The sequence below is a fragment of the Chitinimonas naiadis genome, assembly GCF_054780835.1.
This window is the reverse complement of record NZ_BAAGVO010000001.1, coordinates 173,015-288,357: the sequence shown is the minus strand read 5'-3', so window position 1 is coordinate 288,357 and position 115,343 is coordinate 173,015. Positions and strand designations below refer to the sequence as shown.

Annotated in this window: 99 protein-coding genes and 5 tRNA genes (1 of these 104 cut by a window edge); 36 read left to right on the top strand and 68 right to left on the bottom strand. The window is 62.7% G+C overall.

The features are described from left to right. From ACYVHK_RS01215 to ACYVHK_RS01205, 3 genes are all read right to left on the bottom strand, one after another. Positions 1 to 1,901, bottom strand: the 5' portion of a protein-coding gene (locus ACYVHK_RS01215; RefSeq protein ID WP_460526751.1) for an NHL repeat-containing protein. Its footprint begins 496 nt before the window's first position; the window shows 1,901 of its 2,397 coding nt (coding positions 1-1,901); its start codon is at positions 1,899 to 1,901; its stop codon lies beyond the left edge, outside the window. 88 nt (positions 1,902 to 1,989) lie between these two features. Further along, positions 1,990 to 4,446: an NHL repeat-containing protein gene (locus ACYVHK_RS01210; protein ID WP_460526749.1), complete on the bottom strand. Its 2,457-nt coding sequence runs from the start codon at positions 4,444 to 4,446 to the stop codon at positions 1,990 to 1,992. A 336-nt stretch (positions 4,447 to 4,782) separates the two neighbouring features. Continuing rightward, a complete protein-coding gene (locus ACYVHK_RS01205) occupies positions 4,783 to 5,808 on the bottom strand; it encodes an NAD(P)H-dependent flavin oxidoreductase (protein WP_460526747.1) in 1,026 nt (341 codons plus the stop codon). Between the two features lie 171 nt (positions 5,809 to 5,979). On the opposite strand from ACYVHK_RS01205, the gene ACYVHK_RS01200 reads away from it, so the two are divergent. The 9 genes from ACYVHK_RS01200 (at position 5,980) to ACYVHK_RS01160 (ending at position 12,552) form a co-directional block, all read left to right on the top strand. Then, positions 5,980 to 6,207 carry a hypothetical protein gene (locus ACYVHK_RS01200; protein WP_460526745.1) on the top strand — a complete coding sequence of 76 codons (228 nt, stop codon included), beginning with the start codon at positions 5,980 to 5,982 and terminating at the stop codon, positions 6,205 to 6,207. 73 nt (positions 6,208 to 6,280) lie between these two features. Then, positions 6,281 to 6,760 carry a transcriptional repressor gene (locus tag ACYVHK_RS01195; protein WP_460526743.1) on the top strand — a complete coding sequence of 160 codons (480 nt, stop codon included), beginning with the start codon at positions 6,281 to 6,283 and terminating at the stop codon, positions 6,758 to 6,760. A 109-nt stretch (positions 6,761 to 6,869) separates the two neighbouring features. Continuing rightward, the gene (locus ACYVHK_RS01190; protein WP_460526741.1) at positions 6,870 to 7,706 is read left to right on the top strand and encodes a metal ABC transporter ATP-binding protein; all 837 of its coding nucleotides are present in this window, start codon (positions 6,870 to 6,872) and stop codon (positions 7,704 to 7,706) included. 7 nt (positions 7,707 to 7,713) lie between these two features. Then, positions 7,714 to 8,586, top strand: coding sequence for a metal ABC transporter permease (locus ACYVHK_RS01185; protein ID WP_460526739.1), 873 nt, complete (start codon positions 7,714 to 7,716; stop codon positions 8,584 to 8,586). 65 nt (positions 8,587 to 8,651) lie between these two features. Beyond that, positions 8,652 to 9,560 (top strand): TroA family protein, encoded by a 909-nt coding sequence (locus ACYVHK_RS01180; RefSeq protein ID WP_460526737.1) that lies wholly within the window; start codon positions 8,652 to 8,654, stop codon positions 9,558 to 9,560. A gap of 151 nt (positions 9,561 to 9,711) precedes the next feature. Next, complete coding sequence (locus ACYVHK_RS01175; RefSeq protein WP_460526735.1) at positions 9,712 to 10,365, top strand: ABC transporter ATP-binding protein; 654 nt, start codon at positions 9,712 to 9,714, stop codon at positions 10,363 to 10,365. Next, complete coding sequence (locus ACYVHK_RS01170) at positions 10,362 to 11,603, top strand: ABC transporter permease (RefSeq protein ID WP_460526733.1); 1,242 nt, start codon at positions 10,362 to 10,364, stop codon at positions 11,601 to 11,603. The genes ACYVHK_RS01175 and ACYVHK_RS01170 overlap by 4 nt, the downstream gene beginning before the upstream one ends. A gap of 51 nt (positions 11,604 to 11,654) precedes the next feature. Continuing rightward, on the top strand, positions 11,655 to 11,921 hold the full coding sequence (locus ACYVHK_RS01165; RefSeq protein ID WP_460526730.1) for a PepSY domain-containing protein: 267 nt from the start codon (positions 11,655 to 11,657) through the stop codon (positions 11,919 to 11,921). 124 nt (positions 11,922 to 12,045) lie between these two features. After that, on the top strand, positions 12,046 to 12,552 hold the full coding sequence (locus ACYVHK_RS01160) for a DUF3299 domain-containing protein (protein WP_460526728.1): 507 nt from the start codon (positions 12,046 to 12,048) through the stop codon (positions 12,550 to 12,552). A 71-nt stretch (positions 12,553 to 12,623) separates the two neighbouring features. On the opposite strand, the gene pgeF is transcribed toward ACYVHK_RS01160, so the two are convergent. Both pgeF and rluD read right to left on the bottom strand, forming a co-directional pair. Next, positions 12,624 to 13,367: a purine nucleoside phosphorylase YfiH/LACC1 family protein gene (gene pgeF, locus ACYVHK_RS01155; protein ID WP_460526726.1), complete on the bottom strand. Its 744-nt coding sequence runs from the start codon at positions 13,365 to 13,367 to the stop codon at positions 12,624 to 12,626. Next, a complete protein-coding gene (gene rluD / locus ACYVHK_RS01150) occupies positions 13,364 to 14,341 on the bottom strand; it encodes a 23S rRNA pseudouridine(1911/1915/1917) synthase RluD (protein WP_460526724.1) in 978 nt (325 codons plus the stop codon). The genes pgeF and rluD overlap by 4 nt, the downstream gene beginning before the upstream one ends. Between rluD and ACYVHK_RS01145 the strand changes: the two genes are divergently transcribed. From ACYVHK_RS01145 to ACYVHK_RS01120, 6 genes are all read left to right on the top strand, one after another. Next, positions 14,340 to 15,128 (top strand): outer membrane protein assembly factor BamD, encoded by a 789-nt coding sequence (locus ACYVHK_RS01145; RefSeq protein WP_460526722.1) that lies wholly within the window; start codon positions 14,340 to 14,342, stop codon positions 15,126 to 15,128. The two genes, rluD and ACYVHK_RS01145, sit on opposite strands and share 2 nt — an antisense overlap. An 87-nt stretch (positions 15,129 to 15,215) precedes the next feature. Beyond that, positions 15,216 to 15,291, top strand: a tRNA-Ala gene (locus tag ACYVHK_RS01140). 45 nt (positions 15,292 to 15,336) lie between these two features. Further along, positions 15,337 to 15,412 (top strand) — tRNA-Glu (locus ACYVHK_RS01135). Positions 15,413 to 15,512: 100 nt separating this feature from the next. Next, positions 15,513 to 15,588: transfer RNA gene (locus ACYVHK_RS01130), tRNA-Ala, on the top strand. Between the two features lie 44 nt (positions 15,589 to 15,632). Beyond that, positions 15,633 to 15,708, top strand: a tRNA-Glu gene (locus ACYVHK_RS01125). 220 nt (positions 15,709 to 15,928) lie between these two features. Continuing rightward, positions 15,929 to 17,704 (top strand): DUF885 domain-containing protein, encoded by a 1,776-nt coding sequence (locus ACYVHK_RS01120; RefSeq protein ID WP_460526720.1) that lies wholly within the window; start codon positions 15,929 to 15,931, stop codon positions 17,702 to 17,704. A gap of 5 nt (positions 17,705 to 17,709) precedes the next feature. On the opposite strand, the gene ACYVHK_RS01115 is transcribed toward ACYVHK_RS01120, so the two are convergent. Both ACYVHK_RS01115 and ACYVHK_RS01110 read right to left on the bottom strand, forming a co-directional pair. Beyond that, a complete protein-coding gene (locus tag ACYVHK_RS01115) occupies positions 17,710 to 18,735 on the bottom strand; it encodes an AraC family transcriptional regulator (protein ID WP_460526718.1) in 1,026 nt (341 codons plus the stop codon). A gap of 3 nt (positions 18,736 to 18,738) precedes the next feature. After that, a complete protein-coding gene (locus tag ACYVHK_RS01110) occupies positions 18,739 to 19,650 on the bottom strand; it encodes a GGDEF domain-containing protein (RefSeq protein WP_460526716.1) in 912 nt (303 codons plus the stop codon). Positions 19,651 to 19,947: 297 nt separating this feature from the next. Between ACYVHK_RS01110 and ACYVHK_RS01105 the strand changes: the two genes are divergently transcribed. The 3 genes from ACYVHK_RS01105 to ACYVHK_RS01095 all read left to right on the top strand — a co-directional run bounded on the left by ACYVHK_RS01105 (position 19,948) and on the right by ACYVHK_RS01095 (position 25,021). Continuing rightward, positions 19,948 to 22,485: a TonB-dependent receptor gene (locus tag ACYVHK_RS01105; RefSeq protein ID WP_460526714.1), complete on the top strand. Its 2,538-nt coding sequence runs from the start codon at positions 19,948 to 19,950 to the stop codon at positions 22,483 to 22,485. Between the two features lie 61 nt (positions 22,486 to 22,546). Then, positions 22,547 to 24,394 (top strand): phytase, encoded by a 1,848-nt coding sequence (locus tag ACYVHK_RS01100; RefSeq protein ID WP_460526712.1) that lies wholly within the window; start codon positions 22,547 to 22,549, stop codon positions 24,392 to 24,394. Between the two features lie 108 nt (positions 24,395 to 24,502). Beyond that, positions 24,503 to 25,021 carry a TlpA family protein disulfide reductase gene (locus ACYVHK_RS01095; protein ID WP_460526710.1) on the top strand — a complete coding sequence of 173 codons (519 nt, stop codon included), beginning with the start codon at positions 24,503 to 24,505 and terminating at the stop codon, positions 25,019 to 25,021. A gap of 52 nt (positions 25,022 to 25,073) precedes the next feature. Here the strand turns inward: ACYVHK_RS01095 and ACYVHK_RS01090 are convergent, their stop codons facing one another. The 7 genes from ACYVHK_RS01090 to ACYVHK_RS01060 all read right to left on the bottom strand — a co-directional run bounded on the left by ACYVHK_RS01090 (position 25,074) and on the right by ACYVHK_RS01060 (position 30,196). Beyond that, positions 25,074 to 25,931, bottom strand: coding sequence for a class I SAM-dependent methyltransferase (locus ACYVHK_RS01090; protein WP_460526708.1), 858 nt, complete (start codon positions 25,929 to 25,931; stop codon positions 25,074 to 25,076). A gap of 214 nt (positions 25,932 to 26,145) precedes the next feature. Further along, positions 26,146 to 27,495 (bottom strand): sensor histidine kinase, encoded by a 1,350-nt coding sequence (locus ACYVHK_RS01085; protein WP_460526706.1) that lies wholly within the window; start codon positions 27,493 to 27,495, stop codon positions 26,146 to 26,148. 28 nt (positions 27,496 to 27,523) lie between these two features. Beyond that, positions 27,524 to 28,195 carry a response regulator transcription factor gene (locus ACYVHK_RS01080; RefSeq protein WP_460526704.1) on the bottom strand — a complete coding sequence of 224 codons (672 nt, stop codon included), beginning with the start codon at positions 28,193 to 28,195 and terminating at the stop codon, positions 27,524 to 27,526. Between the two features lie 51 nt (positions 28,196 to 28,246). Further along, positions 28,247 to 28,483: a PepSY domain-containing protein gene (locus tag ACYVHK_RS01075; protein ID WP_460526702.1), complete on the bottom strand. Its 237-nt coding sequence runs from the start codon at positions 28,481 to 28,483 to the stop codon at positions 28,247 to 28,249. Positions 28,484 to 28,522: 39 nt separating this feature from the next. Further along, a complete protein-coding gene (locus tag ACYVHK_RS01070) occupies positions 28,523 to 29,035 on the bottom strand; it encodes a glycine zipper 2TM domain-containing protein (RefSeq protein WP_460526700.1) in 513 nt (170 codons plus the stop codon). Between the two features lie 115 nt (positions 29,036 to 29,150). After that, positions 29,151 to 29,804: a Crp/Fnr family transcriptional regulator gene (locus ACYVHK_RS01065; RefSeq protein WP_460526698.1), complete on the bottom strand. Its 654-nt coding sequence runs from the start codon at positions 29,802 to 29,804 to the stop codon at positions 29,151 to 29,153. Between the two features lie 14 nt (positions 29,805 to 29,818). Next, entirely contained in the window at positions 29,819 to 30,196 is a 378-nt protein-coding gene (locus tag ACYVHK_RS01060) for a hypothetical protein (protein WP_460526696.1), read from the bottom strand. Positions 30,197 to 30,776: 580 nt separating this feature from the next. Here ACYVHK_RS01060 and ACYVHK_RS01055 point away from each other — a divergent pair. Next, entirely contained in the window at positions 30,777 to 31,349 is a 573-nt protein-coding gene (locus ACYVHK_RS01055; RefSeq protein WP_460526694.1) for a TetR/AcrR family transcriptional regulator, read from the top strand. 59 nt (positions 31,350 to 31,408) lie between these two features. On the opposite strand, the gene ACYVHK_RS01050 is transcribed toward ACYVHK_RS01055, so the two are convergent. From ACYVHK_RS01050 to ACYVHK_RS01030, 5 genes are all read right to left on the bottom strand, one after another. Further along, positions 31,409 to 32,035 carry a lytic transglycosylase domain-containing protein gene (locus ACYVHK_RS01050; RefSeq protein ID WP_460526692.1) on the bottom strand — a complete coding sequence of 209 codons (627 nt, stop codon included), beginning with the start codon at positions 32,033 to 32,035 and terminating at the stop codon, positions 31,409 to 31,411. Between the two features lie 16 nt (positions 32,036 to 32,051). Next, a complete protein-coding gene (locus tag ACYVHK_RS01045) occupies positions 32,052 to 33,767 on the bottom strand; it encodes a proline--tRNA ligase (protein WP_460526690.1) in 1,716 nt (571 codons plus the stop codon). A 177-nt stretch (positions 33,768 to 33,944) separates the two neighbouring features. Then, a complete protein-coding gene (locus ACYVHK_RS01040; protein ID WP_460526688.1) occupies positions 33,945 to 35,003 on the bottom strand; it encodes a hypothetical protein in 1,059 nt (352 codons plus the stop codon). 3 nt (positions 35,004 to 35,006) lie between these two features. Beyond that, positions 35,007 to 35,441 (bottom strand): DNA polymerase III subunit chi, encoded by a 435-nt coding sequence (locus ACYVHK_RS01035; protein WP_460526686.1) that lies wholly within the window; start codon positions 35,439 to 35,441, stop codon positions 35,007 to 35,009. A 5-nt stretch (positions 35,442 to 35,446) separates the two neighbouring features. Continuing rightward, a complete protein-coding gene (locus ACYVHK_RS01030) occupies positions 35,447 to 37,213 on the bottom strand; it encodes a M17 family metallopeptidase (RefSeq protein WP_460526684.1) in 1,767 nt (588 codons plus the stop codon). 157 nt (positions 37,214 to 37,370) lie between these two features. Between ACYVHK_RS01030 and lptF the strand changes: the two genes are divergently transcribed. Both lptF and lptG read left to right on the top strand, forming a co-directional pair. Then, a complete protein-coding gene (gene lptF / locus ACYVHK_RS01025; protein WP_460526682.1) occupies positions 37,371 to 38,489 on the top strand; it encodes an LPS export ABC transporter permease LptF in 1,119 nt (372 codons plus the stop codon). Then, complete coding sequence (lptG, locus tag ACYVHK_RS01020; RefSeq protein ID WP_460526680.1) at positions 38,486 to 39,562, top strand: LPS export ABC transporter permease LptG; 1,077 nt, start codon at positions 38,486 to 38,488, stop codon at positions 39,560 to 39,562. Before lptF ends, lptG begins: the two co-directional genes overlap by 4 nt. Positions 39,563 to 39,620: 58 nt before the next feature. Here lptG and ACYVHK_RS01015 read toward each other — a convergent pair whose 3' ends face one another. The 4 genes from ACYVHK_RS01015 to ilvD form a co-directional block, all read right to left on the bottom strand. Next, positions 39,621 to 40,109 carry a DUF456 domain-containing protein gene (locus tag ACYVHK_RS01015; RefSeq protein WP_460526678.1) on the bottom strand — a complete coding sequence of 163 codons (489 nt, stop codon included), beginning with the start codon at positions 40,107 to 40,109 and terminating at the stop codon, positions 39,621 to 39,623. A 487-nt stretch (positions 40,110 to 40,596) separates the two neighbouring features. Then, complete coding sequence (locus ACYVHK_RS01010; protein WP_460526676.1) at positions 40,597 to 40,911, bottom strand: MGMT family protein; 315 nt, start codon at positions 40,909 to 40,911, stop codon at positions 40,597 to 40,599. An 11-nt stretch (positions 40,912 to 40,922) separates the two neighbouring features. Continuing rightward, the gene (locus ACYVHK_RS01005; RefSeq protein ID WP_460526673.1) at positions 40,923 to 41,225 is read right to left on the bottom strand and encodes an antibiotic biosynthesis monooxygenase family protein; all 303 of its coding nucleotides are present in this window, start codon (positions 41,223 to 41,225) and stop codon (positions 40,923 to 40,925) included. A 1-nt stretch (position 41,226) separates the two neighbouring features. Beyond that, a complete protein-coding gene (gene ilvD / locus ACYVHK_RS01000) occupies positions 41,227 to 43,083 on the bottom strand; it encodes a dihydroxy-acid dehydratase (protein WP_460526671.1) in 1,857 nt (618 codons plus the stop codon). 303 nt (positions 43,084 to 43,386) lie between these two features. Between ilvD and ACYVHK_RS00995 the strand changes: the two genes are divergently transcribed. Then, positions 43,387 to 44,562, top strand: a complete 1,176-nt coding sequence (locus ACYVHK_RS00995) for a low temperature requirement protein A (RefSeq protein ID WP_460526669.1) — start codon at positions 43,387 to 43,389, stop codon at positions 44,560 to 44,562. A gap of 62 nt (positions 44,563 to 44,624) precedes the next feature. Continuing rightward, complete coding sequence (lgt, locus tag ACYVHK_RS00990; protein ID WP_460526667.1) at positions 44,625 to 45,479, top strand: prolipoprotein diacylglyceryl transferase; 855 nt, start codon at positions 44,625 to 44,627, stop codon at positions 45,477 to 45,479. A gap of 146 nt (positions 45,480 to 45,625) precedes the next feature. Here lgt and ACYVHK_RS00985 read toward each other — a convergent pair whose 3' ends face one another. The 3 genes from ACYVHK_RS00985 to ACYVHK_RS00975 form a co-directional block, all read right to left on the bottom strand. Next, positions 45,626 to 47,242, bottom strand: a complete 1,617-nt coding sequence (locus tag ACYVHK_RS00985) for a methyl-accepting chemotaxis protein (RefSeq protein WP_460526665.1) — start codon at positions 47,240 to 47,242, stop codon at positions 45,626 to 45,628. Between the two features lie 235 nt (positions 47,243 to 47,477). Next, positions 47,478 to 48,161: a GAF domain-containing protein gene (locus tag ACYVHK_RS00980; RefSeq protein ID WP_460526663.1), complete on the bottom strand. Its 684-nt coding sequence runs from the start codon at positions 48,159 to 48,161 to the stop codon at positions 47,478 to 47,480. Positions 48,162 to 48,230: 69 nt separating this feature from the next. Beyond that, positions 48,231 to 48,845: an arylesterase gene (locus ACYVHK_RS00975; RefSeq protein WP_460526660.1), complete on the bottom strand. Its 615-nt coding sequence runs from the start codon at positions 48,843 to 48,845 to the stop codon at positions 48,231 to 48,233. Here ACYVHK_RS00975 and ACYVHK_RS00970 point away from each other — a divergent pair. Then, the gene (locus ACYVHK_RS00970) at positions 48,835 to 49,560 is read left to right on the top strand and encodes an ABC transporter ATP-binding protein (protein WP_460526658.1); all 726 of its coding nucleotides are present in this window, start codon (positions 48,835 to 48,837) and stop codon (positions 49,558 to 49,560) included. The two genes, ACYVHK_RS00975 and ACYVHK_RS00970, sit on opposite strands and share 11 nt — an antisense overlap. 55 nt (positions 49,561 to 49,615) lie before the next feature. Next, positions 49,616 to 52,081, top strand: a complete 2,466-nt coding sequence (locus ACYVHK_RS00965; protein WP_460526656.1) for an ABC transporter permease — start codon at positions 49,616 to 49,618, stop codon at positions 52,079 to 52,081. Positions 52,082 to 52,193: 112 nt separating this feature from the next. Here ACYVHK_RS00965 and glgX read toward each other — a convergent pair whose 3' ends face one another. From glgX to ACYVHK_RS00950, 3 genes are all read right to left on the bottom strand, one after another. Continuing rightward, positions 52,194 to 54,278 (bottom strand): glycogen debranching protein, encoded by a 2,085-nt coding sequence (gene glgX, locus ACYVHK_RS00960; protein ID WP_460526654.1) that lies wholly within the window; start codon positions 54,276 to 54,278, stop codon positions 52,194 to 52,196. Between the two features lies 1 nt (position 54,279). Next, positions 54,280 to 56,445 (bottom strand): 1,4-alpha-glucan-branching protein, encoded by a 2,166-nt coding sequence (gene glgB, locus ACYVHK_RS00955; protein ID WP_460526652.1) that lies wholly within the window; start codon positions 56,443 to 56,445, stop codon positions 54,280 to 54,282. A gap of 533 nt (positions 56,446 to 56,978) precedes the next feature. Beyond that, the gene (locus ACYVHK_RS00950; RefSeq protein WP_460526650.1) at positions 56,979 to 59,054 is read right to left on the bottom strand and encodes a methyl-accepting chemotaxis protein; all 2,076 of its coding nucleotides are present in this window, start codon (positions 59,052 to 59,054) and stop codon (positions 56,979 to 56,981) included. A 313-nt stretch (positions 59,055 to 59,367) separates the two neighbouring features. Here ACYVHK_RS00950 and ACYVHK_RS00945 point away from each other — a divergent pair, with 313 nt between their 5' ends. Then, positions 59,368 to 61,140 carry a bifunctional metallophosphatase/5'-nucleotidase gene (locus ACYVHK_RS00945; RefSeq protein ID WP_460526648.1) on the top strand — a complete coding sequence of 591 codons (1,773 nt, stop codon included), beginning with the start codon at positions 59,368 to 59,370 and terminating at the stop codon, positions 61,138 to 61,140. Between the two features lie 296 nt (positions 61,141 to 61,436). On the opposite strand, the gene ACYVHK_RS00940 is transcribed toward ACYVHK_RS00945, so the two are convergent. The 10 genes from ACYVHK_RS00940 to xdhA all read right to left on the bottom strand — a co-directional run bounded on the left by ACYVHK_RS00940 (position 61,437) and on the right by xdhA (position 76,403). Next, positions 61,437 to 63,857: a TonB-dependent receptor gene (locus ACYVHK_RS00940; protein ID WP_460526646.1), complete on the bottom strand. Its 2,421-nt coding sequence runs from the start codon at positions 63,855 to 63,857 to the stop codon at positions 61,437 to 61,439. A gap of 675 nt (positions 63,858 to 64,532) precedes the next feature. Then, complete coding sequence (locus ACYVHK_RS00935) at positions 64,533 to 65,561, bottom strand: purine-nucleoside phosphorylase (protein WP_460526644.1); 1,029 nt, start codon at positions 65,559 to 65,561, stop codon at positions 64,533 to 64,535. A 36-nt stretch (positions 65,562 to 65,597) separates the two neighbouring features. Further along, complete coding sequence (locus ACYVHK_RS00930) at positions 65,598 to 66,608, bottom strand: 5'-methylthioadenosine/S-adenosylhomocysteine nucleosidase (protein ID WP_460526641.1); 1,011 nt, start codon at positions 66,606 to 66,608, stop codon at positions 65,598 to 65,600. Between the two features lie 44 nt (positions 66,609 to 66,652). Continuing rightward, entirely contained in the window at positions 66,653 to 67,993 is a 1,341-nt protein-coding gene (guaD, locus tag ACYVHK_RS00925; RefSeq protein ID WP_460526639.1) for a guanine deaminase, read from the bottom strand. A 3-nt stretch (positions 67,994 to 67,996) separates the two neighbouring features. Next, a complete protein-coding gene (locus ACYVHK_RS00920; protein WP_460526637.1) occupies positions 67,997 to 68,920 on the bottom strand; it encodes an ABC transporter permease in 924 nt (307 codons plus the stop codon). Between the two features lie 57 nt (positions 68,921 to 68,977). Next, positions 68,978 to 70,087, bottom strand: coding sequence for an ABC transporter permease (locus tag ACYVHK_RS00915; RefSeq protein WP_460526635.1), 1,110 nt, complete (start codon positions 70,085 to 70,087; stop codon positions 68,978 to 68,980). Next, positions 70,074 to 71,615: an ABC transporter ATP-binding protein gene (locus ACYVHK_RS00910; protein ID WP_460526633.1), complete on the bottom strand. Its 1,542-nt coding sequence runs from the start codon at positions 71,613 to 71,615 to the stop codon at positions 70,074 to 70,076. Before ACYVHK_RS00910 ends, ACYVHK_RS00915 begins: the two co-directional genes overlap by 14 nt. Beyond that, a complete protein-coding gene (gene xdhC / locus ACYVHK_RS00905) occupies positions 71,612 to 72,634 on the bottom strand; it encodes a xanthine dehydrogenase accessory protein XdhC (RefSeq protein ID WP_460526631.1) in 1,023 nt (340 codons plus the stop codon). The genes ACYVHK_RS00910 and xdhC overlap by 4 nt, the downstream gene beginning before the upstream one ends. Further along, positions 72,634 to 74,937, bottom strand: coding sequence for a xanthine dehydrogenase molybdopterin binding subunit (gene xdhB, locus ACYVHK_RS00900; RefSeq protein WP_460526629.1), 2,304 nt, complete (start codon positions 74,935 to 74,937; stop codon positions 72,634 to 72,636). Before xdhB ends, xdhC begins: the two co-directional genes overlap by 1 nt. Continuing rightward, complete coding sequence (gene xdhA / locus ACYVHK_RS00895; RefSeq protein WP_460526627.1) at positions 74,934 to 76,403, bottom strand: xanthine dehydrogenase small subunit; 1,470 nt, start codon at positions 76,401 to 76,403, stop codon at positions 74,934 to 74,936. Before xdhA ends, xdhB begins: the two co-directional genes overlap by 4 nt. A gap of 297 nt (positions 76,404 to 76,700) precedes the next feature. Here xdhA and ACYVHK_RS00890 point away from each other — a divergent pair, with 297 nt between their 5' ends. Both ACYVHK_RS00890 and ACYVHK_RS00885 read left to right on the top strand, forming a co-directional pair. Next, the gene (locus tag ACYVHK_RS00890; protein ID WP_460526624.1) at positions 76,701 to 77,777 is read left to right on the top strand and encodes a BMP family ABC transporter substrate-binding protein; all 1,077 of its coding nucleotides are present in this window, start codon (positions 76,701 to 76,703) and stop codon (positions 77,775 to 77,777) included. A gap of 104 nt (positions 77,778 to 77,881) precedes the next feature. Continuing rightward, on the top strand, positions 77,882 to 78,901 hold the full coding sequence (locus ACYVHK_RS00885) for an adenosine deaminase family protein (RefSeq protein ID WP_460526622.1): 1,020 nt from the start codon (positions 77,882 to 77,884) through the stop codon (positions 78,899 to 78,901). A gap of 57 nt (positions 78,902 to 78,958) precedes the next feature. On the opposite strand, the gene ACYVHK_RS00880 is transcribed toward ACYVHK_RS00885, so the two are convergent. The 7 genes from ACYVHK_RS00880 to uraH all read right to left on the bottom strand — a co-directional run bounded on the left by ACYVHK_RS00880 (position 78,959) and on the right by uraH (position 87,220). Further along, positions 78,959 to 80,446: an amidohydrolase family protein gene (locus ACYVHK_RS00880; protein ID WP_460526620.1), complete on the bottom strand. Its 1,488-nt coding sequence runs from the start codon at positions 80,444 to 80,446 to the stop codon at positions 78,959 to 78,961. 137 nt (positions 80,447 to 80,583) lie between these two features. Beyond that, positions 80,584 to 82,863 (bottom strand): TonB-dependent receptor, encoded by a 2,280-nt coding sequence (locus tag ACYVHK_RS00875; RefSeq protein WP_460526618.1) that lies wholly within the window; start codon positions 82,861 to 82,863, stop codon positions 80,584 to 80,586. A 344-nt stretch (positions 82,864 to 83,207) separates the two neighbouring features. Continuing rightward, positions 83,208 to 83,705 carry an ureidoglycolate lyase gene (locus ACYVHK_RS00870; protein ID WP_460526616.1) on the bottom strand — a complete coding sequence of 166 codons (498 nt, stop codon included), beginning with the start codon at positions 83,703 to 83,705 and terminating at the stop codon, positions 83,208 to 83,210. Beyond that, complete coding sequence (gene alc, locus ACYVHK_RS00865; RefSeq protein ID WP_460526615.1) at positions 83,702 to 84,730, bottom strand: allantoicase; 1,029 nt, start codon at positions 84,728 to 84,730, stop codon at positions 83,702 to 83,704. The genes ACYVHK_RS00870 and alc overlap by 4 nt, the downstream gene beginning before the upstream one ends. Further along, positions 84,727 to 85,656, bottom strand: coding sequence for a polysaccharide deacetylase family protein (gene puuE / locus ACYVHK_RS00860; protein WP_460526613.1), 930 nt, complete (start codon positions 85,654 to 85,656; stop codon positions 84,727 to 84,729). The genes alc and puuE overlap by 4 nt, the downstream gene beginning before the upstream one ends. A gap of 9 nt (positions 85,657 to 85,665) precedes the next feature. Continuing rightward, the gene (locus ACYVHK_RS00855; RefSeq protein WP_460526612.1) at positions 85,666 to 86,865 is read right to left on the bottom strand and encodes a urate hydroxylase PuuD; all 1,200 of its coding nucleotides are present in this window, start codon (positions 86,863 to 86,865) and stop codon (positions 85,666 to 85,668) included. Position 86,866: 1 nt separating this feature from the next. Further along, on the bottom strand, positions 86,867 to 87,220 hold the full coding sequence (uraH, locus tag ACYVHK_RS00850) for a hydroxyisourate hydrolase (RefSeq protein ID WP_460526611.1): 354 nt from the start codon (positions 87,218 to 87,220) through the stop codon (positions 86,867 to 86,869). 230 nt (positions 87,221 to 87,450) lie between these two features. Between uraH and uraD the strand changes: the two genes are divergently transcribed. After that, positions 87,451 to 87,981 carry a 2-oxo-4-hydroxy-4-carboxy-5-ureidoimidazoline decarboxylase gene (gene uraD / locus ACYVHK_RS00845; protein WP_460526610.1) on the top strand — a complete coding sequence of 177 codons (531 nt, stop codon included), beginning with the start codon at positions 87,451 to 87,453 and terminating at the stop codon, positions 87,979 to 87,981. Positions 87,982 to 88,001: 20 nt separating this feature from the next. Here uraD and ACYVHK_RS00840 read toward each other — a convergent pair whose 3' ends face one another. Further along, positions 88,002 to 88,985, bottom strand: a complete 984-nt coding sequence (locus ACYVHK_RS00840) for a LysR substrate-binding domain-containing protein (protein WP_460526609.1) — start codon at positions 88,983 to 88,985, stop codon at positions 88,002 to 88,004. 242 nt (positions 88,986 to 89,227) lie between these two features. Between ACYVHK_RS00840 and imuA the strand changes: the two genes are divergently transcribed. The 4 genes from imuA to ACYVHK_RS00820 all read left to right on the top strand — a co-directional run bounded on the left by imuA (position 89,228) and on the right by ACYVHK_RS00820 (position 94,925). After that, positions 89,228 to 89,965, top strand: coding sequence for a translesion DNA synthesis-associated protein ImuA (gene imuA / locus ACYVHK_RS00835; RefSeq protein ID WP_460526608.1), 738 nt, complete (start codon positions 89,228 to 89,230; stop codon positions 89,963 to 89,965). Continuing rightward, the gene (locus ACYVHK_RS00830; protein ID WP_460526607.1) at positions 89,889 to 91,325 is read left to right on the top strand and encodes a Y-family DNA polymerase; all 1,437 of its coding nucleotides are present in this window, start codon (positions 89,889 to 89,891) and stop codon (positions 91,323 to 91,325) included. The genes imuA and ACYVHK_RS00830 overlap by 77 nt, the downstream gene beginning before the upstream one ends. Further along, positions 91,325 to 94,396, top strand: coding sequence for an error-prone DNA polymerase (locus ACYVHK_RS00825; protein WP_460526605.1), 3,072 nt, complete (start codon positions 91,325 to 91,327; stop codon positions 94,394 to 94,396). Before ACYVHK_RS00830 ends, ACYVHK_RS00825 begins: the two co-directional genes overlap by 1 nt. A 148-nt stretch (positions 94,397 to 94,544) precedes the next feature. Continuing rightward, on the top strand, positions 94,545 to 94,925 hold the full coding sequence (locus tag ACYVHK_RS00820; protein ID WP_460526603.1) for an Atu4866 domain-containing protein: 381 nt from the start codon (positions 94,545 to 94,547) through the stop codon (positions 94,923 to 94,925). Positions 94,926 to 95,021: 96 nt separating this feature from the next. On the opposite strand, the gene ACYVHK_RS00815 is transcribed toward ACYVHK_RS00820, so the two are convergent. Next, a tRNA-Thr gene (locus ACYVHK_RS00815) sits at positions 95,022 to 95,097 on the bottom strand. Positions 95,098 to 95,119: 22 nt separating this feature from the next. Beyond that, positions 95,120 to 96,148 (bottom strand): CDP-6-deoxy-delta-3,4-glucoseen reductase, encoded by a 1,029-nt coding sequence (locus ACYVHK_RS00810; protein WP_460526601.1) that lies wholly within the window; start codon positions 96,146 to 96,148, stop codon positions 95,120 to 95,122. A gap of 42 nt (positions 96,149 to 96,190) precedes the next feature. On the opposite strand from ACYVHK_RS00810, the gene ACYVHK_RS00805 reads away from it, so the two are divergent. Beyond that, entirely contained in the window at positions 96,191 to 97,069 is an 879-nt protein-coding gene (locus tag ACYVHK_RS00805; RefSeq protein WP_460526599.1) for an SDR family oxidoreductase, read from the top strand. Here ACYVHK_RS00805 and ACYVHK_RS00800 read toward each other — a convergent pair. The 6 genes from ACYVHK_RS00800 to ACYVHK_RS00775 all read right to left on the bottom strand — a co-directional run bounded on the left by ACYVHK_RS00800 (position 97,051) and on the right by ACYVHK_RS00775 (position 101,710). Further along, complete coding sequence (locus ACYVHK_RS00800; RefSeq protein ID WP_460526597.1) at positions 97,051 to 97,749, bottom strand: flagellar brake protein; 699 nt, start codon at positions 97,747 to 97,749, stop codon at positions 97,051 to 97,053. The genes ACYVHK_RS00805 and ACYVHK_RS00800 overlap by 19 nt on opposite strands. A 194-nt stretch (positions 97,750 to 97,943) precedes the next feature. Further along, positions 97,944 to 98,528, bottom strand: a complete 585-nt coding sequence (locus ACYVHK_RS00795; RefSeq protein WP_460526596.1) for an SCO family protein — start codon at positions 98,526 to 98,528, stop codon at positions 97,944 to 97,946. A gap of 3 nt (positions 98,529 to 98,531) precedes the next feature. Beyond that, on the bottom strand, positions 98,532 to 99,443 hold the full coding sequence (cyoE, locus tag ACYVHK_RS00790) for a protoheme IX farnesyltransferase (RefSeq protein WP_460526594.1): 912 nt from the start codon (positions 99,441 to 99,443) through the stop codon (positions 98,532 to 98,534). Positions 99,444 to 99,481: 38 nt separating this feature from the next. Continuing rightward, the gene (locus ACYVHK_RS00785; RefSeq protein WP_460526592.1) at positions 99,482 to 100,456 is read right to left on the bottom strand and encodes a COX15/CtaA family protein; all 975 of its coding nucleotides are present in this window, start codon (positions 100,454 to 100,456) and stop codon (positions 99,482 to 99,484) included. 4 nt (positions 100,457 to 100,460) lie between these two features. Then, a complete protein-coding gene (locus tag ACYVHK_RS00780; RefSeq protein WP_460526590.1) occupies positions 100,461 to 101,030 on the bottom strand; it encodes an SCO family protein in 570 nt (189 codons plus the stop codon). Further along, positions 101,027 to 101,710 carry an SURF1 family protein gene (locus tag ACYVHK_RS00775; RefSeq protein WP_460526587.1) on the bottom strand — a complete coding sequence of 228 codons (684 nt, stop codon included), beginning with the start codon at positions 101,708 to 101,710 and terminating at the stop codon, positions 101,027 to 101,029. Before ACYVHK_RS00775 ends, ACYVHK_RS00780 begins: the two co-directional genes overlap by 4 nt. Positions 101,711 to 101,822: 112 nt before the next feature. Between ACYVHK_RS00775 and ACYVHK_RS00770 the strand changes: the two genes are divergently transcribed. Next, positions 101,823 to 102,023, top strand: a complete 201-nt coding sequence (locus tag ACYVHK_RS00770; protein WP_460526585.1) for a DUF2909 domain-containing protein — start codon at positions 101,823 to 101,825, stop codon at positions 102,021 to 102,023. Positions 102,024 to 102,096: 73 nt separating this feature from the next. On the opposite strand, the gene ACYVHK_RS00765 is transcribed toward ACYVHK_RS00770, so the two are convergent. The 11 genes from ACYVHK_RS00765 to yajC form a co-directional block, all read right to left on the bottom strand. Then, complete coding sequence (locus ACYVHK_RS00765) at positions 102,097 to 102,948, bottom strand: cytochrome c oxidase subunit 3 (protein ID WP_460526583.1); 852 nt, start codon at positions 102,946 to 102,948, stop codon at positions 102,097 to 102,099. Between the two features lie 167 nt (positions 102,949 to 103,115). Then, positions 103,116 to 103,658, bottom strand: a complete 543-nt coding sequence (locus ACYVHK_RS00760) for a cytochrome c oxidase assembly protein (protein ID WP_460526581.1) — start codon at positions 103,656 to 103,658, stop codon at positions 103,116 to 103,118. Positions 103,659 to 103,664: 6 nt separating this feature from the next. Continuing rightward, on the bottom strand, positions 103,665 to 103,763 hold the full coding sequence (locus ACYVHK_RS00755) for a cytochrome oxidase small assembly protein (RefSeq protein ID WP_460526579.1): 99 nt from the start codon (positions 103,761 to 103,763) through the stop codon (positions 103,665 to 103,667). 17 nt (positions 103,764 to 103,780) lie between these two features. Beyond that, a complete protein-coding gene (gene ctaD, locus ACYVHK_RS00750) occupies positions 103,781 to 105,418 on the bottom strand; it encodes a cytochrome c oxidase subunit I (RefSeq protein ID WP_460526577.1) in 1,638 nt (545 codons plus the stop codon). A 16-nt stretch (positions 105,419 to 105,434) separates the two neighbouring features. After that, complete coding sequence (coxB, locus tag ACYVHK_RS00745) at positions 105,435 to 106,508, bottom strand: cytochrome c oxidase subunit II (RefSeq protein ID WP_460526575.1); 1,074 nt, start codon at positions 106,506 to 106,508, stop codon at positions 105,435 to 105,437. Between the two features lie 228 nt (positions 106,509 to 106,736). Next, the gene (bioD, locus tag ACYVHK_RS00740) at positions 106,737 to 107,429 is read right to left on the bottom strand and encodes an ATP-dependent dethiobiotin synthetase BioD (protein WP_460526573.1); all 693 of its coding nucleotides are present in this window, start codon (positions 107,427 to 107,429) and stop codon (positions 106,737 to 106,739) included. Further along, entirely contained in the window at positions 107,426 to 108,310 is an 885-nt protein-coding gene (gene bioC, locus ACYVHK_RS00735) for a malonyl-ACP O-methyltransferase (RefSeq protein ID WP_460526571.1), read from the bottom strand. Before bioC ends, bioD begins: the two co-directional genes overlap by 4 nt. A 22-nt stretch (positions 108,311 to 108,332) precedes the next feature. Then, positions 108,333 to 108,977, bottom strand: a complete 645-nt coding sequence (locus tag ACYVHK_RS00730; RefSeq protein ID WP_460526569.1) for an SNARE-associated domain-containing protein — start codon at positions 108,975 to 108,977, stop codon at positions 108,333 to 108,335. Between the two features lie 124 nt (positions 108,978 to 109,101). Continuing rightward, complete coding sequence (gene secF, locus ACYVHK_RS00725) at positions 109,102 to 110,049, bottom strand: protein translocase subunit SecF (protein ID WP_460527166.1); 948 nt, start codon at positions 110,047 to 110,049, stop codon at positions 109,102 to 109,104. An 18-nt stretch (positions 110,050 to 110,067) separates the two neighbouring features. After that, positions 110,068 to 111,885 carry a preprotein translocase subunit SecD gene (secD, locus tag ACYVHK_RS00720; protein WP_460526567.1) on the bottom strand — a complete coding sequence of 606 codons (1,818 nt, stop codon included), beginning with the start codon at positions 111,883 to 111,885 and terminating at the stop codon, positions 110,068 to 110,070. 68 nt (positions 111,886 to 111,953) lie between these two features. Further along, positions 111,954 to 112,283 (bottom strand): preprotein translocase subunit YajC, encoded by a 330-nt coding sequence (yajC, locus tag ACYVHK_RS00715; RefSeq protein ID WP_460526565.1) that lies wholly within the window; start codon positions 112,281 to 112,283, stop codon positions 111,954 to 111,956. A 306-nt stretch (positions 112,284 to 112,589) separates the two neighbouring features. On the opposite strand from yajC, the gene ACYVHK_RS00710 reads away from it, so the two are divergent. Further along, complete coding sequence (locus ACYVHK_RS00710; protein WP_460526563.1) at positions 112,590 to 113,171, top strand: glycine zipper 2TM domain-containing protein; 582 nt, start codon at positions 112,590 to 112,592, stop codon at positions 113,169 to 113,171. 67 nt (positions 113,172 to 113,238) lie between these two features. Here ACYVHK_RS00710 and tgt read toward each other — a convergent pair whose 3' ends face one another. Beyond that, entirely contained in the window at positions 113,239 to 114,366 is a 1,128-nt protein-coding gene (gene tgt, locus ACYVHK_RS00705; protein ID WP_460526561.1) for a tRNA guanosine(34) transglycosylase Tgt, read from the bottom strand. A 160-nt stretch (positions 114,367 to 114,526) separates the two neighbouring features. Continuing rightward, a complete protein-coding gene (locus tag ACYVHK_RS00700) occupies positions 114,527 to 115,330 on the bottom strand; it encodes a metallophosphoesterase family protein (RefSeq protein WP_460526559.1) in 804 nt (267 codons plus the stop codon). Between the last annotated feature and the right edge of the window lie 13 nt (positions 115,331 to 115,343).

The following is a 115,343-nucleotide window of genomic DNA, read 5'->3' as shown; positions in this document are numbered from 1 at the left end:
CCATCTGCGGTACCGGCTGTCAGGCTCTTGCCTGCCAGCGTGCTGACTACGCCAACCGGGGTGACCTTGCGTACGGCGTTGGTATCGGCAACGTAGATATTGCCGCTGGCGTCGGTTGCCGTAGCGGTAGGCCTGGCGAAACGTGCTGCCGCGCCAGCGCCATCAATCGAACCACCGTACCAGGAACTGTCCTCCACACCGGCCAGAGTACTGACCACGCCGTTGGTATCGAGCTTGCGTAGAACATTCTGATAGTTATCTACCCCGTAAAAGCGCCCCTGAGCATCGCGCGACAGGCCGACGTAACCAAACTGGTAGCCTGATGTGACAACTGCTTGCCCTTCCAAGCTGATCTTGCGAACCAAATACCTGGACGAGAGCGGTTCATAGTCGAGACCATAGACGTTGCCGGCCGAATCAGAGGTCAGTGAATTCAGGCGATAGAAAGATGCCTGACGACCGTTGCCATCGAGCACGGCATCCAGCGACGGAACGCCTGCCAGCGTGGTCACTGTTGCATCGGCAGCGATCTTGCGCACGATACCGTTGGTACGATCAGCCACCAGCAGATTGCCCTTGGCATCAAAGGTCAGCCCATTCGGACCATCAAACCGTGCGACCGCTCCAGGACCATCCAGCGTGCCCCGAAAAAAAGGCGTGCCCGCAAATATCGAGGTCTTGCCATCCACCCCCACGCGTAGCACGTAGCTAAACGGCTGAATGTAAATGACGGGGATCACCACGTTGGCCATGCTGACGAAGACATTACCGCCTTCGTCTACTGTCATGCCACTGGCTCTACCCAGCGTACCCCAGGATTTGGCACTGTCGTAGCCTGCATAGGGTGAGAGGAGTTCAGCTGGGGATGGCAATTTGAGTCGGTTGACGACCTTGCCATCAGGCTGCATGACTCTGATGACTTCATCACTGTAGTAGCCGTACAGCAAACCGGCATGAACCGCTATGGAGACCGGCTTGGGGACGGAAACATTGGCAGGCTCTTGCGCAACCACCGTGCTGACCGTACCGTCCGCGCGGATGCGGCGGATGGCACCATCAAGCACATAAAGGCCCTGTGCACCATCGGACGTGATCTGGGTAGGTTGGGCAAAACGTGCAACCGACCTTGCGCCATCAACCGGCGTGGACTCACCCGGCACACCGGCGACGGTCGTCACCTTGCCATCGGCAGCAATGGCACGCACCGCGTTGTTGTAGGTATCGGCAACGAAAATCGTGCCTGTACTGTCGGTGTAGAGCCCTGCTGGCGATTTGAAGCGTGCTTGCGCAGCCGGCCCGTCGGCGTAACCTGACTCACCATCCTGCCCTGCCACCGTGGTCACGCGACCATCGGTACCAACACGCCGTAGGGTATTGCGCACATCTTCGGAGAAATAGACGTTGCCAGCTGCATCTACCGTCACGCCGGTTGGGCTGAAGAGCCGTGCCTCGGCCAGCGGGCCGTCTATCACACCAGTCCCACCTGGCCGCCCAGCCAAGGGGGCGATGGGGCCATAGCTGTGCAAGGCAATACTGGTTGCCACCGTAGCGCCCTTGCTGGCCGCCGTCACCGTGGCGGCCGCCTCAGCCAAGATCGTCGCCGGTGGCAGATACTGAACCGAAGCGCCACTGGCGGCACTCAGGCTACCCGGGCCGCTCAGGGTCCAGACGACATCGCTGCTGCCCTGGCCGCTGGCGCTCAAGGTAATGGCGCCGCCCAGGCCCGAGAAGGCGTCGAGCGACGATGCTGCAACGGTTAGCGCGGCAGGCGGCTGGACGGCACCACCGTCGCCGCTTCCGCCTCCGCCGCCTCCACAAGCCGCCAGCAATAGTGCAGCGAGCCCCCCCGCAAGTGCCAGCCGGAAATGGCCAGCCTCATACTTTGTTTTCTTGATTTTCATTTGATATGTCCTCGTTGCGACCAACAGAGCACTGCCCAGACAGCAAGATCTGGGCAGCGATGGCTTACTGGATACGTAGGTATCTGCTTTATGGCAAGGTCAGCATCAGCACACTATCCTGCAGAGCGACCGCGAAACGGTGTTTGCCCAGGTAGCTTATGCCAACCGGGTAGTCGATGCTGCCGGGCAAGACGCCCAGCGCAATGCCACTACGCGCACCCGTCTCGTCTCCTGCGACAATCGACAACGTGCCGTTGGGCATCAGCTTGTAAATCATGCCCAACGGTACCTCGCGTGGAGTGATCGCCTCCTCATCGTAATCACTGACCAATTTACCGCTGCTGAGATAGACATTGCCCTGCTCATCCACGGCGATACCTGTAGCACGCAGTAAAACGATCGAACTCACCGATGGCGCCCGTACCAACGTGCTCACTACGCCAGCAGGGGTGATTTTGCGAATGGCTGGCGGAATGACGACGTTGTTCGGCCAATCACCTTTATCAAGGGCATAGAGATTGCCAGCAATATCGATCGTCATCGCCTTGATTGCACCAAAACTGGCGGCAGTGCCGACACCATCCCGCTGACCATAGAATGCTGCTGTACCGGCCAGGGTACTGACAACGCCAGCCGGCGTGATCTTGCGTATGGTGTAGGCGGCATCGCCATCGGCAACATAAACGTTGCCTGCAGCATCGGTCACGGTGGCATTGGGGTCGCGGAAACGGGCCTGCGCGCCGCTGCCATTGTCGTACCCTGCTTGCTTGGCGCTACCGGCCAAGGTACTCATCAGGCCGCCAGGGGTCTGCTTGCGTATCGCCAGACCATAGCCCGCATAGACATTACCCTGACCATCCAGAGACAGTCCTAGCGGCGAGCCGTATTGGCTTACGTCACCGCTGTCATTCCACGTAAACGTCGCACCTGTAGTGACGGCGCCATTCAGATCGATGGTCCGGAGCTTGAATTCACCGACACTGGTGTTCGGTGTGTATCCCGGAACACTGCCATCCAGCACACGCAGCTTGCCGTCGTTGCCCCAGGCCATAGCGCTGATGCCACTGAAGGTGGCCTGAGCACCCTGACCATCCTGCGGCTGGTAGTTCGTCGCGCCGCCGGCATAGTCCGTGACTTGTGCTGACTGGCTCACACGCCGAATAGTATGGTTGTAGCTATCGGCCACCAGCAAGTTGCCTTGGGTATCAGCCACGATGCCTTGGGGGTTGTTGAAACCCGTCGCCAAGGCCATGCCATCGCCACCGAAGCCGCGTCGGCCCGGCGTCCCCCCCCAAACGCTCACAAGGCCAGCAGGCGTGATGCGAATCACATAGCTGCGAATCCATACCCCTACCATAGGGGCAATGAAATCGCTCACGGCAAGGTAGAAATTGCCCTGGCCATCGACCGCCGTTGCCCCACTGTAAATATCGTCGTATTTACCGACATAGGCGCCACCACCCGGAATAGGCCCGCTAGTGGGCAGGTAGATACGTTGCAATTCCGTTCCATCCGGCCTAAATGTGCGCAAGGTGAGGCTCACCTGTGTTACGCCGGATGCATCGCTGGCCAGCTTGTAATAAAGGGCACGGATGTTGCCATCGCTGCCTATGGCCAGCGTGCTTGGCGACCCCAGCTCCGGTGCCGGCAGCGATTGCGGTACCAAAGTGCTGACCAAGCCTTGCGCAGAGAGATGGCGAATCTGGATGTTATAGGCGCCGTCCTTCCAGCCTTGACCATCCAGAAAATAGACGCCACCCGCGCCGTCTGCCACCAGGTTAGTCATCGCCCCAAACTGTGCGCTGGCCAGCGGACCATCGCGTAGGCTGGCAGGATCAGAAGCGGTAGCAAGGGTGCGAACCACACCGTCAGCCGAACGGAAAACAATGTTGTATGAGGCGGTCAGATAAAGCCCGCCTTTGTCGTCCGACGCCAGTGAGTCCCAGTAGCTATTGGTGAGCAAATTACCTTGCACATCGCGCGTCGCAAGCGTGGTCACCACGCCGTCAGCGGGGATCTTGCGCAAGCGGCTGGCGGGCGGTGCACCGGGATCAATAATATAAAGACTACCGGCCGCATCCCGCGTCATCGCGGAGGGCCGAATAAACCTGGCCTGCTGCGGTGTGCTGCCATCCAGGGTGCCGGCACCGCTCAGGCGACCGGCCAGCAGAGCAATCTGCCCGTAGGGGTGCAGTTCGATCACCAGCTTCTGGCTTACACCACGTACGGTGGCCGTAATCGTGGCCTCACTCGCTACGCTGATGGTCATGGGCGGGGTGTACTTCACGCTGCCGCCCGTGCTGGCGCTCAGGCTACCGGCGCCGTTCAGTGCCCAGTTGACGGTATCGCCGCTGGTCTGGCCGCTGGCGGTCAGTGTGATCACTGAAGCCACACCATTGAAAGCCTCGCTGGCGCTACTGCTCAATTGCAGGCTGGCTGGCGGTGAGGTCACACTATCACTGCCCCCTCCGCCGCACGCTGCCAGCGACAAGGCCAGCAGCAGGCTCACCCCCAGCAAACACAGCGCTCCCTTTGCCATACGCATGGGCTTCCTCCTGGTCCGGATTCTCATTGTTCTTGGATTCATTGCTACGGCAGCAAGCCAGTGTGTAACAAAGATCAAGGCTTGCCGGAGTGCGAGGCTAGCGGATGTTCAGCACGGGAACATCCTCCAAACAGGGGATGGGTGAAAATATAATCGAACCGCATAAACCACGCCCTGACAGAGAATGCCGGCCGGATGGATAAGGCTGCGAGTAAACGGCAATACAAAGGCCCTGGGGGTGCGCCCCAGGGCCTTTGTATTCAAGCGGCGAACCCGCCAAGACTCAAGGCAAGGCCGGTAGCAAAACCACCCTGCCTCTACCCAGGCAAAGCTCACTCAGCTTGGGAGGCGAGCGTGCGCCTGGCAGGCCTCTTGCAGCACTCGTTCAAACAGGTCGCCCACGCTGGGAATATCCTTGACCAGACCTTGGGCCTGCCCGATCAGCTGCACCCCGCGGCTGTGATCGCCCTCCTCGATCGCCAGCCGGATCGATTCGGTGGCCGCACCAAACTGGGCAAGCTGCTTGATGGCTGCCGGCTGGGCCAGGGCGCCGGCCAAGACCTTGTAGAACGGCATACCAATACGGCGGGCGGCCAGCATGGCACGCGGTACGGCCTCGACCAGGGTCAGCGGCCTGCGCGATTTGCGCTGGGCGGTTGGGGTATCCATGATGCGGCAGGGGATGCCGTCGAAATTGGCGTTATAGATGGTGTCGTTGACGCTCTTGCTGACGATTAAGTTCTTGGTGGCGGCGTGCACCGGGCTCTCACGGGTGCTGGCAAGGCGAGTGCCCATGGCGACGGCATCTGCCCCCAGCGCCAGCGCCGCCATCAGGCCGCGACCGTCGGCAAAGCCACCGGCAGCGATGATGGGCAGCTTGACCGCATCACGTATTGCCGGGATCAGCGTCAGCGAGGTCACCGCACCGCCGTGAGCTGCGGCCTCGTGCCCCGTAACCAGCAACGCATCGACGCCGATCTTCTCGGCCGCGCGAGCGTGCTTCTCGGTAGTGACGGTCGCGATGACCTTGCCACCGTATTGCCTGGCGGCGGTAACGATCCAGTCGCCTTTGCCCAAGGAGAAGTTGATCACCGGTACTTTTTCCTCCAAGGCTACCCTGGCGTTTTCAGCTGCACCCGGCATAAGCAGGGTCACACCAACGCCGAATGGCTTGTCGCTCAACTCACGCACCCGACGGATGGCTGCGCGGGTCTGCTCCGGCGTCCAGGGACCACTTGCCAGGATACCCAGCCCACCCGCATTACCAACCGCAGCGACCAGTTCAGGAACGGCGATATAGCTCATGCCGGGGCAGATCAAGGGTTTGTCGATACCGAACAGCTCAGTGATACGGGTGCGCATGGCAGCACTCAGAAGATAAGGGTAGAGACCCGATTCTAGCGCCTTCGAATTATTTAAACGAGCGCTTGCTTGATTAATTTTTCAGCAAACTTGCGCCTTCGTCTGGGGCGATAAACCGATAGCCATTAGAATGCCGGACCATGTTGCCCACACGGCAACCAAGGACCGTCCATGCTCATTATTGCCCTCGCCTATCTCTACGTCATCGCCATCGTTTCCATCGTCGCCATCGTGGACGGCCATATTGCCTCGGGGGTTTTTACCTTCCTGTTCGCCGGTCTGCTGCCAGGTTTCATCCTGATCCGGATTGAAATCATGAAGCGCCGGGCGGCACGAGCCAAGTTCGAAGCCGACACGGCACCCACCGACTCGACAGCGGCCCAAACGGACCAGCCATAAACAGCAGGCGCATCGCCGTCGCCGGGACAAGCGGGCTTGCCATTCTTTAACGTTACGTTATAACATCTTGACCATGGCACATATGCACAAGCACTCGCACGATTTGGAACATGACCTCGCCGCCGCCGCGCAATGGTGCGCCACGCGCGGGGAAAAGCTTACCGATCAGCGACGTGAAGTACTGGCCTTGCTGCTGGCGGCACCCGGTTCCATGAAGGCCTATGACCTGCTGGCCGAAATCCAGAAACAGAAGCCGACCGCTGCACCGCCCACGGTCTATCGGGCGCTGGACTTCCTGGTTGCCAGCGGGCTGGCGCACAAGCTCGACTCCAAGAACGCCTTTGTCGCCTGTCGCGACTTCGAACATCCCCACCACGGCCTGATGCTGATCTGTGATCGCTGCCACTCCGTGAAGGAGCTCAGTGACGAGCGCCTGGAAGCTCGTCTGGTGGAAGACGCCGCCCAGTTCGGCTTCAGCGTGGCCAGCCAGGATATCGAGGTCAAAGGTCTGTGCCGCGATTGTCGCGATGGCGACACCCTGGGTGCGGCATGAGTTTCAACACTCGCCTGATCGCCCTGTCGGCCCTGCAGCGCATCCTGCTGGTCCTGCCGCTGCTGGCCCTCTTGTGGGCAGCCGTCTGGTGGGCGATGGGGGATGCGCCGTGAGCCATGCGCACCATCATCATCCGCATGCGCACCACGAGGAGACGGGGCCTGCGGCAATACGCCTGCAAAACCTGACGCTGACCTACCACCGGCATCCGGTCGTGCATCACGTCAGCGGCAGCTTCAAGTCCGGCGAGCTGACCGCCATCGTCGGGCCAAACGGCGCGGGCAAAAGCACCCTGCTCAAATCCCTGGTAGGTTTGCTCAAGCCCAACCACGGCCAGCTGGACCTCGCCGGCCTCAAGCCGCGCGATATTGCCTATCTGCCGCAACAAGCCGCGATCGCGCGCGATTTTCCGCTCTCGGTACAGGATGCCGTGCTGTTGGGCGACTGGCGCAGCTCAGGCTGGTTTGGTCGTATCAACCGCAGCGCCCGGCAACGCGCCGACGATGCACTGGCGCGCGTCGGCCTGGCAGGCTTCGGCTTGCGGCCACTGGATGAACTGTCCGCCGGTCAGTTCCAGCGCGTGCTGTTTGCTCGCCTGCTACTGCAGGACGCCCGCGTCATCCTGCTGGACGAGCCCTTTACCGCGCTCGACGCCCGGACCACCGCCGATCTGCTGGGCATCATCGCCGCCTGGCGACTCGAAGGCCGTACCGTCATCGCCGTGCTGCACGACTATGAACAGGTGCGCAGCCATTTTCCGCAGACCTTGCTACTGGCCAAGGAATGCATCGCCTGGGGGCCGACTGAAGAAGTCCTGGTTCCCAGCAAGATTGCCCGTGCCAACGGCATGACGGTCAACTGGGATGATGATGCCCCGGTCTGCCACCGCGATGCCCAGCCCACCACGGCGACCAGCCCGCACGACCACGCGCTGCACGATCACTGAAGACCGCATGACACCCTACGAAATCTTCTGGCAACCGTTTGCCGAATTCGCATTCATGCGCCACGCCCTGGTCGGCTGCCTCGCACTGGCCCTGGGCTGCGCGCCGATCGGCCTGTTCCTCGTGTTGCGCCGCATGAGTCTGGTGGGCGATGCCATGAGCCACGCCATCCTGCCCGGCGCCGCGATCGCCTTCATCGTCTACGGACTGTCGCTGACGGCGATGAGCATCGGGGGGCTGATCGCCGGCCTTGTTGTCGTGCTTGCCGCCGGCCTGGTCACCCGGGCAACCCAGCTCAAGGAAGACGCCAGCTTTGCCGCCTTCTATCTGGTGTCCCTGGCCAGTGGTGTACTGCTGGTCTCCAAGTGGGGCAGCAATGTGGACCTGATGCATATCCTGTTCGGCACGGTACTGGCCGTGGATGACGCCGCGCTGGGCTTCCTGGCCTCCGTCGCCACCATCACGCTGGTCGTGCTCGCCGTGCTCTACCGGGCGCTGGTGGTCGAGAGCTTTGATCCGGAATTCCTGCAGAGCATGGGCGGCCGCGGTGCCTGGGCGCACTTCGCCTTCCTGATCCTGGTGGTATTGAACCTGGTTGCCGGCTTCCAGGCGCTGGGTACCCTCATGGCCGTTGGCCTGATGATGCTGCCTGCCGCCAGCGCCCGCCTCTGGGCCAAGGAACTGCCAGCCCTGCTGGCCATCGCCCTGCTGATCGCGCTTGCCTCTGCCTATGTCGGCCTGCTGGCGTCCTACCACGGCGACCTGCCTTCCGGCCCCAGCATCATCCTCACCGCTGGCATCGCCTATTTCATCTCCCTGGCCTTCGGTGCCCGCGGCGGCATGCTCCGCCGCTGGCTCGGCCGGCAGCATCTCGAGGCCTGATTCATGACGTTTCGGCCCGGGGATACAGAAGCCAGCTACCGCGTTTACCCTGAAAGTCGATACTGATGAAGATCCCATCCTGGCTGCCACTCCTGCTGACCAGCCTGAGTCTGGCCACCTCGGCGGCCGACAAGCTGCCCGTCGTCGCCTCATTCAGCATCCTCGGCAATCTGGTCGCCGAAGTTGGCGGCGACAAGGTGGAGGTCAAGACCCTGGTCGGACCGGACGGCGACGCACACGTCTATCAACCCAGCCCGCAAGACGGCAAGACACTGGCTGGCGCCCGCCTGCTGGTGGTCAACGGCCTGGCTTTCGAAGGCTGGATGGAGCGACTGGCCAGCGCCAGCCGCTACCGTGGTGCCCGCGTCGTGGCGAGTGACAAGGTCCAGGCCGAACAGATGGCCGACGACGATCATGATCACGACCATGGTCATGACCACGGCAGGTTGGACCCGCATGCCTGGCAGGATCCGAACCGTGTGCAGCAGTACGTCAGCAATATCGCCAACGGCCTGGCGGCGGCGGACCCGGCCAATGCCGCGTACTACCAGCAAAGGGCCGAGCAATACCGGCAGACCCTGAAGCAGCTCGATAACTGGGCCAGCCAGCAGATCGCCAGCGTACCGGCGGCCAAGCGCCGCGTGATCACTTCCCACGATGCCTTCGGCTACCTGGGCCGCCATTTCGGCATCACCTTTCTCGCACCGCAGGGCGTGAATACCGATGCGGAAGCCTCGGCCAAGCAGGTCGGCAAGCTGATACGGCAAGCCAAGCAGGAAGGTATCCGGGCCATCTTTGTCGAGAACATCAGCAACCCCAAGCTGCTGGAACAGATCAGCCGGGAGACCGGCGCCAAGCTGGGCAGCCGCTTGTATTCCGACGCCCTCTCGCGCCCCGATGGCCCTGCCGCCAGCTACGTCACGATGATGCGCTACAACATCAGCGCCCTGGTCGCCGGGATGAAACAGAACTGAGCCAAGATCAGTAGAAGGATGCGGCATGACTGACCGTACTTTAAGCGTGCTTTAAGTCTCTTTCGGCAAAGTCATGACCTGCACCATCACGCAAGCCTCGCCACGTAGCCCCACTGCAGCTGTCCAGCCGCACTATTTGTGAGCCCAAGCCGTGTTCCAACTTGACCGAGTCCACCACCGCTACGCCGGTGGCACCGAGCTGATTTTTCCCGACTGGACCCTGCCCCAGGGTGGCAGCGCCGTACTGGTCGGCCCATCCGGCAGTGGCAAGACCACGCTGCTCTCACTACTGGGTGGACTGCTACGCGCCAGCGAGGGTCGCGTCCTGCTGGCGGGCCAGGACCTGGCCACACTACCCGGCAGTCAACTGGACGCCTTTCGCGGTCGTCATGTCGGCTTCGTCCCGCAACGCCCTCATCTGCTCGCCAGCCTGACCGTCGCAGAAAACCTGCAGTTGGCACAATACCTGGCGCATCTGCCGCAAGACCGGCACAGGATCACCACGGTACTGGCCGAGCTGGGCCTGGCCGAACTGGCCGGCCGCAAGCCACACCAGCTGTCGCAAGGGCAGGCGCAGCGCGTGGCGATCGCACGTGCCGTCGTCAACAAGCCGGCACTGCTACTGGCGGACGAACCCACTGCCAGCCTTGATGACGCCGCGACCGAAGCCGTGGTCGGGCTCTTGCAATCCGCCGCGGGCGAAGCGGGCGCCAGCCTGCTGGTCGCAAGCCACGACAGCCGGGTAAAGGATCGTTTCAGTACTCGTTTCAGCCTGGATCGCACGCAACAGGAGCAGGCAGCATGAACATCATCCGGCTCTCGCTGCGCCAGCTCGCCGCCCGCCCGTTGCACACCACGCTGAACGCCACGCTGCTCGCGCTGGGCATCGCCACCATCACCATGCTGATGTTGTTCAACGCCCAGATGCAGGACAAGCTGATGCGCACGGCGGAAGGTATCGATCTGGTTGTCGGCGCCAAGGGCAGCCCGCTGCAACTGATCCTCTCCACCGTCTACCATGCCGATATCCCGCCGGGAAACATCCCCAAGCGCGAGGCCGACAAGCTGGCGAAGCATCCCCTGATCGACAGCACCATCCCGCTGGCCCTGGGTGACAACCTGCTGGGCTATCGCATCGTCGGCACCACGCCGGCCTACGCCGACCTGTACGGGGGCAAGCTGGCGGCCGGCAAGCTATGGTCGGTATCGATGGAGGCCGTGCTCGGTGCCAACGTCGCCAAGAAGAGCCAGCTCAAGCTCGGCGAGGAATTCGCCAGCTCGCACGGCCTGGCAGCAGGTGGCCATCTGCACGATGACAACAAGTACCAGGTGGTTGGCATCTTCGCCCCCACCGGCACCATTCTCGATGACCTGGTCCTGACCGACCTGCAAAGCGTCTGGGATCTGCACGAGGGCCAGGAAAGCACCAATCCGGCATTCCAGGCAGCCAACCCTCTCGCGCAGGCCAAGCCAACGGACGCCGATGAGGAGGATGGCAAGCCTCGCGAGCTCACGGCCCTGCTGATCAAGTACAAGACCCCGCTGGCAGTGTTGGCGCTACCACGCCAGATCAATGCCAACACCAATATGCAGGCCGCCTCGCCAGCCATGGAGTCAGCCCGCTTGCTGCATATCGTCGGCTTCGGTCTCGATGCCTTCCGAGCCTTCGCGCTGATCCTGATCGCCTCTGCCGGCCTGTCACTGTTTGTGGCCCTTTACACCACGCTCAAGGAGCGTCGTTACGACCTGGCGGTCATGCGCCTCTTGGGCAGCACCCGCCTGCGCCTGTTCAGTGCCGTATTGCTGGAGGGCCTGCTGCTGGCGCTGGGTAGCGCGGCCCTCGGCCTGCTGCTGGGCCACGGGGTGACCGAATGGGCAGGCCGCAGCGGGCTCACGCCCGGACTGGCCCTGACCGGTCACTACTGGGTGGCCGAAGAAGGCTGGCTGGCCTTGCTGGCGTTGGCCGTTGGCATCATTGCGTCCTTGCTGCCCGCCTGGCAGGCCTACCGTACCGATATTGGTACGGTGCTATCGGAACGTTGACCTTGCAACCCCACCTATTCCACCGTGTCTCTTGAATGAAGGAGTAACCGCATGCGCATTGCCCTGAGCCTGATCGCCCTGAGCCTGACTGGTGCCGCCCTGGCCCATGACGAAACCCCCTGCACCCAGGAGCCGACCACCAAGTGGCAGCCGTTCTCTGCCGCCATCAAGAAGGCGGAGGACGCCGGCCACAGCGTCAAGAACGCCGAAGTACACCACAAATGCTATGAAGTGCGCGGCGTCACCAAAGACGGCAAGCGTTATGAGTGGATACTGAACCCGGTCACGCTGGAGCCTCGCCCGGAAGCCAAAAAGTAAACGCGATCCGCTTGCGAACTGCACACGACAGGGCGGGTCGAATACAATTCCGGTCTGCCCGGCCACGTTTTGCCTGAGCGCGTGTCCTGTCATCACGCTGCATAGATAGTTTTGGAGCCCTGCCATGCTTGCCCGTTTGATTGCCGCCAGCCTGTTGAGCCTGGGCCTTGCCGCCCAGGCAGCCGACCCGATGAGCCTGCCGGCTGGTCCCGCGCCAGTCGGCGGGGCTGCCTTCGGCGTCACACCCGCCGCCGGCCCCAGCGTGGCTGACCGTGCCGGCTTTGTCTCCTGGAAGACGCTGGCCCAGGTCGAAGCCATACCCCAAGGCCAGAGCTTTGCCCCCAAGTTCGACAAGAACATCCTGTCGCTGGACAAGAAGGTTGTGAAGTTGCAAGGCTTCATGCTGCCCTTGGGCATGGGTGAGTCGCAAAGCCATTTCATCCTGACCTCGACCCCGCCCACCTGCGCCTTCTGCCTGCCGGGTGGACCGGACCAGGTCATCGAGATCAAGACCAGCAAGCCGATCAAGTTCGGCTACGAGGCCGTTGCCCTGTCCGGCAAGTTCGAGCTGCTCAAGAATGACCCCATGGGCCTGTACTATCGGGTCAGCGACGCCAAACAGCTGGATTGATCCGCTCGCGGCAGGCGAACAAAAAAGGCGACCCTGCAGGCCGCCTTTTTGCTATCCACTCAACCGCCTGCTCAAGGCGCGATCCAGATCAGCGATGCCATCCGCCCGGTGGTCTTGTCCCGCCGGTAGGAGAAGAAACGGGTCTGGTCGGTCACGGTGCACAAGCCGCCGCCGTATATCTGCGTCAACCCTGCCGCCTCCAGCCGGAGCCGCGCCAGCAGATAGATATCGGCCCACCACTTACCCGCCTGCACGCCTGGGCGGAATGCCATCTCGGCCCGCGCGTCCTTCGCCAGAAACGCGGCCCTCACCTCTTCGCCTACCTCGAAGGCATCCGGACCGATCGCCGGCCCCATCCAGGCCATCAGCGGACCTGCACCTGCCATGCGGGCGATCGTGGCCTCCAGCACGCCATCGTTCAAACCCCGCCAGCCGGCATGCGCCACACCGACCGCCTTGCCGTCCTCGCTGGCGAAGAATACCGGCAGGCAGTCTGCCGTCATGACCACGCACACGGCGCCGGGTACCCGGCTGACCGCCGCATCGGCCTGCTGCAGCGAACTGCCGCTGGCGCCGACATCGGCCACCGCCGTACCGTGCACCTGCTCCAGCCAGGCCGGTTCGGCGGGCAGATCCTGTCGTAGCAGCGAGCGGTTGGCCGTGACGGTAGCGACATCGTCGCCGACATGCCGCCCCAGGTTCAGGCTGGCGTAGGGGCCGATACCGACACCACCCAGGCGGGTGGTGACGAGGGCCTGCACGCCTTCCGGCGCCGGCCAATCCGGCCTGATGGCATTCGCCAGCCAGGTACTCATGGTTTTTCCTCTCGCAACTGCTGCAACAGGGCCTGCATATCGTCTGGCAATGGTGACGTCCATTCCATCGTCTGGCCAGAATCGGGATGCACCAGCGCCAGGCGGGCAGCGTGCAGTGCCTGACGGCTAAACTGGGCCAGCATGGCTGCCAGTGCAGGCGACACGACATACTGCTTGCCGCCGTAGACCGGGTCTGCCGCCAGGGAATGGCCCAGGTGGGCCATATGGACGCGGATCTGGTGGGTGCGGCCGGTCTCCAGCCGGCATTCCACCAGGGTGTGGCGCAAAAACCGCTCCAGCACTGAGTAATGGGTGACCGCCGGCTTGCCGCTCGGCACGACGGCCATTTTCAGGCGGTTACGCGGGTCACGGCCGATTGGCGCGTTGACGATCCCATCCTGCGACAGGCTACCCTGCGCAATGGCCATGTAATGCCGTTTGACGCTGCGAGCCTGCAACTGGCGTACCAGCTCGGTTTGCGCTTTGATGGTCCTCGCCACCACCATCAAGCCGCTGGTGTCTTTGTCCAGCCGGTGTACGATGCCGGCGCGCGGTACGCTGGCAAGCTCAGGAAACCGGTGCAGCAGGCCGTTGAGCAGCGTGCCGGACCAATTTCCTGCCGCGGGGTGAACTACCAGTCCCGCCGGCTTGTCGATGACCACGATGGTTGCATCCTCGTACACCACGGGGAAATCCACCGGTTCGGCCTGGAAAGCATTTTCCTGCGGGTCCGGGATGATTTCGACGGTGATAGCCTCCCCTCCCCATAGTTTGGTCTTGGGGGTCGCGGCCTTACCATCAAGCAGGACGCTGCCCTCATCTATCCAGCGAGCCAGTCGGCTGCGGGAATAGTCGGGCAAAAGTTTAGCCAGGACGGCATCAAGTCGGCCGCCACCCATTTCTTTCGGCACAGTAACGCGTAGCGTTTCAGCCGAATCGTTATAATCATCGGCTTCGATATCGGAGTGTTCCATGAAGCGCATTCTACCTTTCCTCGCCGTAACCTTATTACTTGGTGCATGCGGTTCCATGAACCAGAAGCCGGACGAGGACGCCAAAGCCACTGCCGAGCAGATGTTCACCGAAGCCAAGCTGGAACTGGACAGCGGTAACTACACCCGTTCCGTGAAGATGTTCGAGGCCCTGCAGAGCCGTTATCCCTATGGCCGCTTTGCCCAGCAAGCCGACCTGGAAATCGCCTACGCCAACTTCAAGGACCAGGAACCGGCGCTGGCCCTCGCGGCCATCGACCGTTTCCTGAAGCAGCATCCGACCCACGCCAACGTCGATTACGCGCTCTATCTGCGCGGCCTGGTGAACTTTATCGAGGATCGCACGCTGTTCTCGGCCATCTCCAAGCAGAACATGGCAGAGCGCGACCCCAAGGCCGCCAAGGAATCGTTCGAGGCCTTCCGCGACCTGGTCACCCGTTTCCCCGATAGCCGCTACTCGGCCGACGCCCGTGACCGCATGGCCTTCCTGGTGGTGTCCCTGGCCGACCACGATCTGCTGGTCGCCCGCTATTACTACAACCGTGGCGCCTACCTGGCATCGGCCAACCGGGCCAAGACCGTACTGGAAAGCTACGGCCATACCGACCGGGTGGAGACCGCGCTGGTCATCATGGCGGCGTCCTACGACAAGCTGGGCCAGAACGAGCTGCGCGACGACGCCCGCCGGGTATTGAGCAAGACTTATCCGGACAGCACACTGACCGAAGCCAACGTTTTCCCGGAAACACCTTGGTGGAAACTCTGGTAATTGCATAAAGGGGGTTTACAAGCGGGACGAACCTCCTTAATATGCGCGTCTCTTCGCCGCAGCATCAATGTGCAGCGAAGCCCGAGTGGGGGTATAGCTCAGCTGGGAGAGCGCTTGCATGGCATGCAAGAGGTCATCGGTTCGATCCCGTTTACCTCCACCAAAGAACGACGATTGATCGGTCCTCTACCGGTTGATCAGCAGTTAAGTCCCCATCGTCTAGAGGCCTAGGACACCACCCTTTCACGGTGACTACCGGGGTTCGAATCCCCGTGGGGACGCCAGCACAAGTCAGCTTGGCATCACGCATGTTGAGCCGACTTAAATTGAGTGATCGACCAGACGCACTCGAGTCGTAGCGGAAACGCTGCAATGTACTACCTTGGGGGTATAGCTCAGCTGGGAGAGCGCTTGCATGGCATGCAAGAGGTCATCGGTTCGATCCCGTTTACCTCCACCAAGAACGACGATTGATCGGTCCTCTACCGGTTGATCAGCAGTTAAGTCCCCATCGTCTAGAGGCCTAGGACACCACCCTTTCACGGTGACTACCGGGGTTCGAATCCCCGTGGGGACGCCAGTACGGCACAAAAAAGGACACAGCAATGTGTCCTTTTTTGCTTTCCGGCGCCAGCACCTTCCCCCTATCCCTCACCCTGTCTGTTGGATCGACGCCAAGTCCCGACACAGCCACGCCCGTCGCGTCCGGTTTTCCCGTTATGCTCAGCTCCGCCCGGCGAGGTGCGCCCGGTTGGCAGCTCGGTTGCTGCCACGCACCCGCCATCGAAGCGGATTCGAGCATGAGAAAAACCGTACCCGGCATTGCCCTGCTGGTCTGCCTGAGCCTGGCATTACCCGTATCAGCCCAGGCCGCAGCGAATACATCCGAGAGCAGAACCGCCACGCAGCCGGCCATTACACGTTTCAGCACGGCTTTTCTGGATGCCTTCTGGCAGCAGAACCCCGACTGGGCGATACGCGTGGGTTACTACCGCTATGCCGACCGCCTGCCGATACCCAACGCCGCAACCCGCGCCGCGCAGCTGCGCTTTGCCGACGAATGGCTGCGACATACGGCATTGCTGGAAGGTGCAACGCTCCCTCCTCAGCAGCGTACCGACCTTGCCCTGATCCGCAGCCAGCTCGAATCCCAGCGCTGGTACCTGAACGAGTTCAGGGAATGGGAGTGGAACCCGTCCGAGTACAACGTCGCGGAATCCTTTTCCCTGCTGCTCAATACCCCCTATGCACCGCTGGAGCAACGCCTGCGCGTGATCGCCAAGCGCCTGCGGCAGGTGCCCGCCTACTACGCAGCCGCCAGAGCCAGCCTGCGTAAGCCCACGCTGGAGCATACCCAGCTGGCCATTGCACAGAGTCAGGGTGTGCTGGACGTATTTGGCGACGGCTTTGACAAGGCGGTTGTCGCATCCGCCCTGAGCAAGCAGGAGAAAGCCCAGCTTGGCCAACTGGCGGCCAAGGCCCGGACCGCCGTGGCCGACTACGCCAGCTGGCTCAAGCAACTGGAACCGCAATTGGTCGCCGGCAAGGGGCGCTCCTTCCGTATCGGCAAGGCCGCCTTCGAGGCCAAGTTCCGGCACGATATCCAGACCGACCTGACGGCCGAGCAGCTTTACCAGCGTGCACTGGAGGAAAAAGCCCGGCTGCATCAGCGTATGGGCGAACTGGCCGATACCTTGTGGCCCAAGTACATGGCAGGTGTGGCCGAACCGGCAAGCCGGCTGGAAAAAATCCGGCTGCTGATCGACGCCATGTCGGCAAGGCATATTGCACCGGCGGACCTGCTGCCGGAAATCAAGCGGCAGCTACCCGTGCTGGCCCAATGGGTCAGTGACCATCAACTGGTGGAACTGGACCCGAGCCGCCCGCTGCAGGTGCGTGAGACCCCTGTCTACATGCGCGGCATCGCTGGCGCTTCCATCAGCGCGCCTGGCCCCTACGATCCTACGGCCAATACCTATTACAACGTGACGCCACTGGATGGCTATACGCCGGAGCAGGCGGAATCCTACCTGCGGGAATACAACGAATGGATATTGCAGGTGCTCAATATCCACGAGGCGATTCCAGGCCACTATGTGCAGCTGCTCAACAGCAACAAGTCTCCCTCGCCCATCAAAAGCGTGTTCGGCAATGGCGCCATGATCGAGGGTTGGGCGGTCTACAGCGAACGCATGATGCTGGAGTCCGGCTATGGCGGGAATACACCGGAAATGTGGCTGATGTACTCCAAATGGAATCTGCGTGCCGTCTGCAACACCATCGTGGACTACGCCGTGCATGTGCAGGACATGAGCGAGCAGCAGGTGCTCGACCTGCTCAAGTACGAAGCCTTCCAGTCCGATACCGAAGCCCGCGGAAAGTGGCGCAGGGCCACGCTGAGCTCCGTGCAGCTAAGCAGCTACTTTGCCGGCTATGCCGCCATCTACGATTTCCGCGAACGCCTCAAGGCAGCGCAGGGCGAGCAGTTCAACCTCAAGCGCTTTCATGACGAGTTCCTGAGCTATGGCAGCGCACCGGTCGGCATGATCAAGTCCTTGATGCAAGCCCGACCCTGATCGGCCTATAGGTGCAGTCCGGTGGCTTCCAGCCACTGGCTGCCGCCCAGTCCGGTCCAGCGCTGGAAGGAGCGGCGAAAATTGCGCGCGTCATGAAAGCCCAGGTAGTCCGCCAGCGCTTCAGGGTCGTAGCCCTGAAACTGCATGAGGCAAATGGCGACATGGGTGCGTACCAGGTCCAGCAAGGCCTGGAAATGCGTGCCATCGCGCGCCAGGTGGCGCTTCAGCGTGGCGGGGCTGACGCCGAATGCCTGGGCCGTACCTTCCAGACTGGGCGGCCGGCGGATATGGGCCAGCAGATGGTCGTAGACCGCCTGCAACAGGCTGCGCATCGGCGCCGTATCCTGCCCGGCCTGGCGCAGAAGCAGTTCGACCGCCCGCTCATTGCCACGTGACCAGGGTCGGCTCAACCAGCCGGCATCCAGCAGCATGCCATCGAACTGGCTGCCAAACTGCAACTGCCCCCCCAGGTGCACCTCATGCTGCTCCAGGTAGCGCGGCCGGGTGCGGTTGAAGCAATAACGCCAGGGCAGCCGCTCTCCACTCAACCAGCGACACATCGCCGTCAGGGCGGTCATATGCAACTCAACCAGGAACGGCCGCAATGCTCCAGCACCACAACTGTCGGTCCAGTAGACGATCAGTTGCTCCCCCTCCCGTCTGTAACGCGGCCCCAGCAAGGGGCACAGTGTCGCCTGGTGCGACAGCAGGATATCCAGCGCCTGCTCCAGGTGACTGGCCTGCATCAGCGCCAGGCTGATCGAACCGTAGTGGCCCGGCAGCCATTGCTGGCCCAGCTGGAAGCTGACATCCCGTTCCGGCAAGGCTCTGGCCAGATTGCCGAGCATGCCCGACAGCTGCATCGGCGTGATACGTCGACCGGCTGCAGCCATGTCCGCCTCGAACAGGCCGGTCCCCCGCAGTAGCACATGGCTGTCCAGATCGCGGCTGCGCGCAAACTCCAGCACCAGCGCCGGTTGATGCAGGCTCGGGATCAGCACGGTATCTGCGCCATAGCAGGCCGCAAGCATGGATCAGATGGTCTGCATGGCCGGCAACGCCGCTGCAGCGGGTTCCAGCGCCGCATTCAAGACCTGTAGCAGGATATCGGCATCGCGGTCCGCCACGGCGCAGGCCACCCGTGCCGACAGTTGCAGTCGCTGCCCATGGGCGCGGCTGTGATGCGCCAACGTCGCCACCGCCTCCCGCAGCTGACGCGCCATCTGCTCGGTATCCGGCAGTTGCGTCTCCGGCAGCAGGATGGCAAAGCGGTCGCCAGCATAGCGACAGAGCAGATCGTCATTACGCAGATTGAGCAACAGCAGGTGGCTCAAGGCCTGCAATACCCTATCCCCCTCGGCGGCACCATGTTCGCGATTGATGGCGTGGAAACGATCGATATCCAGCAGGATCAAACCGCATGGCACCTCGGCCTGCCGCGCCTGCTCGAGCCGGATCTGCCGTCGCAGGTATTCGGCATTGGCCAGTTGGGTAATACGGTCGAAGGCGCGATGCTCACGGAACAGGCGCTCGCGCTTGAGCAGCTGCTCATTGAGGACGAACTGCTCTTCGCGCCAGCAATACAACCCTACCGTCAGGGTGAGCATGCCACCCAGCGTCAGCCCGGCCTCCAGCCAGTTGTCCCACAGCACCGCATGGTCGAGTTTCCAGAACTCATCCATGCAATCGACCCAGGAACCCAGTGCAATACCGGCCAAGCCGCTGGCCAGCAGCGTGGTGACCCGGCCACGGGGACGGCTGCCCAGTATCATCAGCATCCAGCCGGCCGACATCAGGGCCATGCCGCCTTCACCGATGATGTCCGTCCACTGCCACAGGGCTACCACCTTGGCTTGCCCTTGCAGCATGAACAAAAGGGTCGCGCAGCCCGCCGCAAGGCAGATCAGGCCCAGGGGCAGGCGGTAGGGATGGTGCATATGGGGCATCTCGGTTTTCAGCAATGAACGCAGGCTATGCCTCGGATGTGGCTGGCACATGACAAACCACCCAATCCGGCAATTCAGCTCACCCTAGTGGCAAACATGCCCACCGGCATGGCGCCACCGGCCGGGGAGCCCGCAGCCACGATACCCGGCACCGGGGCAAAACAGCTCAAGCCCCGTCTCAAACCACACTAAACCCTTGATTACGCGGTGCCACACCGCTCAGCCGTAACAAAGCCGCAACCTCCCACCCCTAGCGTGGCGACCGATCCAGCCATCGCCATCAGGGAGAACAAGACCATGTCGCAGTATCGCCAGACCACGCCGCACCGCCATCACGGCCAACGACCTACCCTCATCGCCCTCTGCCTTGCCGGCCTGCTGCCGTCAGCCTGGGCCGCCGATACCCCGGCAGAAGCAATCCAGATCGTGGGCCAGGCCGCCAGTACCCGCAGCGCACTGGATGCCCAGCAGGTGGCGGACGCCATTGTCAGCGTGGTTCACGCCGATGGCATCGGCGCCCTGCCCGACAGCAATGTCGCCGAGGCGCTGCAGCGCGTGCCCGGCGTCTCCATCGAGCGCGACCAGGGCGAAGGCCGCTACGTGCGGGTACGAGGCCTGGGGCCGGATCTCAACAGCGTGACCATCAACGGCGCAGCCTTGCCGTCACCGGAGAGTAGCCGCCGCGCCGTCATGCTCGACGTGATTCCCACCCCGCTGATCCGCTCGCTGGAAGTACAGAAGACACTGACACCGGACCAGGATGCCAACTCCATCGGCGGTACGGTCGAGGTCAAGACCCTGTCCGCATTCGACTCCCCGGGCCGCTTCGTGTCGCTGGAAGTCCAGGGCAGCCACAACGACAACACCGGCCAGAACAGCCCCAAGCTCGACGCCGCCTGGAGTGACCGATTTGCCGACGGCCGACTGGGGATCGCCACCGGCGTGAGCTGGGAGAAGCGCAAATTCGGTTCGGACAATATCGAGACCGGGGGTGCCTGGCAGTTCAGCGACGGCAAGGCCCTGCTGGAGAAGTTCGAACAGCGCGACTACCGTATCGAACGCGAACGGCTCGGTGCCGCCTTCAACCTGGATTACAAGCCCGAAGCCGGCAGCCGCTACTACCTGCGTACGCTGTTCACCCGTTTTGACGACACCGAAGAGCGCCAATCCACCACGACCACGTTCAGCAAGCCACAGGCCGTCGATGCCATCGGTACGGCCAAGATCAGCCGCGCGCTCAAGACGCGAGAAGAAATTCAGGAAGTCCGCTCGCTGAGCCTGGGTACGGAGCAGAAACTCGCGGACTGGAAACTCCAGTTGGCAGGCGGTCTTAGTCGATCCAGCGAGAAGGAACCCGAGTACCTGAGCGGGGTGGAGTTCGCCGGCAAGAACACCTTCAGCAGCGTGGGCTTCAACGATGCCAGCCGCCCGCAACTCGTCGCCCCGGCAAGCCGGTTCGACCCGGCCCAGTTTGCCCTGTCCAAGGCCAAGGCCCCGATGACCGACAGCGAAGACAAGGAGCACAATCTGCGCGTCGACCTGTCGCGCAAGCTCACCATCGGTGACGAGCAACTGGGGCTGAAGTTTGGTGCCAAGCTCAGCCGCCGCGACAAATTCTTCGACAGCACGACCTGGGCCTTCAAGAGCCTGAACAAGGCCCCCGCCTCGCTCGGCAAGAATCCGCTGGAGCTGGCAAGCTACCTCGATGGCGACGTGGACTGGGGTCTCGGCCGACTCGGGCCGCGTATCAATGTCGGCGCGATACGGCAGCTGTTTGCCGGCATCCCGCACGAGGCCTACCTGGACAAGAGCGCCTCCCTGATCGAGGACTATCAGATCAAGGAAGATATCGACGCCGCCTACCTGCAGACCACCTACGACACCGGCGCCTGGCGTTGGCTGGCGGGTGTCCGCTACGAAGGGACCCGTCAAAAGCTGGACGGGACCGGTCAGGAGGATGGCAGCTTCAAACCCAGCCATGCCGAGAACCAGTACCGCCATTGGTTGCCCGCACTGCACCTGCGTAATGATCTCGACGATGCGACCAGCCTCCGTGCCGCCTGGACCAACTCGGTCGTTCGCCCTACCTTCGAGCAGATGCGCCCCGGCTACCTGATCGACGACGCGGAAGGCGAAGCCGAGTTTGGCAACCCCAGCCTCAAGCCGCTGAAGTCGCACAATCTGGATCTGGGCCTGGAACGCCGCCTGGGCAAGGCCAGCACGGTCTCGGCCTATCTGTTCTACAAACGGATCAGCAACTTCATCTACAACACCGATCTGGCCGGTACCGGTCAATGGACAGGCTTCGATAGCGCCGCCACGTTTGCCAACGGCGACAAGGCCAAGGTCTATGGCCTGGAGCTCAATTACAACCGTGACTTCAAGGACCTGCCCGCCCCCTGGAACGGTCTGCTGCTCGGTGCCAACCTGACCTTGTCGCACTCGGAAGCGGCCATCCAGAAGTACGACGCCACCAGCGCCCGCCTGCAGCGCCGCAATATCGACCTGCCGAGCGCTTCCAACCGCACCGCCAACCTGACCCTGGGCTACGAGACGGCAAGCTGGAGTACCCGTATCGCAGCCAACTACAAGTCCAGGTACCTGATGGAAATTGGCGATGTGCTGGACAGCCGCCGGGATGCCTATGTCGATGCGCAAACCCAGTTCGATCTTTCGGCCACGCTGCGACTCAGCAAGCACACCCAGCTGGTATTCGAGGCGCTGAACCTCAATGACGAGCCCTACTATGTCTACCTGGGGGATCGCAGTCGCAATTATCAGTACGAGCAGTACGGCCGCACCTACAAGCTCGGCCTCAAGTTCACGCTGTACTGATCTGCCACCAGCCGGCCTGTCATTGACATGATGGGCCGGTCTTAACGAACAAGACACTTTCATGCCCAATCAAACCCGCCTACCGGCCTTGCTCCCCATCATGCTGGCCTGCTGCATCGGCCAGACTGTCCTGGCCGCAACGCCGCCAGCCGCCCTCCGCGGCGCTCGTCAGGTCACCCCCCTGGGCGGCCAATACTGGCTGAGCCAGGAAAAGAAGAAACTCACCCTACTCGACTCGCAAGGCCAACTGTTAAGCCAGCTGAAGCTACGAAGCGAAGCACTCGACAGCCGCCCCGACGGTTCCGGCTATCTGGCCGTCGTGATCGACCAGGACCAGCAACGCGTCCAGCCGCTGCGCATCGATCCCAGCAATGGCAGGCTGGAAAAACTGCCGCTACTGCCGGCCCAGGCCTATGCCGGCAAGGCTGTGTGCCTGTACCGCGATCCGCAGGCCCTGCTGCAATTGTTCGTCATCGGCGAGGAAGGCCAGGCCGAGCAATGGCTGCTGAGCGGCCCCGAACCACGCAAGCTGCGCAGCCTCGCCCTGCCGCCCGGCGTCGAGTCCTGCGAGGTGGACGATAGCAACGGTCGATTGCTGATCAGCGAGCCAGGCCTGGGCCTGTGGGCCTACCCAGCAGACCCGGAGCGCCCGCTCAAGCGCCAGGCCGTCCTGCTGCAACACCCCTACGGCCCGATTACCGGCGGCATAGCAAGCCATGTGGCCCGGGCCGGACAGGTATGGGCGCTGGACGCCGCAGGGACACGACGTTATGGCGCACGACTTGGGCCACACGGTTGGCAGGCACTAGCCGGCGCTACCCAGACCCGCCCGGCCTTCGACACGCTGGCATGGGGCGGCACCGGCTTGCTGGCCCGCCGACACGAGGGCGGCGACTGGTTGTCCGTACCTGCTGCCGTCTCCTCGACAACCAGCACGGCGCGGGTACTGCCCTATGTCCTGCCGACGGTGCAGACCGAACCCATGCTGCAGGCCGGCGATGCAGCCGACGATCCTGCCATCTGGGCCAACCCGCACCAGCCTGCCGACAGTCGGATACTGGCCACCAACAAGAAGCAAGGCTTGCTGGTCTACGACATGAAGGGGCAGCAACGCCAGTTCCTGCCGGTAGGCCGTATCAACAACGTCGACCTGCGCCAGGGTGTTCGCCTTGGCAACGAGACGCTGGACCTCGCGGTAGCCACGCAGCGTGACGATCTGAGCCTCGTGGTATTCGGGATCGATGGCGACGGTGTGGTCAGCGAGCGGGCCCGCATTCCTACCCCCTTGCAGAATATCTATGGCGTCTGCGTCTATCAGCCCAAACGGGGCGGACTGGAAGTGTTCGTCAACGACAAGGATGGCAGCTACCTGCACTACCGCTTAGGGATCAGCGACAACAAGCTGGCAGGCCAGTTGTTGCGCCGCTTCAGTGTCGCAACCCAGCCCGAGGGCTGCGTGGCCGACGACCAGAGCGGACTGCTGTTCTTTGGCGAGGAAAAGCGCGGGCTCTGGGTTACCGAAGCCGATGCCGAGCGGGCGAGCCCGGCCCGGCTGGTCCTGCCGGTCGGTGAACTGCTAAAGGCCGACGTCGAGGGCATGGGCATCTATCGTGGCAGGCAACGCAGCTATCTGGTGGTATCGAGCCAGGGTGCCGATCGCTACGAGGTCCTGGAAGCCAGCCCGCCGTTCCGGCATCGCGGCAGCTTCAAGGTCGGGATCAACGCCGAGCTGGGGATCGATGGCAGTTCCGAGACCGATGGCCTCGACCTGAGCAACGCCAATCTCGGCCCAGCCTTCCCGCGTGGCGGGCTGGTGGTTCATGACGGTCACAAGCGCCTGCCGGACGGCCCGCAGAACTTCAAGTACATCCCGTGGGAGTCGATCGAGCAAACCTTGCAGCTCGAATAACGCATCAGGTATCACCAGCTTGCGAACCTTGGCCGGCGGCAGGCATCCTAACCCCGTCGCCGTCCATTGCTTGCCATAGCACCAGGCTGCCCGCAGCCCTGAATCCCCATGAAAATCCCATCCCTGCTACTGCTACTGCTGGGCGCCAGCCTGATCGGCGCCTCCCTCCCTGGTCTCGCCGCAAGCAAACCGGCCCCTGCCCGGCTGGACTTCACCCTGCCCGAAGTCGTCAGCCAGCAGTCCTATACCTTGAGTGCGCTCGACGCCCGTCCCACGGTCGTCAACTTCTGGACCAATGGCTGCGCACCCTGTCGTGAGGAATTGAAGTGGCTGTCGAAGCTGGCGCTGGCTCACCCGGAAGTACGCTTTGTCGGCGTCGCCATGGATGACCGTACCGCCGTGCTGCAGTTTCTGACCGATAACCCACTGTCTTTCACCAATCTGCTGGCCCCGGCCGACCCGCGGTCCATCCTGCGACAGTTCGGCAACGGGATCGTCGCGATGCCCTTCACCGCCATCCTCAACGCCGACCGTAGCCGCTGCTGGGCCAACCTGGGTGAGCTGGACCGGGCGGGTTTCAACAAGGCCTTCGACTACTGTGCCCTGGGGCACCGCAACGCCCCATGAAAAACGCCGGATCGGGCATGTCCGATCCGGCGCGTATTCCCAACCAGCCTGCTCAGCGCGCGGGCTTGATAAATCGCAGCGTAAAGCGGTCACTCTCGCCGATGGCCAGATACTTGGCCTTGTCCTGCTCGCCAAGCGCCAAGGTAGGCGGCAAGGTCCAGACTCCCTTGGGATGATCCTTCGTATCCTTGGCATTGGCATTGACCTCGCTGCTGCCGGTCAACAGAAAGCCCGCCTCGCTGGCCAACTGGATCACATACGCCTCCGGCAGGTAGCCGGTGGATTTCTCCAGCGGCTTGCCTGCCACAGCCCGGTGATCGACGATGCCAAGCACGCCGCCCGGCTTGAGCACCTCGAAGAAGGCCTTGAAATAGGCTTTCTCGTTACCGGCATCTACCCAATTATGGACATTGCGGAAACTCAGCACCGTGTCGGCAGAGGCTGACGGACCGAAGCTCGGCTGTGCCAGATCGAACTCCCGCACCTGCACCTTGCCGTAGCGCTCGGCATCGCCAGCCAGTTTGGCCTGGAAGCTGCTGCGTCCCTTGCCGTAATAGTCGCGATCACGCCCCTCCACCTTGTCCGGGTTCACGATGGCTGCGGTGTAGCTGCCTTGCTGCTTGAGCCACGGCGCCAGGATTTCGGTATACCAACCGCCACCTGGCGTGATCTCGATCAACTGGCTGTTCGGCTGCACGCCAAAGAAAGCCAGTGTCTCGGCCGGATGACGATAGATATCACGTGCGCTGTTCTTCTCCGAGCGCCAGCTACCACTGAGGATGGGCTGCAAGGACTGCGTCGCCACGGTCGCTGTCGGGGCAGCCGCCTCGGCGGCCTGGGCCCAGGGGGTATGGAGCAGGAAGGCTGCCAGCAGCAACAAGCCGCCCGCCCCCACTAGCCGGCTCTGCATGTTGGGCTTCGTGACAACCCGACTACGTCCACTTCCCGCACCGTATGCTGTGTTCGACATTGCACGATCTCCCGGCCGGCCACAGGCCGGCTTGTTGTAGTAGAAAATACCTGGATGAACTGGATTTCGAAACCAGCAGGCACGGCTGGCGACACTCACCATCAGACCGAGCCCGGTCATCAGACTCCAGCATAAGGCCAGAGTTCGCGCACGGCTAGGAATCGGCCAGCGGCGAAGGCAGGCGGATATGTACCTGCGCCCCGCCATGCGCCGCGCGGCTGAGCGTCAGCTGGCCGCCGTGGGCGCCGACGATATCGGCGACGACGGTAAGACCAATGCCATGACCAGGCACCCGCTCATCCAGCCGGACACCTCGTTGCAGTGCTGCATCCGGGTCGCTGAAACCGGGACCGTCATCCTCGATCACCACCAGCAAGGCCTGTCCGTCCAGCTTGGTAGACAGCCGGACGCGGGTCCGCGCCCACTTGGCCGCATTGTCGAGCAGGTTGCCAAACACCTCGAAGGCATCACCCTCGTCGATACGCCAGAGCAGCTGGTCCGGGCAGGCTAGCTGGAACTCCAGCCCCTTGTCGGCATAGACCTTGGCCAGTGAATCCACGATACGGCGGAAAATGGGCGAGAGCTGCAATGGTGGCGCGAAACGGGTCGAGCCGCTGGCGGCGGCTCGCCCGAGCTGATGCTGGACGATGCCATCCATGCGCGAGACCTGCTGCTCGACCATGGCCGGCAGATCAGCAGGTTCCGAGAGCGCGCCGCGCAACACGGCCAACGGCGTCTTCAGGCTGTGGGCAAGGTCGCCCAGCGCATCCTTGTAGCGCGTCTGCCGCGCGTGTTGCTGTTCGATCAGGGTATTGAGGTTGTTGGTCAGACCGGCAATCTCGGACGGATAGACGCCCTCGACACGCGGCTGCTCGCCTTGCTCGATGCGCATGATTTCACGCGCCACGCGTCGCAAGGGAGCCAGGCCCCAGCCCAGCAACAAGGTCTGGGTGATCAGCAGCACGATGCCGGCACCGCCCAGCCAGGTCCACAACGTGCGACGGAAACTCGCCAGCTCGGTAAAGAACTCAGATTCGTCCTCCACCACCGCGAAGGTCAGTGGCATGGCACGCGGGCCTTCCGCCCACTTCACGCCATAGGCCGCCGCGAGATACCCCTTGCCATCGCTCTTCAGTTCGTGGAAGCGCCATTCACCGGCGGTCAGCTTGCGTGGAAACGGCGGATGCAGGCCCAGGGTGGAGGGCGACTGCCACTCCTCGCGACTGCTGGGGTTGGAAATATTGGCGTACAGGCCGGAATTCGGCAGCGAGAGCCGCGGTTCCTCAAGCGATAGCGGCATGATCAGGCCGCCGCTGGTGTCGAGTTCGGCCCGCGCGAGCAGGAGGTAGACCGTACTTTGCAGGCGTTCGTAACGGGAGTCGCGCACGCTATCGGCATAGGCACGCTGCAAGGCAAGGCCGGCCCCCGCCAGGAAGGCCAGCAGTACCACGGCGGCGCCGAGCATCAGCCGGGTACGGATGGACCAGCTTGCGCGGGTGGACATGGTTCAGCCGGTGGGCCGGAGCCCGTCCCTATTCCAGCACGAAACGGTAACCGCGACCCCGCAAGGTCTCGATCGGGCTCAGGGTGCCGTCCGGGTCCAGCTTGCGCCGCAAGCGGCCGATCAGCACTTCCAGCACATTGCTGTCGCGGTCTTCGTCATGCGGATAGAGGTAATCGGACAATTCCTGCTTGCTGACCACGCGCGCGCGTTCTCGCACGAGGTACTCCAGCATGCGGTATTCGAAGGTGGTCAGCTCGATGGGCTGATCGCGCAACTTGGCCTGCTGGGCAGAGAAATCGATCGCCAGCGGCCCGATGCTCAGTACATCCGAGGTCGCCTTCAGGGCACGGCGCAACAATGCCTTGATGCGGGCCGCCAGCTCAGGATATTCGAAAGGCTTGACCAGATAATCGTCGGCCCCGGCTTCCAGGCCCTGTACCTTGTCCTGCCAACTGCCACGGGCAGTCAATATCAGGATCGGTAAGGTACGGCCATCGGCACGCAGGCGCTCTACGACGGCCAGGCCGCTCATCTTGGGCAAGCCCAGGTCGACGATGGCCAGGTCAACGGGGTACTCACTGGCCTGGAACAGGCCGTCTTCACCGTCAGCCGCCTCGTCGACCCGGTAGCCGTCAGCCTCGAGTTGTTTCTTCAGGCTGTGCCGTAGCGCAGTCTCATCTTCTATCAGCAGCAATCGCATGGGCTTGGGCCGATCTTTCTTGTCAGTTCAGCGTCAATATCAGGTCGGTGCTCAAACCGGGCGGCCGCTGGCCGCATCGATAAAGATGACCCGGACTTCGCCTTGCGCCGTGACCACCTTGACGCGCCAAACGGTCCGTCCATCCCGCTCCGATTTTTCCACCGACAATACCCGCCCGTTGCTCGCTCGCTGCGCAATGGCAGCCGCATCGTCACGGCTGACATCCGCCCAGGCGGGCGTGACAGCGGTGATGATCAGGCAGGCCAGCAAAGCGAGTGGTTTCAACATGGTGAATCCTGGACTAGGCGTTATTGAACGAGATTTACATTAAGGTACGAGCGGATCAACCGACACACGCACCGGCAGGCTCTTGCCCGGGTTGTCGCGCATGAAGGAAGTGTACTGCTGACCACGATATTCATAGGTCACGCGGTAACCGGTGACACGGCTCTGCCAATCCTCAACGGTACGGCAGCGCTGAATCTCGCGGGGAATTTCTTCGTACTCGGTACGGTTGTCGCGGTTGTCGATCCGGTCGCCGGTCAGCGCACCGACCACGGCACCCAGCGCGGTGGCAGCTTCACGGCCATGCCCCTTGCCAACCTGGTTACCGACGATGGCACCTGCAACACCGCCAACCACGGCACCACCGTAGCTGCGATCACCACCAACCCGGCGGGTCTCGGTGACGACTTCACTGGTGCACTCCTTGCGGGGCACACTGATGCGTTCGTACTGCGGCTCGACATTGCGGACGCGCGCCGTGTCCTCGAAACTGTTGGCGTTGGCACTGGCAAAACCGGTGGCAAGCAGACTGGAGATGATGATGAGGCGTTTCATGGCGTGCATCCTTTCGTGGAGGGATGGACGCAGTTTGCCGGCGATGCAGTGAACCAAAGCTGAACATTGGCGGGGCGAGAGGAGGCTTCCTGCGCCTCCCCGGTCAGACCTGACCTCAAAACGCCTCGGGCATCTTCTGCAGGATGATCAGGCGCCGATTTTCAATCCGGACATAACCGCCAAAGACTAGCTCCTTCATGATCCTCGCCACCATCTCGCGGGACGATCCGACACGGTCGGCAATGGCCTGCTGGGTCATGGGTTCCTCGACCTGGAGATGCCCCTCCTTCTCGACTGCCAGATCCTCGAACAACAGGCGAACCCGGCTGTATACATCCTTCAGCGCCAGGTTCTTGACCGACTCGGTCAATTGCCGCGTACGCCGCACCAGGCTGACCAGCAACTTGAACTGGATGGAGGGATGACTATGCAGCAAGGACAGGAAGTCCTCCTTGAGGATCACCAGAAAGGTGCTCTGCTCTTCGGTCTCGACCGACGCCGTGCGCGGCTCGTCGTCCAGCAGTGCCAGTTCGCCCACGTACTCACCCGGCCCCAGAACGGCCAATACGTACTCCTTGCCGTTGGAATCGCTGACGAACACCTTGAGCCGGCCCTGCATCAGCAGGAACATCGAACTGCCGGGATCACCTTCATTGATGATGATGGTGCCCTTGGGGTAGGTCTTGGCCGTGGCGGACGCTTCAATATGCGCCAGCTCCTCATCGGACAGGCCATAGAACAGGGGGATTTGCTTCAGCGTGGCGATCATGTCGGACCTGATGGTTAGGAAGGTGCCTTCTCGGCACCGGCGGCAGGCTTGGCAGCGTTGGTCTTGCCGGGGTCGGCCTGGGCATCAGCATGCGTCTCTGTATCGGCTCCGCCACCGATTTCGACGCTGGCCACCTCTGCCTTGCGATTTGGCGCATCGGGCGGGGGTAGGACGACATCCAGCTTGTTCTTGGCCATGTACTCGTTCATTTCCTTCCAGCCGGCAAAAATGTCGGCCTTGGAAACACGGGGATTGCGCTGGAAGCAATCCTCCAGCGCCCGCCCGGAGTGCCGGCAGGAAGCACCGATGGCGCGACCATTGAGCTTGGCCTGGTTGGCCAGCTCGGACAATCGTTCACAACCGGTCAGACCGAGCAGCAGTATGGCAAACAAAAATATCCGTGTTGTCATCGTGTTCGGGCGCTTTATTCAAGTTGTTTAGGAATTGTAAGCCAGATTTTGGCAATACTCACAGCCGGCTGGCCGCCACCCAATCGGGTATGCCGCCATTCCATCCGGTCGCGGCCACCTGTGCTGCCAGCCTGCTGCAACGACGCCTGCCACCCACTGCCAGCTCAGCCCACTCCCGGACGAAATACGACCAGTTATCGGCAATTCCTTAGTCAACTTTAAGTCAGCGGCGCGGATTTTCCCGGAAAGATGTCGCAGCGCCCCTCGTGCGATGGCAAACGGGGACCATCAGCCGTGCAGTGGCCGCCTCTCCGGACCATTCGGCCAAGTCGCCTGCGAACGCATCGCACTGCCACCCACCCGGGAAGCTGCGACAAAATCAGGACAACCGAATCACGGGGCCACGCAGCCATATCGGCCATCCAGCCTCGATAACTGTGTCTTCCCGTCCACAAGCGGCGGGCATAAGGGCGCCAGATGACAAGCGTGCGCTTGACTGGGTGATTGCGTATAAAATGCGGCAATTCGTCAAACCCGCGATCGCCCATACAAGAAAAGCATCATGACCACACAAGAAGAGAAGACACGTCGAGCCGAACTGATTGCTGCCGCCAGCCGTCTGTTCAAGGAACAGGGTTACGAGCGCACCACGGTGCGTGACCTGGCCCAGGCAGTGGGCATGCAGTCGGGCAGCCTGTTCTATCACTTCCGGACCAAGGAAGAGATGCTGGTCGCCGTGATGGCCGCCGGTATCGGCGACCTGACCGATCGCGCCGAAGAAGCGCTGTCCGTTGCCAAGACGCCGCTGGACCGGCTCAAGACATTGTGCCGCGTCCATCTCGACACCTTGCTCGGTGACGACAAGGGGGCCTTGTCGGTGCTGCTGTACGAATGGCCCAGCCTCTCTGACAAGGCGCGCTCCGAGCTGATCAAGCTGCGCGACGCCTACGAACGCGACTGGCAACAAGTGCTGGATGAAGCCGCTGCCGCTGGCCTGGTGCATCAGGACACACGGCTCTTGCGCAAATTACTGCTGGGCGGCCTGCACTGGACCATTCAGTGGTACAAGGCCGACGGCAACAGCAATCCGTCGGAGCTGGCCGATCGCATGCTGGAACTGGTCCTGAAGAAGTAAGGTTGCACAGCCCGAAATGAAAAACCCCGCCAAGGCGGGGTTTTTCATGCGGAACAGGTTCAGCGCGCAGGGTAAGCAACCGCCTGGGTACGCGCCGCACCCGGGCGCCAATCCCACTGCGCCTTCCAGGCGCCAAGCACCATGTTCGGGTACTCGGGCTGACCAAGGCTGCCGTTGTATCGTCCCAGTGCGCGGTACAGATCGCCCTTCTCGATATCGAGGTAGTGTCGGAGGATCGTGCAGCCGAAACGCAGGTTGGTATACATGTCGAACAGGTTGTGTTCGCTGCTGCCGATGCTGCGCTGCCAGAACGGCATGACCTGCATCAGGCCGCGGGCGCCGACCGAGGAAATCGCATACTTGCGAAACCCGCTCTCGACCTGGATCAGCCCCAGCACCATCTGCGGATCCAGACCGGCGCGCGTTGCCTCGTAATGGATCGCGGTCAACAGCTTCTCGCGCATGAAGTCGTCAGGAATCTTCTTCTTCATGCGGGCCGACATTTCCTGCAACCATGCCTGGCCTTCGCCGGGATCGGCGAACACCAGGCGCGGCGAGGTGCTGTCATTGATGGAGCGCTGCATGGCAGTCGCCACCGACAACGACAAGGCCTCCTCCTTCTGCGCACCGGCCAGGGCCGGCAGGGCAGACAAAAGCAGTGCAGAAACAACGACTAAGCGGCGCATATCCTTACCTTAAGCCTTACTCGGCGAGCTTGCCAAGCAGGAAGTCAATGACCGATTCCTTGCCCACAAGTTCCGTCGCACCATCGCGGCGCGAGACATACTCGACCTTGCCCTCGGCCAGCGACTTGTCACCGATGGTGACGCGATGCGGAATCCCGATCAGCTCCATATCGGCAAACATCACACCCGGGCGCTCGTTACGGTCATCCATCAGCACATCCAGACCCTTGGCGACCAGCGCCGCGTACAGGGCATCGGCCGCTTCCTTGACGGCTTCCGAGCGCTGGTAACCCACCGGCACGATGGCAACGCTGAACGGCGCCATCGCGGCGGTGAACTTGATGCCCTTGTGGTCGAAGTTCTGCTCGATCGCTGCACCGACGATACGGCTGACTCCGATGCCATAGCAGCCCATCTCCATCGGCTTGAGCTGACCCTCGCTATCGAGGTAGTGGCAGTTGAGCGCAGCCGAGTACTTGGTGCGCAACTGGAAGATATGGCCGACTTCGATGCCGCGGCAGATCTCCAGCACGCCCTTGCCGTCCGGCGAAGGATCACCGGCGATCACGTTGCGGATATCGGCAACGATGTCCGCCTCGGGCAAATCACGGACCCAGTTCACGCCAGCGGTGTGGAACTTCGGCTTGTTGGCGCCCACGACAAAATCGCTCATCGCCGCGACAGTACGGTCGGCGATCACGCGAACCTTGCTGCGATCGATACCGACCGGCCCAAGGAAGCCTGGGGGGCAATTGAAGAAACCGCGTATTTCTTCTTCGGTGGCAAAGCGGAAATCCGTCATGCCGGCGATCTTGCCGACCTTCACTTCGTTCAGGGAATGATCACCGCGCAACAGCAGGATCTGCAGCTTGTCCTCGGCCATCAGCGCGATCAGTTTGACCGTACGCTGCAGGGCGATACCCAGCAATTCGGCCACGGCCTCGCAAGTGGTCTGCTTGGGAGTATCGACATCACGCAAGGGCTCGGCGGCAGCAGCGCGGGGAGCGGAAGGTGCCAGCGCTTCAGCCAGCTCCACATTGGCGGCGAACTCGCCGGTCGGGCAGTAGGCCAGCGCATCCTCGCCGGAGTCGGCCAGCACATGGAACTCATGCGAGCCATCGCCACCGATGGCGCCGGTATCGGCGGCGACCGCGCGGAACTGCAGGCCCAGGCGGCTGAACACATTGCTATAGGCCTGGTACATGGTGGCGTAGGACTTCTCCAGCCCGGCGAAGTCGACGTCGAAGGAGTAGGCATCCTTCATGACGAACTCGCGCGCACGCATCACGCCAAAGCGCGGACGAATCTCGTCGCGGAACTTGGTCTGTACCTGATAGAAGTTGAGCGGCAGCTGCTTGTAGCTCTTGATCTCGCTACGGGCAATGTCGGTAATCACTTCTTCGTGGGTCGGGCCGAAGCAGAAATCGCGATCATGGCGATCCTTCATCTTCAGCATCTGCGGACCGAATACCGCCCAGCGGCCGCTCTCCTGCCACAGCTCTGCCGGCTGGATCGCCGGCATGACGAGCTCCAGACCACCGGCCTTGTTCATCTCGTCACGGACAATCGCTTCCACCTTGCGCAGCACGCGCAGGCCCAGCGGCATCCAGGTGTAGAGACCGGAACCCAGCTTCTTGATCAGGCCGGCACGCAGCATCAGCTTGTGGCTAGGCAGCTCGGCCTCGTTAGGGGCTTCTTTGAGAGTAGAGAGGAAGAATTGCGAGGTGCGCATCGGCTGGTTGCTCGGTGATCAAATCGTAAACATGCGCTGTGCAGCGCTGCCTGTTCCCACCTGCCGCACCAAGGCGGCGGGGCAGAAAATCGACCGCAGGCGTCACCATGAGTGACGCTAGGCCGATGAAAGAACGCGATTTTACCGTAGCGGGGCCGGTGCGGCGAGCGGCGGTTGTCAGTGCCGCTTCAGGACTTCCTCGATCTTGCCGCTGATCAGCTTGTCCAGCTGCGGCTGTAAGGCACCCAGCGTGCGCTTGAGCGATTCGACATGCAGTACCGCGATCTGGCGGGCCAGCTCGCTGCGTACCAGCTTCTCGATCTCTGGGCGCAGACTGACCATCAGTTCGGCGGTCAAGGCTGCCGGGTCAATGGCCGGCCCAGCCGCCAATGTCTGCTCGGCATCGACCGGGCCAATTTCAATACTGAGTTCGGGGAAGTCCTCGGACACCAGCACCTGAGACGCAGGTGCCGCGGCTACAGGCGGAGCAGCCGCCGTCTTGGCAGCAGCGACCGATGGCACCAGTGGCTGCGGAGCGGCGGACGCAGCACGCGCCACCGGCGTCGACGGCATGGCCGGCGCAGGCGCCACAGGCGCCACAGGCGCACGAACAGGTGCGGGCACCGGCGCTACAACAACCGGAGCAACTGGTGCCGGCTTTGGTGCGACAGCCGCCGGTTCATCCGGCAGGGCAAAGTCGAAATTCAGGGCCAGGTCCGGCATCAGGGGGCCGCCAGCCAGCGGCGACGGCGCACTGATCGGGGCAGGCTTGGCCACAGGCGGCTTACTACTCGGCAGTAGCAGCTCGGGAAAGTCGAGCACCGGCGGGGGTGGATTCAAGGTCGCAGCCGGCTTGGGCGGAGGTGGGGCAACAGGCTCGGGCGCCAGGTCCAACAACTCCGGCGGCTCGGCCGGCGCGGCGGCAGCCGGCAAACCCGCCGCCTCTGCCGCGGCGGAGGACGTCGGCTTCCAGACGGGTGCGGGAGGTGCCAGGACGATGGGCGGCGCCTCGGCGCGTATTTCCTCCGGCGTGAACATCAGGTCATCACCCACCATGGGCTCGACATTGGTCAGCACCGGAATCTCGCCGAATGCCTCGGCCGGGTCCAGGTCGGTCAGCACCGGGACGTTCGGGTCTATGCCGCTGCCACGATGGCGGGCAATCAGGGCATCCATCTTGCCGAGCACCGCGGGCGGTTCGGTGTCGGGATCCGGGGCAGGATACGACTCAGCCATGTCTCAACCTTTACCCAAAGTGGCCATGTCGGTGAACTCCACCTCATAGCCGGCCTGCTTGTACAACTGAAGGCGTGACCGGGCTTCCTGGCGCAGTGCCATGTCGTCCCGAGGCACGATCTCGACGATACGCGCGATCTCCATATCGGTACGAACGATATGGGATGTCCAGTTGAACACCACCTCGCGAGGCAACAGGACCTCGATGCGGTGATCGATCAATGCCGGCGTCTGGGCGGCCAGTTCATGCCCAGCTAGGCAATGCGGTACAAAACCGGTCGGCGGAACTTCCCACAGCAACCGGTCCAGCACCTGGCTGGCCGTCTCGGAATCCGTCACGATGCCGGTGGCGAGCTTGCGCTTCACGGCCTTCCCCACCAGCTGGCAAAGCGCCTGCTCGCGGTTGGACACATTGAAGTAGAAGCTCGCCAACGGCATGGTGCTTACTTCTTCTTAGCAGCAGTTTTGGCTGCTGGCTTGGCGGCGGCCGGTTTTGCTGCAGCGACCTTGGCGGTAGCGGCCGGCTTGGTCACGGCAGCCTTGGCAGCCGGCTTGCTGACAACAGCAGGCTTGGCGGCGACGGGCTTGGCAGCAACTGCCGGCTTGGCAACGGCAGCCGGCTTCGCAGCCACCTTGGCGGCAGGCTTGGCAGCAGTCTTTGGCGCGGCAACAGCCTTGCTGGCAGCGGCAGTCTTGGCAGGTGCAGTCTTGGCAGGTGCAGTCTTGGCAGGTGCAGCCTTGGCAACAGGCTTGGCCTTCACGGCAGCGGCGCGAACACGCAGGAACTGGGTCAGCAAGGGCACCGGACGACCGGTAGCTCCCTTGGCCGCGCCCGACTTCCAGGCCGTCCCTGCGATATCCAGGTGAGCCCAGTCATACTTCTCGGCGAAGCGCGACAGGAAGCAGGCTGCGGTCACGGAACCGCCGCCAGGGCCGCCGATATTGCCAAGATCCGCGAAGTTGGACTTCAGCTGCTCGTGGTATTCCTCGCCCATCGGCATCTGCCAGGCGCGATCGCCAGCCACGTCGCCTGCGGTCTGCAGTTCGCGGGCCAGGGCATCCTTGTTGGCGTACAAGCCGCTGGTATGGTTGCCCAAGGCCACCACGCAAGCGCCGGTCAGGGTAGCGACGTCAACTACGGTCGCCGGGTCGAAACGTTCGGTGTAGGTCAGCGCATCGCACAGAATCAGGCGGCCCTCGGCGTCGGTGTTCAGCACTTCGACGGTCAGACCGTTCATGGTGGTCACCACGTCACCCGGCTTGCTGGCGTTGCCAGCTGGCATGTTTTCGCAACTGGCAACCACGGCGTAGACGTTCAATGGCAGCTTGGCAGCGCCAACACCATGCATGGTGGCCAGTACCGAACCGGCGCCCATCATGTCGTACTTCATTTCGTCCATGTTGGCACCCGGCTTGAGGCTGATGCCACCCGAATCAAAGGTGATGCCCTTGCCAACCAGCACAACCGGCTTGTCGCCCTTGGCGCCGCCTTCATGCTTCAGGACGATCAGCTTCATCGGTTCGACCGAGCCCTTGGCCACGGAGACAAACGACCACATGCCGAGCTTCTCGATGTCGGCGCGTTCCAGTACTTCCACCTTCATGCCGAACTGCTTGGCGATATCCTTGGCGGTATTGGCCAGATGGGTCGGCGTACAGAAGTTCGGGGGCAGGTTGCCCAGGTTCTTGGCCACGGTCAGGGCCGAACCCAGCGCGGCACCCGCGACGATGCCGGCGGAAGCGGCAGCTTCATCAGCCTTGCCAACCAGCACGGTGACCTTCTTGAGGCCCGGTTTGGTGTCCTTCTTGGACTTGGTGGTGTCGTACTTGTAGCTGGCGTCATGCGCCGCGACGGCAATTTCTTCTGCCGCCCAGGCAGCAGCCTTGCCTTCGAAAGCGATGGCGAGCTCACCACCGGCAGCCAGGCTGGCCTTGACGGCGGCACGGGCTGCATCGCGGAATTCCTTGTCGCTACTGCCAACGCTGACCAGCAGGACGCGGTCGGCGGCAACGCCATTGACCTTGTGCAGCAGTACCGAACTGCCGGCCTTGGCATCGAGGTCGCCCAGCTTGACGATAGCGCTCAGATGCCCACCGGCGGCCTTGTCCACCACTTGGGCGGCAGCGCCCAGTTTTCCATTGCTGACCGACAATGCCAGCACGGCGGCTTTATGTTTTTCTGGGCTTGCGGCCTTGGCGATGATTTCCACGGTGGACTCCTGTAAGATCGCGGCTCGGCCGCTACCCGATATGAGATAGCGCGCCCCGCTGGGTTTCTGATACGCACCGCGGCTCGTGGCCGCAGCGAGAATCGGGGAAATTCTCCCGATTTTCCGAACTCAACCGGCAAAAGTCAAAGCACAACCAGTGTCCACCCCTACTTCACGCCCCTCTCCGCTGCAAAAACTCCTGCCCTCAGAGCGCTTGTTCGAGCGGGCCATGCTGCGTGAATTCGCCAGCATGGGGGCCGGTGTCTTCATCGTGCTGCTGAGCATCATGGTAGTCACCAGCGGCGCCAAGTTGCTCGGCTGGGCAGCCAGCGGCACGGTCAGCGCCGATGCAGTCGGCGCCCTGCTGGGCTTCACATTGCTCGGCATTGTGCCTTGGATTGTGTCGATGACGGTGTTTATCACCGTGCTGTGGTCGCTGACCCGCGCCTGGCGCGATCATGAAATGGCCGTCTGGTTTTCCGCCGGACAGCCGCTCACCGCCTGGATACGCCCGGTCCTGACCTTTGCCATTCCGCTGGCACTGGTCGTCGCCATGCTGAGTATGGGCCTGAGCCCGTGGGCCAAGCAGAAGAGCCGCGAATACAAGGAACAGATGGCCAGTCGCGACGACCTCTCCGCCCTGTCGCCCGGCCTGTTCAAGGAATCCTCCCTGGCCGACCGCGTCACCTTCATCGAGAACTTCGCCGGCAAGAGCGGCGCGGCGCGCAACATCTTTGTGCAGTCCACCGAAAAGGACGGCTCGCAGACCGTGACTGTATCGGCCGAGGGCTATCTGCTCAGCCTGCCGGATGGCGAGCGCACCCTGGTACTGCAGAACGGCCGCCGCTATGTCGGCGTGCAGGGGCAGGCCAACTACCGCATCATCCAGTTTACCGAGGCCCGTATCCGGGTGCAGGAGCCGGACCGGCATGAGGTCCGAACCAGCAGCGAAGCCCTGCCCACCATCGCATTGATCGGCAGCCAGAACCTGGAAGAAAGAGGTGAACTGGCACGCCGCATTGCCAGCCCGATCACCACGCTGCTACTGGCCTTGCTCGCCATTCCGTTGGCTTACGTCAACCCCCGGGTGGGCCGCGGCTTCAACCTGATGGTGGCGATCCTGCTGTTCTCCATCTATCTGAACCTCGTCAATATCGCCCAGAGCTGGATCAGCGCAGGTCGCCTCCCCAGCATCATCGGCATGTGGCCCGTGCATCTGGTCATGGCCATCGTGATCTGGTGCCTGTTCCGTTGGCGAGCCAGGCCGCGCACATGAAATCCATCTCCCGCTACGTCATTGCCGAGGTCGTGCGCAGCAGCCTGTTCGTGCTAGCCGGCCTTCTGGGCTTGTTCCTGTTTTTTGACCTGATTGGCGAATTGCGCGACGTCGGCCATGGCAGCTATACCTTTGCCAAATTGCTAGGCTACGTGCTGCTGCTGGTGCCGGGCCATGCCTACGACCTGATGCCGATCGCCGTACTGATCGGCGGCATGATCGGCCTGTCCATGCTCAACCAGTACTCTGAACTGACGGTGATGCGGGTCGGTGGCCTGTCGCTGGTCCGGTTGATCGGCATCCTGTCGCTGGCCGGCCTGCTGTTTGCGGCCCTGACCATGGCGGCTGGCGAGTATGTCGCACCCTATGCCGAACGCTCCGCCACCCAGCTGCAACTCGCCGCCAAGGGCCAGGTGCTGACCCAGGATTCCCGTTCCGGTTTCTGGCAGCGGGAGGACGGCAGCTTCGTGAATGTGCGTGAAGTATTGCCGGACCAGACCCTGCGACATATCAACGTCTACCGCTTCGATCGTGCCCAGCACATGTCGAGCTATGGCTACGCCCAGCGCGGCCAGTGGCTCAAGGACGAAGGTGCCTGGCGCCTGACCGATATCACCCTGACTCATTTCGACACAGACCAGGTCCGGATCGAGAAACTGCCCGAATACATCTGGCGTTCCTCGCTGACCCCGAACACGCTGTCGGTGCTGCTGATCAAGCCTGAGCAGATGTCCATTCTGACCCTGCTCGACTATATCGAGCACTTGCGCCGCAACCAGCAGAAGACCAGTCGCTACGAGATCGCGCTATGGACCAAGCTGGTCTACCCGATGGCCTGCCTCGCCATGCTGATCATCGCCCTGCCCTTCGCCCAGACCCAGCGTCGGGCCGGTGGGGTGGGCATGAAGCTATTCATTGGCATCATGATCGGTTTGGGCTTCTACTTCGTGAACAAGCTGGTCGGTACCTGGGGGCTGCTCTACGACTGGCCGCCCATGCTGGCCGCCTCGCTCCCTTCGGGTGGCTTCCTGCTGCTGGCGATGTTGCTGCTGTACCGGCAGGAACGGCGTTAGGCGGCGCCTTGCGGCCCCGACCCGGCTTCCCGAACACTCCGCCAGCCCGCCACGCACGTCAGATGAAATAGGCCAGTACAAACACGCCTATCATCAGCATGCTGAGCGTGAGCTTGGCGACCGTCCCGATCAGCAGACCGAGCCAGGTTGCCAGCCCCACCTGGCCGGCTCGCAAGGTATCACCCCTAGCGATCAGCTCGCCGCCCACGGCCCCGACGAACGGCCCAAAAATCAGGCCGGGTATGCCGAAAAAGATGCCGAGTACGGTGCCCAGTGTCGCGCCAACCACTGCGTGCCGGCTTGCGCCCAACTTCTTGGCACCCCAGGCGCCGGCGATGAAATCGATCACCATCATCACGATCGCCAGTGCCAGCAACACGGCCAGTACAGCCCAGCCCACCCGCTGAAAATCATCCAGCCAGGCACCGAGCAAAAAGCCGCCCAACAGCAGGGGCGCCGCCGGTATGAGCGGCAACAGGTTGCCCGCGAGGCCCGCCAGCAACATCACGATCACCAGCAACCAGCCCAGCCATGCGGCGTAATCCATGCTCTCTCCGGCGTTGATAGGCGAGATCGCCTGACGAGCTCAGAGTACGCCGCCTGATATAGAGTTCGCCAGTCGGGCACCACAAAATGCAAAGGCGACCTAGCATGCAGGTCGCCTTAGTCTTACCGGTTTACCTCCCGGTAGCCGCGTTTGCGCACGCGGCCTGTAGGACGGGCCTAGTGCAACGAGCCCGTTAGAAAAGCATAGTCGCCAGCACGGCGGCCGAAGGAACCACGCTGATCACTTCCGATCAACGCCAGGTTGGAAATACGCCAGTCGCGGTCTTGCGGATGTATCGGAGTACGACGATGTACAGCGCGACGTTCCGGGCCTTGGTAGCTTAGCGTGTCGATCATTAATGATTGTTCGCGCATCCGGCCTCCTTTCCTTGGCGCAGCGTCTAACGCCCACTGCTTGAGACCTGACTCTAGTCCTGCGGGCCTGATTTTGCGCGCCCGTTCGTCGTGGAAATCAATCTCACCCACATCTAGGCGAACCCACCCCAGCCGAAACGACGCAGGTCGATGCGGCCGTTTTCGCCAAACCGCACGCCTTCCGCCTCTAGCAAGACCCGCTGCAAATCATCGGAACCATCAAGCCCGCGAGGGCTGATGCGTCCTTCGCCATTGACCACGCGCCACCAGGGCACTTGCAAGGTATCGGGCACTTGCTTCAGCGCCACGCCCACATGCCGGGCATGGCGAGGCAGGCCCGCTGCCCGGGCCACCGCCCCATAGCTCATCACCCAGCCATCGGGGATGGTCTGGATCACGGCATAGAAGGCGGCATGCTGGGCATTCACCGACCATCCCCTCAGGCAGGCACGCCCGCCACGGCCTTGTAGTGCAGCACCGTGGGGAAAGGGTCATAAAAATGATGCAGCAGGGCCTTCCACTGCTGGTATTGCGGCGACTGCCGGAAACCCTGCTCATGATCGGCGAGGGTTTGCCAGCGCACCAGCAGCACATACTGGTCGTCCCGCTCCAGGCAGCGTTGCAATTCATGGGAGAGGTATCCCTGCATGCTGGCGATGATGGCCTGGGCCTGCCGGAACGCCGCCTCGAACGCGGTCGACTGCCCCGGCTGTACGGACAGCATGGCTACCTCGAGAATCATCTCAGCCCCGTTCGATCTGGCTGACATCACGCACAGCACCGGTATCGGCGCTGGTCGTCATCGCGGCATAGGCGCGCAACGCAGGGCTCACCACGCGCTGCCGGTCCACGGGCTTCCAGGCAGCCTTGCCGCGGCCCTCCATGGCCTGCCTGCGCGCAGCCAAGTCGGCGTCGGACACGGCCAGATGGATACGCCGGTTCGGGATGTCGATCTCGATCGTATCTCCTTCTTCCACCAGGCCGATGGTGCCACCCTCGGCGGCCTCGGGCGAGGCATGGCCGATGGACAGACCCGAGGTACCGCCCGAGAAGCGGCCATCCGTCAGCAAGGCGCACGCCTTACCAAGGCCCTTGGACTTCAGGTAGCTGGTGGGATAGAGCATTTCCTGCATGCCGGGCCCGCCCTTGGGACCTTCATAGCGGATCAGCACCAGATCACCGGCAACGATACGGTCAGCCAGAATGGCCTCTACCGCCGCATCCTGGCTTTCGAAGATACGGGCACGACCGGTGAAGGTCAGAATGCTTTCATCCACACCCGCGGTTTTCACGATGCAGCCACGTTCGGCGATATTGCCGTACAGCACGGCCAGACCGCCGTCCTGGGAATAGGCATGCTGCTTGGAGCGGATGCACCCGCCTTCGCGATCGGTATCCACATCCGGGTAGCGCATGGACTGGCTGAAGGCAATGGTGGTCGGCACGCCACCCGGTGCGGCGCGGAAGAACCGGTGCGCGTCGGAGTCCGCCGGCAGACCCATCACATCCCAGGCTGCGAGCGCGTCTGCCATGCTTGGTGCATGGACAGTCTTGGCATCGCGGTGCAGCAGACCTGCCCGGTCCAACTCGGCCAGAATGCCGATCACGCCACCGGCGCGGTGGACGTCTTCCATATGGTACTTCTGGGTCGCCGGCGCCACTTTGGCGAGACACGGCACTCGGCGCGACACGCGGTCGATATCAGCCATCTTGAAGTTCACGCCGGCCTCGCTGGCCGCGGCCAGCAGGTGCAGCACGGTATTGGTCGAGCCGCCCATGGCGACATCAAGGCTCATGGCATTCTCGAACGCCTCGAAGGTCGCAATGCTGCGCGGCAAGACGGACTCATCGTCACCTTCGTAGTAGCGCTTGGCCAGCTCCACGATCAGGCGACCCGCCTTCAGGAACAGCTCCTTGCGATCGGCGTGAGTGGCGAGCGTCGAGCCATTGCCCGGCAGGCTCAAGCCCAGCGCCTCGGTCAAACAGTTCATGGAATTGGCGGTGAACATGCCGGAGCAGGAGCCGCAGGTCGGGCAGGCGCTACGTTCGACTGCGTCGACCTCCGCATCGCTAACCTTGTCGTTGGCGGCCTCCACCATCGCATCCACTAGGTCAAGCTTGCGGGTCTCGCCATGCCAGTTGACCTTGCCGGCCTCCATGGGCCCGCCGGACACGAAGACCACCGGGATATTGAGCCGCAACGCGGCCATCAGCATGCCCGGGGTGATCTTGTCGCAGTTGGAGATGCATACCAGCGCATCGGCGCAATGGGCATTGACCATGTACTCGACCGAGTCGGCGATCAGTTCGCGGCTGGGCAGGGAATACAACATGCCGCCGTGGCCCATGGCGATGCCGTCATCCACCGCGATGGTATTGAATTCCTTTGCCACGCCACCGGCCCGCTCGATCTCGCGCGCAACCAGTTGGCCCAGGTTCTGCAGATGCACATGACCGGGCACGAACTGGGTGAAGCTGTTGGAGATGGCGATAATGGGCTTGTCGAAATCGCCATCCTTCATGCCGGTGGCACGCCAGAGGGCGCGCGCGCCGGCCATGTTGCGGCCGTGGGTCGTGGTACGGGAACGGTATGCGGGCATGAGAGTAAATCCTTGGCGCGACAAATGAGCGCCGAAAATATGGTCGGATTGACGGCCCGGAGATACGGGGGGAAACGGGGTCGCTGTAAGCGGCGGATGGGCCTGCCTTGCACAACCCGCGCCGGGATAGGGGCGCTGCGTTTCGCGGGTCTGAGGGAACAGATTGTAGCCTGAATTTTGGGCAAACTCGCGACTGACGATCCCCTCGGCGACGCGCGCGATCCGTAGCGGAAACGCGCCGATCACCTTGAACCGGGCCGCAAGCACTCGGCGATCCGGCAAGCCCGGTCTACACTGCGCACCATGCACAGCAATCTACTTCGCGGCACGGCCGCCCACGGCCATCACAAGGTCACCTTCGTCGAGCTGTTTTTCGATCTGGTGTTCGTTTTTGCCATCACCCAGCTCTCGCACAGCCTGATCAATCACTTCAGTGCCGAGGGCGCGGTCCACACCCTGATGCTGCTGCTGGCGGTCTGGTGGGTCTGGGTCTTCACCTCTTGGGTCACCAACTGGCTGGATCCGGAAAAACTACCGGTCCGGATCGCCCTGCTGGTCATGATGCTGGCCGGCCTGCTGCTATCGGCCTCGATCCCGGCCGCGTTTGAATCCCGTGGCCTGATGTTTGCGGCGGCCTATGCCTTCATGCAGATAGGCCGGACCGCCTTCGCACTGTGGTCCTTGCGCGGACATGATACGGCATTGCATCGCAACTTCCTGCGTATCCAGACGTGGCTGGTGGCAGGGGGTGCCCTATGGATCGCCGGCGGACTGAGCGACGGCGACGCCAGGTTATGGTTCTGGCTGGCCGCCCTGCTGGTCGAGTACGCCTCGCCGGCCATGGGCTTCTGGACACCCGGCCTGGGCCGCTCCAATACCTCCGACTGGAACGTCGAAGGCGGCCATATGGCCGAACGTGCCGCTCTCTTCATCATCATTGCGCTGGGCGAGTCCATCCTGGTCACCGGCGCGACCTTCAGCAGCCAGGACTGGACACCCGCCGGCATCGCCGCCTTCATCGTCTCTTTTGTCGGCAGCCTGGCCATGTGGTGGCTGTATTTCGATGTCAGCGCCGAGGTCGGCAGCGAGCGTATTGCTCATGACCAGGATCCCGGCCGGCTCGCCCGCCTGGCCTACACCTATATTCATCTGGCGATCGTGGCGGGCATCATCGTCGCCGCCGTGGCCGACGAATTCGTGCTGGCCCATCCGCTGGGCCATAGCGATGCCAAGACCATCCTGACTGTACTCGGCGGGCCGGCGCTCTACCTGATCGGCTGTGCGCTGTTCAAGGCCGCCATCGCCGGTCGGCGACGCCCGCCACTCTCCACGCTACTGGGTGTCGCGTTCCTGCTGCTCCTGGCCTGGCCCGCTCCAAGCCTTAGTCCCTTGCTGCTATCGGGCCTGAGCACCCTGATCCTGGTGGCCGTCGCCGCCTGGGACCGGCACAGCATGGCCCGCTGCCAACCCCAGGGATAATTAGGGGGCCACCTTCCGGCCGGCTATAATGCCGGCCTTTCCCGCCTCCATCAGAGCAGACGATGCTGATCCATCCGCACTTCGACCCCGTCGCCATCCATCTGGGCCCCCTGTCCATACGCTGGTATGGGCTGATGTATCTGATCGCCTTCGTGCTGTTCCTGGTGCTCGGCAACTATCGCATCCGCAAGCACCCCGAAAGCGGCTGGACCCGCGCCCAGCTCGACGACCTACTGTTCTACGGGGTAATGGGGGTCATACTCGGCGGGCGGCTGGGCTATGTGCTGTTCTACAAGCCGGCGTTCTACCTCAGCAATCCCTTCGACATCCTCAAGATCTGGGAAGGTGGCATGGCATTCCATGGCGGCTTCCTGGGCGTGCTGGTGGCCATGTGGCTGTACGGGCGCAAGACCCAGCGCACCTTCTTCCAGATCAGCGATTTCGTCGCCCCGCTGGTGCCACTGGGCCTGGCCGCCGGCCGCCTGGGCAACTTCATCAACGGCGAACTCTGGGGTCGCATCACCAGTCCCGATGCCCCCTGGGCCATGCTGTTCCGGGGTGCCGACGTCCACGCGGAAGATCAGCTCGCCGCACAGATCAACCCTGAGTACTACACCTGGCTACAAACCTATGGCGGACTACCACGCCATGCATCGCAGCTTTACCAGTTCGCACTGGAAGGCCTGCTGCTGTTCGTCGTGCTCTGGCTGTACTCGCGCCAACCACGCCGCACCGGCCAGGTTTCGGCCCTGTTCCTGATGGGTTACGGCATCTGCCGCTTCATTGCCGAATTCGCCCGCGAACCGGACAATTTCCTCGGCATCCTGGCACTGGGCTTCAGCATGGGGCAGTGGCTAAGCCTGCCGATGATCGTGATCGGCGCATGGCTGATGGTGAAGTTCAGTCGGGCCAAATAGGTAAATCGACAGATCGTTGGAACGAATGCCCTAGCGATGGGACCGCCCAAAGCCCCGTGAGCCTTGTCTACATCTGTTCGATTGGCCACCCAAACAAAAACGGCACCCCGCAAGGTGCCGTTTTGTTTACATGAACCGTAACGGGATCAGAGCCGGAAGTGCGACACGCTGGCCTGCAGCGCCTTGGCGACTTCCTCAAGTCGCTGGGCAGCTTCGGCGCCCTGCTCCGCGCTCTCGGTCGTGTTGCTGGCCATCTGCACGATACGCTCCACGTTCTGGGCAATATCCTGACTAGCCGCAGACTGCTCCTTCAGCGCTAACGAAATCTCATTGGAAACGTTTACCAGTTCGCGACTGCCCTGCTGAATCTCGCCCATCACGCTGTCGGCGCTACGCACGCCTGCCACACCCGCCTCGACCTGACCGACCGAAGCATCCATGCCGCTGACAGCCTGCTTGGCCGACGCCTGGATCGAGGCAATCATGCTGCCGATCTGCGCGGTGGCGCTGGTAGTGCGCTCGGCCAGCTTGCGTACTTCGTCGGCGACGACGGCGAAGCCACGGCCTTCTTCGCCGGCCCGCGCCGCCTCGATCGCCGCATTGAGCGCCAGCAGATTGGTCTGGTCGGCGATCTCGCGAATCACAGCGACGATGGACGATATCTGTGCCGTCTCGGCGCCCAGCGCGTTGATGGTCTGTGCCGATTGCTGGATCGTGCCGGCAACACGGTCGATCTCAACGCCCACGCTACGAATCGTAACGCTGCCGCGCTCGGCATGCTGGCCCGCTTGTTCGGTCAACATGTAGGCCGTACCGGCGTTGGAAGCCAAGTGGTTGACGCTGACGCTCATTTCCTCGATCGCCGCCGCCATCGCTGCGGCAGAGTCGCTCTGGATGCGCGCGCTTTCGGAGATGCGACCAGTCCCCTGGCTGACCGAGGCGGCCTCGTGATTCACCTGCTCGGCCAGTTCACGCAAGGCGCCTACATTGCCCGCCAAGCCAACCCGCACGGCCTCTACGCTGGCCAGCAGGCTGGTGCGATCCCCCGACTTGAGGGTGACAGCCCGGCTCAAATTACCCCCCGCCAGCTCACGCATGATGCTGCGCGCCATATCTGGCTCGCCGCCAATCTGCCCCATCACGGAACGAACCAGCCAGGTACCGAGCGCCGCTGCCAGCAATAGCGTCGCGACCGACACGGCGATGACCAGGCTCTGGATACGGTTGCTGGCCGATGCCGCAGCCGCCTTTGCCTCGCTGACCTGATTGGCGCTGTCCTTGCTCCAGGCATCGAGCAGTGCCTGCATGGGCTCCCAGGCCAGCATGCTTTCGAACTGGATGATCTTGTCGCGCGCCGCATCCAGATCGCCCCCCACCACCAGATCACGGGCCTCGAACTGGTACTGCTGCTGTTGCTTGCGCAGCTCAGCAAACTTGGCGAGGCGCTTCTTGTCCTCTTCGTCGTCCGCCAGCAGCTTGGCAGCCGCGGCAATGGCGGCATCAAGCTTGGCCGGCGCAGCATTGAGGTCGGCCAGGGCCTTGTCGTTGGTTGGGTCGGCATACAGGCTGCGCAGCGATACGCTGCTGCCCTGCGCCAGCATGTAAAGGCGGGCGATAGTCTGGACTTCGGCCTGGTCACGCTCGACAAAATGATCGAGATGCCGCTGGTTGTTCTGGAAGCCGATCACCGCAATGATGGCCGTCAGCACAAACAGGATACAGACAGCGCCGATCACGGCGCTCATGCGATGGGAGAGTTTCACAATGATGTCCTAGGTTGTGCTGCCCAGATGAGACGCAAGCCAGGCCGGATCAACTGAAATATAGCGCCTGACAACACAAAGCCCGGCATGATTGCCGGGCTGAATATATTGTCGACATTGTCGCAAGCACAGCCTGCGACCAATATTAGGGTTTTCTAGTATACGGGCGATTTATGTTTTTGATTTTTATACCAAAAGCATTTTTCCAAACCCCGCTTTCCGCCAGGCCGCCGGCTTATTCCGGTAGCCAGTTGGGTGCCAGCAGACACAGCGCCAGCAGCCGGGCCAGGACTTCACCGCGGAAAAAATCACGCCGCTCATCCTCGGCATCAATGATGCCCAGCAACTCGCCATCCTCGGCAAACAAGGGCAGGCAAGCCTCGCTTTGCACCTCGGCGTCGCAGGTGTAGTAGGCGCCGCCCTCGGCCACATAGCTGTCGACGTTGTCGATGATGCGCCCCTGTCCGGACAGGCCGACCGCACTGTTATTGGAATACTCGGCAAATTCGGCCGTCAGTGGGAATTCGGCCCGGCTGGGCTTGCCGGCATAGGCCAGCTTGACCAATGCCCGGCCATCGCTGACCTCGCGTGCCTGGTATACGCCCAGCCAGCCGCAGCCGCTTTCGCTCACGATCTGGTCCACCAGGCGCTTGAGTACCGCCAGGCGGAAGCTGGCGTCGGCCGTCTCGCCACCCAACGTGACCGCCAGGTCATAGGGCTCGGCCATCAATTGATCCGGCAAGGAGCAGGCCCCGTTCTCGCCCAGCTCGGGCACCTTGTAGCGATACAGGCTATCGAGCTGCGCTGGCACACGGGTGGTTTCAGCGAGTTCGGCATAGGCCGCCAGGTGGGCCTGCACGGCTTCAGCCGTCAGTTGGGTTTGCAGACCGGCACGGCTCAGGTATTCGGCAGGGGTCATGATGCATCCTTGGTAAGGCCACCATTCTAATACGGCCATGTGCCCGGGCTGCAATAGCCACCACGTCGCTCAACGCTTGCCCTGCAAGGCCTGCACCGCCGGCCAGACATTGCTCAGGAGGCGCGGCTGGGCATTGGCGACCGGGTGCAACTGATCGTTCTGGAATAACTCGGGCCTGTCGGCTATGCCGTCAAACAGGAAGGGTGGAACAGGCAGCTTGTATTGCTTTGCCAGCTCGCCGAACATGGCATCGAACTTTGTCGTGTAAGCCGCACCAAAGTTGGGGGGAAGACGGACCGCAATGAGGCCCACCTTTGCACCCGCCTTGCGGCTATGCTCGATCATGGTTGCCAGGTTCTGTCTGGCCGTCTCGACCGGCAAACCACGCAGGCCATCGTTGGCGCCCAGTTCCAGCAGGACCATGTCGGGACGATGCTGCTTGAGCGCTGCCGGCAGGCGGGTCAAACCGCCGGCCGTGGTTTCGCCGGATTGGCTGGCATTCACCACCCGCCAGCCGTCGCCCAGTTTTTGTTGCAGCAGGCTAGGCCAGGCCTGCTCGATACGTATGCCGTACCCGGCCGACAAACTGTCGCCAAACACCAGGACGGTCTTGGGCTCCGCCGCCGAGACCGACGTTGCCAGGCAACCGAACAACAAACTCAAGAACAGAACAATGCGTGCCACGCCTGATTTCCTTAGTGATGAATCCAAGTCCACGACCGGCCCCATTCTGGTCGCCCAGGGTCTGAGCAAGCAAGTCGGCTTTGACCATGAAACACTGACCATACTCGATCAGGTGAGTTTCAGCCTGCCTGCCGGTAGCACGCTGGCCATCGTCGGCGCATCCGGCTCCGGTAAATCAACCCTGCTGGGACTATTGGCCGGGCTGGATACGCCCTCGCACGGCAGCGTGGAACTCGCCGGACAAACGCTTGCGGCCTTGGATGAGGACGGTCGCGCCCGGCTGCGCGCCCGACAGGTCGGCTTCGTCTTCCAGTCCTTCCAGCTGTTGCCGGCACTGACCGCGCTCGATAACGTGGCCTTGCCGCTTGAATTGTCCGGCCAGCCCGACGCACGTCGCACTGCCCAGACCCTGCTCGAACGCGTAGGGCTGGGGCAACGGCTGCAGCATCGCCCCAAGGAATTGTCGGGCGGGGAGCAGCAACGTGTCGCCCTCGCACGCGCCTTTGTTACCCGGCCCAAGCTACTGTTCGCCGACGAACCTACCGGCAATCTGGATACCCAGACCGGCGAACGCATCATCGACCTGCTGTTCAATCTGAACGCCGAATCGGGCACCACCCTGGTACTGGTCACCCATGACGAGCGGCTGGCGGCACGCTGTGCCAGCCGTCTGCGCCTGGCTGCCGGCAAGATCATTGAACGGCAAGGCCTGTGAAACCTGCGCCAACAACAAGCAGGCTCACCGCCGATAAGAACAATAGGGACAAGCAATGAAACTGTGGAATCTGGCCTGGCGCTGGCTCAAGCGTGACCTGGTTGCCGGCGAACTGACCGTCATGGCCGTCGCCCTGGTGGTGGCCATCGCCGCCATGAGCAGCGTCGGCTTCTTTACGGACCGGGTGAAGCAGGCGCTGCAAAGCGAGGCGGACCGGCTACTGGCCGCTGATCTGGTGCTCAATACCGATCAGCCCATTCCGGCCGACTTCATCGCCGAAGCCGATCGCCGGGGCCTGGCCCGCGGGGCGACCATCACCTTTCCGAGCATGGCCCAGACGCCCGCCCATGCGCAACTGGTGACGGTCAAGGCCGTCTCCAGCAGCTATCCGCTACGCGGTGAGGTCCGCCTGCTGCAGGGCAATGCCGAGGTCAAAGTGGCCGGAGCGCCCAAACCCGGCACGGCCTGGGCCGACCAGCGCCTGTTCGACGCCCTCGGCCTCGCCCCAGGTGCCAGCCTGCAGCTCGGTGAGAAGACCTTCACGCTTGCCGCCATCCTGGCCCGAGAGCCCGATGGCGCAATGGATCTGTACAACTTCGTGCCGCGCATGCTGTTCAACGAGGCTGACCTGCCGGCCACCCAGCTCATCCAGCCTGGCAGTCGTGTTCGCTACCGGCTGTTGCTGGCCGGCAAGCCGGCCGACGTGGAAGCCATGCGCGGCTGGCTCAAGCCACAGCTCAAGCGCGGCCAGCGGCTGGAGAACGTGCAGGAAGCCCGTCCGGAGATAAAGACCTCGCTGAACCGGGCCGACCGTTTCCTGCGTTTGTCGGCACTGATCAGCGTGTTCCTCGCCGCCGCCGCGATTGCCCTCGCCGCGCGTCGCTATGTGGAGCGGCATCTCGACGCAGTTGCCCTGCTGCGCACCCTGGGACTGACACAGCACGATATCGTTGGCCTGTTCCTGCGCCAGTACAGCCTGCTGGCGCTCATTTCTATCCTGGGTGGCGTCGGACTCGGCTGGCTGGCACAGTTTGGCCTCGCCCATGTCCTGGCCGGGTTCTTCGACACCGCCCTGCCGCCGGCCGGCCCACTGCCGGCACTCGCCGGCGCAGGCGTCGGCCTGACCCTGCTGCTGGGTTTCTGCCTGCCGCCGCTGCTGCGCCTGCGCGGTGTCTCACCACTGCGGGTCATTCGGCGGGATGCCACGCCGCCCGGTAACGCCCCTTTGGCTAGTCTGCTGGGCCTGGCCGCCCTGGCAGGGCTGATCACCTGGCAAGCCGGCGAAGCCAAGCTCGCGATCCTCGCGCTGGCCGGCTTGGCCGGTACCGTCAGCATCGCTGCGCTGGCGGCCTGGGGACTGGTATGGCTGACCCCCAAGCTGCCGCTGCCCGCCAACGTCGGCTGGCGCTTCGGCCTGGCCAATGTGGCGCGACGGCGCGGCCTCAGCGTGGCGCAGATCGTCGCGCTGGCGCTGGGCCTGATGGCGCTGATGCTGCTCACTGTCGTCCGCGGTGACCTGCTGGCAGCCTGGGACAAGTCCGTCCCGGCCGACGCGCCCAACCGCTTCGTCATCAACATCCAGCCGGAACAACGGACCGCCATCGCCAGCAGTTTCAAGACCGCCGGCCTCGCCGAGCCAGTCTTCGCCCCCATGATACGCGCCAGGCTCACGGACATTTCCGGCCGGCCGGTCAAGCCCGGCAACTATGGCGACGAGCAAGCCCGCCGTCTGGCAGAACGCGAGTTCAACCTCTCCTGGGGAGAGGACCAGCGCAAGGACAACCGTATCACCAGCGGCACACCCTTGCGTGACGACGAACCCGGCTGGTCGGTAGAGGAAGGGCTCGCAAAGACACTAGGCATCAAGCTCGGCGACACGCTCAGCTTCGATATCGCCGGCACGGTCTACACCGCACCGGTGCGCAGCCTACGCAAGGTCGACTGGGACTCCTTCCGGGTGAACTTCTTCGTCGTCGGCAGCCAGGCACTGCTCGAGAAGCAAGCGGCCAGCTATGTCAGCAGCTTCCATCTGCCAGCCGCCCAGCACCAGTTCGGTACCACCCTGTCACGCAGCTTCCCCAACCTGACCGTCATCGATGTCTCGGTGATCCTGAAGGAAGTCCGCAGCGTGCTGGACCGCGTGCTGTCTGCAGTGGAAGTGGTGTTCGCCTTCAGCCTGGCTGCGGGTGTCGCCGTACTCTACGCCGCCACCCTCGCCACCCACGACGAACGCAAACGTGAAGCCGCCATCCTGCGCACGCTCGGTGCGGCTGGCAGCGTAGTCAAGCAGGCCGCCAGCGCCGAGCTCCTGCTCGTAGGCGGTCTGGCAGGGCTACTGGCCGCCGCCGCGGCTTTAGGCATAGGCGCAGCGGCCGCCATGCAGCTGTTCGAGCTACCTGCCCGTATCAGCTGGTGGCTGCTACCCTTCGGCCTTGTCCTCGGCGCCCTCGCCGCCCGGCTGGCCGCCACCCCTTTATTGAACCGGGTGCTGAAGACGCCACCACTACGGGCATTACGCTAGCACAATGACACGCCGGGAAGCGTTGGGTTTCGCTCCCCGGCCGCAGGGCGGTAGAAGCGCAAGGAACCTCACGCGGCCATCGTCGTAAAAAGCCCTATCAAACAACTTCCATTTACCAGGTCACCCGCCCGCCACTATCCAGCACCAGTAGCCAGATGGCATTGGCCTCCACCTCGACGCCCTTCTGGAACAAGGCATTGCCCGCTTCCGGGTCCGCTGTATCCAGCACCCTGAGCCAGCGCCCCGGCCGCAAGGTAAAGGTGGTGATCTGCGCCTCGGCGTTAATCAGCAGCAGACAGCGCTCTTTCACCCCTTCCGGCCCCAGCTCCACGATCAGGCTGAACTGCTCCCGGCCATCCCATTCGGCGGGCGTCATCTGCTTGCCCTCGGCATTGCGCCAATCCACGTCACGCTGCTCGTAGCCACCGTGCGCATCGGCGCTGAACCAGCGGCCATGCCGTAGCGCGGCATAGCGCTTGCGCAGCGCAATCAGGCGGGCCGTGAATGCGGCCAGCTCCATGTCGGCCCGCTCCCAATCCAGCCAGCCTATGATGCTGTCCTGGCAATAAGCATTGTTGTTGCCCTGCTGGCTGTGACCGATCTCGTCGCCCGCCAGCAGCATGGGCGTACCCTGGCTGAAGATCAGCGTGGTCAGCAAGGCCCGCTTGAGTCGCCCACGCAGGCAATTGATGACCGGGTCATCCGTCGGGCCTTCCACACCGCCATTCCAGCTGTGGTTATGGCTACTGCCGTCGTAGTTGTTCTCGCCATTGGCCTCGTTGTGCTTGTGGCTGTAGCTCACCAGGTCATTGAGTGTGAAGCCATCGTGGGCCGTCAGGAAATTGACGCTGGTCCAGGGCAGCCGGCCACGCCGCTCGAACAGATCACTGCTGGCCGTGAGCCGGCGCGCATACTCGCCACGAGCCGGTCCGTGGTGCAGCCAGAAGCTGCGCATGCTGTCGCGGTAACGATCGTTCCACTCTGCCCAGCCCGGCAGAAACCCGCCCACCCGGTAGCCATCAGGGCCGATATCCCAGGGCTCGGCCACCAGCTTCAGGCGGCTCAGCAGCGGATCGGCCTGGATCGCGGCGAGGAAGGCCGACCAGCTCTCGAAACTGCCGGCCATATTGCGGGCCATGATGGGTGCGAGATCAAAGCGGAAGCCATCGACATGGCACTCCTCCGCCCAATAGCGCAAGCTGTCCAGTACCAGCTGCAGGCAACGCGGTTCGGCCACGTTCAGTGTATTGCCGCAGCCGGTCCAGTTCTCGTTATGACCATCTGGCGCCAGGCGGTAATAGCTACGATTGTCGAGCCCGCGCAGATTGAAGGTCGGCCCGCCCACCCCCCCCTCGGCGGTATGGTTGTAGACCACGTCGAGCAGCACCTCGATACCCGCCGCATGCAGCGCCTTGACCATGCGCTTGAACTCGCCGACCGGGTCCTCGCCGGCCGCGTACCGTCCCTCCACCGCCATCAGCGCCAGCGGGTTGTAGCCCCAGTAGTTGACCATGCCCCGATCAAGCAGATGACCTTCATCACCACAGGCGGTGACCGGCAGCAGCTCCACGGTAGTCACGCCGAGTTGCTTGAGCCAATCGATGCTGGCCGGATGGGCAAGCCCGGCATAACTGCCACGGATCGCCTCCGGCACTGCGGGGTTCAACTGGCTGAACCCTTTGACATGCATCTCGTAGATGATCGTATCGCGCCAGTGTATGCCGGGCCGGCGATCGTCTTCCCAGTCAAAGCAATAGCTGCCGAAACGCGTGCTGTCGACGATTGCCTTGACCGCGTGCGTGCCGTTGTCGCGCGGGTCGGGACGGCTGGGGTCACCCGGCAGGTGATCACAGAAATCCCCCTGCCCCCCATAGCGGCCATGCAGTCGGCGCGCATAAGGGTCTGCCAGCAACTTGGCCGGGTTGTAGCGATGTCCCCGTGCCGGCATCCACAAACCATGCGCGCGGTAGCCATAGATCAGCCCAGGTTCGGCTTCGGCCAGATAGCCGTGCCACACACCGGCATGCTGCCCAGGTAGCGGCAACCGCGCCAGCTCCTGCTGGCCGGTGGCATCGAACAGGCACAGCTCCACCCGATCGGCATTGAGCGCATAGACGGCAAAATTGACGCCCTTGCCATCCCAATGGCTACCCAGGCGAAAAGGATCGCCCGCCTTCAAGCCCAGGGCCAATGCCATATCAACCGCCTTCCAGCAGGAACAATTGCGTCGCCAATGGCGCCAGCCTCAAACGCAACGAGTGCGGCCGACCATGCGCTGCATGGGGTTCGCTCAGCGCGTCACCGTTGCCGACATCGCTACCGCCATAGTAGGTCGAATCCGTGTTCAGTACCTCACGCCAGCAACCGGCCTGCGGCACGCCCAGCCGATAGTCCTCGCGCACCTGCGGGGTGAAATTGCAGACAGCCAGTACCGCACCGCCCATGCCGTCAAAACGCAGAAAGCTCAGTACCGAATTGTCGGCATCGTCCCAGCATACCCAGTCAAAGCCAGCCGGATCACAATCGAGACGATGCAAGGCCGGGATATCGCGATAAGCCTGGTTCAGATCCCTGACCAGCCGCTGCATGCCGATGTGGCGGCTATCGTCGAGCAGGTGCCAGTCCAGGCTCTGCTCATGGTTCCACTCACGGACCTGGGCAAACTCGCCGCCCATGAACAGCAGCTTCTTGCCAGGGTGAGCCCACATGAAGCCGAAGTAGGCACGCAGATTAGCAAAGCGCTGCCAGTCGTCCCCCGGCATCTTGCCCAGCAGCGAGCCCTTGCCGTGCACCACCTCGTCGTGCGACAGCGGCAGCACGTAATTCTCCGAATACGCATAGGTCAGGCCGAAACTCAGCTGCGCATGGTGATGCCGTCTATGCACAGGCTCACGCCGCACATAGTCGAGCGTGTCATGCATCCAGCCCATGTTCCACTTGTAGTGGAAGCCCAGCCCGCCATGTTCCGGCGGGCGGCTGACCTGCGGAAAGGCGGTGGACTCCTCGGCCAGCGTCACCGCACCCGGCCGGTTGACCCCGAGCCAATGATTGGTCTGCCGCAGAAAGGCAATCGCCTCCAGGTTCTCCCGCCCACCATGGACGTTGGGCACCCACTCGCCGTCTTCCCGGCTGTAGTCGCGATACAGCATGGAGGCCACCGCATCCACCCGCAGCCCGTCCACGCCGTACTGCTCCAACCAGAACAGCGCGTTGGCACTCAGGAAGTTCGCCACCTCGCGCCGGCCATAGTTGTAGATCAAGGTGTTCCAGTCGCGATGGAACCCCTCGCGCGGGTCGGCATGCTCATACAGATGCGTGCCATCGAAGCGCGCCAGACCGTGCCTATCCTCCGGGAAATGACCCGGTACCCAGTCGAGTATCACCCCCAGGCCCGCCGCATGGGCGGCCTCGACCAGGAAACGGAAATCCTCCGGCGTCCCGAAACGGGAAGTCGGCGCGTACAGGCCGATCGGCTGATACCCCCAGGATCCATCGAACGGATGCTCGCTGACCGGCAGCAGCTCCAGGTGGGTAAAGCCCATCTCCACGGCATAAGGGACAAGGCTGACGGCCAGTTCGCGGTAACTCAGCCATCCGCCGTCTCCGGTACGGCGCCAGGAGGCGAGATGGACTTCGTAGATACTGACCGGGCGGTCAAGGCCGCTATCGACCGGCCTGCCTTCCGGCGGTGCCGGCAGACGGTGCACCTGAGACGCCGTGGCGGGCCTGAGCTCCGCGACAAAGGCAAAGGGGTCACTCTTCTGGACAATCTGGCCTTCCCAGTCCAGCACCTCGAACTTGTAGGACGCGCCCTCATCCATCGCCGGCAGGAACAGCTCCCAGATGCCGCACTCACGCCGCAATCGCATGGGATGGGCGCTGCCGTTCCAGTAGTTGAAATTTCCGACCAGGGACACACGCTTGGCGTTTGGCGCCCAGACGGCAAACCGTACACCGCGCACACCGTCAATCTCGGTGAGATGGGCCCCCAGTGTCTGCCACAGGCGACGATGCGAACCTTCGCCGAGCAGCCAGATTTCATCGGCCCCCAGTAACGGGCCGAAGGCATAGGGATCATCCAGCAGCAAGGCGGTACCCGGCCACTGCACCTGCAGGCGGTAGCGCTGCCCATTGGTCAATTCGGGCATCGTAGCTTCAAAGAACCCGCGTGGATCGAGACACGCCAGTTGCGCCAGCAGCGCACCGTGCTGATCGACCGCCGCGACGGCTTGAGCCTCGGGCAACCAGACACGCAGCCAGGATTGCCCATCTTTGGGATGCAGACCGAGGACAGCATACGCATCGCCATGCTCACCCCGGCATATCGCCTCGATTTCCCAATGATCGAGCCCACTACCCGCCATGCCTGCTCCCTCGCCCGGTTTCTCTCATGCTAGTCGGGATTATGGGCCGTGGCATGACAAGCACCGCCAAAAACAACAACGCCTCCTGACAGACAGGAGGCGGGCGGGTATCGGCGCAACAAAGCCGTTACGCAGCAGAAACTGGTGCCCGGTACATCGGGCTCGTCCGGGCGGGAGCCACACCTGCTGTCCAGCAGCAGGACCGTGCGCGCAGTCTGCCTCGCCCATATTGCAGCGACTTTGCACAACAATAACAGCAGGCTTACAGGCTCAATTTTCGCGGGATTTTGCCGATATCAAGGGAGCGAAGGTGACTTCGCAGGGTACCCGCTGCAATAGGCCTGGCCGCACCAAGTTGCGACCCTCCCTTGCCTGGCGGTTTGTTGACTACTGGCGCCTCACGGCCCGGCAGTGGCAGGACTAACCCGAGAGCTGTGCGGGACCGCTGCCATTGCGCCCCGCGCAGCGACCATAACGGGTATTGGAACGCGGGGGCTGGGCACGGCCCAGTTCCCCGTCTTTCCTCGGCGCATTCAGATCTTGAAACGCCCTACCAACTCTCCCAGGCTTCGGGAAAGGCTTTCCAGTTCGGTCACAGCGTCTGCCACCTCTGCCACGGCCTGGCTGTTGTTCTGCGCCATATTGCTGATGCGTTCCACGTTCTGGGCAATATCAGTACTCGCCGCGGCCTGCTCGCGGGTCGAGTCGGCAATCACCGCCACATCCCCAACCAGCCTTTCGGTTTCGCCACGCACAGTACCGATGACCTCGCTGGCCTTGTGCGAGATGGCCACGCCACTGGCAATACGCTCACGCGTACTCTGCATGCCACCGCCCGCACCTTCGATCTCGCGCTGTATCTCCAGCACGATCTGGCCGATCTCGACGGTGGCATCAGCCGTTCGGGCCGCCAGCTTGCGAACCTCATCCGCCACCACCGCAAAACCCCGCCCCTGCTCACCGGCGCGGGCGGCCTCGATGGCGGCATTGAGCGCCAGCAGATTAGTCTGGTCTGCGATGTCCTTGATCACATTGACAATGATATCGACCTTGGCCGATTGCTGGCCCAGCCGTCCCATACTGCTGGCCAACGCATCCACGCTGCTATTGACCTTGTCGATCTCCGCCGCGACTTCGTCGACCAGCGATTGACCACGTGCCGTGACCTGACCGGTTTCCCGGGCACTGCGCTCGAAGTCGCGGGCCGTCTCGGCGATGTGCTGGATGCTGACCGTCACTTCCTCGACGCTGGCAGCGGTTGCCGTAGCCGCTTCTGCCTGCTGGTTGGATGACTGTTCGACGGTATCGGCGCTCCCCGACAGGCGCTCGGCCGCCTGCCCTACCGAGACACTCTGCTCGCGTACCTGCACAAACATCTCGCGCAGCTTACCCATGAACTGGTTGAAAGCTTCGCTGGTACGGCCAATTTCGTCATGACTATCCACCTGCAACCGCAGCGTCAGGTCACCCTCGCCCGAGGCCAGCACCTCCATGGCGCGTGCCAGGCGGCTCAAGGGACGCGTCAACACGGTCAACAGCCCGCCCAAGACTAGCAGGATCAAAGTCGCTGCTACCACGCCAATCACGATGGCCTGTCTCCGCGCCTTGACCGCTTCGGCAACGATGGTGGCCTTGGGAATGGCCACACCGAGTGACCAGAACTGGCCGGTATCGCCTATCTGTATCGGCCGCCAAACCTGCAGCTCCCCATTGGATTCAAACTCGAAGGACTTGCCGGCCTGCACATTGGCCAGGAAATCGCTGGGGTAACGGTCTTTCTCTACCGGTTTGCCCAGGAGCTTGGCATCTTGCTGCACCACATAGAGCCCGCTGTTGGAGACCAGCGTCAGATAGCCGACATCGAAAGGTTTGTACTGGCTGAAGTTTGCCTGCAGGTTGCCCAGCGGCAAATCCAGCGCGGCAACCCCCAGGAATTTACCGGCGCCATCCTTGATGGCAACCACCAGCGACGACATCAGTACCATCTTGCCCTGGACCTCGTAGGGATAAGGCTCGGTCACGGTATCGCGCTGCCGTTGCTTGGGGGTGTAGTAGAAGTCACCCCAGCCCGGTTTTTCGTACTCAGGCTGGTAAGCCGAAGGGTTGCTGCGGAAAGGTTCGGCATTCTTGAGCTGATCCGCGCCCAGCATATTGTCTTGCGCGACCTTGCCACCGGCCTGGGTGATATAGGGAATGTAACGGCCGCTGGGGTCATGGATAGGCCACTGGGTGGCGTAGTCGGCATCCTTGCCATCCATGGCATTGGGCTCCCAGATCATCCACAAGCCGGATGCCGTGGGAAACCCCGCCAGCAACTTCATGATCAACTTGTCGATGGTTTTGCGTTCCGGGAACGTACTGCCCTGCATGCCTTGTACCGCATCGGCCAAGTGCCGCGGCAGCGCATAACCCACTGCAAACTGGTCGACGACCCGTTGCGCATAGGCATCCGCCTGCTCATGTGCTCGGGCGAGGCCGACGGCCTCCGCATCCTTGTACACGCCACTGGCGATCACCCAGATCATGACGCCAAAACCCGCTGCAATAGCCAAGGCCGCAGCCACCAATACCTTGGTTCGTAATTGCCAGCTCGCAAACAAGCTATTCATCTCGGCCATCCCATCAAAAACATGCAGGACAAAAAATAAAAGCCCTCCTCGAATTCCTCCCAGAATTCAAAAAAGGGCATCGCTGTTATTCGCGGCCTGCCTCGACGGGCGGCTGTGACTTCAAGTTAGCATGCGCTTGACCGAGCCGAAAGCGCAAAGCGCCCGGCATGCCGGATATACGTCAGTCGATATGGGCCAAGCGGGTCGATTGCACCACACGGCAGGGGCCAAGCCGGTAAAATTGCGGGTTTGCGAGGCCTCACTCGATCTGCCCTCGCCCCATCCAGAACCCGCCCGCCGAAAGCCGCGCACCATGCCCGTCATTTCCCCCGTTTTCCCACGCAGTCTGTTCGCCACTGCCGTACTCGGCCTGCTGGCGGCGTGTGCCAGCCCGATGCAGCGGCCAGCAAGCGAGCCGCCCGTTGCCGTGCGTATCCTGGCCCTGAACGATTTCCATGGCCGCATCCCGGCCGGCCGCCTGTACGATAAGCGACCCATCGGCGGTGCCGGCGTGGTCGCGGCCTATTTGCAGGCAGCGGCAGCGGAGCTGCCCGATCGCACGCTGATCGTCGCCTCCGGGGACAATGTCGGTGCCTCGCCGCTACCATCGGCCCTGCTGATGGACGAGCCCACCATCATGTTCTTTAACCAGTTGGGCAACACGGCCTGCAGTACCCGGGCACGCCTGGCCCCGCGCTGCAATATTGTCGCCACCCTGGGCAACCATGAGTTCGATCGCGGTGTGGACGAGATGCTCCGGCTCTATACCGGTGGCAATTCGGCGCAAGGCCCCTTCCTGCAGGATCCCTGGCTCGGCGCCAGCTTCCCGCTGGTCTCGGCCAACGTGGTATGGGCCGACAGCGGCAAACCCATCCTTCCGCCCTACCTGATCAAGACGGTGCCGTACCGCGACGCCAGCGGTCAGGAGAGGGAACTCCCCATCGCCTTCGTAGGCGCCACCACCCGCGACACCCCCAATGTGGTCAAGCCATCCGGCACCGCCAAGGTGCGCTTCCTGGACGAAGCCGATGCCATCAACCAGTACATTCCCGAGATCCAGGCCAAGGGAGTCCACGCCATTGTCGTCATCATCCACGAAGGCGGCCAGCAGGCGATCTACAACGGCGTGACCGACCCGGACAAGCCGGGCGCGGAAGGTGCCATTGTCGAAATCATCAAGCGCCTGGACGATGATGTTGACGTGGTCAGCTCGGCCCATACCCATGCCTTTGGCAATGCCCTGGTCAAGTCACGTGGCGGCAAGCCCGTGCTGCTGACGCAAGCCATGAACTACGGCACCGCCGTCGCCGATATCCAGCTGGATATCGACCCGGCCAGCGATGAAGTCGTCAGCAAGAAGGCCGAGATACGCTTCATGTGGGCAGACGCCGGCCCCGGTCTGCAGCCAGTCGCCAAGGCCAGCGCCCTGGCCGAGCAAGCCACGCAGCGCGTCGCCGCCATTACCGAACGGCAAGTCGCCAGCATCGAAGCCGACATCCTGCGCGAGGCGACCCCTGCCGGCGAATCTGCACTGGGCAATCTGGTCGCCGACACACAGCGCGCCGCGACCGGCAGCGATATCGCCTTCATCAACAACGGTGGCCTGCGCGAAGACCTGCGCTGGCAACGCGCCAGCGGCTCCAAACTGGCCAACGGCACTATTACATTTGGCGATGCCTACAGTGTGCAGCCGTTCCAGAACAACCTGATCCGCATGACGCTGACTGGTGAGCAACTCTTCAAACTGCTCAACCAGCAGTTCGACCGGCGCGATGGCGAGCCAAACTTCCTGCACGCCAGCGGCCTCAGCTACAGCTGGGACAGCCGCCGTGCCGCCGGCGACAAGGTGGTGAGCATCGAGGTCCAGGGCAAGCCGATCAACCGGCAGGCCGGCTACACCGTGGTGGTCAACAACTTCCTGGCCGAGGGCGGCGACAGCTTCCCCGTCTTCAAGCAAGGCCAGGCCCGCACCATCATGGGCGGCGACCTCGACGCCTTCCTGCAATACATCGCCCCCCTGACCGAAGCCAAACAAGCCCTGCGCGCGCCCAAACTGGGCGAACGGGTCAAACGACTGGATCTCTGATCCACCCGAAATAGCTGTTCAGCAAATGAAAACGGCGGGTACCAACCGGTACCCGCCGTTTCTTTTTTACTGATCTACCTTGCACTAACTACGAGGCACACGGCCTCGAGCGTAGCGAGGCTCCCTCGCGGCGGCGCTGCCAGAGTTCTTAGCGAGCAAGCTCGCTTAGAACCTGTGCGTGCAGAGCTGGGCGGGGGAGTGGGCGATAGAAAGCAAAGTCTCGTCGACCACTCACAGCCGATTAACGCCCGGCTTAGCCGGGTGCTGAACCGATCTGCCCCCTTAGGTTTCGGCGATTAGAATTCAGCCGAGAACTGAATGCTGGCAAACCGCGGCGCACCAATATCGTAGTTCGGTGCCGAACCGGACACGGTCGGGTTCACCTGCGTACCCGGATCAATGATACGGATGTCGCTGGTGTTCAGCTTCTGCGCATTGATCTGGGTGCTAGGAATACCGGCCAGATAGTTCTTGTCGAACAGGTTGGACACGGCCAGACGCAGGGTCGGACGCTTCATGTACGCGGTATTACCAAAGCGATACGCCGCGTTCAGATCCCAGACCGTCACGGCCGAGATCTGTTCCTGGTTCATCAGGTCACCATAACGCTTGCCAGTGTACTTGGCGCCCAGGCCGGTGGTGAACGGACCGTACTGGTAGTTCACGCCGGCACCCAGCAGGATCTTCGGGGTGTCGGTCATGGTCTTGCCGGTAGTCGGCAGAGCAACCAGAGCAGCTTTCGTCCCTAACTTGGGATTGGTCGTACCCACATATTGCTCAAAGTCATCCTTCAACTTTTCGCGGATGTAGCTGGCCGAACCATACAGCGAGAAGCCGGCGCGTTGGCTGGTACCGAACTCGAGCTCGAAGCCACGCTTCTCGGTGTCGCCGACGTTGTAGTTACGACGGGTGCCATCTTCGTCCAGACGCTGGGACTGACGATCCTTGAAGTCAACGAAGAACACCGAACCGTTGAAGTTGAAGCTGTCGCCCTGATAGCGGTAGCCGATGTCAACGTTGTTCGACTGCTCCGGTGCCAGGTTGCGGTTGTTGTACTGGGCGTTGTTCTGATCCTGGATCAGTTCGTACAGGATGAAGTTGGCTGGCGTGCGGAAGTTCTTCGACAACGCGACGAAGGCATGGCTGCGCTCATCAATGCTGTACTTGGCCTGCAGGTTGGGCAGCACCTTGTTCCAGGTACGGGTAACGGTGACCGAGTCGGTCGCGCCACGGCTGCTCAGGAAGGTGCCTTGGGCGGTTTCGGAACCGGCACCGTAGGTGGTGCCTTCGCGCTTGGTGTGCGGGGTACGCACGCCAGCCAGAATGCTGATGCTGTCGCCGATCGGGAAGGCATCCTGCAGCGTGAACTGCGAGACCTTGGTGCGGGTCATCCAGTTACGGTCCAGACCACCAGATTGACCATTCAGCACGCTGCCATCGTTGCGCAGGATGACGTCGTCCGCCCACATGTCGACCGGGTTGCCCTGGTTGTCGACAGCGACGAAAGGACGGGTCTGGCGATGGCGGGCATTTTCCAGCCACAGGGCGACCATCAGCTTGTGATCACCCAGCGCCCAGTTCAGGCGGGTAGTGACACCAGGACGGTAGGTCAAGGTCTTGGAGATGGTGTAGGCCAGTACCTTGTCGAGCTTGTCGCCGTCACCGTTCAGGTCGCGGCCACCAGTCGTGAAGCTGGATTCGGTCAGGGTAGTGCCGCTGGAACCGCCGCCCTTGCCGTACCAGAAGTACGGCTCGACTTCGGCACTGACGCCCGGAGCCAGCTTGAAGCTGCCCTTGGCGCTGGCGACGTAGTTCTCGAACGGGTTCTGGGCGAGGGCGTAGTAGTTGGTCAGGCTGCTTTCGTCATCCGCCTTGCCTGCGGTGATCTTGCGGCCGGCAAAGACGGTGTCGTAGTCGTAGTAGCGGTTGGCTTGCCAGTCGCTCAGGCGGGCACGGCGCAGGAAGTTGATCTCGGCCTTGTTGTACATGATGCCGGCGCTGATCTGGTTGCCTTCGCCGAGGCTGAGGATGCTCTTGGCGTCGAAGTGCAGGCGATCGGCCTTGCCTTCGCCGCGCCACTTGTCGGCTTCAGACTTGGAGACCGAGAAGTAGGACTTGACCGGGCCAACCAGGCCGGTATCGACACGGGCAAAGGTGCGGTACAGGTTGTTCTGGCCGAAGGTCTGGGCAAACTTGAAGCGGAACTTGTCGGTCGGCTTTTGCGAAACCAGACCCACGTTACCGCCGGTGGCGCCGATGTGCGGGGCGTCGTTGTCGGTGGTGCCCTGGGTGACGTAGATCTCTTCGAGGTTTTCTGCGTCAACGTATTCCTGCGGGTAGACGTCGTAACCACCCGAATCGTTGACCGGTGCACCGTCAACGGTGAAGCCCATCTGGCTGGAGGAGAAGCCACGGATGGTCATGGTGCCGCCAAACAGGCCGGTGCCGTCTTGCGAGAAGGAATTCACGCCGGGCAGCTTGTCGATCAGCTGGAAGGCGTTGGAGGTGGCGGTCTTTTCTTCGATGGCCTTCTTGGTGACGGTGGCGCGCGCACGGGCTGCCTCTTCGTACACCATCTTGCCGCCGGCAAAGACACCCTTGCCTTCGATCTTGATGTTCTGTTCTTCAGGCGCATCCGCCTTGGTCGGCTCTGCGGCCCAGGCGCTGGCGGCCAGACCCGCGATCAGTACGGCGAGCTGAGTCTTGCGTAGTTTCATACTGCACTCCCTAAGTGCGGCATCACATGACGATGCCTGATTTTTGGAAACAATGACGGTAAGCACTTGTTAAAGCTGGAAATCCGTCGGGCAGGGAACACACCACCCGCACCAGTACGTATCGTTAGCAAGAACCGCCCCCGCCGCAATGGGCGACAGCTCTGCCCGCAGAGGAGTGGAATCTCTGCCTGGCAAAAGCGGTTGACTTGAAAGGGATTCTTGCAAACGGGAACAGGCGCTAGAACCACAGCGCCAGAACACCTGATTTACGATTTTTCACAACTAAAACAAGCAGATAAACAGCTACACCCATTCTGGACACCGATCACGAAATCGGCGCCGGACAGCTTGTGGACAAGCCCTGCGGTACACGAATGGCACGCAGTGTCGGGCCGGCGCGACAAGCCTATGCGCCAGAACAGATAGTGGATATTTGTTATATTACTGTAACGACTTGTATATGCATCGAAAAATCCGCACAAGTGCGTGCTTTTTGCACCAAGGCAAACCGCAAAGTTGGCAAAAAGCACTAAGAATGCTCGCTCCGGGCTCCTCGGACTATCCTGATCTGTAGCGTGCAAAACCCGTGCTACAAAAGCAAACAGGCCACTTTGCAGCGGCCTGTTTGCTGAAAGCCGACCATTCGGTCAGCCGTTGTAAATCAACATCATTGTGTTACTGGGCTGGCACGCCGTTCTGCCATTGCGGCCAACGGGCAACCAGATCACGCACCCACAGACCGCCGACGCGGTACAGGTTCTCGGTCGCGATCGGGAAACCGCCGGACTCCGCCTTCAGCGAGTCGTAGGCGGTCTGGCCCGGATGCGGACGATCGAAGTTAGAGGCGGTACGCAGTACAGCCAGACGCTTGATATCCAGAAGACCGGCCTGCTGGCCACGCAGCAGGGCGTTGTAGGTTGCATTGTCTTCCTGCTGGGTCGTGCAATAGACACCCTCGCCATCGCTCAGGAGCTTGGTCCATTCGCGGGCATGCTGGCCCAGCTTGTGGCCATGCCACCAGGTATCCCCACCCAGGGTATCGCACTGGATCACCTTCGGCGGCTGCGTGGCGGCCTTGTCCTTGTACAGTTTGCGGTAAGCCTTCGATTGGTCGTTATCGGCCAGCTCGGCCTTGCCGGTGATCGCCAGCACACGCTGCAGCAAGGTCTCGTCCAGCTTGAAGGCTTCGGTCTTGTAGTCGAAGACCGGCTTCACGCCAGGGCCCTTGCTCATCACGCCAAAGTAGCCGGTCTTCCAGCCCTTGGGCGCCTCGCGCGGGTCGATCTCGTGCGCAATGCCGAAGTCCACCAGCCAGCGCGCCCAGGCGGCTGAGCCCAGGGTGCCCTGGGCCGGATCAATGCCCGCAATCCCGGCGATCAGGAAATAGCTCTGACGCAAGTCGAACTGCTTGGACAGGATCACCGCGGTCGTGGACGCTGCCACGTTGGCGTGCCCCATGCCAGTGGTCAGCAGGCAGACATCATCCTTGTTGCAGAGGATGTTCGGGTAGTCCGCCGACAGGCCCACTACCGGAATCTTCTGGTCCAGGGCAAGGTTCTTGATCCACGGTTCGGCTTCCGGGCCGAACATGCTGATGACCAGCACCTTGACCGGACGTGGCGCGGACGCGTCCGCCCAGCTTGGCAGCGCGCAGGCCAGCAGCGCGAAGCCGGCTGCCAGTACACGTAATGACTTGTTCAACATAGGGGCTCCTGTTTCATCGAGGTTGTTGTTTGCGTATTACTTGCCGCGTTGCTTCCAGGCGGCCAGGAAAGCCAGCGTTACCTTGGCCTCATTGGTCTCGGCCAGACCGCTGCCGAAGAAGGCACCCACCTCGCGGAAGTCATGCCCACCGGCGAGGTCAGACAAGCTGCGGAAGGCAATGTAGGGCACCTGGTTGGCGTAGGCCACATGGGCGAAGGCAGCGGTCTCCATATCGACCGCCAGGGCTTGCATGGACTGCCACAGGTAATCACGATAGCTTGGATTGGCAAGGAAGAACGGCGCGGAAATGCCGCGACCACCCACCTTGAGACGCGGGGTGGCATCCACGCAAGCCGGCGGCTGCTTGGGGCCGCAACGGTCCAGCTCGACCTTCAGGCTCTTGGCGACCGCCAGCATTTCCGGGTCGACCGCGTAGTCGAACTTGAACTCGCCGGCCGGTGCGTTACGGCTATTGAGCACATAGTTCTCGCGCAGATACAGACCGGTCTCGACCTTGCCCTGCGGTGTATCGAGCACGAAGGCCGATGGCTTGCCATCCGGCCGGGCGAGCTTGAGACCCAGGCATTCGATGTCACCTTCCTTGCCACAGGCCGACGGCACCTGGCCATCACCGTTCCAGTAGGTCTCAAGCGGCAGCGCCCAACGCTCAGGCACCAGCACATCCCCGACCTTGCTATCCGGCGCGATGCCGCCGGCAATGCCGGACAACATCAGGTGCTGGATGCGGAAGTGGTCGATCATCAACTGGGTGACCATGGTCGCATTCGGGATGCTGACACCCGACAAGACGATCACCACGCGGTTACCGCGCAGCTCGCCGGTAGTGAAGCGGTTGCCATTGATCAGGTATTCGCGCTTCTTTTTCGTCTCCGCGACCAGGATGTCGGCTTCGGCACCAAAGGCCGATACGATGCCGATACGGGGGCTGCATTCGGTCAGGCAAGCCTTGGGCTTGGCATGGGCCAACAGGCCAAGGCTGGCCAGCAGTGCAAAAGCGGCGGTACGGAACAATCGTCCGGGCTGCATGGGAAATCTCCGGTTACGGTTTTCAGATGATGGATTGATCGGTACTACTGTGCGTAGGCACATTCGCCCAGCACATGGGTGGCGCTGATGCAGCGCTCATCCCCCAGGATGGCGAGCGCGAACAAGGTTTCAGCCAGGCTGTCATCGCCCTGCAAGCGCCAGGCCAGCTCGGCGGTAGCCTGTGGATCCAGCACCACGAAGTCCGCTTCGCGGCCAGCCTGGAAGCTACCGACATGATCGGCCAACCCCAGCGCCTCGGCGCCACCCAGCGTCGCCAGATAGTAGGCCCGCATCGGCGACAGGGGCCGACCGGCGGCTTGTGACACCTTGTACGCCTCGGCCAGCGTTCGCAACAGGCTGAACGAGGTCCCCCCGCCCACATCCGTCGCCAAACCGACCTGCACTTCGTTCGCGCGGGCCGCAGCATAATTGAAGAAGCCGCTACCGAGAAACAGGTTGGAGGTGGGACAGAAGGCAGCGGCGCTGCCAGCGTCCGCCATCCAGCGCAGTTCCGCTGCGTTCAGATGGACGCAATGCCCATAGATGGTACGCGGTCCGAGCAGGCCGTGATGGGCATACACATCCAGATAGCTGCGACGATCCGGGAACAGCTCACGAACCCAGGCCACCTCTTCCAGATTCTCAGCCAGGTGCGACTGCACATGCAGGTCGGGCCAGGCAGCGTACAGCGCACCGGCAACATCCAGCTGCCGCGGCGTCGAGGTCGGCGCAAAGCGGGGGGTCAGGCTGTAGCGCAACCGGCCCTTGCCGTGCCAGCGCTCGATCAAGGCCTGGCTATCCCGCTCCGCACTCTCCGGCGTATCCAGCAGATAGTCTGGACCATTACGATCCATCATCACCTTGCCGCACAGCATGCGCAGGCCACGCCGTGCCGCCACGCTGAAGAAGGCGTCCACCGAGTGCGCATGCACCGTGCCGAACACCGCCGCCGTAGTCGTGCCGTTGGCAAGTAGCCGCTGCACGACAAACTCCGCACTGCGCTCGGCCACGGCCGGATCGGCAAAGCTCGCCTCGGCAGGAAAGGTGTAGTTATTGAGCCAGTCCAGCAGTTTGAGGCCGTAGGAGGCGATCATGCCGGCCTGCGGGTAATGGATATGGGTATCGATAAACCCCGGCAGTACCAGTTTGCCGCGGTAATCAAACTGCCTGGCCTGGGCCAGTTGCTCGGGTGCAAGCCGGTGCACCAGCTCGGTCCATTCGCCAGCCAGGACAATATGCCCGCCTTCGATCAGCAGGCAACCATCCTCAAAATACTGCCAGCTCGCCGGGGCTTCTGCCTCACCTGGGTCGGCCAGGAAATGCAAGACTCGACCACGGACCAGGGTCAGTGCTGAAGGATGGGACGATGGCTTGCTGGACGTCACGATTCAACCCGGCAGGAAAGGCTTGCCGAGCGAAGCCGGCAGATTGAGCCGCAGCAAGGTACGGTCACGCGAAATGACAACCAGCACCAGTACCGTGGCGAGATAAGGCAAGGCCGCCAACAGCTCTACCGGCAGAGCAAGGCCCAGGCCCTGCGCATGGAACTGCAGGATGGTCACGCCTCCGAACAGATAGGCACCGAGCATCAGCCGGGCGGGCTTCCAGCTGGCGAACACCACCAATGCCACGGCGATCCAGCCACGGCCGGCCGTCATGTTCTGCACCCACAGCGGCGTATAGACGGTAGACAGGTATGCGCCCGCCATACCGGCCATGGCGCCGCCGAACAGCACTGCGCCGTAACGCAGGGCAACCACCTTGTAGCCGATGGCATGGGCGGCCTCGGGAGACTCGCCCACCGCCTTCAGTATCAATCCCAGCTTGCTGCGGGTCAGCACCCACCATACCGCCACGAACAGCAGCAAGGATAGGTACACCACCGCGTCCTGCCGGAACAGCACCGGCCCCAGCACCGGGATGGCAGACAGACCCGGCAACGCGATCGGTTGCAGCCCTGGCAGGCTGTAGCTCACATAGTGCTGCCCGATAAAAGCCGACAGCCCGATGCCGAAGATCGTCAGCGCCAGGCCGCAGGCCGCCTGGCTGGCCGCCAGGGTCAGAGCCAGAATGCCGAACAGCAGCGCCGATGCCATGCCGGCGAGTGCGCCGGCCAGCAACCCCGCACCGGCACCCAGACCGGTATCGGCTGCAAAGGCAAAACCGGCGATGGCACCGATCAGCATCATGCCTTCGACACCGAGGTTGATGACACCGGTGCGCTCCACCACCAGTTCCCCCAGGCCGGCCAGCACCAAGGGGGTTGCCGCCGTCAGGGTAGCGGCCAGTATGGGTATCAGATGCTCAAGCATGTCGGGTCCAATCGGGTGGTCGTCTGCCATGACACGGTGCGAGGAAAAAGGATGGTTTCATTCCGCGCCCTCGGCCGCCGGCACGGCCGCCAGCCCCAATGTCGCAGCCTGGGGCCGCCGACGCCGGAAGCGATAGTCGATAAAGGCATCAGCGCCCAGCAGGAAGAACAGCAGCATGCCCTGGAAGAGGCCGGTAATCGCTGCCGGTGTCTGCAGGGAAAGCTGGGCCGCCTCACCGCCCAGGTACAGCAGCGCCATCAGAAATCCCGCCAGGACGATCCCCAGTGCATGCAGGCGGCCAAGGTAGGCCACGATGATGGCGGCAAAACCGTAGCCCGGGGAGATATTGAGATTGAGCTGACCTATCGGCCCCGCCACCTCCCCTACACCCGCCAGACCCGCAGTCAGACCTGAGATCACCAGGCTGAACCAGACCGTGCGCTTGGCGGAGAAACCCGCATAGCGCGCCGCAGCCGGTGCCAGCCCGCCTACTTCCAGCTGGTAGGCCAGCAGGCTGCGGGCATTGAACAGCCAGAAGGCCAGTACGGCGAACAGACAGATGAAGATGGAGCCATTGAGCCGCGTTCCCTCGGCCAGGATGGGAAAGAGCGCCGTGTCGACGAACATCACCGACTGCGGGAAATTCATGCCGTCCGGATCGCGCCACGGGCCGTTGACCATATAGGACAGGATGAAACCCGCGACATAGCTCAGCATCAGCGTGGTCAGCGTTTCCTCGGCATTGAAGCGGGTCTTCAGCCAGGCCGGAATGGCGCCCCAGGCGGCACCGCCCACCGCACCCGCCAACACCATGGTCGGCAGGACCCAGGCCGCTTCGCTGCCATGGCTCAATACCGCGACACCGCCACCGCACAGGGCACCGATGATCAACTGCCCCTCGGCACCGATATTGAAGATACGGGCACGAAAACCGATTGCCAGCCCTTGTGCAATGAGGATCAGCGGCGATGCCTTGAGCAACAGCTCAGTCCAGCCATAGCCACTGCTCAAGGGCTGGATGAAGAATACCGACAAGGCATGCAAGGGCGCCTTGCCCAGGGCGACAAACAGTGCGGCGCCGCAGAGCAGCGTCAGACCGACAGCCAGCAACGGTGCCAGCCAGCGCATCAGGCTGGAAGGCTGGGGACGGGGTTCAAGCAGCGACATGGTGGCTTTCGATGGCAATGGGGTCATGCCCCGCCAGACCGGACATCTGCATGCCGATCTGTCCGGCATTGGTACTGGTGGTCGGTACTGCGGGCGTCAGTCGTCCGGCGGCCAGCACGGCAATCCGGTCGCAGATTTCAAACAGCTCATCGAGCTCCTCGGACACCACCAGGATGGCCACGCCGGTGCGCGAGAGATCGATCAGGGTCTGGCGCAGATAGGCCGCAGCCCCGACATCCACGCCCCAGGTGGGTTGCGAGATGATCATGACCTTGGGTGCCTGCATGATCTCGCGGCCGACGATGAATTTCTGCAGATTGCCGCCCGATAGCGAACGGGCCGCGGCGGCAGGGCCGCTGCAACGGACATCGAAACGCGCGATACAGGCCCGGGCAAAGTCGACTGCCTTGCCCAGCCGCAACCAGCCGCGCGGTGCCAGGCCATGGCGATGGGCCGTCAGCACGGCGTTGCCGCTGAGCGACATGGCCGGCACGGCACCACGTCCCAATCGCTCCTCAGGGACGAAGCCCAGCCCCAGATTGCGGCGCTGCCCGGCATCAAGCTGCCCGACCATCACCCCATCCAGCACCACCGCAGCCCTTTCCGCCCTTTGCTCACCCGACAAAGCCGCCAGCAGCTCCGCCTGGCCATTGCCCGAGATACCGGCAATGCCCACAATCTCGCCCGCAGATACGGTCAGCGAGATGTCCCGCAGCGTGGTGCCAAACGGTGCTTCACCCGGCAACGTCAGTTGGCTTATCGTCAGCAGCGGCCGGCTTTCTCCCTGGTAGGGCCTTGCACTGCAAACCGGCAGCTCCCTGCCTATCATCATCCGCGCCAGGCTGGCCTGGCTTTCCTGGCGAGGGATCGCCTCGGCCGTGACCTTGCCGCCACGCATGACCGTGGCGCAATCACACAGCGCCTGGATCTCGTGGAGCTTGTGGCTGATATAGAGGATGGAGACGCCCTCGCTCGCCAGATGGCGCAAGGTCTCGAACAGCGTTTCCACCGCCTGCGGCGTCAGTACCGAGGTTGGCTCGTCCAGGATCAGCAACTGCGGGTCCTGCAGCAGACAGCGGACGATCTCCACCCGCTGCCGCTCCCCGACCGACAGGCTATGCACCAGCCGCCAGGGATCAAGCGGTAGCCCGTAGCGGGCCGACACCTCGCTCACCCGCAAGGCCAGCGCCTTCAGGTCAAAAGGCGCTGCCAGTGCCAGCGCAATGTTCTCGACCACGCTCAGGGTCTCGAATAGCGAGAAGTGCTGGAACACCATGCCGATACCCAGTGCCCGCGCCTCGGTCGGGCTATGGATCTTCACCTGCCGGCCATTCCAGGTCATCTCGCCGGCATCCATCTGCACCACGCCGTAGATGATCTTCATCAGCGTGCTCTTGCCAGCACCGTTCTCGCCCAGCACGGCATGGATTTCACCCGGCGCCACGCGCAGGCTGACATCATCGTTGGCAATTACGCCAGGGTAGCGCTTGCTGACATGCAGCAGCTCCAGCCGGTATTCCTGGCTCATGGCGACTCCTGATGCGAGGCATCATGTGCTCGCGGTTGTGGCCCGACCTGGGCCAGTAGCGCACGTGCATCGCGGACCTGCAGCAATTGCGCAGCCACCGAGATGGCGATCGCTTCCGGCTGCTTGGACAACACGCCAGCCACGCCGATGGGACAAGTCATCTCCGCCAGCCGGCCGGCTTTGACGCCCCGCTCCAGCAGACGGTGTTCAAAGGAGGCTCGCTTGCTGCGCGAACCGATCAGGCCGAAATAGGCATGGTCCTGGCGGCGGAATATCCGCTCGCACAGTTGGAGGTCGAGCGTATGGTTGTGGGTCATGACCAGGAAATAGCAGCCTGCCGGCGCCGCATCGACCTCGGCCTCGGGGCTATCGGTGACGATGGTATTCACCGCCCAGGCCCAGTCTGCCTGGAAGGCATCATCCCGGTTATCCACCCAGCAGATCTGGGCTCCCAGGGGCTGCAATACCTTGATCAATGCCGCGCCGACATGGCCGGCACCAAACAGCCAGACCGGAAAACTCGGCTGCAGGAGGATCTGCTCCAACTGCCAGCCCTGCAAACCGCCTTGCAGATTGCATTGCCCATTGGCCGCCAGCATGTCGAGCCGCCATTCCGACCCTGCCAGCGGATTGAGGCTAGCCACGCTGGCTTCGGCCCGGCGATGCAGCACGGCACCACGCTTGACCGCCTCGGCCCGTTGTCGCCACAAGCCGGCCTGCTCCGGCGCGATACGCTCCAGCAACAGCCAGACCACGCCCCCGCAGCACTGCCCCAAACTGGCACCCAGATTGAAACGCAGCAGTGTCAGGGCCGGGCCGGCAGCCAACAGGCCGCGCGCCACGGTAATGGCCTCCCATTCGAGGTGACCACCGCCTATCGTATCGGTCGTGTCCTCGGCATCCACCAGCATGGCGGCGCCCGCTTCACGCGGGGCCGAGCCTTGCACCCTGACGACCGTCAGCAGCATCTGGGGTTTACCTTGCGCCAACCGCAAGGGCAGTGCCGATAGCCAATGCATCACGAACCCTCCCTACCCTGCGTGATAGCCTGCAGGATTGCTTCCGGGGTGGCCGGCGCACGCAAGGCCGGCCGGGCACCCGGCCCGACAGCGGCCGCCACCGCGTCGCGGATGGCGAAGAAGACCGACAGCGCAAGCATCAGCGGCGGCTCGCCCACGGCCTTGCTGCGATGGATGCTGTCCTCGACATTGCGATTGGCAAACAGCCGGGTATTGAATACCGCCGGCATGTCTGCGGCCGTTGGGATCTTGTAGGTAGAGGGTGCGTGGGTCATCAAACGGCCGGCCTGCTCACCGTCGGCCCGCCACCACAGCTCCTCCGACGTCAGCCAGCCCATGCCCTGGATATAGCCACCCTCGACCTGCCCGATATCGAGCGCCGGATTGATGCTCTGGCCAGCGTCGTGCAGCAGGTCCGCCCGCAGTACCCGCATCTCGCCGGTCAGGGTATCGATCGCCACTTCGGTGGCCGCAGCCCCATAGGCAAAGTAGTAGAACGGCCGACCACGCTTGGCCTGCACGTCCCAGTGGATCTTCGGCGTCCGGTAGTAGCCGCTATCCCAGAGCTGGATACGGGCATGGTAGGCACGGGCGCACAAGGCGGCGAACGCCTCCTCGTAGCCAGGCGCACGCACCTGGCCATCGACGAACTGCACCTCGGCCGGCTCGCAGCCTGCCAGCGACGCTACAAAAGCCGCCAGCCGCGTGCGTATGCTCAGGGCCGCGGCTTCCGCCGCCTTGCCGTTCAGGTCCGTCCCGCTCGACGCCGCCGTCGCGGAGGTATTGGGCACCTTGCTGGTATCGGTGGCGGAGAGGCGGACATCGGCCACCGGCAAGCCCAGTACGTTCGCTACGATCTGTCGTATCTTGGTATACAGCCCCTGTCCCATCTCGGTACCGCCATGGTTCAGCAGCACGGTGCCGTCGGTATAGACATGGACCAGCGCCCCCGCCTGGTTGTAATGGGTGGCGTTGAAGGAAATGCCGAACTTCACCGGCGTCAACGCCAGGCCACGCTTGATGACCGGACTGCCGGCATTGAAGGTGGCGATGGCCTCGCGCCGGGCGGCGTAGTCGCAATCCTGCGCCAGTTGCGCCACCAGTTCGGGCGCCACATTGTCCTCAACCGCCATACCGTAATGCGTCATGGCGCGCTCCGGACCATGACCGTAAAAATTGCGCTGCCGCACCAGCAGCGGGTCCAGCCCCAGAAAGCGGGCGATATCGTCAATCACGCTCTCGATGCCGAACATGCCTTGTGGCCCGCCAAAGCCCCGGAAGGCCGTATTGGAAGCCTTGTTGGTCTTGCAGCGCAGGCTACGGATGGCGACGGCGTCGAGGTAGTAGGCGTTGTCGACATGGCAGATGGCCCGGTCATTGACGGGCCCGGACAGATCGGCCGAATAACCACAGTCGGAAGCCAGTTCAAAGCGCACCCCCTGCAGCAGGCCGTCCGACGTGAACCCCGCTTCCCAGGCAATACGGAACGGATGCCGCTTGCCGGTCGCCGCCATGTCGTCGTCCCGATCCAGCCGCAATTTGACGGGTCGTCCCGTGGCTTGCGCCAGCACGGCGGCCAGACAGGCCCACTGGGCCGACTGGGATTCCTTGCCGCCAAACCCTCCGCCCATGCGGCGACAGCGGATGGTCACCTGATGGCTACGCCAGCCCAAGGCGTGAGCCACCATGTGCTGCATCTCGGTCGGGTGCTGGGTGCTGCACCAGACCTGAATGGTCTGGTCCTCGTGCGGCTCGGCATAACTGATCTGCCCTTCGAGGTAGAAATGCTCCTGCCCACCCACCTCCGCGACACCCTGCAAACGATGCGACGCCTGGGCGATGCAGGCAGCCGCATCGCCCGTACCGGTCTCCACCGGCGGCAGGACCCAGCTCTCCGCCGCCAGCGCCGCCTCGATGCTCAGGATCGCAGGCAGCGGCTCGTAACGTACTTTCGCCAATCGCACCGCACGACGGGCCGCCTCATGGCTGTCCGCCGCCACGGCGAACAGCGCCTGGCCATGGAACTGCACCAGATCGCCGGCAAGGATGGGGTCGTCATGCAGGATAGGACCGCAGTTGTTGCTGCCGGGAATATCGGCCGCCACCAGCACCCTCTGCACACCGGGCGCCGCGCGAACGGCGTCGAGGTCCAACGCCAGCACCCGACCATGAGCGCAGTTGCTCAGGCCGACCGCTGCGTGCAGGCAGTTGGCGGGGACCGGCAGGTCATCCGCATAGCTGGCGGCTCCGCTGACATGCAGGTGCGCACTCTCATGCGGCAGAGGCTGGCCCATCACGCTCATGGCATCACCTCGATCGCAGCGAGCTGGCCCAGGCTGCCTGACGATGCTGCCGTACTCTCCAGCCAGTATCGCCGCAACAGGTTGGCTGCCGCCTGCCGACGATAGGCCGCGCTGGCCCGCGCATCACTGAGTGGCTGGAAATCCTGTTCCAGGGCCTGTTGCCCCAGACGCAAGGTCGCCTCGTCCCACGGCTGGCCGAGCAAGGCAGCTTCGCAGGCTCTGGCACGTTGCGGCGTAGCCGCCATGCCGCCGAACGCAACGCGGGCCGAGACGATACGCTGCTGCGCATCGAGTTCCAGCGCAAAGGCGGCGCATACCGCCGAGATATCCTGCTCATAGCGCTTGGACAGTTTGTAGGTACGGAACCAGCGCCGGCTCTGTCCCGCGTGGTCCGGCACTCGCAGGGCCGCGACGAACTCGCCGGGCTGGAGCGCCGTCTTCTGGTAACCGAGGTAGAAGTCCTCCAGCGCCAGTTCGCGAACCGCCTCACCACGCTGCAGCACCACCCGGCTACCCAGCACGATCAGGGCCGGCATGCTGTCGCCGATGGGCGAACCATTGGCGACGTTGCCGCCCAGCGTGCCCGCATTGCGTACCGGCACCGAGGCGAACCGTCGCGCCAGTTCCGCCCACTCCGGCGTCTGGCGGACCAGTGCCGCGAAGGCATCGGTCAGCGAGGCCGCGGCACCGACCCAAAGCCCCTCTGCATCCAGCTGGATGCGCTGCAGTTCGGCAACCTGGCCCAGATAGAGGATATCGCCCAATGCCCGAAACTGCTTGGTCACCCACAGGCCGATATCGGTCGATCCCGCCAGCAGGCGAGCCTCCGGGTAGCGCAAGCGCAAATCGGCCAGTTCGGCGAGGGTGCGCGGTGCCATGAAACGCTGGCCAGCAACCTCATAATCGAGGGCCGGCAAGGCCGCGAGCGCGCCAAGCACCGTCGCGACCGCCGCCCTGTCCAGGTGCCGTGTCGGCAAGGCGTAGGCGGCCTCTGCGGCGGCAAGGATGGGGCGATAACCGGTGCAGCGGCAGAGGTTGCCCGACAAAATATCGAGCGCGGCCTCACGGCCCGGCCAGTCGGCCTGGTTCTCATACATGGCCCATAGCGACATCACGAAGCCTGGCGTACAGAAACCGCATTGCGAGCCATGGCAATCCACCATGGCCTGCTGCACCGGGTGCAGGCCGGCAGCGTCCGCCAGGTCTTCCACCGTGAACAACGCCTTGCCGTCGAGCGTGGGCAGGAACTGGATGCAGCTATTGACCGCCCGCAGCCGCACATCGCCGTCGACCAGTTCCCCCAGCACCACGGTACAGGCACCGCAATCGCCTTCGGCACAGCCTTCCTTGCTCCCGGTACAGTGCAGGTCTTCGCGCAGATGCTGCAAAACGGTGCGCGTCGGTGCCTGGGCATCGACTTGGCGGATCTGTCCGCGATGGTAGAAATGGAGGGGGCGGGTACTCATGGGCAACCAGACAAAATAGGTCCATTCAAGCTATCACGCGGGCAGACCCCACTGGGTATGCACCGCCATATAGCGCTTATCTGCTCAGGCGGATGTCGCGCCAGTCCTACAAAGCAAGCCCTGTTCCCCCTCCCTGCCCCATGGACAGGCCGACGGCGCAACATGCCGTTCGCCACACTGCGCGGCAGGCATAGCGTTCATATCGCTCTGAGGATAGGTGGCTGGCCTGCGGCTTGCTAAGGTAGCAAGCAGTCTGGATACCCCAGAGCCCCTACCTTCCACGAGGAGCTGCCTTCCATGTTTTCCCCATCGCTACGCACCCTGTTGCTCGGCTGCACCCTGGCCACCAGCCTGGGCCTCGCCCAGGCAGCCGACCCCGCCAAGATCGGCTTCGTTTATATCGGCCCCACCGGGGATCATGGCTGGACCTACTCGCACGACCAAGGCCGCAAGGCAGTGGAGGCCAAGCTGGGTAGCAAAGTCAGCACCAGCTTTGTCGAGAACGTACCCGAGACAGCCGATGCGGAACGGGTGTTCCGGGACCTGGCCCAGAAGGGCTACAAGGTGGTGTACGCCACCAGCTTTGGCTACATGAACCAGATGGCCAAGGTCGCCAAGGCCTTTCCCAACACCACCTTTTTGCACGCGACCGGCTACAAGACCGCCAAGAACCTGGGGGTCTACGATATCCGCACCTATGAAGGCGCCTACATGCTGGGCGTGATCGCCGGCAAGAGCAGCAAGAGCGGCAAGCTTGGCGTCGTCGGCTCCATTCCCATCCCTGAGGTCATCCGCAATATCAACGCCTTCACCATCGGCGCCCGCAGCGTCAATCCCGCCGCCAGTACCAAGGTGATCTGGGTCAACAGCTGGTTCGATCCTGGCAAGGAGCGCGAAGCCGCGCTGGCCCTGATCGCCCAGGGTAGTGATGTGCTGATGCAGAATACCGACTCGCCGGCCGTGGTGCAGGCGGCCCAGGAAAAAGGGGTACAGGCCTTCGGCTGGGACTCCGACATGAGCAAGTTCGGCGGCAAGGCACACCTCGCCGCATCGGTGCTGAACTGGGGCGTGATCTACAACAAGACGACCGAGGACGTACTGGCGGGTAAATGGCAGAGCGGCGACATCTGGTGGGGCGTCAAGGATGGTGCGATCAATATCGACAACTTCGGCCCAGCCACACCGACCGATACCCGCAAGCTGGCCGAGGCCCGTCGCGATGCGATCAAGGCAGGCACGCTACATCCGTTCACCGGACCGCTGAAGGACCAGTCCGGCAAGGTCTTTTTGGCGGCCGGACAGGTCTATGCAGATGCCGACCTGAAGAAGATGAACTTCTATGTCGAGGGTGTGGAAGGCAACGTGCCCAAATAGCACCGGCCGTCAATCCAGAACGCCCGGCATGGTTAGGCCGGGCGTTTTCGTTTATACCGCCAGGAATACGTCATCATCACCGCCTTACCCGCCAAGGAAACACCATGTCCGATACCGCTCTCGCCTTCGCCCTGAACTGCCCCAAGGCCGAACTGCACATGCATATCGAAGGTTCGCTGGAACCGGAGCTCGCGTTTGCGCTCGCCCAGCGCAACGGCATCGATTTCCCCTATGCGGATACCGAAGCCCTGCGCGCCGCCTACGACTTCTCGGATCTGCAGTCCTTCCTCGACCTCTACTACGCCTGCGCCGATGTATTGCGCACCGAACAGGACTTCCACGACCTGATGCTGGCCTACCTGACACGCGCCCACGCCGACGGTATCGTCCACGCCGAGATCTTCTTCGATCCACAGACCCACACGGCCCGCGGCATCGCCTTCGAGACCGTGCTCAAGGGGCTCGAAGCAGGTGCCGCCCGCGCCGAGGCGGACTTCGGCATCACCACTCGCATGATCCTGTGCTTCCTGCGGCACCTGAGCGAGGAAGACGGCTTTGCCACCTTGGCGGAAGCCGAACCCTTCATCGACCGCATCCACGGTTTTGGCCTCGACTCCAGCGAACAGGGCCATCCACCGGCCAAGTTCGAGCGCCTGTTCGCCCGTTGCCGGGCGCTGGGCAAGCCCGTCGTCGCCCACGCCGGCGAGGAAGGCCCACCTGCCTATATCTACGAAGCCCTGGACCTGCTCAAGGTCAGCCGAATCGACCATGGTGTGCGGGCCAGTGAAGACCCGGCCCTATTGCAACGCCTGGCGCGCGAGCAGATGCCGCTGACGGTCTGCCCGCTGTCCAATGTGAGGCTGCGCGTGTTCGACAAGATGGAACTGCACACGCTGCCCGCGCTGATGGCCGCCGGTCTCAAGGTCACCCTCAACAGCGACGACCCCGCCTACTTCGGCGGCTACCTGGGCAACAATATCCGCGCCGTGCAGGCCGCTTTCCACTGGGATGCCCGTACTTGGTACACGCTGTCGCGCAACAGCCTGGAGGCGAGCTTCGCCAGCGCCGGACAGAAAGCGGCCTGGATCCAGAAACTGGATGCACAGTTCGCCGACCTGGCCTGAATCTGGGGGGCCAAACAAAAAAGCCCGGCTTGTGCCGGGCTTTTTTGTTGCTTCGCCTTACTGCCTGGCGCACACGGCAACGGCTTGTGGCTGGCACAGCTTGGCATCGTTGATGGTATAGACCGCCTGCTGGAGCAAGCTCCCCAGCGGATGGGCAGGGTCCGCACCGCAAACGGTGCGTTGCTGGCCACACAGATCACGTGGGTCGCTGGCGCAACCGGCCAGGGTCTGCGGCAAGCGGCCAGCCCAGACGGTCGGGAAATTGGCCGCCTTGCCGCCGATGAACACCGCCACCGTCTGCGCCAGCGCAGCCCGCTCAAGCGCCTGACCCAGCGAGGTCGCCCCCTGGCTGTCGAGCAGCACGATATCGGCCTGCTGACCCACCGTCAGCGCGCCCAACTGGTCTTGCAAGCCGACTGCCTTCGCGCCACCGCTGGTGGCCATGCGATGGATGTCCGACCAGCTGAGCAGGCCATGCAGATCTTGCCGGCTGTGATTGGCCATGCAGCGCATCTCGTCGAGCATGGTCAGCGAGCCCGAAGGCGACCAGTCGGTACCCATTGCCAGGTTGACGCCCGCCGCCTTCATCGCCGGCACCGGTGCAGTCGCACCATAGAGCACGAAGTTCGAGCGAGGCGACAGCACGACCGACACCTGCTGCTGCACGAAGCGGCTGATCTGGGCCTCGCTGATCGCCACGCCATGGATAAAGGCATTGGGTGACGTCTTGGGCTTGACCGCATCCAGCAGGCAGTCGACCTCATAACGGGCGCCCGTCGTAGTGCCCTCGCCCACATGCGGTACATAGGGATTAGGCAGCGGCAGCCTGATGCCGGCCAACTGTTCTGCCGTGCACGGCGCACTGAGCTGGGCATTGGTCTTGAAGTCGTTGAGCGGGAAGGTGCTGTCCTGCACCGTCGCCCCCTGCGGCGTGCCCAGTACCGGATCAGTCAGCTTGAGGTTGCGGGTAAAGGCACGATAATCCTTGGCGCCCGACAAGGCGGTGCTGCCACTCAACTGATGGCGCAGCATGGCCAGCTCGCTGACCTCGGCCCGCACCGTTTCATCCTTCGGCGCATCGCCCTCGAAACCACGCGCCTGCGCCGTCAGGGAACGCCAGTCGTGACGATGGGTCCAGCGCTGCGTTGGGTCCTGCGCTGGCTGCTGGTAGGAATAATCGATGTGCTCATGCAGGTTCATGAACCCGGCCGACACCACGGTGCCGCGGCAATCAATACTGACCGCCTCCTTGGCCGGTACCTGGCAACCCGCCGCACTGATGCGACCGTCCGCCTCAACCCGCAGCTCGCCGCCCACATAGACCTTGCCACCGCTGATCACGATGCCCTTGATACGTTGCGCCTGGCCGCTACCCGACAGGTTGCAGCTGCTGGCCGTGCCGGCGTAGCTCGCGTCGCAGACCTCGACCGGGTAGCCCGCCCCGTCAAACGTCGCTTGCCGGCTGCTCGCCACCGGAGATGTCAGGGGGAGCTGGCTACAGGCGGTAAACAGCAGGCCGCTACCAGCGATCAGGAGCTTGTTCATGCGAAAGTCCATGGCGGGAAGGATTGAATAGGGATAAGAAGGCGCCAGTTTACCGGCTCGGTTTTGCACGCCCATGAAAAATGCCAGTCGGCGGCGCCGACTGGCATGATTCCAACAGGCTCAAGGCGAACCGGTGATCAGAACACCGCCTTGAACTGCACACCCCACATGCGCGGCTCGTTGACGAAGCCGGTCAGGTTGTTGAAGTCGATGGCGCCGGTGACCTGCTCGCGGTTGGTGATGTTGCGACCAAACAGGGCCAGCTCGTAGTTGCCGTTATCCCACTTGTAGCCAGCGCGTACGCCCCCTTCCAGCAAGGACTTGCCGGTGTACTCGACCGACTCGTACAGGAAGAAGTTGACCTTGCTGCGGTAGGCCCAGTCGGTATACAGGAAGTACTCGCCACCATCCGCCGTCGGGATGCCGTAACGCAGGGTGAAGTTGCCGATCCACTTCGGTGCCTGCGGCAGGGCATTGCCGTTGATCTTCACGAGGCCGGTCACCGGATCGATCGGATTGGTGATGGTGCAGCCACTGCCGCAGCCCGCCACTTCCAGGCTAGCGTCCTTCAGTTCGGTATGGTTGTAGCTGCCACCCACGGTCGCCAGCAGGTTCGGCGTCAGATAGGCCTGCAGGTCCATCTCGATGCCCTGGCCGACCGACTTCTCGGCATTGAGCAGACGCACCACGTTATTGCCGCCACCCACGCCGGTCAGTTGCTGGTCCTTCACCTCGAAGCGGTACAGGCCGGCCGACAGCTTGGCACGACGGTCGAACAGGTCGGCCTTGATGCCGACTTCCACCGAGGTGCTGGTTTCCGGCTTGGCGACCGATTGTTGGCCGAAGGCCGACGCCGGCTGGATGCTGGCACCGCGGAAACCCGTCGCCAGGCGCGAGTAGACATTGAGGTCGGGCGTCAGCGCATAGGTGCCGCTCAGATCCCAGCTGACCTTGTTGGCACCGGGACTGGCAGACAAGGGGCCGCTCAGAGTCGAGCCATTGACGTTCTCATAGTGCTCGACGGCAAAGTCCTTCTTGTCATGCGTATAGCGCAGGCCACCACGCAACTTCAGCTCCTTGCTGACCGCATAGTTGACAGAACCGAACCAGGCCCAGGCCTTGTTGGTCTGGCGCGAACGCTGGTACTCGGTCTGCTCGCCGGCACCCAGGCTGTTGTAGGAGAAGCTCTCGATGGTGTAGTCCTCATCGAAGTAGTAGACGCCGGTCTGCCAATTGAACGGTCCCTTGTTCTTCGACTCGATGCGGAACTCCTGCGTCAGTTGCTTGAGCTTGGGCACGGCATCGGCGGTTTCCGACGGGAAGGGAATGAAGCCCGGGCCCGAAGGTGGCGCAAACACGGCGCCATAACCGCCATCCACGTCGCCGCGGCTATAGGTATCGAGATGCTCAAAGCCGGTGATGGAGCTCAATGCCCAGCTGCCGAAATCCCAGTTCAGACGGGCACTGGCGCCGGTATTGGTGAGGTTCTGCTCGTTGGCGCCGTCGATCGACACCTTGTCGATATCAAAGCCGTCGACCAGATCGTTGGTGCCCTTCTTGATGATGTTGGCGCGGAACAAGCGGGCGGTACCGTCGAGCTTGCGGCCGTGGACGTTGAACAGGCCACTGAAGGTGCTGTCCGGCTTGAACAGCAGTTGCACACGGCCGGCGCGGTCGTTATAGCCCTCAAGGTGCTGGCTGGGCGACTTGGCGACGGTATTGTCGACCCAGTCGTCACGGTGCTGGACCAGGGCCGAGAAACGCATAGCGACCGTATCGCCCAGCGGCAGGTTGTAGGCGGCCTCCACGCTGCTGGTGTTATCCGTCCCCCAACTGGTATTGACGTACCCCTCGCGGTCCTTGCCTGGCTTGACCGAGTCGAACTTGACCACGCCAGCCGGCGAATTGCGGCCGAACAGCGTGCCCTGCGGCCCGCGCAGCACTTCGATCTGCTGCAGGTCGAATACCGGGAAGCCCTTGAGGATGGGGTTCTCCTGCACCACGTCGTCGTATACCAGCGAGACCGGCTGCGAGGCATTGAGGCGGAAGTCGGTATTGCCGTAGCCGCGGATATAGAAGCGCGGGAAGGCACGGCCGAACGAGGATTCGATATTCAGGCTAGGCACCCGCCCGGACAGGAAGCGCACGTCCTGCCCGCCGGAGGCCAGCACATCGAGCTTCTCGCCACCCAGGGTGGAGATCGAAGTCGGCACATCCTTGGCCTTCTCGCGACGACGTTCCGCGGTCACCGTCACTTCCTTGACCTTTCCGGCTTCATCCTTGTCGACGACCGGCTCATTGCTATCGGTCGACAGTGCGTCCGCTTCAGCGGCATGGGCCAGTGGCAGCATCGCCAAGGCCAGGGCAAGCGCCAGGGGACGCAGGGTGAAGGCCGACGCCAGGTTCTGTTTGTTCATGTACCACTCCCGATAGTTGTGCCCTTGTGGGGCAGGTTTTCTTGATCTGCGTGTACCGAATGCAGCTTGCATGCCTGTCCGGACGAACACCGCCCCTTGCCGGGGGTAGGCAAGGAGGACCGGCTGGTGCGAGCGGGACAGGACCGACACGACAAACCCCATGACAACGGGGTTTCGGGGTAATGGGCGCAAGTGGGGCTGTGGCCGACTATTTGCAAGTAGCCATAGTGTTTATTGCGGCAGGAAAGGCTGGGGGTGGCTCAATAGCCTGTGGATAAGCCGGAAGGAGCGCTGGCTACGCCCCTGGACGGTGCGTAGCCGCACCATCTTGCGGCCCGGGAGACTCAGCGCAGCGCAGGGAGAATGGCGGGAGGGGCGAGGACGACTTCATCGCAATTGGGGCCGGTCCCGGCACGGTCCAGTACCAGGAAGTCGCTGACGGCATCGAGCGCCAGCAAGGGGTGATGCCATACCCCCGCCGCATAGTTGACTCCCTGCTGGCCGGTTGCCAGAAAGGCCTGCACCGTATTGGCCGTGGGCGGATCACCCGGCAGGGCCACCACCACGAGATAGGCACGCCCCGACAGGGGATAGAAGGCCTGCGAGCCGAGCGGGTGCCGTTCCATCATCGCCACCGTGAACGGCAGGCTGCGTGGCTGGCCGCGAAACAGGCTGACGATCACCCTGCCATCCTGGCCCGCATCGAGCCGGGCCAGGTCGTGATAGCGCTCGGTATTCCCGCCGTTGATGGGAAAATGCCGGACCGCCTCGGCGGCCTCGATCACATCGCCAAAGGGCTTGAACGCCTCGGCCGTCAGGGCCTGGACCGTGAGCAGGATCATCGTGCCACCTTGCCCCAAAGACGCAGGCGTGAAACGCCGCCGTCAGGATGGATGTTGAAACGTACATGGCTGACCGGGCCGAGCCGGGCCAACTGGCTGTCGAAGTGATGGATGGCATCCATGCCCAGCGGCTGCTCCGGCAGCAGGACCGGCCAGAACATGCTCTGGGTGATCAGCGACTGATCGGTCCCCCCCTTGACCAGCGCCGCCTGCACCGAGCAGCGGTCCGGATAATTACCCTTGAAATGCGCGGTATCCACCTCGATCCGCTCGACCAGGCCGGTCGTGCCCAGTGCCAGGATGCACCAGTCGTTGCCCGGTTCACGACGACGGCGGGTTTCCCAGCCATCGCCCATATTGATACCCCGCCCCGGTAGCAACAGATTGGCAGGCTGGCCATAGTGCGCATCGTTCCAGGCGATGGCGCGCCCCCCGTTCTGCAAGGCCAGCAGGTCCACCTCGGCATCCGGCGGCAGATGCTCGAACACCCCCAGCGCCTGCCCGTAGACACGCAGCCGGGCAATGCCGCCATCGGGATAAATGTGGATACGCAGATGGGTCCAGGCCGCCTGGCTATCGATCGCCAGCAGATGGTGGCTATTCCCCTTGAGGCTGACCGCCGGCAGGATCTCCGTCCACACGACGCTACCCAACTCGTCGCTGCTGGCGTCGGTCGCCTCGATGGAGACGGCCGGCGCATAGTTGCCGGTAAAGTGGCTGGTATCGACATCGAAGCCCTGGATTACCCCACGCCGTGCCAGCCGGATCACGCTCCAGTCATGCCCGCCAGTCCGCTTGCGGCGCGTCTCCCAGCCATCCATCCACTTGCCGTTGTCGTCATAGAGACCAGGGATGAACGCTGCCGGGTCCGGCTTGAGCATGCGCTCCAGCGGGGCAAAGAACGCGTCGCTGGCCGCGAGCGCGGCAGCACCGATGCGGGGGTCCGCCAGGTTGATGGCGCGACGCGCCCAATCTGGCAGATCGGCAGCGGGGGCAAGGATGGGGGCGGCGGTAAAGGTAGTCATGGTTGTCCTTGTGCGGGATGGGTCGCCATCCAGTGGCGGGCGATGTCGATACGCCGGCAGACCCAGACCTTGTCATGCTGTTCAAGGTAATCGAGAAACCGCTGCAGCGCCCGGAACCGGCCCGGCCGGCCCAGCAGGCGGCAGTGCATGCCGATCGACAGCATCTTCGGGCTGTCCTCTCCCTCGGCATACAGCACGTCGAAACTGTCCTTGAGGTAAGCAAAGAAATGGTCTGCCGTATTGAAGCCCTGTGGACTGGCAAAACGCATATCGTTGGCATCCAGCGTATAGGGCACCACCAGATGCGGGACCACGCTGCCATCGGTCTTTTGCACCCGGGTCCAGAACGGCAGGTCATCGCCGTAGTAGTCACTGTCGTACAGAAAGCCGCCCTGCTCCACCAGCAAGCGGCGGGTCTGCGGGCTGTCGCGGCCGGTATACCAGCCCAGCGGCGCCTGGCCGGTCAGCGCGACGATGGCCGCGATGCCCTGCTGCATATGGGCGCGTTCCGTTGCTTCGTCCATGTTCTGGTAGTGGATCCAGCGCCAGCCATGACAGGCGATCTCGTGCCCCAGCTCAACCACGGCCTGCGTCAATTCCGGATGGCGCTGCAAGGCCATGCCCACGCCAAACACCGTCAGCGGCAGGCCACGACGCTCGAACTCGCGCAGGATGCGCCAGACCCCGACCCGTGAACCGTATTCATAGATCGACTCCATGCTCATGTGCCGGTCCGGGTAGCTGGCGGCACCGATGATCTCGGACAGGAACTGCTCGCTGCCGGCATCACCGTGCAGCACCGAGTTCTCGCCGCCCTCTTCATAGTTGAGGACAAACTGCACCGCGATGCGTGCCTCGCCCGGCCATCGGGCATGAGGTGGTTGGCGGCCGTAGCCGATCAGATCGCGCGGATAGCGGGTGTCCATGGTCGTCCCTCAGGGCTGGGCGCCAGCAGCGAACCAGGCGTGCAACAGGTCGCGCTCGGCATCGGTCATCTTGGTGACATTGCCCAATGGCATGGCACGCAACTGCACAACCTGGGCATGGATGCGTGCGGCGTTGGCCAGCACCTGGGTATCAGTATCGAGCATCAGCCCCGCAGGGGCGGATGGCATCAGGACCGGCTTGGCGGAATGGCAGGTCACGCAGCGCTCGGCCAGGATGGGGCGTACCTGGGCCAGCGTGGGCACGAGGGGTCCGGCGCTCACGCTGGCGGGCCGAGGCACCGGTGCCAGCCAGACGAACACCCCGAACAACATCGCCACGCCGGCGGCCGGGTATCGCCAGTCGATCACGCCCTTGTGCCGCAGATTGAAGAAATGCCGGATCAGCGCCGCCGCCAGCAGAATGATCATCAGTACCAACCAGGCATGCGGATGGCTATAGGTGAAGGCGTAGTGGTTGCTGATCATGCAGAACAGCACCGGTAAGGTCAGGTAGTTGTTGTGCACGCTGCGTTGCTTGCCGCGCTTACCATGGATGGGGTCGGGCGTCTGGCCCTGCGCCATGGCGGCCACCATCTTCTTCTGGCCGGGAATGATCCAGAAGAACACATTGGCGCTCATGGTCGTGGCCAGCATGGCGCCGATATGCAGGTAGGCCGCACGACCGGACAACAGATGATCCAGACCATAGGCCATGGCGGCGACGAAGACGGTATAGATGGCACCGAACAGCAGCTGACTGCGATCGATGAACAAACGGCACAGGCCGTCGTAGACCAGCCAGCCCAGCAGCAGGCTGCCGATGCCGACCAGCACGGCCGCCGCAGGCGACAGCACCAGCTTGGCCGGGTCGACCATATAGCTGCCGGCCTGGAAGTAGTAGAGCGTGGAAACCAGCAGGAAACCCGTCAACCAGGTGGAATAAGACTCCCACTTGAACCAGTGCAGTTCGGCCGGCAGTTGCCGCGGGGCCAGCAGGTATTTCTGCGGGTTGTAGAAACCGCCGCCATGTACAGCCCAAAGCTCCCCGCCTACGCCTTTTTCCTGCAAGGCAGGGTCGGTTGGTTTCTTCAGGCTGTTGTCCAGCCAGACAAAATAGAAGGAGGAGCCTATCCAGGCAATCCCAACGATCACATGCAACCAGCGCAGCAGCAGGGTGGCGCATTCGAGCAGGTAGGCCGTATCCATCATGCTAGCTGCCCCGGTAAGTCGAGTAGCTCCACGGCGAGACCAGCAGGGGGACGTGATAGTGGGCGGCCGGATCGGCAATGCCGAAACGCAGCACCACCTGCTCGAGGAAAGCCGGCGTGGGCAGGACCACGCCCTGCTGCCGGAAATAGGCACCAGCCTCGAACAACAGCTCGTACTGCCCTGCCAGCAACGCCTCACCGGCCAGCAGCGGACCATCGACCCGGCCATCCGCATTGGTGACGCCCTGCCGGACAATACCCGGCGCCTCACCATCGAGACGGCTCAGGGTGTAGGCCATGGCGGCCGCCGGACGACCATCGCGGGTATCTAGTACGTGGGTGCTCAGTTGGCCCATGCCGGGTTCTCGTTGGCTATGATGGATTGGAACATGCTCTGGATTATAGGGAGCCCGGGGGGCCGCCCGCTGGAATAAGGCCTATCGCCAGGGACGCATAAGACCCGCCCTCATATGCCGGCAGAGAGGTTGCTTATCGGCCGTAACTGCTTGTGGCCTTGTTGGCTGGTTTGTAAGGTAGGTAACACCACATCAGGTGGCAAATTCCCGTCCCGGAGGCCATGCCACGCATGACACAACGCTATACCGCCCGAGAACTCTCCAGCCTGACCCAGGCCGACTTTGTGGCCGCACTGGACGGGATATACGAGCACTCCCCCTGGGTTGCCGAAAAGGCGTGGCGACATCGGCCGTTCGATGATGTCGCCGCCCTGCTCGATGCCCTGCAGAACGCCATGTGGCAGGCGGAGAAAGTCGCGCAATGGCAGTTGATCAAAGCGCATCCGGAGCTGGCCGGCAAGGCCGCACTGGCAGGAGAACTGACGGCGGCATCGACGGCCGAACAAGCCGGTGCCGGGCTCAACGCCTGCACACCAGAGGAATACGCCAGCATCCAGCGTCTCAATGCCGACTTTGGCCAGCGTTTCGGTATGCCCTTCATCGTGGCGGTCCGCGGCCTGAGCCGCGCCGACATCATCGCCGCCATGCAGCAAAGGCTGGACTACACCCCGGAACAGGCTTTTGAGGAAAGCCTTCGGCAGATCGGCCTGATCGCCGCCCACCGCCTGCATGAGCGGGTCCGCGAACCCGGCACGCCCTGACCCCTGAACGATCAGCTCGGTCAGGCCAGGCTCATCCGTACCGGTGCCACGCCGGGCCGCGCATCCATACTGCTGGTCAGGCTGCTCGGCCGGGTCACCGCCATGATCTGCTCACGGAACCAGCGGCATTCTTCGGCCTGGTGCGTACGGTCGTGCCACAAGAGATAGAAATGCATGCGCGGGAAATCCAGCGGAATCTCGTTGATCGCCAATGGCAATTGCGCCTTGGCATACTCGGCAAACAGGCGCGGTCCGGAGAACACCATATCGGTCTGCAGCAATAACTGCGGCACCAGGTTGAAGTACGGCACATAGGCAACCACGTTGCGCTTCAGCCGCTCCCGCGCCAGATGCATGTCGATCACGCCACGCTGCCCCACGGCATAGGGCGTCGGCACCAGGTGCTCGGCATTCAGGTAGTCCTCCACCTTCATCTGCCGGCCCGCCAGTGGGTGGCCTGCGCGCATCAGGCAGACCACGTCATCCTCGAACAAGGGCACGGTACGCAGGTGTTCGGGTGGCTGCGGCCAGTTGCCGATCACGGCATCCAGCTCCCCCATTTCCAGCGCGCGCGCATAGTCGTAATCCGGCCCCAGGGAATGGAATGCCACCTGCGATTGCGGCGCCTGCTTGCGCAGCCGCGCCACGATCTGGCCGATCAGGCCGGCGTTCAGATAGTCCGGTGTGGCGATATTGAACACCCGCCGGGACTGGGCAGGGTTGAAGCGCACCTGCTGCACCGCAATGGATTCGATCTGCTGCAGGGCGATCTTGACCGGCTCCAGCAAGGCCATGCCCCGCTCAGTCGGGGTCATGCCGTTACGGCTGCGGACCAGGATAGGGTCACCGGTGATATCACGCAGCCGCCGCAGCGCGGTGCTGACCGACGGTTGCGACTGATTGAGCCGGCGCGCTGCGTTGGACACACTACATTCGGTCAGGACCGCATGCAGCACCCGCAACAGGTGCACATCGATCGATTCCCAGGAGTTGGAAGCAGCCACGGCGAAATTCCTTGCAGGCAGAAACCCGGAACCGTGCAATAACTGTTCCAGCTCTGCCTACACCGTCCCAGCCACTCGTCTCCGCCAGGCAGTATCCGGCCCGCCCCGTTGCGGTGCGCCGACGGCGCGCACCCAGGCCGCCATGCCAGCTATGCGTGCATGAAAATCTTTCGACAAATGCATTTGCAAAGAGAACGTTCGTTCACCATAATGCAGTGAACGAACGTTCTCTGGAGCGCATCATGCAAGCAGTCCAAGCAGCCCTTATCGACGTCCTCAAGCACCCCGGCATCTGGCGGGGCGATGGCTTCAGCCAGGCCCGCCAGCCGATCACGCCTTGTGGTCACGCAGCACTGGCTGGGGTCTTGCCTGGCGGCGGCTGGCCACAGGCGGCAGTCAGCGAAATCATCCCCAGCCGGGCCGGCTGTGGTGAATTACGCATGCTTCTGCCCGCCCTCGCCAAGCTGACCCAGGCAGGGCAGAAGGTCTTGCTGATCGCCCCACCCCATATCCCCTACGCCCCCGCCTGGCAGGCTGCCGGCGTGGACATGCGCCATCTGACCTGGATCGCGACCGAGAACGAACACGACGCCCAGTGGGCCATGGAGCAAGCGCTGCGCGAACCTGCCTGCGGTGCCGTGGTCGGCTGGTTCAAGCAATCCCTGAGCGATCGCAATTGCCGGCGCCTGCAACTGGCGGCCGAGACCGGCGGCGGTTGTGGCTTCGTGCTGCGGGAAGGCAAGGCCGAAGCACTGTCCTCGCCCTTCTCCTTGCGGCTGGCCGTGGAATCGGTTGCCGGCGGGGTCGCGGTTCGCGTCCTGAAGCGACGCGGCTCGCCCGACATGCGCCCCGTATTCCTGCCGCACGACGCCCCGCGTCGCTCCCAGTCCGGACCTTCGTACCATGCTGTGGCTAGCGCTGTACCTACCCAACCTGCCCCTCGACGCCCTGCACCTCAGCGCTACGCCTACGCAGCCTGAACCCTGGGCCGTACTGGAACAACGCGGTGCGAACGAGCATGTCGTCACGGTCAATGCGGCTGCCTGGCAGTTGGGCATCCGGCCCGGCCAGCGTCGCTCCACGGCACAGGCCCTCGCAGCAGGCCTGCGGCTGGCACGTCGTCAACCCGCGCAGGAAGCGGCCATGCTCGACAACCTGGCCAACTGGGCCATGCAGTTCACGCCCACGGTTTGCCTGGTGCCGCCCGCCGGCCTCCTGCTGGAGATCGAAGGCAGCCTGACCTACTTCAAGGGCCTGCCACGGCTGTGCCGCTTGATTGACGAAGGACTGGCCGACATGCAGATCGCCGTGCGACGTGCACTCGCCCCTACCCCACAGGCCGCCAGCTGGTTCGCCCAACTCGGGCTGAAACAGACCGACGGATCGCTCGACCATTGGCAGCAATCCCTGCAGCGTGTGCCGCTGGCCCGCCTACCCTGGCCCAGGGAATGGCAACAGGCCATGCGCTCCCTGGGCTTGCGTAGGCTGGGCGAACTGCTGGCCTTGCCGCGCGAGGGCCTGGGCCGCCGCTTTGGCCCCAACCTGGCCTTGCTACTGGATCGCGCCCAGGGATTGATACCTGACCCGCGCCAGCCCTTCCTGCCAGCAGACCAGTTTCTGCGTACCGTCGAACTGCAATGGCCTTGCGAACACATCGAAGCGCTGGGTTTTGTCATGAAGCGTCTGCTGGTCGAGCTGGCAGCGTTCCTGCTCGGTCGCGGCCTGGGCGTCCAGCAACTGGTACTGCGGCTGCAGCACGATGGTAGCGAGCCCAGCGAAGTGAAGATCGGCTTCGGCAAACCCACCCGTTCAGCCGACGGTATGTTGGCGATCAGCCGTGAAAGGCTGGCCCAGCTGGTACTGCCGGCACCGGTCGAGGCCATGAGTTTGATCGCCGACAACCTGCACCGGCTGGACGGGGAAGCACTGGGCCTGTTTGGCAACGCAACGGCCAACGCAGATTTCGACCTGTTGTTGGCCAGGCTGGCTGCCCGGCTTGGCAACGATGCCGTACGGCAACTGGCCTGCGTCGAAGATCACCGTCCCGAACAGGCCTGGCACATCGCGCCAGCGGAAAGCAAGTCACCCGATCTACCGGCAGGCCAACGTCCAGCCTGGCTGCTGGCCGAACCATTGCGCCTGGAGATGCGGGACCAACGGCCCTGGTATGGCGAACCACTGACCCTGCTGGCCCGGGCGGAACGTATCGAGACTGGTTGGTGGGATGGCGCCAGCGTGGCCAGGGACTATTTCCGGGCGGAGGGTCCATCTGGCCGTCGTTACTGGCTCTACCAGCAGCGCAATGATCTCGCCTGGTACCTGCATGGTCTGTACGCCTGATGCTGCCCGACTACGCCGAACTCCATTGCCTCAGCAACTTCAGCTTCCAGCGCGGTGCATCGCACGCGGAGGAGCTGGTAGAGCGTGCCATCGCGCTGGGCTATCGCGCACTGGCCATCACCGACGAATGCTCGCTGGCCGGGGTGGTACGAGCCTATGCGGCAGCCAAGGAGACCAGGCTAGGGCTGATCATCGGCAGCGAATTCCAGCTGATGGACGGGCTGCGGCTGGTGTTGCTGGCGCCGGACCGGGAAGCCTATGGCGATCTCTCTGAACTGATCACGGTAGGACGACGCCGGGCCGACAAGGGTCGCTACCAGCTGACACGCCAGGACGTGGCGCTGTTCAGCCAGCGCTTGCTGGCCCTATGGCTGCCAGCGGCAGAGCCCACGCAGGAAGATGGTCACTGGTTTGCCCATTATTTTCCGGAACGGGCCTGGATCGCCATCGAGCTGTTCCAGGAAGCTCGGGACCAGGAGCGCCTGCAAGACCTGCTGGCGCTGGGCCAGGCTTGTGGCCTGCCCTGTGTGGCCAGTGGCGACGTGCATATGCACCTGCGCTCCCGCCGCATGCTTCAGGACGTGATGACCGCCATCCGCCTGGGTAAGCCCGTCATGCAATGCGGCATGGCCCTCTACCCCAACGGCGAGCGGCACCTGCGCAGCAAGGTGGCGCTGGGGCGCATCTACCCGGCCCAGTTGCTGGAAGAAACCGTGCGTATCGCCGAGCGCTGCACCTTTTCCCTTGCCAGCCTGCGCTATGAATATCCATCCGAACTGGTCCCACCCGGCCTGACAGCCAGCGCCCACCTACGCACGCTGACCGAGGCCGGTCTGCACCGGCGTTACCCACAGGGTGTATCGGCTTCGGTCTGGCAGCAGGCCGATACCGAGCTGAAACTGATCGCCAAGCTGCGCTACGAGGCCTTTTTCCTGACCGTGCACGACACCGTCAGCTTTGCCCGTAGCCAGGGCATCCTCTGCCAGGGGCGCGGCTCTGCCGCCAACTCGGTGGTCTGCTATGCCCTGCATATCACCGAGGTAGACCCGACCGAGAGCCGCCTGCTGTTTGGCCGCTTCCTCTCAGAAGAACGCAACGAACCACCCGATATCGACGTGGACTTCGAGCATGAGCGGCGCGAAGAAGTCATCCAGTACCTGTACAGGAAGTACGGCCGCGACCGCACCGCAATCGCCGCGACCGTCATCAGCTACCGGCGCAAAAGCGCCTTGCGTGACGTGGGCAGGGCGCTGGGCTTCGATGAAGAACAGCTGGCCGCACTCAGCGACACCCTGGCCTGGTGGGACCGCAGCAGCGACCTGCCCAAGCGCCTGCAGGAGGCCGGCTTCGATGCCGACAGCCATGCAGTGCAGATGTTGCTGAAGCTGGTCCGGCAACTCCTGGGGTCCCCCCGCCATCTCTCCCAGCATGTGGGCGGCTTCGTCTTCTCGCGCGGCCCGCTGGCGCGCCTGGTACCGATCGAGAACGCCGGCATGAAGGAGCGCACCCAGATCCAGTGGGACAAGGATGATCTCGACACCATGGGCCTGCTCAAGGTGGATGTCCTGGCCCTGGGCATGCTGTCCGCCCTGAGGCGCGCTTTTGACCTGATCAGCCAGCGACGGGGCCAGCCTTTCGGCATGAGCGATGTACCGCGCGGGGACAAGCCGGTCTACGCCATGATGAGCCGGGCCGATACGGTCGGCGTCTTCCAGATCGAGTCCCGGGCGCAGATGTCCATGCTGCCAAGACTCAAGCCCAGCACCTTCTATGAGCTGGTGATCGAGATCGCCCTGGTCCGCCCCGGCCCTATCCAGGGCGGCATGGTGCACCCCTACCTCAAGCGCAAGAATGGTGACGAAGCCGTTACCTACCCTAGCGAAGCGGTGAAGGAAGTCCTGAGCCGCACTCTGGGCGTTCCCATCTTCCAGGAACAGGTCATGGAACTCTCCATTGTGGCCGCCGACTTCACGGCGGGAGAAGCCGACCAGTTGCGCCGCTCCATGGCGGCCTGGAAACGCTCCGGCAAGCTGGAGGCTTATCGCGAGAAGCTGACCCAGGGCATGCTCAGGAACGGCTACGAGCTGTCTTTTGCCGAGCGCATCTTTGCCCAGATCGAGGGCTTCTCCGAGTACGGCTTTCCGGAATCCCACTCGGCCAGCTTCGCCCTGCTGGCCTATGCCTCCGCCTGGCTCAAGTACTACCACCATGCCGCCTTCACCTGCGCTCTGATCAACAGCCAGCCCATGGGGTTCTACAGCCCGTCCCAGCTCATGCAGGATGCACGCCGGCATGGGGTGGAGATACGCCCGGTCGACGTGCAGGTCAGCCTCTGGGATTGCACACTGGAAGAAAACGCGCAGGCCCAGCCTGCCCTGCGCCTGGGCCTGCGCCTGATCCGACAGCTGAACCAGGCGATGGGCGAACAGATCGCAGCACAACGGCCACCAGCCGGCTACGCCAGCCTGGCCGATCTGCAACGCCGCACCGGGCTGGACAGGCGCAGTCTCACTGCCCTGGCCGATGCCGATGCCCTTCAAGCCCTGAGCGGCAATCGTCGCCAGGCACGCTGGCAGGCCAGCGGGCTCAGCACCATTCTCGATCTGGCCCAGTCCGAAGAAGACAGCAGCGCGGTTGCACTACCTGCGCCAGGCCTGAGCGAAGAGGTCGTCGAAGACTACCAGAGCACCGGCCTGACCCTGCGCGCCCACCCATTGAGCCTGCTGCGTACAGAGCTACGGCAGCAACGTCTGCTCAGTGCTGCCGAGATCCTGGCTTGCCAGGACGGCCAGCCGGCCAGGGCTTGCGGCATCGTCGTCGGCCGGCAGCGGCCCGGCACGGCCAGCGGCGTGACCTTTGTCACGCTGGAAGACGAGACCGGCAATGTCAATGTGATCGTCTGGCACGACCTGGCCGAGCGCCAGCGCAAGGAACTGATCGGGTCCAGCCTGCTGGCGGTCTATGGCGTCGTCCAGCGCGAAGGTGAGGTCGTCCATCTGCTCGCCATGCGGCTGGCCGACAAGTCGGACCGCCTGGGCAGCCTCTCCGTCAGCAGCCGGGACTTTCACTAGCACCTTCCGCGAGCCCCTGTGGCAGGAGCAGAGCATTAGGCAAGAACGACGGACCATCACCATAACGACCGGCACCCGCCGCCACCTAGAATCGGCAGCAAACAACAGCAACGGAACCCCAGCGCCGCCAAGCGACGAAGGACAAGCCATGAACACCATCACGCACCGCCGCTCATTGTTTCGCAATCCCTCCTATCTGCTCGCCAGCCTGCTGATCTCCTCCAGCACCCCGGCATCCGTCATACATGTCGTCAACAAGACGAGCGACGAGGCAAGGGATGAACCGGATGCACACCCCTATCTCGGCGAATGGGCAACGGATGACGGGTTTGTAAGGCACCGGCTGCTGCCGAATGGCCGCTACGACGAAGCACGGGGTGACAGGGAGCATGCCTACCAGGGCAGCTACGTTATCCACGGCAACCATGTCGACTATGTCGACGATGCCGGCTTTATCGAAGAAGGTGAGTTCTGCGACGGCCTGCTGTATCACGCGGGATTGGTATTACGGCGGCCGGAACAGGCCTGAGGAAAACCGCTTGCGATGCGCAGAAGAAGCTGACCGGACCGATCGATCAAAAAGCACAAAGGGTTGCATCGAAAACGATGCAACCCTTTGATTTTCTGGTGCCGACTACCGGAATCGAACTGGTGACCTGCTGATTACAAGGCAGCTGCTCTACCAACTGAGCTAAGTCGGCGTAGGGGCGCGATTATACCGGGCTATTTGCTTTTGCCCATATCCTTGGAGAGAAAAAATGCATCCGAGAAGAATTCATCGGCAGGCAGGCCGCGGCCGGTGAAGCTGCCATGGGCTGCTTCGACCATGACCGGCGCGCCGCAGGCATAGACCTGATAGCCGCCAAGGTCGGCGAAGTCATGCAGCACCGCCTCATGCACAAAGCCGGTACGGCCATGCCAACCGTCTTCCGGCCGGGGTTCGGACAAGACTGGAATAAAGGTGAAGTTGGGGTTCTCCACCTGCCACTGGCTCGGCAGCTCCGGCATATAGAGGTCGTCCAGGGTACGGGCACCCCAGTACAGCACCATCTCGCGCTGTATGCCCTTCTTGATCGCGTATTCCACAATACTGCGGATGGGCGCAAAGCCGGTGCCGCTGGCCAGGAAGATGATGGGCTTGTCTGACTCTTCCCGCAGGAAGAACGACCCCAAGGGGCCGGTAAAGCGCAGGATCTCGCGCTCGCGCATCGAGTTGTGGACGTACTCGGAAAACTCGCCGCCTGGTACCAGGCGAACATGCAATTGCAGGTACTCGTCGTCGTGCGGAGGATTGGCCAGCGAGAAGCTGCGCTTCTTGCCATCCTTGGTGTGGATGTCGATGTACTGGCCCGCCAGGAATTGCAGCCGCTCGTTGGTTGGCAGCTTGAGCGCAAGCACCGCGACGTCGTGCGAGACACGGTCTATCTTCTCGACCCGACATGGCAAGGTACGGATATGGATGTCCTTGGTCGCCTGAATCTCGCGACACTCGATCACCACGTCGCCAACCGGTTCGGCACAGCAGAACAGGGCCAGGCCCTGGGCTTCCTCGGTTTTGTTGAGGGCGGAGCCAGAGTGCTCGCGATGATTGATCTCACCAGCCAGCACGCGCCCCTTGCAGGCACCACAGGCACCGTTGCGACAGCCATAGGGCATATTGAAACCGGCACGCATGGCGGCGTCGAGTATGGTCTCGCCATCCTCGACGGTGACTTGCTGTTTGCTCGGTTCAATGGTGAGCTGAGTCGACATTACGGTTCCTGCTGATGGAGCAGCTGCAGATACAATTGCAGCATGCGAAAAAGAAGATTGTTGATTGTCGGTTGCGGCGACGTCGTACGTCGCGCCCTGCCCTGGCTACAACGCAGGTTCCAGATCTATGCGCTCTGCCGTAGCGAGCAGCAGGCCCAGACCCTGCGCCAGTTGGGCGTTAGACCGATACAGGGTGATCTGGACCAGCCGGCCAGCCTGCAAAGGCTGGTTGGCATTGCCGAATACGTCCTGCACAGCGCGCCGCCCCCCAACCAGGGGGAAGACGACAACCGCAGCAAACATCTGCTGGCGGCCCTTGGGCAAGCCGCAATTCTAGCACGGGGGCTTTGCTACATCAGCACCACCGGGGTCTACGGCGATTGCGGTGGCGACCTGCTTGATGAAACCCGGCCACTCAATCCCCAGTCGGCACGGGCATGGCGACGTGTGGCCGCAGAGCAGCGACTGCGGGCTTACGGCAAGCGCCAGCGCTGCCGGGTGAGCATTGTGCGGGCCCCCGGCATCTATGCCGCAGACCGCCTGCCGACCGAACGTCTGCGCAGCGGCACACCAGCACTGCAGGCCGATGTGGACGGCTACAGCAACCATATCCACGCTGATGACCTGGCCCATGCCTGCTGCCTGGCCTTGTTCCGCGGCAAGCCGGGCCGGACCTATCACGCTTGCGATGATAGCGACTGGAAGATGGGGGATTGGTTCGATCGTGTGGCCGATGCGTTCGCGCTGCCGAGACCGCCCCGGCTCAGTGCCGAGGACGCCCAGGCAACCGTATCGCCGGCACTGTGGTCGTTCATGCGCGAATCGCGTCGGCTCAGCAATGCTCGTTTGAAGGGGGAGTTACGCCTGCGGCTAGGCTACGACACGCCGCAGGTCTTGCTAGATCAGTTACGCAGCAGCTGATGCCGCTCACGCTCAAGCTGGGCGATATAGCGTTGCAACAGGTTCTCGGTCTGCCGCGGCAGATCAATGAAGCGCGTACCCAGCATGGTCTGCACCGTGCCGTCGCGCTTGGTCACCTGGCGTTTGCTGCGTATCTCCAGCGTCAGCTCAATGGAACCGAAGGTCCCCAGGTCCAGCCGGCAGCCCGGGAACACATCCAACTGCTCGACCTCGAGCTGTCCGCTCATCCACAGCCCCATGCCGCCGATGGAGATATCGTGCAGCGGCAGGTCCAGCACCTTGCCATTGGGGTGACGCAGCTTGCAGGTCAGCGGCTTGCCGATTGGTGTATCCAGGCGGAAATATTCACGACGCTGCAGCTTGATCAGGTCATCCGGGAATGAAGCCTCAAAGGCCGGGCGTTCATCATAGTCAACCTCCGACACGCCGCCACTAAGGACAAACTGGACCCGCACACCCTCAGGTGCAGCCGCGAACACCATATGGCTGGCGCGCAGAAAGGCACGATTGATCGCCTCAACCCCGCTGATGTCGAACCAGAACCGCTTGGTCTTCGGATCGCACTCGAGAATGGTGGACAGGAAAGAAAACTGGCCGTGATCAAAGTAGACCGAGATCAGGTCCCCCTTCTGCGCGAGCGAACGCAGTACAAAGCCGATTTCCATCGGTGTACGCAGCAAAAAATTGCCGACGTCGACACCCTCGGGTATCAGAGCAATCGGGCTTTTGCCTTCCGCAGAAGGGTTGTTGTCCGTTTCCGCCACAGTCTTAGCTGACCTGATGTAATTATATGATTTATAGATTCTGCCACACGCCAAGCAGGGCTTGCTTCAACACAATTTTATCCACAGGCATGGCGACAGCAGGAGGCCACTTACGAGGCCAATAATAGGCCAATGTCATGAAAAAAGACCTTGGCACTTGCCCCATAATTGACGAAGAGCCGCAATTTACCCTCTTTGTCGAGAATATAGCTACCGGCGCTATGGTCCACCGTGTAGTTCGCGTCACCTTCGCCACTCTTCTGATAGACGATCTTGTAGCTGTCAGCCACCTTGCGGATCTGCTCCGGCGTGCCGCTCAAGCCGATAAAGCCCGGATTGAAGGCCGGTACGTACTGCGCCAGCAAGGCCGGCGTATCGCGCGCCGGGTCTACCGTCACGAACAGCACCTGCACATCCTTGGCCTTGTCCCCCAACTGCTTCATGGTCGACGCCAGTTCGCTCATGGTGGTGGGGCAGACATCCGGGCAATGGGTATAGCCGAAGAACAGCACGACGACCTTGCCCTTGAACTCGCTCAGGCTACGCGGCTTGCCATCGTGCCCGGTCAGCTGGAACTCGCCGCCGATGGGCGCCCCCGTCACATCGGTTGCCTCAAAGGTCAGTTGCGGTGCCTGGCTGCAGGCAGCAAGCCCGAGCAGGGCGGACAGCAGCAAAGCGGAAAAACGAATGGCCATGGCTCAACCCAGCGGGATCATCAGGTAGTGATCCAGCAGCAACGCCGCAAACAGCAGCGAGAGATAAAGGATGGAATAACGGAAGGCGCTACGCGCCAGCGCATCGGAGTAACTGCGCCAGATCTTCCAGGCGTAGATCAGGAAGGCAGCATCGAGCAGCGCTGCGCTAACCAGATAGATCATGCCGGACATGCCGGTCGCCACCGGCAGCAGCGTGACCGCCGTCAGGATGAAGGTATAGAGCAGCACATGCAGGCGGGTGAAGGCCTCGCCATGGGTAATGGGCAGCATGGGCAGGCCGGAGCGGGCATAGTCGTCACGGCGATACAGCGCTAAGGCCCAGAAGTGGGGCGGGGTCCAGGCAAAGATGATCAGGAACAGGATCATCGCGTCATGGCTGACCGTACCGGTCACGGCTGCCCAGCCCAGGATGGGCGGCATGGCACCGGAGGCACCGCCGATCACGATATTCTGTGGCGTGCTGGGCTTGAGCACGATGGTGTAGATGATGGCGTAACCGACGAAGGTCGCCAGCGTCAGCCACATGGTCAGCGGGTTCACCCAGGCATACAGCAACCACAAGCCCAGACCGCCGACCAGCAGGGCAAAACCCAGCGTCTGTCGACTGGTGATCTGGCCACGCGGTAACGGACGGGCACGGGTACGCGCCATCAGCGCATCGATCTTCTGTTCCACCAGGCAATTGATCGCGGCGGCGGCACCGGCAACCAGGGCGATGCCTATCGTCCCGGCCAGCACGGGCACCATGGGCGGCAGGCCCGGCGTAGCCAGGAACATGCCGATCACGGCGCAGAATACGATCAGGGCGACGACCCGCGGCTTGGCCAGGGCCAGGAACTCACGCAGGCGAGCCTTGAGGCCCGGGTCGGGTTTGGCAAGTGTCGTGGCGGTCATGCTTGTCTCCTACTGCTTTTTATCGTGCGCCACACAGGCTAGCGTCGTTGCGCCAGCCGGAAATTCAATGCCACCAGCAAGGTCAGCAATAGTGCGGCACCCGCATTGTGCAGCACCGCCACCGGCAAGGGCAGATGCAGCAGCACATTGCTGATGCCAAGTGCGATCTGTACCAGCAACACCACACCCATGCCGAGGGCAAGGCTACGCAAAACGTTCCGGGCATACAAGCGCCAGGCCAGCCAGGCGATGTAGCAGAAGGTCAGCAAAGCCCCCAGCCGGTGCAGCCAGTGGATGGCGGTCAGGTTCGCCATGCTCAGCAAGACACCATCGGGCGTCTGGCCCAGCTCACGATGCACATGGAAAGCGTCGCGAAAATCCATATTGGGCAGCAAGCTACCCTGGCAAGTCGGGAAGTCGGTACACACCACCGCGGCATAGTTGGTACTGACCCAGCCGCCAAGAATGATCTGGCATGCCACGACCACCAGCCCCAGCACCGCAAACTTGCGCAGGCCAACGGCCTGCCGCTCGATATTGGCCCACTCACGCTGTCTCAGGCATAGCCAGACCAGCAGCGCCAGCATGCTCATACCACCGATCAGGTGGCTGGTGACGATGGCCGGCTTGAGCAGCAAGGTCACCGTCCACATGCCCAACGCACCCTGGAAGCAGACAAGAAAGAAGATACCGATCGGCAACAGCGGCGATTGCCGCAGCTGACGGCGCTGCCGCACGGCCAGGACCGCCAGCACCAGGATCAACACCCCCAGGCCGCTCGCAAAGTACCGATGCACCATCTCCTTCCAGGCCTTGGCCAGGCTGACCGGCCCGTGCGGCTGGTCGGCATGGGCCGCGCTGATCTGCTCCAGCGCATGGATGGGCGAGGCCTTGCCATAGCAGCCTGGCCAGTCCGGGCAACCCAGGCCGGCATCGGATAATCGGACATAGGCGCCCAGAACGATCAGGCAGAAAGTCCAGACGGCCGCCAACAGGGCGAGTTTGCGAAACATGTGATCAGCCCAGGTTCTCGTTGTTCTTGAGCAGCTTGCCGATTTCCTTGATCACCTTGACCGGATCGGCACTGCGTGGATAGCGGAGCACCTGGTTCCCGAGTGGGTCGATCAGGTAGTAGCCCCCCGTCTGGTCACCTGGCAGCGGCACCGGGTCCTGGGCGCGGAGCAGCCGGGCACCATCGGCGCGGGTCTGTGCCTCGGCCGGCGGGTTGGCATTGCCCAGCATCAGCCAGACCCGCTCCACCCGGCCCATGTCCTTGCCCTGCGCCAGGCGAACCTGCCGCAACACATGCAGGGTATCGAGGCAGCTTCCCTGGCAGCTGGCGTCATCTACCATGGCCAACAGCCATTTGCCCTTGAAGTCCCCCAGGCTGGCTGGCTTGCCGTCCAGCGTCACCTGCCGGAATGTCGGCACCGGCTTCACCTCCAGCAGTTGGCCGAAGGTCAGGCCGCCTGCCGGCTTCCAGAAGTAGTACAGCAGGTAGGAGGCAAGAATCGGAGCGATGGAAACCGCGATGACGGTATAGAGAACCCGGCGGTTCCTGCTTGTGGCGGTAACAGGTGCATTCATGTGCTGCGACGCTTCCAGTGCAAGATAATGAACAGTGCGACGGCCAGCGCCGCGAATAAAAACCATTGCCCGGCATAGGCATAGTGTTTTTCAACACCCAGGTCGGGAGCCGGCCAGTTGCGCGACAGGCCATCCTTGCCATCCAGCTGATAAGCCAGCGCCGCAGCCAGCGGTGCCTTGCTCATCTGCCGGTAGCGGTCCCAGTCCAGGTTCTGCCAGACCACCCCACCCGTCTTGTCCGCTGCCAACTCCACGTAATGCTGGGTTGGCGTTACCAGCCTGACCAGCAGTCTGACTTCGCCTTCCGGCAAGGGTGCTGTCGGTAGCTGACCCACCACCTTGGGCAACCAGCCCCGGTTGATCAGCAACCAGCGCCCGTCTGCCAGTTCCAGCGGCGCCAGCGCGTGAAAGCCGGGCCGGCCTGCTTCCAACCGGTTATCGAGAAATATCTGGGCCTCGGGATGCCAACGCCCCTTGACCTGGTAACGACGCAGCCAGACCCCTTCACCGGTCTCTCCCTGCCAGCCCACCGCTGCCAGCTTGTCCATGGCCGCCATCTGGCTGGCCCGAGCAGCCTTCTGCTGTCCCCGGTCCAGCTGCCAGAAGCCCAGACGCACCGTCAGCGCCACGAACAGCACGGTGGCAATCACGATCAGCAAACGGGGTTTACGCAAGGGCATGGGGAACAACTGGCGAGAGAGGGGTGGACAACACTACACTGGCGACGTACCGGCGCTTCAAGCACCGATCTTACGGGAAGCGCCCCCAATAACCCGAGGACTTGCTATCAATATGAAGATCATTGTTGTCCTGCTGATACTGGGCATCCTGGCGGCACTGGGTAGTGCCATGTACAGCCTGATCCGCCAGAAAGGTTCATCCGAGCGCACCGTCAAGGCGCTGACCTTGCGGGTTGCCCTGTCGGTCGCGCTGTTCCTGATGCTGATGCTGGCTTATCGCCTGGGCTGGATCCAGCCCCATGGCGTCTATTGAAAACCGACACCCCTGCTCTCAATAAACAAATGGTGCAGCCTGCGCTGCACCATTGTCATTTCAAGCCGGTCGATCAGAGCCAGTAGACGAACACGAACAGGATCAGCCACACCACGTCCACGAAGTGCCAGTACCAGGCGGCCGCTTCGAAGGCGAAATGGTGCTCGGCAGTGAAGTGCCCCTTGCTCGAGCGCGCCAGCATCACGGCCAGCATCAGCGCACCGATGAACACGTGCATGCCGTGAAAGCCGGTCATCATGTAGAAACTCGCACCATAAACGCCGGATGCCAGCGTCAGGCCCATATGACCCCAGGCATGGCTGTACTCGTAGACCTGCAGACCCAGGAAGAGCACACCGAGCAACACCGTGACCAGCAGGCCCAGCTTCAGTTGCGTGCGGTTGTTCTTCATCATGCCCCAGTGCGCCACGGTCAGCGTGACGCCGGAGGTCAGCAGGATCAGCGTGTTCCAGGCCGGCAGGCCCCACGGTGCCATCACTTCATACGGCGCCGCGCCATTGGGTGCAACCGAAGTCGGCCACACGGCGGTGAAATCAGGCCACAGCAGCTTGTGCTCGACGTTGCCCAGTTCCGGCACCGAGATGGTACGCAGATAGAACAAGGTCCCAAAGAAGGCAGCGAAGAACATCACCTCGGAGAAGATGAACCAGCCCATGCCCCAGCGGAACGAGAGATCGACACGCTTGGAGTAGACCCCGCCCTCCGATTCCTTGATGACATCGCCGAACCAGCCAAACAGCATCCACAACAGGATGGCGAAGCCCAGGGCCAGCGAATAGGTGCCGGCCGTCACCGAATTCACGGTCAGCGCGGCGCCCAGGCCGATAAAGAACAGGGCAAAAGAGCCAACCAGCGGCCATTTGGAAGGGTGCGGTACGTAATAATCGGGTTGATGTGTTGCCATATTGTCTGCTCCCTTATAGATATTGCTTTACAGCATGTCTGGACCGGGCAACCAGTTACTGACTGGTAACGCTGCGTACCAGGGTCAACAATCCCAAAATCAACACTGCAGAACACCCCAGGTCCTCGACGCTAGCGCTCGACGGGCCTGGCTCGCCCAAGCCTCATTCAGGTACTCGGCTTGCTGGTGCCTGCCACTTCAAAAAAGCTGTAAGACAGCGTGATGGTCTCTACCTCAGCTGGTAACGACGGGTCGATCACGAACACCACCGGCATGCGCCGCTTCTCACCCGGCTCGAAGGTCTGCTGCTTGAAGCAGAAGCACTCGAGCTTGCCAAAATACTTGGCCGCGACCGCCGGGCCATAGCTCGGCACCGCCTGCCCCACCACGGTACGACCTGTAGTGTTCTCTACATCGTAGGCCACCTGCACCAGCTGGCCAGGGTGCACGCTCAGCTTGGTCTGCTCGGGCTTGAAGCGCCAGGGCAGGTCACCACGCAGATTCGCATCGAACTCCACCGTCACCCAGCGCTTGGCGTCGACCTGGGTATTGGCAACTACATCCGGCTTGAGCAGGTTGTTGATGCCAGCTACTTCGCAGATCTTTTCGTAGAACGGCACCAGGGCGTAGCCAAAGGCGAACATGCCCACAGCAATAACGGCCAGCTTGATCAGCAGCCGGCGGTTATCGGCTCGTACATCGCTATGCATACCGTTTCAGCGCCCCAGCAACAGGAAGCGCGCCACGTAGCCCAAGGCAAACACCACGGCGACACTCACCAGTATCAGGGCAGTACGGACATTCTTGTTTTGCATCGAGATGTACCGTCGGCTCAGTGCAGTTTCTGCAGCGCGGACAAATCGTCCACCAGCTTGCGTGCAGGCGGCTCTTCCCAGGTATGGAACGGTGCCGGCGACGGCACTTCCCATTCCAGGGTATGCGCACCCTCCCACGGGCGCTGCGGTGCGGGACCGGCACCACCGCGCAAGGTGGGCAGCAGCACACCGAACAGGAAGTAGACCTGGGCGATGCCGAACAGGAAGGCACCGACCGACGCCATCGAATTGAACTCGGTGAACTGGGTGGCATAGTCCGGGATACGGCGCGGCATGCCGGCCAGACCCAGGAAGTGCATCGGGAAGAAGGTGATGTTGAAGGCGATCATCGACCACCAGAAATGGATCTTGCCGGCGGTCTCGTTGTACATGTAGCCGCACCACTTCGGCAGCCAGTAGTAGACGGCGGAGAACAACGAGAACAGCGCACCGGCCACCAGCACGTAGTGGAAATGCGCCACCACGTAGTAGGTATCCTGCAACTGGATATCCACGGCGGCGACCGACAGCACCACGCCGGAGAAGCCACCGAAGGTAAACAGGCAGACAAAGCCGATCGCGAACAGCATCGGGGTCTCGAAGGTCATTGAGCCCTGCCACATGGTGGCGATCCAGTTGAACACCTTCACACCGGTCGGCACCGCGATCAGCATGGTGGCGTACATGAAGAAGATCTGCGCCGTTGCTGGCATGCCGGTGGTGTACATATGGTGCGCCCACACCATGAAGCTCAGGATGGCGATGGACGAGGTGGCGTACACCATCGAGTGGTAACCAAACAGCGGCTTGCGGGCAAAGGCCGGAATCACCTGGCTGACCACGCCAAAGGCTGGCAGGGCCATGATGTAGACCTCGGGGTGACCGAAGAACCAGAACACATGCTGGTACAGCACCGGGTCACCGCCACCGGCGGCATTGAAGAAGTTGGTACCGAAGTGACGGTCGGTCAGCACCATGGTCACGGCACCAGCCAGCACCGGCATCACGGCAATCAGCAGGTAGGCGGTGATCAGCGAGGTCCAGACGAACATCGGCATCCGCATCAGCGTCATGCCGGGTGCGCGCATATTGAGCACCGTGGTGACGATGTTGATCGCACCCATGATGGACGAGATACCCATAATATGGATCGCGAAGATCGTCAGGTCCATGCCCATGCCCATCTGGGTGGACAGCGGTGCATACAGCGTCCAGCCCGCAGCGGCTGCGCCGCCAGGCACCACGAAGGAGATCATCAGCAGCAGGGCAGCCGGCGGCAGCAACCAGAACGACCAGTTGTTCATCCGGGCGAACGCCATGTCCGGCGCGCCGATCATCAGCGGAATCTGCCAGTTCATGAGGCCGGTGAAGGCCGGCATGATGGCGCCGAACACCATGATGATGCCGTGCAGGGTGGTGAACTGGTTGAACAGCTCGGGTTTGAAGAACTGCAGGCCGGGATGGAACAGTTCCAGCCGGATGCACAGTGCCATCACCCCGCCCGTCAGGAACATGATGAAGGCAAACCACATGTACAGCGTGCCGATGTCCTTGTGGTTGGTCGCTGTCAGCCAGCGACCCAGGCCTGTCGGCGCGTGATGCGCATGATCATCATGCCCGTGGGCGTGATCAGGAGTATGGGTAGTCGTTGTCATTGTCGTGTCCTCGCTATCACTTGCGGGCGGCTTTGATATCAGCCGGTTGCAGTAGGTCGCCGGTCTTGTTGCCCCAGGCGTTGCGCTCGTAAGTGATCACGGCCGCGATTTCGGTATCGGACAAGGTCTTGGCCCAGGCAGGCATGGCTCCCTTGCCGTCGAGCACCATGCGTACATGGTCGTCCTTGTGCGCCTTGTCGCCGGCGATCTTGGAGCCATCCAGGGCAGGGAAAGCCCCCTGGCCCTTGCCGTCCGGCTTGTGGCACACGGCGCAGTTCGCGTCGTAGACCTTCTGGCCGCGGGCTTGCAGATCCGCCAGCGTCCAGACCTTGTTCGGGTCATCCTGGTTGGCAGCCATCAGCTTCTTCTGCTCGTCGACCCAGGCCTTGTATTTATCGGCAGAGACCACGTGCACGACGATGGGCATGAAGCCATGATCCTTGCCGCACAGCTCCACGCACTGACCGCGATAGACGCCTTCCTTCTCGGCCTGGAACCAGCTGTCACGGATAAAGCCGGGCACTGCATCCTGCTTCACGCTGAAGGCCGGCACCCACCAGGAGTGGATCACGTCATTGGCGGTCAGCAACAGGCGTACCCGCTTGCCGACCGGCACGACGACCGGATTGTCGACTTCCAGCAGATAGTCCGCATTGCGGACCGGCTTCTCGCCGCCGAAGTTCTCGTATTGTTCTTGCGGTGTCTTCAGCCGGCTATGGAAGCTGATGCCCTCGTCGAGGTAGTCATAGCCCCATTTCCACTGGTAGCCGGTGACCTTGATGGTCATGTCGGCACCGCGGGTATCCTTCTGTTCCAGTACCACCTTGGTGGCCGGATAAGCCATGCCGACCAGGATCAGGACCGGAATGATGGTCCAGATCAGTTCGACCTTGGTACTTTCATGGAAATTGGCTGCTTTGTGGCCGACAGACTTGCGATGCTTGAATATCGAATAAAACATCAAGCCGAAGACCACCAAGAATATCCCGCCGCAGATATACAGCAGGAAGGAATGCAGGTCGTAGACTTCACGCGCGACCTTGGTGACGGGTGCTTGCAGGTTGAGCTGGTACTCGGCAAGAACAGACATGCTGGCGACTGTCGAAAGCGCAGCAAGCGATCTGGATACACGGTTCTTCATATTGTCCCCATGACGACACGCCCACGGGCGCGGGCGTCGTTTCCCTCTGCGCCGGTGTTTCCGGCGTCGTGTCGTTTTGCTGCTTGCCTTGATGCAGATCAAGACCTGCGGCAAAAAGTCGCACGAATCCTAGCAGAGGTATTCGGGGTACTCAACGGGGCATTTGCCCACAAATCCTTATTTGATAAGCACTTTCAGCCGGAAATCGAGTATTTGCTCTTGATTCGATTCGGCTTTTTGCCCTACATCAAAATGGGGAATCATGCCCAGGAACGGGGCGGCAATGTGTTGCTTTAGATAGACCAGATTGTCATCACGCGCCCGCATGGCCGGGTCCACGCAATTGGCCAGCCAGCCCGCCAGCTTCACCCCACGGGCTTTGATGGCCTCCACGGTCAGCAGCGCATGGTTCAGGCAGCCCAGCCGCAAGCCGACAACCAGGATGACCGGTATGCCCAGCACCTGGGCAAGGTCGGCCATATTGCGCTGCTCATCCAGTGGCGCCAGCCAGCCGCCAGCCCCCTCGACCAGGACCAGGTCGGCCAGCCCCGACAAATGCTCGAAGGACTGTTGTATTCGTGCGAATTCGATCGCCACACCCGCTTCCCTGGCCGCAAGGTGCGGCGAGATCGGCGGCAGGAAGGCATAGGGATTGGCATGTTCGCGCGCTACCGCCACATTGCTGGCAGCGGCGTGCGCCAGCACGTCCTCGTTGTCGAGCGATCCATCCGCGTTGCGCACGCAGCCCGACGCCAATGGCTTCATGCCCACGGCGCGGTGCCCCGCCCTGACAGCCTCGCGCAACAGCGCCACGGTGGCAAAGGTCTTGCCTACCTCGGTGTCCGTGCCGGTGATGAAGTAGGCGTTCACGGCTTGGAACGGGGACGGAACTCGATGACCTGCCGGCCATCCGCCAATTGCGGCTTGGGCTGCGGCTTCCAGGCATGGCCGTAGACCACCTCGTAGGTGGCGGGCAGCTTGCCTTCCTTGCGCAGCTTCTCATACGCATCACACGCGCGCTGGAAGGTCTCCTTGCCCATCAGGCCACGGCTGCGGCCTACCGCGACATTGTGCGCACCGATCGCCTTGAGGTCGCGCATCACCGACTTCACGTCGTCATAGGTCAGGACAAACTTCTCCATGTCCATCACCGGCGCCGAGAAGCCGGCGTGGGAGAGCGCATCGCCCAGGTCGTGCATGTCGATGAAGCGATTGACGTGCGGTCGCTTGTCTACGGTTGCGAATGCGTGCTTGAGTTCCAGCAGAGTATCCGGACCGAAGCTGCTGAACATCAGCAGGCCTTCCGGCTTGAGTACCCGATGAAACTCGCGGAAAGCCCGGTCCGGTTCGTTCAGCCATTGAATCGCCAGGCTGGACCATACGAGTTCGACCGATTCATTGGCCAAGGGCAAGGATTCAAGGTCCGCGCAGACCTGCCAGTTCCGTCTGGCGAAGACCTTGTCAAGGATGCCGAGCTTGCTGGCGGCCACTTGCAGCATGGCCTGCGCCAGATCCAGCTCGATCAGGCGCGCATCCTTGTAGCGGCTGCGCAGGCGTGGACCGGCGTAACCGGTACCACTGCCGGCGTCCAGCACCCGGTTCGGGGCCAGCTTGACCAGGTCGAGCCGCTCAAGCATGCGGTCGGCAACCTCGCGCTGCAGTACCGCAGCGGCATCGTAGGAGTGGGCCGAACGCTCGAAAGCGCGGCGCACCTGTGACTTATCGGTATAGAAATCTTCAGACATCTTCATGAGCGCGGCCAGCGCGCCAACCTCAGATAGTACGACGGCGCAGCAGCCAGCCCCGCATCAGTTGCAGCAGCACCGGCAACAGGACTGCGCCCATGCCCGCCACTACGATCAAGGATAGATTGCTGCGGATGAATTCGACATTGCCGAACAGATAACCCAGCGTGACCAGGGAACCGACCCAGGCCAGGGTACCCAGCACGCTGAAGGTGACAAAGCGGTAGTAGGGCATGGCCGCCATGCCGGCGACGAAGGGGGCGAAGGTACGGACGATGGGGACAAAGCGCGCCATCGCCACCGTCTTGCCGCCATGCTCGGCGTAAAAGGCCTCGGTACGCGTCAGATAGTCGCGCCGGAACAGGCGGGAACGCGGGTTCGAAAACAGTTTCTTGCCGGCCAGGCGGCCGACGAGGTAGTTGGTGGAGTCGCCAAGGATGGCCGCGACGATCAGGCAGGCCGCCAGTATCCACGGGTCCATCCCACCGGTGGCCGCCACCGCACCCGCCACGAACAGCAGGGTATCTCCCGGCAGGAAGGGCATGATCACCAGCCCGGTCTCGCAGAAAATCACCAGGAACAGGAAAACGTAGATCCACACTCCGTACTGCGCCACCATCGCGGCAAGGTACTTGTCGAGATGCAGGAAGATATCAAAGAGGGAGAAATCCACGGCCAAACCTGAATCAACAGGCCCTGTAGTTGCTATCGGACAAGCAAAGACGTGCATGGCAGCACGGTGACAGGCCGGCGACCGGATGGCCTGGCCATCCCGTCACCAGCCCGGAACTGCAGACTTAAACGACAGCCTCTTCCTTGGTCTTGACCTGCTTGACCATGTTCTCGCGGCTTACGCCCAGCAGCAGCAGCAGCGGCGACGCCACCAGCACCGACGAGTAGATACCGAACACGATGCCGATGGTCAGCGCCATGGCAAAGCCGTGCAGTGCTGGGCCACCGAAGAACAGCATGGACAGCACCATCATTTCGGTCGAAGCATGGGTGATCACGGTACGGCTCATGGTCGCAGTGATCGCATTGTCGATCACTTCCGGCACGGTCTTGCCACGCAGGCCCGCCTTGCGGAAGTTTTCGCGAATCCGGTCGAACACCACCACTGACTCGTTGACCGAGTAGCCCAGCACCGCCAGTACCGCCGCCAGCACCGTCAGCGAAAATTCCCACTGGAAGAAGGCAAACACACCAAGAATGATGACCACGTCGTGCAGGTTGGCCAGGATGGCCGACACGGCAAAACGCCATTCGAAGCGGATGGCCAGGTAGATGATGATGCCGACGCAGACCATGGCCAGCGCGGTCAGGCCGTGGCTGACCAGCTCATCACCCACCGACGGACCGACGAACTCCACCTTGCGGCGCTCGACGCTCGGGTCGGTCTTCTTCAGCTCTTCCATCACCATGTCGGACAGCTTGGCACTGCTGCTGTCCTTGACCACCGGCAGACGGATCATCACGTCACGGGCCGTACCCAGCGCCTGCACCACGATTTCCTTGTGCTGGCCGCCGATATTCAGCGATTCGACATGCTCACGAACCTGGGTCAGATCCACCGCCTGGGCGTAGCGCACTTCCAGCACGGTACCACCGGTGAACTCCACACTCAGGTTGAGCGGCTTCCAGAACAAGCAGAACACGGCAGCCAGGAAGGTAACGAGCGAGATCGTCGTCGTCAGCCTCCCGTAGCTCATGAACGGGATGTCTTTTTTGAAATGGAATAATTCCAGCATGACTGTATTTCCTGCTTAAACGGCGAGTTTGCCGACCTTGCGGCGATAGCCGTAGATCAGGTTGACCACGCCGCGCGATACCACCACGGCGGAGAACATCGAGGTCAGGATGCCAAGGCAATGCACCACGGCGAAACCACGCACCGCGCCAGAACCGAAGATCAGCAGCGATACGCCAGCAATCAGGGTCGTGATGTTGGAGTCCAGGATCGTCGCCCAGGCATGCTCGTAACCGGCCTTGATGGCGGTCTGCGGCGGCAGCCCGGCACGCACTTCCTCGCGGATACGCTCATTGATCAGCACGTTCGAGTCGATGGCCATACCCAGCGTCAGCGCGATGGCCGCGATACCCGGCAGGGTCAGCGTCGCGCTCAGGACCGACAGCAACGCAATCAGGAACAGCAGGTTCACGCCCAGCGCAAACGATGCGGTCAGGCCGAACACCCGGTAGTAGATCAGCATGAACAGCACGATGGCGGAGAAACCGTACAGCGTGGAGTGAAAACCCTTGCTGATGTTTTCCTTGCCCAGGCTTGGGCCGATGGTGCGTTCCTCGACAACGGTCATCGGCGCCGCCAGCGAACCGGCACGCAACAGCAGGGCAGTATCGTTCGCATCGGTCGTGGTCATGGCACCGGAAATCAGGAACTTGTCACCCAGCTCGACCCGGATGGTCGGTGCAGTCACAACCTGGCCCTTGCCCTTTTCCACCAGGATCATGGCCATGCGCTGACCGATATTGTCATGGGTCAACTGGCGGAAGATGCGGCCACCGGCCGAATCGAGGTTGATATGAACGGCCGGCTGGTTCTGGTCGTCAAAACCTGCCTGCGCACCGTTGATGTTCTCGCCGGTCAGCTCGACTTCCTTCTTGATCAGGATGGGGCGGTTGCCGCGCGGATCAAGTTCTTCCATCAGCTCGAAACCAGCCGGCACGTTGCCGGCGATGGCTTCGGTCAGCTTGGCCGGGTCGCTTTCCACCATGCGTACTTCCAGGGTGGCGGTACGACCAATGATGTCCTTGGCACGCGCGGTATCCTGCACGCCAGGCAACTGCACCACGATGCGGTCGGCGCCTTGCTGCTGGATCACCGGCTCGGTGGTACCCAGTTCGTTCACCCGGTTGTGCAGCGTGGCGATGTTCTGCTTCACCGCATCGCTCTGGATACGCTGACGCTCCTGCTCGGAGTAGCTCAGTTGCAGCTTGTAGTTACCCTCGCCGCTCTGCGCCTGGATCTGCATGACCGGCAGGATGCGCTCGATGGCGGTCCGAGCCGACTTCAGGCTGTCCGCATCGCGGAACTGGACTTCCACCAGGTCGCCACTACGGCGCACCGTGGCACGAATCTTCTTGTCCTTCAGCTCGCGGCGCACATCGCCGGCGACCCGTTCGGAATTCTTGTCGATCGCGGCCCGCATATCGATTTCGAGCGTGAAGTGCACACCGCCCTGCAGGTCCAGACCCAGGGACATCGGGTGTGCACCGAGCTTGGCAAGCACCGACGGGGTGTTGGCCAGCAGGTTGAGCGCAACGACGTAGTTATCGCCCAGGGTGGTTTCGATCAGGCTGCGCGCCTTGAACTGCGCATCCGTATCCTTGAAGCGCACCTTGAGGCTGTTGGCCTCCAGATAGATGCCTTCAGGCTTGAGGCCTGCAGTACCCAGGGCTTGCTCGACACGATCCATGGTGGCTGTATCGACCTTGACGCCGGAACGGGCGCCCGAGACCTGGACAGCGGGGCTGGGATCATAAAGATTGGGAACGGTATAGATCAGGCCGGCCACGATGGCGACCAGGATGACCAGATACTTCCAGATGGGATAACGATTCATGGCGGGGGGACCCGTGCGGCGTCATGCCGTAGTGAAAACGGGCAGGTGCTGCCTGCCCGTGTTGAATCTTAGCGTTGCGCCTTGACGGTGCCTTTTTCCAGCTTGGCGGATACCGCGCCACGCTGTACCACGATCTCGACGCCATCGGCGATCTCGACCGTCAGGTAGGCATCACCCGCCTTGACCACACGACCCAGCACACCACCGCTGGTCACGACTTCATCACCCTTGGCGATCGCGTCCAGCATGGCCTTCTGTTCCTTCATGCGCTTTTGCTGCGGACGGATCAGCAGGAAATAGAACAGCACGAAGATCACGATCATCGGCAGGAAGGACATCAGGTCGAACCCTGGTGCCGCTTGGGCAGGTGCAGCAGCGTAAGCAGTACTGATAAACATGGAGCAGGTCCCGGTAAACAATTGATATTCCCACCCCACTACATGCGGGCGGGTTGGCCGTTGCGCAAGCAGTAGGCTGCGGCAACAGGCCTGGAGCGAATCGCGCCTGTATAGCCAAGCAGACCATACAGGCGCGCGAGAATCGAGCCGCGCATTCTAGGGTCGGTTGACATATGAACACAAGCTCGTACGTCCGCTCTTAGATCGCAATGAAACCAACAGTTCAATGACAGCCAGCTAAAATGCGCTCCGCCCGCCAGCAAGGGCCCAGATCACAATAAAACATGACAACAGGGATAAATGATAATGCGCCTCACTTTTTTGCTGCTCGCAACAGCACTCCTGCCCGCCGCATTCGCGGCGGATGCCCTGATCGAGGCCTACAACGCCGACAAGGTACGCATTGCCGAGGATTACAAGCAGGCGGTGCATCAATGTGAAAAAGGGTCGCGCAAGGCGCTGGCAGGCTGCCAGAAGACGGCCACCCTAGTACGCCAGGATGCCCTGAAGGCCGCCAGCCACGAGCGCGACCTGGCGCTCAAGTGTCGCGATACCTGCGGACGCATCAGCGAAGTGAAGGTGGTCGAGCGCGATGGCGAGGCCTCGGCAGTCGGTACGGTCGGTGGCGGCGTCGTCGGGGCGGTCGTCGGTCGCAAACTGGCCGGCAATGCCAGCAGCTCCGGCAAGAACGTTGCCACGGCAGTCGGCGCGGTGGGTGGCGCACTGGTCGGCCGCAAGATCGAGGAAAAAGTCGGCCACCACAAGGTATGGCAGGTGAGCACCCGCCTCTACAACGGCGAAATCCAGCAAGCCGATTTCAGCAGCGAGCCGGACTTCAAACCCGGCGACAAGGTGGAAATCCGCGACGGCAAGCCTGCACGGCACTAAGCACGGCCAGATTCACAGCAAAAAGGACGGCATCGCCGTCCTTTTTGCATGATGGGTAACAAGCCGCTCAATCTACGCCGCGACCCCGCTCGGCATGGAAACGCGTGACAAAGGCCGGGAACTGGTCGACCTCGATAGCCTGTCTCATCTCGGCCATCAGCCACTGATAGTAATAAAGATTGTGGATGGTGTTGAGGCGCGCACCCAGGATCTCGCCGGTACGGAACAGGTGGTGCAGATAGGCCCGGCTGAAATTCTGGCAGGCATAGCAGGCACAGCTCTCGTCCAGTGGCCGCACATCGTCCTTGTAGCGGGCATTCTTGACCTTGACGTCACCCCAGCGAGTAAACAGCCAGCCATTGCGGGCATTGCGGGTCGGCATCACGCAATCGAACATGTCTACGCCTTGCGATACCCCGTACACCAGATCCTCCGGCGTGCCGACTCCCATCAGGTAGCGCGGCTTGTCGGTGGGCAACTTCGGCGCCGTATAGTCCAGGACGCGGGCGAAATCTTCTTTCGGTTCCCCCACGCTCAGGCCGCCGATGGCAAAGCCATGAAAGCCGATGTCCTGCAGGCCGGCCAGGCTTTCGTCGCGCAGCCGCTCGTGCATGCCACCTTGCACGATACCGAACAGGGCATTGGGGTTGTTCAGCCGCTCAAACTCATCCTTGGACCGGCGCGCCCAGCGCGCCGACAGCCGCATCGAGGTGGCGGCGGTCTTTTCATCCGCCGGGTACGGCGTGCATTCGTCAAAGATCATGACGACGTCGGAATTGAGCGTCGCCTGGATCTGCATCGAGATTTCCGGCGTCAGGAACAGCTTGTCGCCATTGACCGGGGACGAGAACTTGACCCCTTCCTCGGTGATCTTGCGCAAGGCGCCCAGGCTGAACACCTGGAACCCGCCCGAGTCGGTCAGGATGGGCTTGTCCCAACCCATGAACCGGTGCAGGCCCTCGTGCTTGGCCACCACATCCAGGCCCGGCCGCAGCCAGAGGTGGAAGGTATTGCCCAGCACGATCTGCGCGCCGATCTCCTTCAGCTCGTTGGGTGCCATGGCCTTGACGGTGCCGTAGGTACCAACCGGCATGAAGACCGGCGTCTCCACCACGCCGTGATTGAGCTCGACACTGCCGCGCCGCGCGCCACCGCTGGTGGACTTGAGGGTAAAACTGAGGCCGTTATCCGGCATGTAAGACTCCTTGCGCCAACGGAAAGACAATCCGATGCGCGGTTGATGCAGCTCGCCGGGCTCGGCGCGCCAGATGGAACAGGCCGGCAGGTCCGCCGACGCTTCGCTTGAAACGGAAACAGGCCGGACCGAGCCAGGCATGCCAACGACAGATCCGTCGTCAGCGAGTATAGAAAATGGGTTCGCTACCCTGGTGCTCCGCCAGTGTGAGGCGCATGGGGGCACCGCTATCCACCCGCTTCACATCGACATTGCCCTCGTAGCCAGCACCGGTATCGAGATGGCAGTGCGACTCGAAAATCACCGGATACGGTACCGGCGTATGGCCGCAGTAGGTAATGGACAATCCAGCACGCCAGCTGGGCTCGGCATGATTGATCGCAAGGTCGGCCGCGTCGTCAGCCAGGGTGCGGCTCCAGATCAGCCGCTCCACCACCTTGTCGTCCGCCTGGGACAGCCGGTCGTCCAGGTCGGCATCGCTATACAGCGACAGATCGGACGGCGATTGTAACAGCGCGGCGTGAACCACATTGAAACGCTCAGGTGTTCCCGGCCCGACCACCAGCACATGCGGCAACCTGTCGAGCACCTGGGCCGCCGCCAGCAGGGACGGATCGCGCTTCAGGATGCTGCCCAGGGCCCAGCCGCCGCCATTGGCAACCGACAGTGCGATGGCGGCGTCATCGCCACTCAGCGCATTGAGCAGCATCTGTTCATGATTGCCGAGTACGCAATAGAACCAGGGCTGGCGCAGCAGGTGCAGGCACCCCATCGCATCCGGCCCGCGATCGATCAGGTCGCCGGTCGCGAACAGGCGATCCCCCCGGCGTGGCGTAAAGCCTGCCGCCACCAGCAGCACTTCCAGATCACGCCGGCAGCCGTGCAGGTCGCCCACGATAAAATCGCGGCCCTTGTCATTACGCGGCAAAAAGGCGACGCGCGGCTTGTTGGAATCGAATGGCATCCGTGGATTATGA

Coding starts and splice junctions, on each gene's coding strand:
- ACYVHK_RS01210 (WP_460526749.1), bottom strand. CDS start 4,446: ATGCGTATGGCAAAGGGAGCGCTGTGTTTGCTGGGGGTGAGCCTGCTG.
- ACYVHK_RS01205 (WP_460526747.1), bottom strand. CDS start 5,808: ATGCGCACCCGTATCACTGAGCTGTTCGGTATCGACAAACCCTTGATC.
- ACYVHK_RS01200 (WP_460526745.1), top strand. CDS start 5,980: ATGCTCATTATTGCCCTCGCCTATCTCTACGTCATCGCCATCGTTTCC.
- ACYVHK_RS01195 (WP_460526743.1), top strand. CDS start 6,281: ATGGCACATATGCACAAGCACTCGCACGATTTGGAACATGACCTCGCC.
- ACYVHK_RS01185 (WP_460526739.1), top strand. CDS start 7,714: ATGACACCCTACGAAATCTTCTGGCAACCGTTTGCCGAATTCGCATTC.
- ACYVHK_RS01180 (WP_460526737.1), top strand. CDS start 8,652: ATGAAGATCCCATCCTGGCTGCCACTCCTGCTGACCAGCCTGAGTCTG.
- ACYVHK_RS01170 (WP_460526733.1), top strand. CDS start 10,362: ATGAACATCATCCGGCTCTCGCTGCGCCAGCTCGCCGCCCGCCCGTTG.
- ACYVHK_RS01165 (WP_460526730.1), top strand. CDS start 11,655: ATGCGCATTGCCCTGAGCCTGATCGCCCTGAGCCTGACTGGTGCCGCC.
- ACYVHK_RS01160 (WP_460526728.1), top strand. CDS start 12,046: ATGCTTGCCCGTTTGATTGCCGCCAGCCTGTTGAGCCTGGGCCTTGCC.
- pgeF (WP_460526726.1), bottom strand. CDS start 13,367: ATGAGTACCTGGCTGGCGAATGCCATCAGGCCGGATTGGCCGGCGCCG.
- ACYVHK_RS01145 (WP_460526722.1), top strand. CDS start 14,340: ATGAAGCGCATTCTACCTTTCCTCGCCGTAACCTTATTACTTGGTGCA.
- rluD (WP_460526724.1), bottom strand. CDS start 14,341: ATGGAACACTCCGATATCGAAGCCGATGATTATAACGATTCGGCTGAA.
- ACYVHK_RS01120 (WP_460526720.1), top strand. CDS start 15,929: ATGAGAAAAACCGTACCCGGCATTGCCCTGCTGGTCTGCCTGAGCCTG.
- ACYVHK_RS01115 (WP_460526718.1), bottom strand. CDS start 18,735: ATGCTTGCGGCCTGCTATGGCGCAGATACCGTGCTGATCCCGAGCCTG.
- ACYVHK_RS01110 (WP_460526716.1), bottom strand. CDS start 19,650: ATGCCCCATATGCACCATCCCTACCGCCTGCCCCTGGGCCTGATCTGC.
- ACYVHK_RS01105 (WP_460526714.1), top strand. CDS start 19,948: ATGTCGCAGTATCGCCAGACCACGCCGCACCGCCATCACGGCCAACGA.
- ACYVHK_RS01100 (WP_460526712.1), top strand. CDS start 22,547: ATGCCCAATCAAACCCGCCTACCGGCCTTGCTCCCCATCATGCTGGCC.
- ACYVHK_RS01095 (WP_460526710.1), top strand. CDS start 24,503: ATGAAAATCCCATCCCTGCTACTGCTACTGCTGGGCGCCAGCCTGATC.
- ACYVHK_RS01090 (WP_460526708.1), bottom strand. CDS start 25,931: ATGCAGAGCCGGCTAGTGGGGGCGGGCGGCTTGTTGCTGCTGGCAGCC.
- ACYVHK_RS01085 (WP_460526706.1), bottom strand. CDS start 27,495: ATGTCCACCCGCGCAAGCTGGTCCATCCGTACCCGGCTGATGCTCGGC.
- ACYVHK_RS01080 (WP_460526704.1), bottom strand. CDS start 28,195: ATGCGATTGCTGCTGATAGAAGATGAGACTGCGCTACGGCACAGCCTG.
- ACYVHK_RS01075 (WP_460526702.1), bottom strand. CDS start 28,483: ATGTTGAAACCACTCGCTTTGCTGGCCTGCCTGATCATCACCGCTGTC.
- ACYVHK_RS01070 (WP_460526700.1), bottom strand. CDS start 29,035: ATGAAACGCCTCATCATCATCTCCAGTCTGCTTGCCACCGGTTTTGCC.
- ACYVHK_RS01065 (WP_460526698.1), bottom strand. CDS start 29,804: ATGATCGCCACGCTGAAGCAAATCCCCCTGTTCTATGGCCTGTCCGAT.
- ACYVHK_RS01055 (WP_460526694.1), top strand. CDS start 30,777: ATGACCACACAAGAAGAGAAGACACGTCGAGCCGAACTGATTGCTGCC.
- ACYVHK_RS01050 (WP_460526692.1), bottom strand. CDS start 32,035: ATGCGCCGCTTAGTCGTTGTTTCTGCACTGCTTTTGTCTGCCCTGCCG.
- ACYVHK_RS01045 (WP_460526690.1), bottom strand. CDS start 33,767: ATGCGCACCTCGCAATTCTTCCTCTCTACTCTCAAAGAAGCCCCTAAC.
- ACYVHK_RS01040 (WP_460526688.1), bottom strand. CDS start 35,003: ATGGCTGAGTCGTATCCTGCCCCGGATCCCGACACCGAACCGCCCGCG.
- ACYVHK_RS01035 (WP_460526686.1), bottom strand. CDS start 35,441: ATGCCGTTGGCGAGCTTCTACTTCAATGTGTCCAACCGCGAGCAGGCG.
- lptG (WP_460526680.1), top strand. CDS start 38,486: ATGAAATCCATCTCCCGCTACGTCATTGCCGAGGTCGTGCGCAGCAGC.
- ACYVHK_RS01015 (WP_460526678.1), bottom strand. CDS start 40,109: ATGGATTACGCCGCATGGCTGGGCTGGTTGCTGGTGATCGTGATGTTG.
- ACYVHK_RS01005 (WP_460526673.1), bottom strand. CDS start 41,225: ATGATTCTCGAGGTAGCCATGCTGTCCGTACAGCCGGGGCAGTCGACC.
- ilvD (WP_460526671.1), bottom strand. CDS start 43,083: ATGCCCGCATACCGTTCCCGTACCACGACCCACGGCCGCAACATGGCC.
- ACYVHK_RS00995 (WP_460526669.1), top strand. CDS start 43,387: ATGCACAGCAATCTACTTCGCGGCACGGCCGCCCACGGCCATCACAAG.
- lgt (WP_460526667.1), top strand. CDS start 44,625: ATGCTGATCCATCCGCACTTCGACCCCGTCGCCATCCATCTGGGCCCC.
- ACYVHK_RS00980 (WP_460526663.1), bottom strand. CDS start 48,161: ATGACCCCTGCCGAATACCTGAGCCGTGCCGGTCTGCAAACCCAACTG.
- ACYVHK_RS00970 (WP_460526658.1), top strand. CDS start 48,835: ATGCGTGCCACGCCTGATTTCCTTAGTGATGAATCCAAGTCCACGACC.
- ACYVHK_RS00965 (WP_460526656.1), top strand. CDS start 49,616: ATGAAACTGTGGAATCTGGCCTGGCGCTGGCTCAAGCGTGACCTGGTT.
- glgX (WP_460526654.1), bottom strand. CDS start 54,278: ATGGCATTGGCCCTGGGCTTGAAGGCGGGCGATCCTTTTCGCCTGGGT.
- glgB (WP_460526652.1), bottom strand. CDS start 56,445: ATGGCGGGTAGTGGGCTCGATCATTGGGAAATCGAGGCGATATGCCGG.
- ACYVHK_RS00950 (WP_460526650.1), bottom strand. CDS start 59,054: ATGAATAGCTTGTTTGCGAGCTGGCAATTACGAACCAAGGTATTGGTG.
- ACYVHK_RS00945 (WP_460526648.1), top strand. CDS start 59,368: ATGCCCGTCATTTCCCCCGTTTTCCCACGCAGTCTGTTCGCCACTGCC.
- ACYVHK_RS00940 (WP_460526646.1), bottom strand. CDS start 63,857: ATGAAACTACGCAAGACTCAGCTCGCCGTACTGATCGCGGGTCTGGCC.
- ACYVHK_RS00935 (WP_460526644.1), bottom strand. CDS start 65,561: ATGTTGAACAAGTCATTACGTGTACTGGCAGCCGGCTTCGCGCTGCTG.
- ACYVHK_RS00930 (WP_460526641.1), bottom strand. CDS start 66,608: ATGCAGCCCGGACGATTGTTCCGTACCGCCGCTTTTGCACTGCTGGCC.
- ACYVHK_RS00920 (WP_460526637.1), bottom strand. CDS start 68,920: ATGCTTGAGCATCTGATACCCATACTGGCCGCTACCCTGACGGCGGCA.
- ACYVHK_RS00915 (WP_460526635.1), bottom strand. CDS start 70,087: ATGTCGCTGCTTGAACCCCGTCCCCAGCCTTCCAGCCTGATGCGCTGG.
- ACYVHK_RS00910 (WP_460526633.1), bottom strand. CDS start 71,615: ATGAGCCAGGAATACCGGCTGGAGCTGCTGCATGTCAGCAAGCGCTAC.
- xdhC (WP_460526631.1), bottom strand. CDS start 72,634: ATGCATTGGCTATCGGCACTGCCCTTGCGGTTGGCGCAAGGTAAACCC.
- xdhB (WP_460526629.1), bottom strand. CDS start 74,937: ATGAGCGTGATGGGCCAGCCTCTGCCGCATGAGAGTGCGCACCTGCAT.
- xdhA (WP_460526627.1), bottom strand. CDS start 76,403: ATGAGTACCCGCCCCCTCCATTTCTACCATCGCGGACAGATCCGCCAA.
- ACYVHK_RS00890 (WP_460526624.1), top strand. CDS start 76,701: ATGTTTTCCCCATCGCTACGCACCCTGTTGCTCGGCTGCACCCTGGCC.
- ACYVHK_RS00885 (WP_460526622.1), top strand. CDS start 77,882: ATGTCCGATACCGCTCTCGCCTTCGCCCTGAACTGCCCCAAGGCCGAA.
- ACYVHK_RS00880 (WP_460526620.1), bottom strand. CDS start 80,446: ATGAACAAGCTCCTGATCGCTGGTAGCGGCCTGCTGTTTACCGCCTGT.
- ACYVHK_RS00875 (WP_460526618.1), bottom strand. CDS start 82,863: ATGAACAAACAGAACCTGGCGTCGGCCTTCACCCTGCGTCCCCTGGCG.
- ACYVHK_RS00870 (WP_460526616.1), bottom strand. CDS start 83,705: ATGATCCTGCTCACGGTCCAGGCCCTGACGGCCGAGGCGTTCAAGCCC.
- alc (WP_460526615.1), bottom strand. CDS start 84,730: ATGACTACCTTTACCGCCGCCCCCATCCTTGCCCCCGCTGCCGATCTG.
- puuE (WP_460526613.1), bottom strand. CDS start 85,656: ATGGACACCCGCTATCCGCGCGATCTGATCGGCTACGGCCGCCAACCA.
- ACYVHK_RS00855 (WP_460526612.1), bottom strand. CDS start 86,865: ATGATGGATACGGCCTACCTGCTCGAATGCGCCACCCTGCTGCTGCGC.
- uraH (WP_460526611.1), bottom strand. CDS start 87,220: ATGGGCCAACTGAGCACCCACGTACTAGATACCCGCGATGGTCGTCCG.
- uraD (WP_460526610.1), top strand. CDS start 87,451: ATGACACAACGCTATACCGCCCGAGAACTCTCCAGCCTGACCCAGGCC.
- imuA (WP_460526608.1), top strand. CDS start 89,228: ATGCAAGCAGTCCAAGCAGCCCTTATCGACGTCCTCAAGCACCCCGGC.
- ACYVHK_RS00830 (WP_460526607.1), top strand. CDS start 89,889: ATGCTGTGGCTAGCGCTGTACCTACCCAACCTGCCCCTCGACGCCCTG.
- ACYVHK_RS00825 (WP_460526605.1), top strand. CDS start 91,325: ATGCTGCCCGACTACGCCGAACTCCATTGCCTCAGCAACTTCAGCTTC.
- ACYVHK_RS00820 (WP_460526603.1), top strand. CDS start 94,545: ATGAACACCATCACGCACCGCCGCTCATTGTTTCGCAATCCCTCCTAT.
- ACYVHK_RS00810 (WP_460526601.1), bottom strand. CDS start 96,148: ATGTCGACTCAGCTCACCATTGAACCGAGCAAACAGCAAGTCACCGTC.
- ACYVHK_RS00805 (WP_460526599.1), top strand. CDS start 96,191: ATGCGAAAAAGAAGATTGTTGATTGTCGGTTGCGGCGACGTCGTACGT.
- ACYVHK_RS00795 (WP_460526596.1), bottom strand. CDS start 98,528: ATGGCCATTCGTTTTTCCGCTTTGCTGCTGTCCGCCCTGCTCGGGCTT.
- cyoE (WP_460526594.1), bottom strand. CDS start 99,443: ATGACCGCCACGACACTTGCCAAACCCGACCCGGGCCTCAAGGCTCGC.
- ACYVHK_RS00785 (WP_460526592.1), bottom strand. CDS start 100,456: ATGTTTCGCAAACTCGCCCTGTTGGCGGCCGTCTGGACTTTCTGCCTG.
- ACYVHK_RS00780 (WP_460526590.1), bottom strand. CDS start 101,030: ATGAATGCACCTGTTACCGCCACAAGCAGGAACCGCCGGGTTCTCTAT.
- ACYVHK_RS00775 (WP_460526587.1), bottom strand. CDS start 101,710: ATGCCCTTGCGTAAACCCCGTTTGCTGATCGTGATTGCCACCGTGCTG.
- ACYVHK_RS00770 (WP_460526585.1), top strand. CDS start 101,823: ATGAAGATCATTGTTGTCCTGCTGATACTGGGCATCCTGGCGGCACTG.
- ACYVHK_RS00765 (WP_460526583.1), bottom strand. CDS start 102,948: ATGGCAACACATCAACCCGATTATTACGTACCGCACCCTTCCAAATGG.
- ACYVHK_RS00760 (WP_460526581.1), bottom strand. CDS start 103,658: ATGCATAGCGATGTACGAGCCGATAACCGCCGGCTGCTGATCAAGCTG.
- ACYVHK_RS00755 (WP_460526579.1), bottom strand. CDS start 103,763: ATGCAAAACAAGAATGTCCGTACTGCCCTGATACTGGTGAGTGTCGCC.
- ctaD (WP_460526577.1), bottom strand. CDS start 105,418: ATGACAACGACTACCCATACTCCTGATCACGCCCACGGGCATGATGAT.
- coxB (WP_460526575.1), bottom strand. CDS start 106,508: ATGTCTGTTCTTGCCGAGTACCAGCTCAACCTGCAAGCACCCGTCACC.
- bioC (WP_460526571.1), bottom strand. CDS start 108,310: ATGAAGATGTCTGAAGATTTCTATACCGATAAGTCACAGGTGCGCCGC.
- secD (WP_460526567.1), bottom strand. CDS start 111,885: ATGAATCGTTATCCCATCTGGAAGTATCTGGTCATCCTGGTCGCCATC.
- yajC (WP_460526565.1), bottom strand. CDS start 112,283: ATGTTTATCAGTACTGCTTACGCTGCTGCACCTGCCCAAGCGGCACCA.
- ACYVHK_RS00710 (WP_460526563.1), top strand. CDS start 112,590: ATGCGCCTCACTTTTTTGCTGCTCGCAACAGCACTCCTGCCCGCCGCA.
- tgt (WP_460526561.1), bottom strand. CDS start 114,366: ATGCCGGATAACGGCCTCAGTTTTACCCTCAAGTCCACCAGCGGTGGC.
- ACYVHK_RS00700 (WP_460526559.1), bottom strand. CDS start 115,330: ATGCCATTCGATTCCAACAAGCCGCGCGTCGCCTTTTTGCCGCGTAAT.